The 84081-nt window shown below is 59.2% G+C and carries 71 protein-coding genes and 4 pseudogenes; 38 read left to right on the top strand and 37 right to left on the bottom strand.

Going from position 1 to position 84081, the window contains the following annotated elements; translation table 11 throughout:
• Positions 1-420, top strand: a 420-nt coding sequence (locus AC0L4F_RS22195; protein WP_244691528.1) for a type II secretion system F family protein, incomplete at its 5' end; no start/stop codon positions are given.
• A 41-nt stretch (positions 421-461) separates the two neighbouring features.
• Here the strand turns inward: AC0L4F_RS22195 and AC0L4F_RS22190 are convergent.
• Genes AC0L4F_RS22190 through AC0L4F_RS22180 form a run of 3 tightly spaced genes read right to left on the bottom strand, consistent with a single transcriptional unit; the run spans position 462 to position 2921 of the window.
• Positions 462-794, bottom strand: a complete 333-nt coding sequence (locus AC0L4F_RS22190; RefSeq protein ID WP_244691527.1) for a hypothetical protein — start codon at positions 792-794, stop codon at positions 462-464.
• Positions 781-2637, bottom strand: a complete 1857-nt coding sequence (locus AC0L4F_RS22185) for a carbamoyltransferase family protein (RefSeq protein ID WP_244691526.1) — start codon at positions 2635-2637, stop codon at positions 781-783. The genes AC0L4F_RS22190 and AC0L4F_RS22185 overlap by 14 nt, the downstream gene beginning before the upstream one ends.
• Positions 2634-2921, bottom strand: coding sequence for a hypothetical protein (locus AC0L4F_RS22180; protein WP_244691525.1), 288 nt, complete (start codon positions 2919-2921; stop codon positions 2634-2636). Before AC0L4F_RS22180 ends, AC0L4F_RS22185 begins: the two co-directional genes overlap by 4 nt.
• Positions 2922-3032: 111 nt before the next feature.
• On the opposite strand from AC0L4F_RS22180, the gene AC0L4F_RS22175 reads away from it, so the two are divergent.
• The 4 genes from AC0L4F_RS22175 (at position 3033) to AC0L4F_RS22160 (ending at position 8267) form a co-directional block, all read left to right on the top strand.
• Entirely contained in the window at positions 3033-3302 is a 270-nt protein-coding gene (locus AC0L4F_RS22175) for a hypothetical protein (protein WP_244691524.1), read from the top strand.
• Positions 3303-4183: 881 nt separating this feature from the next.
• Positions 4184-5926, top strand: coding sequence for a glycosyltransferase (locus tag AC0L4F_RS22170; RefSeq protein WP_244691523.1), 1743 nt, complete (start codon positions 4184-4186; stop codon positions 5924-5926).
• A complete protein-coding gene (locus AC0L4F_RS22165) occupies positions 5914-7380 on the top strand; it encodes a glycosyltransferase family protein (RefSeq protein WP_244691522.1) in 1467 nt (488 codons plus the stop codon). The genes AC0L4F_RS22170 and AC0L4F_RS22165 overlap by 13 nt, the downstream gene beginning before the upstream one ends.
• A 5-nt stretch (positions 7381-7385) precedes the next feature.
• Complete coding sequence (locus AC0L4F_RS22160) at positions 7386-8267, top strand: hypothetical protein (RefSeq protein WP_244691521.1); 882 nt, start codon at positions 7386-7388, stop codon at positions 8265-8267.
• Positions 8268-8428: 161 nt separating this feature from the next.
• On the opposite strand, the gene AC0L4F_RS22155 is transcribed toward AC0L4F_RS22160, so the two are convergent.
• Complete coding sequence (locus tag AC0L4F_RS22155; protein ID WP_244691520.1) at positions 8429-12988, bottom strand: DUF4214 domain-containing protein; 4560 nt, start codon at positions 12986-12988, stop codon at positions 8429-8431.
• A 406-nt stretch (positions 12989-13394) separates the two neighbouring features.
• On the opposite strand from AC0L4F_RS22155, the gene gmd reads away from it, so the two are divergent.
• From gmd to AC0L4F_RS22095, 12 genes are all read left to right on the top strand, one after another.
• A complete protein-coding gene (gmd, locus tag AC0L4F_RS22150) occupies positions 13395-14408 on the top strand; it encodes a GDP-mannose 4,6-dehydratase (RefSeq protein WP_244691519.1) in 1014 nt (337 codons plus the stop codon).
• Between the two features lie 181 nt (positions 14409-14589).
• On the top strand, positions 14590-15477 hold the full coding sequence (locus AC0L4F_RS22145) for a hypothetical protein (RefSeq protein WP_244691518.1): 888 nt from the start codon (positions 14590-14592) through the stop codon (positions 15475-15477).
• Positions 15402-17069 (top strand): glycosyltransferase, encoded by a 1668-nt coding sequence (locus AC0L4F_RS22140; protein ID WP_244691517.1) that lies wholly within the window; start codon positions 15402-15404, stop codon positions 17067-17069. Before AC0L4F_RS22145 ends, AC0L4F_RS22140 begins: the two co-directional genes overlap by 76 nt.
• A gap of 106 nt (positions 17070-17175) precedes the next feature.
• Positions 17176-18210, top strand: coding sequence for a sulfotransferase family 2 domain-containing protein (locus AC0L4F_RS22135; protein ID WP_244691516.1), 1035 nt, complete (start codon positions 17176-17178; stop codon positions 18208-18210).
• Between the two features lie 39 nt (positions 18211-18249).
• Positions 18250-19131 (top strand): hypothetical protein, encoded by an 882-nt coding sequence (locus tag AC0L4F_RS22130; RefSeq protein ID WP_244691515.1) that lies wholly within the window; start codon positions 18250-18252, stop codon positions 19129-19131.
• A gap of 14 nt (positions 19132-19145) precedes the next feature.
• On the top strand, positions 19146-20573 hold the full coding sequence (locus AC0L4F_RS22125) for a mannose-1-phosphate guanylyltransferase/mannose-6-phosphate isomerase (protein WP_244691514.1): 1428 nt from the start codon (positions 19146-19148) through the stop codon (positions 20571-20573).
• A 231-nt stretch (positions 20574-20804) separates the two neighbouring features.
• Entirely contained in the window at positions 20805-21692 is an 888-nt protein-coding gene (locus AC0L4F_RS22120) for a rhamnan synthesis F family protein (RefSeq protein WP_244691513.1), read from the top strand.
• A gap of 56 nt (positions 21693-21748) precedes the next feature.
• Positions 21749-23329 carry a glycosyltransferase family A protein gene (locus AC0L4F_RS22115; RefSeq protein ID WP_244691512.1) on the top strand — a complete coding sequence of 527 codons (1581 nt, stop codon included), beginning with the start codon at positions 21749-21751 and terminating at the stop codon, positions 23327-23329.
• A gap of 292 nt (positions 23330-23621) precedes the next feature.
• Positions 23622-26273: a hypothetical protein gene (locus AC0L4F_RS22110; RefSeq protein WP_244691511.1), complete on the top strand. Its 2652-nt coding sequence runs from the start codon at positions 23622-23624 to the stop codon at positions 26271-26273.
• A gap of 17 nt (positions 26274-26290) precedes the next feature.
• Positions 26291-27304 (top strand): SDR family NAD(P)-dependent oxidoreductase, encoded by a 1014-nt coding sequence (locus AC0L4F_RS22105; RefSeq protein ID WP_244691510.1) that lies wholly within the window; start codon positions 26291-26293, stop codon positions 27302-27304.
• Positions 27305-27555: 251 nt separating this feature from the next.
• Entirely contained in the window at positions 27556-30120 is a 2565-nt protein-coding gene (locus AC0L4F_RS22100) for a rhamnan synthesis F family protein (protein ID WP_280520728.1), read from the top strand.
• Entirely contained in the window at positions 30048-30800 is a 753-nt protein-coding gene (locus AC0L4F_RS22095) for a carboxymuconolactone decarboxylase family protein (protein ID WP_244691509.1), read from the top strand. The genes AC0L4F_RS22100 and AC0L4F_RS22095 overlap by 73 nt, the downstream gene beginning before the upstream one ends.
• Before the next feature lie 367 nt (positions 30801-31167).
• Here the strand turns inward: AC0L4F_RS22095 and AC0L4F_RS22090 are convergent, their stop codons facing one another.
• From AC0L4F_RS22090 to rfbC, 7 genes and pseudogenes are all read right to left on the bottom strand, one after another.
• Positions 31168-31398 (bottom strand): helix-turn-helix domain-containing protein, encoded by a 231-nt coding sequence (locus tag AC0L4F_RS22090; RefSeq protein ID WP_473447029.1) that lies wholly within the window; start codon positions 31396-31398, stop codon positions 31168-31170.
• Between the two features lie 56 nt (positions 31399-31454).
• Positions 31455-32849, bottom strand: a complete 1395-nt coding sequence (locus AC0L4F_RS22085) for a sulfotransferase (protein ID WP_244691508.1) — start codon at positions 32847-32849, stop codon at positions 31455-31457.
• A gap of 406 nt (positions 32850-33255) precedes the next feature.
• Positions 33256-34133 (bottom strand): annotated as a pseudogene (rfbA, locus tag AC0L4F_RS22080) (glucose-1-phosphate thymidylyltransferase RfbA).
• Between the two features lie 15 nt (positions 34134-34148).
• The gene (locus AC0L4F_RS22075) at positions 34149-34961 is read right to left on the bottom strand and encodes a sulfotransferase family 2 domain-containing protein (RefSeq protein ID WP_244691507.1); all 813 of its coding nucleotides are present in this window, start codon (positions 34959-34961) and stop codon (positions 34149-34151) included.
• On the bottom strand, positions 34958-35821 hold the full coding sequence (gene rfbD, locus AC0L4F_RS22070) for a dTDP-4-dehydrorhamnose reductase (RefSeq protein ID WP_244691506.1): 864 nt from the start codon (positions 35819-35821) through the stop codon (positions 34958-34960). The genes AC0L4F_RS22075 and rfbD overlap by 4 nt, the downstream gene beginning before the upstream one ends.
• A 129-nt stretch (positions 35822-35950) precedes the next feature.
• Positions 35951-37000 (bottom strand): dTDP-glucose 4,6-dehydratase, encoded by a 1050-nt coding sequence (gene rfbB / locus AC0L4F_RS22065; RefSeq protein ID WP_244691505.1) that lies wholly within the window; start codon positions 36998-37000, stop codon positions 35951-35953.
• A 4-nt stretch (positions 37001-37004) separates the two neighbouring features.
• The gene (gene rfbC, locus AC0L4F_RS22060) at positions 37005-37571 is read right to left on the bottom strand and encodes a dTDP-4-dehydrorhamnose 3,5-epimerase (protein ID WP_244691504.1); all 567 of its coding nucleotides are present in this window, start codon (positions 37569-37571) and stop codon (positions 37005-37007) included.
• 521 nt (positions 37572-38092) lie between these two features.
• On the opposite strand from rfbC, the gene AC0L4F_RS22055 reads away from it, so the two are divergent.
• Positions 38093-39259, top strand: a complete 1167-nt coding sequence (locus AC0L4F_RS22055) for a nucleotide sugar dehydrogenase (protein ID WP_244691503.1) — start codon at positions 38093-38095, stop codon at positions 39257-39259.
• Positions 39260-39420: 161 nt separating this feature from the next.
• Here the strand turns inward: AC0L4F_RS22055 and AC0L4F_RS22050 are convergent, their stop codons facing one another.
• A complete protein-coding gene (locus AC0L4F_RS22050) occupies positions 39421-40713 on the bottom strand; it encodes a KpsE/RkpR family capsule polysaccharide export protein (RefSeq protein WP_244691502.1) in 1293 nt (430 codons plus the stop codon).
• A 90-nt stretch (positions 40714-40803) separates the two neighbouring features.
• On the opposite strand from AC0L4F_RS22050, the gene AC0L4F_RS22045 reads away from it, so the two are divergent.
• Positions 40804-41616, top strand: a complete 813-nt coding sequence (locus AC0L4F_RS22045) for an ABC transporter permease (protein ID WP_244691501.1) — start codon at positions 40804-40806, stop codon at positions 41614-41616.
• Here AC0L4F_RS22045 and AC0L4F_RS22040 read toward each other — a convergent pair.
• The 5 genes from AC0L4F_RS22040 to AC0L4F_RS22020 all read right to left on the bottom strand — a co-directional run bounded on the left by AC0L4F_RS22040 (position 41592) and on the right by AC0L4F_RS22020 (position 49627).
• Positions 41592-42809: a hypothetical protein gene (locus AC0L4F_RS22040; RefSeq protein WP_244691500.1), complete on the bottom strand. Its 1218-nt coding sequence runs from the start codon at positions 42807-42809 to the stop codon at positions 41592-41594. The two genes, AC0L4F_RS22045 and AC0L4F_RS22040, sit on opposite strands and share 25 nt — an antisense overlap.
• Complete coding sequence (locus tag AC0L4F_RS22035) at positions 42806-45367, bottom strand: glycosyltransferase (RefSeq protein WP_244691499.1); 2562 nt, start codon at positions 45365-45367, stop codon at positions 42806-42808. The genes AC0L4F_RS22040 and AC0L4F_RS22035 overlap by 4 nt, the downstream gene beginning before the upstream one ends.
• Before the next feature lie 194 nt (positions 45368-45561).
• The gene (locus tag AC0L4F_RS22030; RefSeq protein ID WP_244691498.1) at positions 45562-46968 is read right to left on the bottom strand and encodes a phosphomannomutase; all 1407 of its coding nucleotides are present in this window, start codon (positions 46966-46968) and stop codon (positions 45562-45564) included.
• Positions 46969-47088: 120 nt separating this feature from the next.
• On the bottom strand, positions 47089-48132 hold the full coding sequence (locus AC0L4F_RS22025) for a ParB/RepB/Spo0J family partition protein (protein ID WP_244691497.1): 1044 nt from the start codon (positions 48130-48132) through the stop codon (positions 47089-47091).
• A gap of 76 nt (positions 48133-48208) precedes the next feature.
• On the bottom strand, positions 48209-49627 hold the full coding sequence (locus AC0L4F_RS22020) for an AAA family ATPase (protein WP_244691496.1): 1419 nt from the start codon (positions 49625-49627) through the stop codon (positions 48209-48211).
• Positions 49628-50079: 452 nt separating this feature from the next.
• On the opposite strand from AC0L4F_RS22020, the gene AC0L4F_RS22015 reads away from it, so the two are divergent.
• The 4 genes and pseudogenes from AC0L4F_RS22015 (at position 50080) to AC0L4F_RS22000 (ending at position 53145) form a co-directional block, all read left to right on the top strand.
• A complete protein-coding gene (locus AC0L4F_RS22015; protein ID WP_244691495.1) occupies positions 50080-51099 on the top strand; it encodes a replication initiator protein A in 1020 nt (339 codons plus the stop codon).
• Positions 51100-51454: 355 nt separating this feature from the next.
• A pseudogene (locus AC0L4F_RS22010) lies at positions 51455-51751 on the top strand (helix-turn-helix domain-containing protein); the annotation flags it as partial.
• Positions 51752-52075: pseudogene (locus tag AC0L4F_RS22005) on the top strand (IS30 family transposase); the annotation flags it as partial.
• A gap of 329 nt (positions 52076-52404) precedes the next feature.
• Positions 52405-53145 carry a sulfotransferase gene (locus AC0L4F_RS22000; protein WP_244691494.1) on the top strand — a complete coding sequence of 247 codons (741 nt, stop codon included), beginning with the start codon at positions 52405-52407 and terminating at the stop codon, positions 53143-53145.
• Positions 53146-53351: 206 nt separating this feature from the next.
• On the opposite strand, the gene AC0L4F_RS21995 is transcribed toward AC0L4F_RS22000, so the two are convergent.
• The 3 genes from AC0L4F_RS21995 to AC0L4F_RS21985 all read right to left on the bottom strand — a co-directional run bounded on the left by AC0L4F_RS21995 (position 53352) and on the right by AC0L4F_RS21985 (position 55200).
• Positions 53352-53720 carry a hypothetical protein gene (locus tag AC0L4F_RS21995; protein WP_244691493.1) on the bottom strand — a complete coding sequence of 123 codons (369 nt, stop codon included), beginning with the start codon at positions 53718-53720 and terminating at the stop codon, positions 53352-53354.
• Between the two features lie 87 nt (positions 53721-53807).
• The gene (locus AC0L4F_RS21990; protein ID WP_244691492.1) at positions 53808-54038 is read right to left on the bottom strand and encodes a hypothetical protein; all 231 of its coding nucleotides are present in this window, start codon (positions 54036-54038) and stop codon (positions 53808-53810) included.
• A 10-nt stretch (positions 54039-54048) separates the two neighbouring features.
• The gene (locus tag AC0L4F_RS21985) at positions 54049-55200 is read right to left on the bottom strand and encodes a DUF2793 domain-containing protein (RefSeq protein ID WP_244691491.1); all 1152 of its coding nucleotides are present in this window, start codon (positions 55198-55200) and stop codon (positions 54049-54051) included.
• 133 nt (positions 55201-55333) lie between these two features.
• Here AC0L4F_RS21985 and AC0L4F_RS21980 point away from each other — a divergent pair, with 133 nt between their 5' ends.
• Positions 55334-56017: a pentapeptide repeat-containing protein gene (locus tag AC0L4F_RS21980; RefSeq protein ID WP_348524148.1), complete on the top strand. Its 684-nt coding sequence runs from the start codon at positions 55334-55336 to the stop codon at positions 56015-56017.
• A 119-nt stretch (positions 56018-56136) separates the two neighbouring features.
• Here the strand turns inward: AC0L4F_RS21980 and AC0L4F_RS21975 are convergent, their stop codons facing one another.
• The 4 genes from AC0L4F_RS21975 to AC0L4F_RS21960 form a co-directional block, all read right to left on the bottom strand.
• On the bottom strand, positions 56137-56673 hold the full coding sequence (locus AC0L4F_RS21975; protein WP_473447039.1) for a DUF4214 domain-containing protein: 537 nt from the start codon (positions 56671-56673) through the stop codon (positions 56137-56139).
• A 13-nt stretch (positions 56674-56686) separates the two neighbouring features.
• A complete protein-coding gene (locus AC0L4F_RS21970; RefSeq protein ID WP_244691490.1) occupies positions 56687-57205 on the bottom strand; it encodes a DUF4214 domain-containing protein in 519 nt (172 codons plus the stop codon).
• Entirely contained in the window at positions 57202-58062 is an 861-nt protein-coding gene (locus AC0L4F_RS21965; protein WP_244691489.1) for a CAP domain-containing protein, read from the bottom strand. Before AC0L4F_RS21965 ends, AC0L4F_RS21970 begins: the two co-directional genes overlap by 4 nt.
• 211 nt (positions 58063-58273) lie before the next feature.
• Positions 58274-60613, bottom strand: coding sequence for a DUF4214 domain-containing protein (locus AC0L4F_RS21960; protein WP_244691488.1), 2340 nt, complete (start codon positions 60611-60613; stop codon positions 58274-58276).
• A gap of 482 nt (positions 60614-61095) precedes the next feature.
• Here AC0L4F_RS21960 and AC0L4F_RS21955 point away from each other — a divergent pair, with 482 nt between their 5' ends.
• Positions 61096-62076 carry a glycosyltransferase gene (locus AC0L4F_RS21955; RefSeq protein ID WP_244691487.1) on the top strand — a complete coding sequence of 327 codons (981 nt, stop codon included), beginning with the start codon at positions 61096-61098 and terminating at the stop codon, positions 62074-62076.
• A gap of 4 nt (positions 62077-62080) precedes the next feature.
• On the opposite strand, the pseudogene AC0L4F_RS21950 reads toward AC0L4F_RS21955, so the two are convergent.
• The 4 genes and pseudogenes from AC0L4F_RS21950 to AC0L4F_RS21935 form a co-directional block, all read right to left on the bottom strand.
• Positions 62081-62745, bottom strand: a pseudogene (locus AC0L4F_RS21950) (ABC transporter ATP-binding protein).
• Between the two features lie 185 nt (positions 62746-62930).
• The gene (locus tag AC0L4F_RS21945; protein ID WP_244691486.1) at positions 62931-63548 is read right to left on the bottom strand and encodes a phage tail protein; all 618 of its coding nucleotides are present in this window, start codon (positions 63546-63548) and stop codon (positions 62931-62933) included.
• A 50-nt stretch (positions 63549-63598) separates the two neighbouring features.
• A complete protein-coding gene (locus tag AC0L4F_RS21940; protein ID WP_244691485.1) occupies positions 63599-64219 on the bottom strand; it encodes a phage tail protein in 621 nt (206 codons plus the stop codon).
• A 361-nt stretch (positions 64220-64580) separates the two neighbouring features.
• A complete protein-coding gene (locus AC0L4F_RS21935; RefSeq protein WP_244691530.1) occupies positions 64581-64847 on the bottom strand; it encodes a tail fiber protein in 267 nt (88 codons plus the stop codon).
• A gap of 115 nt (positions 64848-64962) precedes the next feature.
• Between AC0L4F_RS21935 and AC0L4F_RS21930 the strand changes: the two genes are divergently transcribed.
• Positions 64963-65136 (top strand): hypothetical protein, encoded by a 174-nt coding sequence (locus tag AC0L4F_RS21930; RefSeq protein WP_244691484.1) that lies wholly within the window; start codon positions 64963-64965, stop codon positions 65134-65136.
• A gap of 113 nt (positions 65137-65249) precedes the next feature.
• On the opposite strand, the gene AC0L4F_RS21925 is transcribed toward AC0L4F_RS21930, so the two are convergent.
• The 8 genes from AC0L4F_RS21925 to AC0L4F_RS21890 all read right to left on the bottom strand — a co-directional run bounded on the left by AC0L4F_RS21925 (position 65250) and on the right by AC0L4F_RS21890 (position 73857).
• Positions 65250-68294 carry an FG-GAP-like repeat-containing protein gene (locus AC0L4F_RS21925; protein ID WP_244691483.1) on the bottom strand — a complete coding sequence of 1015 codons (3045 nt, stop codon included), beginning with the start codon at positions 68292-68294 and terminating at the stop codon, positions 65250-65252.
• 175 nt (positions 68295-68469) lie between these two features.
• On the bottom strand, positions 68470-68865 hold the full coding sequence (locus tag AC0L4F_RS21920) for a tail fiber domain-containing protein (protein ID WP_244691482.1): 396 nt from the start codon (positions 68863-68865) through the stop codon (positions 68470-68472).
• Positions 68822-69685, bottom strand: a complete 864-nt coding sequence (locus tag AC0L4F_RS21915) for a hypothetical protein (RefSeq protein ID WP_244691481.1) — start codon at positions 69683-69685, stop codon at positions 68822-68824. The genes AC0L4F_RS21920 and AC0L4F_RS21915 overlap by 44 nt, the downstream gene beginning before the upstream one ends.
• A gap of 52 nt (positions 69686-69737) precedes the next feature.
• Positions 69738-70154 carry a hypothetical protein gene (locus tag AC0L4F_RS21910; RefSeq protein WP_244691480.1) on the bottom strand — a complete coding sequence of 139 codons (417 nt, stop codon included), beginning with the start codon at positions 70152-70154 and terminating at the stop codon, positions 69738-69740.
• Positions 70155-70251: 97 nt separating this feature from the next.
• Positions 70252-70473: a hypothetical protein gene (locus AC0L4F_RS21905; protein WP_244691479.1), complete on the bottom strand. Its 222-nt coding sequence runs from the start codon at positions 70471-70473 to the stop codon at positions 70252-70254.
• Positions 70455-71465 carry a tetratricopeptide repeat protein gene (locus AC0L4F_RS21900; RefSeq protein WP_244691478.1) on the bottom strand — a complete coding sequence of 337 codons (1011 nt, stop codon included), beginning with the start codon at positions 71463-71465 and terminating at the stop codon, positions 70455-70457. Before AC0L4F_RS21900 ends, AC0L4F_RS21905 begins: the two co-directional genes overlap by 19 nt.
• Positions 71462-72946, bottom strand: a complete 1485-nt coding sequence (locus AC0L4F_RS21895; protein ID WP_244691477.1) for an SEL1-like repeat protein — start codon at positions 72944-72946, stop codon at positions 71462-71464. Before AC0L4F_RS21895 ends, AC0L4F_RS21900 begins: the two co-directional genes overlap by 4 nt.
• Before the next feature lie 143 nt (positions 72947-73089).
• A complete protein-coding gene (locus AC0L4F_RS21890) occupies positions 73090-73857 on the bottom strand; it encodes a prepilin peptidase (protein ID WP_244691476.1) in 768 nt (255 codons plus the stop codon).
• Between the two features lie 87 nt (positions 73858-73944).
• Between AC0L4F_RS21890 and gspG the strand changes: the two genes are divergently transcribed.
• Genes gspG through gspM form a run of 7 tightly spaced genes read left to right on the top strand, consistent with a single transcriptional unit; the run spans position 73945 to position 78654 of the window.
• On the top strand, positions 73945-74424 hold the full coding sequence (gene gspG, locus AC0L4F_RS21885) for a type II secretion system major pseudopilin GspG (RefSeq protein WP_280520724.1): 480 nt from the start codon (positions 73945-73947) through the stop codon (positions 74422-74424).
• Complete coding sequence (locus tag AC0L4F_RS21880) at positions 74409-74909, top strand: prepilin-type N-terminal cleavage/methylation domain-containing protein (RefSeq protein ID WP_244691475.1); 501 nt, start codon at positions 74409-74411, stop codon at positions 74907-74909. Before gspG ends, AC0L4F_RS21880 begins: the two co-directional genes overlap by 16 nt.
• Positions 74910-74914: 5 nt before the next feature.
• Positions 74915-75334: a type II secretion system protein GspI gene (locus tag AC0L4F_RS21875; RefSeq protein ID WP_244691474.1), complete on the top strand. Its 420-nt coding sequence runs from the start codon at positions 74915-74917 to the stop codon at positions 75332-75334.
• Entirely contained in the window at positions 75285-75905 is a 621-nt protein-coding gene (locus tag AC0L4F_RS21870) for a prepilin-type N-terminal cleavage/methylation domain-containing protein (protein WP_244691473.1), read from the top strand. Before AC0L4F_RS21875 ends, AC0L4F_RS21870 begins: the two co-directional genes overlap by 50 nt.
• Positions 75906-75954: 49 nt before the next feature.
• Positions 75955-76899, top strand: a complete 945-nt coding sequence (gene gspK, locus AC0L4F_RS21865; RefSeq protein ID WP_244691472.1) for a type II secretion system minor pseudopilin GspK — start codon at positions 75955-75957, stop codon at positions 76897-76899.
• 58 nt (positions 76900-76957) lie between these two features.
• Positions 76958-78163, top strand: coding sequence for a type II secretion system protein GspL (gene gspL, locus AC0L4F_RS21860; protein WP_244691471.1), 1206 nt, complete (start codon positions 76958-76960; stop codon positions 78161-78163).
• Positions 78163-78654 carry a type II secretion system protein GspM gene (gspM, locus tag AC0L4F_RS21855; protein WP_244691470.1) on the top strand — a complete coding sequence of 164 codons (492 nt, stop codon included), beginning with the start codon at positions 78163-78165 and terminating at the stop codon, positions 78652-78654. The genes gspL and gspM overlap by 1 nt, the downstream gene beginning before the upstream one ends.
• Positions 78655-78669: 15 nt before the next feature.
• Here gspM and AC0L4F_RS21850 read toward each other — a convergent pair whose 3' ends face one another.
• Positions 78670-79188, bottom strand: coding sequence for an outer membrane protein assembly factor BamD (locus tag AC0L4F_RS21850; RefSeq protein WP_244691469.1), 519 nt, complete (start codon positions 79186-79188; stop codon positions 78670-78672).
• Between the two features lie 393 nt (positions 79189-79581).
• Between AC0L4F_RS21850 and AC0L4F_RS21845 the strand changes: the two genes are divergently transcribed.
• The 5 genes from AC0L4F_RS21845 to AC0L4F_RS21825 all read left to right on the top strand — a co-directional run.
• Positions 79582-79764, top strand: a complete 183-nt coding sequence (locus AC0L4F_RS21845) for a hypothetical protein (RefSeq protein ID WP_244691468.1) — start codon at positions 79582-79584, stop codon at positions 79762-79764.
• 121 nt (positions 79765-79885) lie between these two features.
• Positions 79886-80584, top strand: coding sequence for a secretin N-terminal domain-containing protein (locus AC0L4F_RS21840; RefSeq protein WP_244691467.1), 699 nt, complete (start codon positions 79886-79888; stop codon positions 80582-80584).
• Entirely contained in the window at positions 80554-81852 is a 1299-nt protein-coding gene (locus tag AC0L4F_RS21835) for a secretin N-terminal domain-containing protein (protein ID WP_244691466.1), read from the top strand. Before AC0L4F_RS21840 ends, AC0L4F_RS21835 begins: the two co-directional genes overlap by 31 nt.
• The gene (locus AC0L4F_RS21830) at positions 81788-83287 is read left to right on the top strand and encodes a GspE/PulE family protein (RefSeq protein ID WP_244691465.1); all 1500 of its coding nucleotides are present in this window, start codon (positions 81788-81790) and stop codon (positions 83285-83287) included. The genes AC0L4F_RS21835 and AC0L4F_RS21830 overlap by 65 nt, the downstream gene beginning before the upstream one ends.
• A partial coding sequence (locus AC0L4F_RS21825) for a type II secretion system F family protein (protein WP_244691464.1) occupies positions 83284-84081 on the top strand: 798 nt, incomplete at its 3' end. The genes AC0L4F_RS21830 and AC0L4F_RS21825, both read left to right, overlap by 4 nt.

The following is an 84081-nucleotide window of genomic DNA, read 5'->3' as shown; positions in this document are numbered from 1 at the left end:
CTTTCCAGCGCGGTGCAATATCTGCGCACACTTGCCCTTGTGCTCAACAGCCGCCACTCTGTCCTGTCCGCGGTTGAAAACGCCGCCGAGGTTCTGACCGTGGCGCAGTTCAAGACCGAGGCCCAGGCTGTCTCAACCGCCATTCGCCAAGGCGAAACCTTGTCCAAAGCCCTCGAAAAACTCTCTGTCATACCACCCATCGCACGACAATTGATCAGCGCGGGCGAGGTCTCGGTCAGACTGGCCCGGATGACAGAGCGCAGTGCGGTTCTGCTGGAAAACGGACTTAGTACCGAACGCAAACGCATCGCCGCCCTGCTGGAGCCGATGCTGATGATGCTGGTGGGGGCGTTTGTGCTGGTGATCGTACTGGCGGTGCTGCTGCCAATCTTTGATTTGCAGGCGGTCGTGACCAGCTGATCACCGGCACTTCATGGCATGTGGACAGATCGGCCCGGTTCTCAGACCACCGGATAGACAAATTCCTGCAATCGCCCCGCCGGCTTGCCCCCAAGAAAGTAATTCGGTTTGTTTTCCCGAACCAGCAATGACACCTCGGCAAATTCCTTTGCCAAAGCCGGTGCATTCTGGTCGGCATATACATCCAGAAATCTGGCCAGTATCGTGTTGTCTTCGCCCAGAAGCGCGCTCAGCGGCACCGGAGGCGCGGCCAGTTCTGCCATCGGGGGAACCAACGTGCTGTCACCGTTGGCCTGGTCCGACCCGGCATGATGCGGGGTGTCGAACAGCCGGGCAAACAGATCCATGAGATCGGGGGCGTTAGTCTGCAGCATATTTTTTCTTTCCAATGAATGAGTTCACCCATTCGGGCTGGGCCGACCGGCGCACCAGAAACGGGCCGATTGCCAGACAATCCATGTTGGTGTTCATGAAACAATCGATCGCATCGCGGGGCGAACAGATGATCGGCTCACCACGGACATTGAACGAGGTATTCAACAGCATGGGACAGCCTGTCAGCTCATAGAACTTCTGCAGGATATCGCCAGACCGTGACAACCGCGCCGCGGGATCAACAGTCTGCAACCGGGCACTGAAATCCACATGGGTCACGGCGGAAAAATCCGTGCTGACGGCACGCATCAGATCAAGAGGCTCATAAAGCCCCTGACCAAGCGCCGTTGCCAAAGTCGCCTTGTGACGGTACGCGTGCTTCAGCGTGGATATGAGCAGCATGTAGGGACTGTCAGTCGGGCCTTCAAACAGGGTCGCGGCGTGTTCTTTCAGAACCATCGGCGCAAAAGGCCGCCAGCCCTCACGGAACTTGATCTTCAGATTGACACGATCAAGCATGTCGTCAGGGCGCGGATCAGCCAGGATCGAACGGTTGCCAAGAGACCGGGGACCGAATTCCATCCGACCGTCAAAATGCCCGATAATCAACCCCTCCGCCAATGCAGAGGCGACCTGCCCCGGCATGTCATCCGGTTGTTCCCAAATGAGTTTCGATTTCTGCAACTCCGCCAAAATGCTTTCATCGTCGAAGTCCGGCCCCAGAAAACTTCCGGCCATTGGATCCGCCGGAGCCCTGGCCCTGACCGACCCGTCCGGAGACGCCGATTTCGTCTTCAGATGTGCCGCAACATCCAGCGCCGCCCCAAGCGCGCCCCCGGCATCGCCTGACGCAGGCTGGATCCACAGGTTCTCCAGCCCCGGCACGGTTTTGATCAAATGGCTGTTGGCGACACAATTCAGCGCAACACCACCGGACAGGCACAGGTTTTTCTGCCCGCTGATACGCAGCGTTGTGCTGGCCAACCGGGCAAGCGCATCCTGCAACACGGCCTGCGCCGAGGCCGCAACATCCATGTAATGTCGGTCCATGGGTGAATCCGGTTGCCGAACCGGGCGGTCGAACAGCATTTCGAACAATGGGCTGATTGTCGTGACATCCGTGTCAAAGCGGAAATACGACATGTCGAGCTCGAAAGACCCATCGTCTTTCAGATCAATCAGGTTGTCCATGATCCGCTTGGCAAATCTTGGTTTGCCAAAGGGCGCCAATCCCATCAGCTTGTATTCGCCGGAATTCACCCGAAACCCGCAGTATTGCGTGAATGCGCTGTAAAACAGCCCCAGCGAATGCGGAAACCGGATTTCGGACAAAGGCATCAGCCGGTCGTCTGCGCCGTTCCAAAGGCTGGTCGTGGACCATTCACCAACCCCATCAACAACCAATACGGCGGCCGTATCGAATGGCGAAGGGTAAAAGGCCGATGCAGCATGTGATCTGTGATGCGGGACAAAGAATATACGATCCGGGTCGTCGCAGACGGTCAGCAACCGGGCAGACAGATCCTGGCCATAATCACACATCATCCGCAATGTCTGGGGCCAGAGGGCCGCCCCCCGCGGGGCGGTGCTGCGCGCGTTCCGGAACACCCGTTCCAGTTTTAGTTGCGGATTTTCATAGAACGCAACGCTCACACGCTGATCGGGATCGGGTAACTGCGAAAGACAATAGCGTATCGCGTGATCGGGAAAGCCCCAATCCGCCTTTTTCCGGGTGAACCGCTCTTCCTGCGCCGCGGCCACAATACGCTGCCCCTGAACCAGCGTGGCGGCTGAATCATGGAAATGCGACGAAATCCCCAGAACGTATTCGTCATCCTTCATCGGGTGCCGCCCCCAGCCTGTTCAATAAGATGTTGCGCCGGTTCCAGAAGACGGTCTGCAAAAAGCGCGTTTGCAGTTTGGTTGGGATGCGCATCAACCGGGAGAAACGTATGCGCCGCGTTCAACGGCACCGAGATATCAATTGCGCAGTCGAAACGACGTTTCACCATCGCGTTGAAGCTTGGTTGGTTCGCATCCAACAAGGCAAACCGCAATGGAATGGCATGGGTCGCCGCAAGGCTTTCGATCTCTTTGAGGATCGTCAATGTGGCAGTGTCGACCATATGCACATCCGGCAAAAAGACGTCAAAATCGCATTGCTGCAATACAGGTTGCCATATCGGAACATACACAATCGAATGGCGTCCATCCCGCCCCTGCCGCAAAACCGGCACATGCTCAACACCAAGCTCGTACCACTCCGGGCTCAGCAACTGCCGCATGCGGCCCGGGTGAGGAATATTGCGGGACCGATGGCCGCTGAAAACCGCAAAGATGGCGGCATCGACAAGCCCTTCCTTGATCTCGCGGCGGAACTGCAAAAAATTCTGCACCGTGCTGTGCCCACCAATCCCGCGATTATGCACCTGTCCAACCGGGAGGCTTTTCTGCAACCGGGCCAAATAGGTCTCGTCATCCTTCAGGCCGGTGCCATACGTGAATGAACAGCCATAGATTGCCAGGCGCGGACCTGTGGCGGCCGCGGCACCCGGGACATGGCGCCAACCATCGGCACCAATATTCTGAACGACATCAGGCCGGTAAGCGACCCTGACGCCATGGTTTGGTGTCAAAGACCATCCCAGAAGCGGATGTGGCCGGAACAGCAATCTGGGTTTTGCCACAATTTTCTGGGTCTGCTGGCTCACGGGGCCTCCGAAGGAGTATGGAAAGGGTGAAAATTAACAACAATCGCGGATCGCAGCAAGGCCCCCAGGGCGCTTTGTCATCCCGTCATGCCCGTATAGAGAGCAATAGTATCAATTCCTTACACCCCATCCAGGGTGCTGGAGCCGGGATTGTTGCATGATCGTTTTCAACAGGGTTGTTCCGATACTTTCTGCCAATGTCCGTCGTGTCGTTCAAATGCAGGTCGTCGTGGCAATGAATGTCTCGAATGACCTTCCCAGATCAGAGCTTTATCGGTGATGCATGGAGCAGGTCGATGTCGGCGCAAGCGCGCATTCGTCTTCTTTGCAAGGCTGTGACCGCCTTCGAACCGCAATGCCCATAAGCGTAAACGTGACGGATCTGCGATCAGACTGCCTGTCGTGACATGGGGCGATGCTCTGCTTGCCGGGTCACCCCATATCTGTCAGAACATCATACAACTTCGGAAGCATCCCAGCTCAAGGCGCGTATGACCAATTCTTCCTCAAGCCCCTCTCTCCCGGGGCCAGTTCTTCCGGCAGCAACATCCCCCAAGGACGGCACCGCGCGCCATACGCCCGCTGTTCGCCTGCTGTTACACGGATCGGAGGATCGCACACGCGGCGGGCCCAGCCTGCGGGTGCCGCGCTGTGCTCAAGCTCTTCGTGAAATAGGCGTGTCGGCCAGTGCCACGCAATTTCACCGCGTGTCGGATATCGACGAGGACACGGTCCATCTGTTCAATGTCTGGCCCCCCAGCAGCGCACTCCAGGCCCTGCGCCAGCTAAAGGCGGCGGGAAAGCGGGTGGTCTTCTCGCCGATCTATCTTGATTTCTCGGAACGGCCCGTCTGGGGCACAGGTGGTTTTCAGATTTCAGGTTCACAAGAAGACGCCACAATACAGCGCTATCTGCAAGGCCGTGGACGATTGCACGAAATCGTACCCGGCTATCATGCGATGGTGCGGGAAATGCTGTCCCTAGCAGATCACGTGGTGTTTCTGAGCGATGCGGAACGCAAGGCGTTGACGGCCATCGGCGCGCATGTGCCCGAGGATCGCGCCAGCCTGATCCGCAATCCGGTGGACGCGGTCGCCTGGCAAGACGGCGATCCGGCGCCTTTTCGCGAAACCCATGCGGGCGGACGCGACTATGTGCTGTGTGTCGGCCGGATCGAACCACGCAAGAACCAGCTTACGCTGACGCGGGCGATGCGCGGGTTGCCCTTGCGGCTGGCGCTGGCTGGCCACGTGGGCGACCAGGGCTACGCCACGCAGATCCGTCAGGCAGGAGGAGGACAATTGATCCTGCCCGGCAGGCTTGGCACCGCTGATGGCATGTTGACTTCGGCGCTTGCAGGAGCGCGCGTTTTCGCCTTGCCGAGCTGGTCCGAGGGCGCGTCGCTTGCAGCGCTTGAGGCGGCGGCGGCAGGCGTGCCGATGGTATTGTCGGACCGTTCTTCGGAGCGGGAATATTTCGGCAATCTCGCGCGTTATTGCACGCCCGGCGACCCCGACGCGCTGCGTGCGGCCCTGCGCGAAACGCTTGAGGATTCCGAGGCTCCTGCCCGCGCGCAGGAATTGCAGCGTCATGTGATTGAAAATCTCGACTGGTCGAGCCATGCCCGGGCCACCGCAGAGGCCTATCGGCACACCGCCCAAAACACTTCGCGCCCTGTTGAAAGCTCCGTCAAAATCACCACCCGGCAGCCACGGCAGCCACAGGCGCTGATGCTCGACCTGACCGCGCTCAGCCGCCCTGACGTGATGCCGCGCCATGTGTTGCGCTATACCGAAGCACTGGGCCGCGCGCTGTTGTCCAGACCTGACGCCCCGCGTCCAGTGGTCTGGTCGTCGGCGCGTCAGGGGTTTCTGGACCTTCCGCCCTCTTTCCTCGCGCCGCGCGATGCACAGCGCTTCGTTCAGCGCGCCGCCGAGGACGAAAACCTCGTGCCTGTTGTGGCCGATCCTGACATCGCGCTGCTGCTGGTCGGGGGGCTGCACGGCAGCGACATTGCCCACCTGCGCGGCCTTGAAGATTTCAAGGCACAAAGCGGCGGGCCACTGATCGCTCTGGTCGAGGATGCCGGTCCCTGCCTGCGCCCGGATCTCTTTTTGGCCGAGGCGACAGCGGGCTATACCGCGCGACTGCACCGGATGGCGGAACTGGCGGATCATCTGATCGCGCCCTCGTCGGCAACCGCCAGCGCGCTGGCGCGGGCGCTCGAAACCGGCCCTGTACCAATATCCCGTAACGACATTTCTGTGCAGGCCTTTCCTGCCCTTCTTCCCCTCTCCGCCGACACGATATCCGACCAGGGTCTGCAACCGGAGAAGACGGCCCTGCAAAACAGCCTTGGCACTGCGCCCTTTGCATTGCTGCCCGGCCCTGTTGCGGCGCGTGGGAATTGCGGCTTCTGACCCGGATCTGGGCCCGCCTTGCCGCCCGGAACGCAGCCCCGGACCTGCATCTGGTGATTGCCGGTGGCATTGCCCCGGGTGCCGAAGCTCTGGCCGACAGCATCAACCGCGATCCGCGTATAGCCGGACATGTGCACATTGTTGCGGCCGAGGGGGCCGAGCTCGAATGGCTCTGGGCGAGGGCCTGCATGATCCTTTGCCCCTCTGAGAGCGCAGACTGGAACTGGCCGGTGACCGAGAGCCGGGCCCGGGGGCTGCCCTGTCTGGTGGCCGATATCCCCGAACTGGCCGACTCTGATGCAGAGGCAACCGTTGAAGCCCTCGATCCCGATGACCTGCCCCTCTGGGAGAGGCGTATTCTGGCCCATGCTCAGACACAGCAAGAGGCCCGGTCGCCCGTGGTGAACGACAGCCCCCAGACCAGTTGGGCCGACATGGCAGCGGCGCTCGGGACGCTGTCCACCACGCCGCGCCATGTGACCACGCTGCGGGCTCTGCGCGCTGGTGAAATTGCCCTGGTCGGCATTGACGCTCCGCCTTGGGCGATCGGCTTCATCACGGGCTGGCATCCGGCCGAAGCGGGGCTGCGCCATACCGCTTCAGACCGCGCCGTATTTCGACTGCGCGCGGACAGGGTGCTCTCTGACGATGGGGGGCCTTCAAAGGAAGATCCGGCAACGCCCGGTCGGCTGCTGTTGCACTTGCGACTGCAACTGGCCACGGACCGGCCCCGCGCGCGCCTGCGTATTACCTGTGGCGATACCTGCCTCTTCGAGGCCCCCGTCAGCGGCACAAGCCTGCCCAGGGATCTCGTCCTTGCGGTGCCTGCAAATGCGCTCGACCCCGAGGGTTGCCTGACACTCGCCCTGCATTTTCCAACCCGGACAGGCCCTGCCGCACCACCCTCTGAGGATGGCACGGCGCCCGCGCCGCAAGGCATCGGGTTGGTCTCGGCTCAACTGCTGGATGCCCGACGCAACAACCCCCTCGTCACGGTTCGGAACGCTGACTGCTGGAGCGAAGGCCTGCACGCACAGGAGGTGGATTTCGCTCTGGAAAGCCATCGCGCGGTGGTGGCGCCGGATCTGCATGTCGCCCCCGGATGGGGGGTGGGCAGCCTGCTGGCGAGCTTTGTTCTTTTCGTGCCGATCCTCCCCGGGGCAGGGCCTCGGATCCTTGGATTGACACTGCGCCCGGTGGCCCGGCCCGACGCACCTTCCGGCGCATCGTTCTATTGGAACGGCCGACTGCTGCACGAAGCGCAGTGGCACGACAACCAACCCGTCGCACTGAACCTGCCGCTGACCGAGGCCGACCTGCAAACCGGCCCTGCCGTGCTTGAAATTCGCCCCACTGCGCTGGCGACGCCCGCCGACCTCGGGCTTGGCCACGAACAGGGCCTGTCCGGGCTTGGCCTGTTCGACCTCACCTTGACCCCCGACGTGACCGAGTGAGCCCCATGCAGATCGCACAGAAAAGCATTTTCGAAGCCCCGCTTGAGCGGCCAGAACTGAGCCCCGGCATCCGGATCGGGCACGGCTGGCATGCCGCTGGCACAAACGCCAGCTGGTCGCGCAGCAGCAAGGCTCAGCTGATGATCTCGGCAGAAGAGTTCCCGACCCCTATAGCGCTCCGGATCCGGCTGTGCCTGTTCAATGCCGGACCTGACCGGCCCCGGACCCTGCGCACGCTGAGCCCCGGCCACGAACCCACCGTCGTGACCGTTTCCACACCCGAACCGGTGGCTGTGCGGGTTCGCACACCGCAACACGCGCCGGGGGCTGTCGCCACTCCGATCAGTTTCATGCTCGACACGCTCGACAGCCCTTTCCTCGCCGGGTATTCCGCCGACGAACGTCTGCTTGGCCTGTCCATCACCGAGATCAAGACCGGCGTGCCTGAAATGACCTTCCCGCTTGACGTGACAGCTTCGGGCAATGGCGCACCGGTGCTGACCCGTGGCTGGAGCAGCCCCGAAGAGAGCGGCAGCTGGACCGTCGGTCCCACCGCGATACTGCATCTCCCCGGCGAACTTTCGCCGGGATGCGCGACCGAACTGATCGCAGAGGCAGATGCCCTGCCCCGCCCCGAGGGCGAACCGCCGCTTGAGGTCGACATCTGTGATGAAGACAAGGTTCTGGCAACTTGGCGCTTCACCTCCGGTGCGGAGGGCGCGGGCCCGACTGGACAATGGCGTTGCGCGCTGCCCGATTGGTGCGACAACACCGACCGCCGTTTCACACTGGAGATCCGCAATCCCCGCTCCCCGGCCGAGCTGGGGATCAACACCGACAACAGACCACTGGGGTTGCGGCTGAAGCGGCTGTCGCTGTCTGACTGATGGCTGGCTGACCGGATCGGTCCGCCCCTGTGTGAAACACGCTTTTTCAGATCACCCCTGCGCGGGGGCTATCGGGTGTCGGGACCTCTACCTTTGGCCCGGACCCCGATGGCGGATGAAACCGCCATCGGAAAACTCAGCGAACCGGGGAAGGTTCAACGTTACGAAACGTTGAATCCCACCCGCTGCATGTCAGCCATTGAGGTGTTGCGGAAGGTGATGACCTGACCGGCGTGGTCAAACACAACCGCCCCGCCAACCTGGGTCATATGGGCCATTGCATCCGCGGCAGTGTTGAAACCAAAGCCCGACAATTGCACCCGATCCCAAGGTTCGAACCCGTGGATCACATCAGACCCGCCCTGCCCATTACGGAACACGAACGTATCACTGCCCACACGACCGTTCATCTGGTCGTCACCTGCCCCGCCTTCAAGCACATCATTCCATTCAGGGCGTACATCGTACATCCACTGGTCCAGCAACGGATTGGTTGCGGTGCGGAATTCGCCCGCTTGGGCAAAGCCCAGCACAACCTGGGCACGGGTCATCTCTTGGCTCTCCAGCCGCCCGGTCCAATTGGCCAGACCTGTTGCATCCGGTTCACGGCCCAACACGTTGCGATAGAGCTGTGTCACAAACGCAGCATTGTCCAGCGTGCCATATTTCAGCTGGAACTCTGCTGAATTCACAAAGGCATTGGCAGCTTGCAGCAAAGTCACCCCGCCAGTGCCGTTCTGACCACGGACCAGCCCGTCATACCAGTTGGTGAAGCCTGTCGCATCCGGCTCACGGCCCAGCGTGCCGCCGTAGAGACGATAGACCTGCCCCGTCAGTTCCTTGCCATTGGACACCAATGCATCAACGGCAGCGGTGCCTTCTTTCAGGATCTGATTGCTGTCACCCCCGCGCAGAACCGAGCTGTCAGTCAGATCCCCGATCAACACATCGGAATCGTCAGCAGCGCCGGATTTGCTTTCTGCCCGGATCCCGTAGGAGCTGGACAGATTTGCAAACTGCGGAGAGCCGGTGAAGCCCTGCAGAACCTGATCACGGCTCAGGCCATTGTCCAGATCTCCAGTCCAGCGGGCAAAGCCCTGCGCATCCGGTTTACGACCGAAGAAGGCCTCATACAGCACCTCGACATATTCTTCGTTCGTCAACCCCCGCGCCAGGAATTCAGGGCTGAAGATAAAGCCACGGGCCACATCCGCGCCGCTGCGCACCCCTGTATAAAGCCGGTCGGTCCAGTTGTTCAGCCCGTTCGCATCAGGGTCGCGGCCGAGAATGGTGTCATACATCTGTTCCACGAAGGCCTGGATTTCATGCAGGGACTGGCTGTTCTGGTATTCGGCAATCCGGGTTTCGCCCACCTGGGTGTCGACGATATTTTCCCAGCGATAGACAACCGCGTGATCCTGATCGGCATTGGTGCCGCCGGTGATCAGATCCAGATAACCGTCATTATCAATGTCATGGGCCACCGGCGATCCGGCATAATTGTTAAAGGCCCGCTCGACCAGTTCGGTATTGGTGATCTGGTTGCCCTTCTGGTCCAGCACAATCATCTGCGAGCCGATGCTGACCATGATTTCAAGATTGCCGTCACCGGTCAGATCCACAGCAATGGGCTGACGGGCGATCGGCACATCTGGCAGACCGGTCATTGTGTCGTTGTCGAAGGGCATGACCTGGGTCGAGAACAATGTGCCGCCTCCGGCGGACCATGCATGGACATACCCCTCAAGCGTGGCGGCAATGATTTCCGGGCTGCCATTGCCATCCAGATCCGCAATCAGCGGGCTGGCCAGCACCCGGCCCCGGGTATCCAGCTGGAACCTCAGGCTGCCATCGGTGTTCCACACCTTGACGTATTCGCCGCGCTCATCCTGAAAGAAGTTGCCGGTGCCCTGTACAATCTCGAGCGTGCCGTTGTTGTCCAGATCCACAACCTTGGGGCTGGACCAGAGAGATTGTTCCTCGAGCTTGCCGCGGAAATCCGCATTGGTCGACGTGCCGACCTGTGTATCCCAGCCCGCGACCGTCTGGTGGCCGTAGTTGTTCAGCACGTGCAGGATGCCGCCCTGGATCGGAATGCCGGCGCGGGCGTTTTCGGTGATGTCGGCAGGTGCGATTATTTCGAACAGCCCGTCACCGTCCAGATCGGCCAGCGCGGGTGTGGCGCCAGCTGTGTCGTGCAGGTCAACGGTGAATTCCAATTCACCGGTCGCCCCGTCCAGCACATAGAGATAGTGGTCCCAGGAAGAGAAGATCACCTCGCGCTGGCCATCGGCATCAATGTCGAAAACCCGCGGTGTGCCATAAACCCCGTCGGGGCGGCCATCGGGGCCGCTGGGGGATTCGGGATCATCCGGATCGGACTGGCGACCGAAGGAATCCTTGGTGATGTAGCTCCACATGATGTTGCCATCGGAATCCAGCGCATAGATGCCGCCCTTGTCACCGGGCTGGCCTGCGGGGGCAAATTCATTGCGGTTGTCGGCGCCGACACCCACGACGATGTCGATCGAACCGTCATTGTCGAGATCCGAGAACACCGGCGCGGTGCTGACCGAGGTCGTGTTGTAGATCTTGCCGGTGACCGGATCCGGTGTGGACATCGCTTCGAAGGTCTGGCTCCACTTGACGCCGCCGGTATCCTCAAGAACCACCAGACCGGCCGGCAGAACCTCGTTGGCTTCGCCATCCAGCCCCTTGACCGTACCGACAAAGATTTCGTCCTTGCCGTCGCCGTCAATGTCATAAACCGCAACCGAAGCATTGCGGATCGGGCCGAAGTCCAGCTCGTTCGACCATGTCTTGCGTGGCAGGGCGACGTTGAGCTCGTAATTCAGGGACACTCCGTTGGGCAGTTCCTGCCCGTCATAAGGCGCCCAGAAAACATTCAGATAATAGGTCGATGTGCGGGAGGCATAAAATTCAAAAGCCTCGTTGGTAAACTCCTGATAATCGCTGCGCACCGGATTGCCGTCGGCATCATAGAGACGCATGTTCAGGTTCATTTCCATGCCATCCGGCGTGGTGGCGCCGGTATGGGTCATCTCGAAATCCATCCGGCCTGGGCCGGTCTGAATTTCGTACCAATCGGTGCCAATGCCTTCGGTCACGATGTGTTCGCCCACGCGCAGCCGCTCGGCGGTGGCACGGGTATCATTGCCGTCGCTGCGATTATCCGGCCCGGGCAAATCGTAATTGATCGTATAGCTCAGCAGCACATTTTCCGGCGTGTCATCGCGGAACTGGGCTGTGTAGACCTTGAAATAATATTCCCCGGCCACCGGCGCCAGATATTGCACCGTCTCGGTCATGTCGTCCGAGAAGTTCGAGCGGACAAGTTCGCCCGCGCTGTTGTAGATCTCGATATTCAGGTTGCGCAGGTCATCGCGCAGGTCATTGGGATCATCCAGATGCTCGGCGGCTGTCAGCGACACTTCGATCAGGCCGGAATGGGCGCTGTTGACCTTCCACCAGTCCACCCCGGTGCCGACCACGTCGCGCGCCACGCCTTCGGGCAGATCCATCGCGGTGGCAAAGGTGTCATTGCCATCGCTGGCAACAGCATCCGGCAAATCGATATTCAGCTCGTAATTCAAACGGGTGCCGTTCGGGGCACCATCGGGATATGGTGCCCAATAGACGTTGAGATAATAGGTCGCGGCGGTCGGAAACTGGTATTCAAAGCTTTCATCGGCAAATTCGGCAAAACCGTTGCGCACCGGATTCCCGTCGGCATCATAAAGCCGCATGTTCAGGTTCATCTCGGTCCCGTCGGGGGCCAGACCGCCGGTGTGGGCCATGTGGAAATTCATGATCCCCGCCGGGCTGTCGATCCGATACCAATCGGTGCCGATCCCGTCTGTCACCACATGGTGCCCCTCGCCCAGGGGTGTTGCCGTGGTGATCGTGTCATTGTTGTCGGTGACGGTATCAACCTCGGGCAAATCCACGTTCAGCGAATAGCTCAGAACCACATTGTCGGGTGCCGGATCGCCCCCGAACTGGGCGGCGTAAATCTTGACGTAATAATCACCGTCGGAAGGGGCCAAGTAAGTGACATCCTCCGTCACGCCCGTCGAGAAATTCGACTTCACCACCTGGCCGGCGCTGTTGTAGATTTCCATGTTGAGGTTGCGGATATCATCGCGCGGATCGGTCGGATCATCCAGGTTTTCCGAGGTCGTCATCGTGATGTTGAGCATGCCCGAGGGGCTTGTCACCCGCCACCAATCAACACCGGTGCCGACAATGTCACCCGACCCGCCCGCGCCCAGATCCGTGGCCGTGGCCATGCTGTCATTGGCATCAACCACCACTTGGGGCAGATCGATATCCAACCTGTAATCAAGCTCTGTATCCGAAGGCGGGTTGTCGCCCAAAGGGGCGGCAAAGACACGCAGATAATAGGTACCGTTTTCCGAAATGCGGCGGTCGAAATCTTCCATTCCGCTGGCAGCAACATCGCGCTGAATGCGGTTTCCGTTGCTGTCATACAGCTCCATGTCCAAATTCAGCGGCTCGGCGCCCGGCGTCATGGCAAAGCGCATGAACCCCGCCTGACTTTCGATACGGTACCAATCCTGGCCCAGCCCATCGATGTCAAAACTGCCTTCACCCAAAAGCTGCGCGGTTTCCAAAGTATCGTTGCGAACAGCTTCAAGCGCATCGGGCGCATAGACTTCGGGAAAAAGGAAATCATCCATGCGTTATTCTACCTATTTTGGATTAATCTAACTGTTTTCTGCAAGCCTACGGTCCCAAATTTTACAAATGCAAGGACCACAGCCCGGAAAGAGGTGCCACACCTTGAAACGTAATTTCGTCTCTAAAGTGATAACAGGAAACTCCTTTTCATATTCCTAAAAAAATCCACCTCGAGACGTTCCATCAATGCAACAGTCGCGAATCCAATCACCAAAATCCTGATGATTTCGCTCTCTCGCACCTGAATGCAAGCCTGTTAATTGGGCAGACCCGAACCCATCTCGACCGCGTTTGCGGGCGCTGTGACACACCTCCGCCACACCCCGTCCGCCGCCGGGGCAAAGTCATTGCCTTTCGGCAAGCCCCATACTAGGTACTCCAAAAAATCAATTGTTCGAGGATTTGATGAAAAAAGCTTTCGTCACCGGAATCACTGGCCAGGACGGCGCCTATTTGGCTCAGCTCCTTGTTGAAAAAGGCTATGAAGTGCACGGCGGGGTTCGGCGCATTTCGCAGCCTGAAACCACCCGACTGGACATCCTGGGCATCGCGGACAAGGTGCATCTGCACGAGTTCGACCTGACCGAACAGAACAACGTCTTCCGCGTCATTCGCGACATCGAGATGGACGAATTCTATAACCTCGCGGCGCAAAGCTTTGTTGGCGCGTCCTGGGAATTGCCGGTTTATACGGCGGATGTCGACGGGATGGCCGTGGTCAAGATCCTCGACACCCTGCGCACCCTGCGCCCCGAAACACGCTTCTATCAGGCCTCGACCTCGGAGATGTTCGGATTGGTGCAGGAAGTGCCGCAATCCGAAACCACCCGGCTTTATCCGCGCTCGCCCTACGGTGTGGCCAAGGTTTATGGCCATTACATCACCATGAACTACCGCGAAAGCTTTGGCATGCATGCCTCCAGCGGCATTCTGTTCAACCACGAAAGCCCGCTGCGCGGCAAGGAATTCGTGACCCGCAAGATCACCCTTGGTCTGGCCGCGCTGGCGCGTGGTGGCGACAAGCCGGTTGAACTTGGCAATATGGACGCCAAACGCGACTGGGGCTTTGCCGGCGATTACGTCGAAGGCATGTGGCGCATGTTGCAACAGGATGTGGCCGACGATTACGTGCTGGCCACCGGCGAAACCACCACCATCCGCGACTTCTTTACTGCGGCGGGCGCGGCGCTGGGGATGGACATCCAGTGGAGCGGCGAAGGTGAGGCCGAAACCGCAACAGATGCCAAAACCGGCAAGCTGGTGATGAAGGTGAACCCGAAATTCTATCGCCCGGCCGAGGTTGAGCTGCTGATCGGTGATCCCTCCAAGGCCCGCGAAAAGCTGGGCTGGGTGCCACAGGTCAACGTTCATCAACTCGCTGAGATGATGGCCAAATCTGATTACGACGCGCTCGGCTGAACCGCGCGTTCTAAGCCGCGTTCAAAAAAGGATTCCTGACTGTGAGCAATGCAGAAAAAACGCCTTTTGGCGCAGTTCTGGACCGTGTCTTGGTGCCTGCCAAAAAGCATCACGTGCGCTGCAACGCCGACAGAAACAGGGGCCCTTTCGCGGGTATCTGGATGAGCTGACCTCCGAAGGGTTGCTGCGGGGTTGGGTTGTCGACCGGCGCACCGGCAAAGGCCGGGTGCAGGTCGCGCTTTATGCCGGCAATGACATTGTCGAAATCGGCTATGCAAATGCTGTGCGCGAAGACGTGCGCAGCGCCACCGGCGGCGAAGTCGAATGCGGGTTCAACTTCAACCTGTCCGAAACCGCCTTCGAACGGATCAAGGCGGCCGAGGGCAAGATCTCGGTGCGGACCCACGGCAGCGAGATCCATGAGATCGGCACAATGGTGCTGAACATTGATCACAACGAGCCCAAGATCGTCCAGAACGACATGGCCGCGACCCGCGTGGCCATGAAAGACGAATTCGAGTTGCTCCAGGAGATGCTCGAAGACACCCCCGTCCCCGACGGGCCGCTGCCAATGATCGAAAAACCGGCCTTTGAACGTCACCCGATGATGTTCTCGACCGATAAAATCATTCCCGACATCCCGAAAAGCGGCCATCCCGCCTATCTCGACTATGTCCGCTACCGCTACCGGATGGACGAAAGCTATGAGGTGGAGCCCGAGCTCGAGAGCAAGGACCGCTATCTCTATTGGTATCTGACGGCCTATCGCGCCCAGGAAAAGCGCCGCGTGCCGCTGAGCGCCGAAATCCTCGACTATCTGAACGAACCTGTGGTGATGGCGGGTCAGACCTTTACCATGAGCCGGATCATGTGGTGGCGCATTACCGGGCGGCCCGACATGATGGGTCATCTCAATCTCAATGACCGCGACAGCTATTTGCAGGTATTGTTCTGGTGGGCCCACCAAGACAGCCCGCATATGTATTTCGAAGATTGCCTGGTGCCCAACCGCTTTGCCGATCTGCTGCGCGGCGTGCATCCCTCGCGCCGCTTGATGCCTATCCGCTGAGCTATTTCACCGAGCGCTATTTCAACGACAGCCCGCGGCTCCATTTTCTGCGTCCCGGCACCGCCGAAGGCCGCAAAATGCTGGTGCTGGCAATGCTGTTGGCGGCGATCAAACGCCCGGATCTGCTGCGCTATATCCCGCATGCGTCGATCAACAAACTGCTGGATGCCGATGACACCGGCGTATCCGAATTTGAACGGTTCCTGAACGACCTTCAGGATTTAGATCCGCTGATCGCCAAAGATGCAAGCGATGCGGAGGATGGCACCGAAACCGAGGCCGAGCCTGCCCGGTCCCCGATCCGCATGAGCCGCACACGCTATAGCGCGCTGCTGCGCAAGCGTGATTTCGATCTCGACAGCTACAGCTTCATGACCCGCGATCCTGACGGCAACCGGTTCGAAGCCGCCGCCATGCCGATCCCCGACCCCAGCCGCCCCAAGGTGGACGTGCAATTAATCGGCCCGCTGGCCAAGGCCTCGGGCCTGGGTCAGGCGACCCGGCTTTCTGCCGCCATCCTGCGCGAAACCGGCCTGTCGATCCGCGGTGTCGATTTCGACCTCGACAACCCGGCCCCCGAAGGCTTCAGCTCTGACACGATGATCGAGGATTACGGCCCCGCCAAGGTCAACATCATCCACCTGAACGCCGAAAGCACCCCGCTGGCCTATGCCTATCAGCCGGATGTCTTCTCGGGCGCCTACAACATCGGCTATTTCTACTGGGAACTCGATCAGCCCGCCTATTGCCATTACCTCGGCATGGAACTGCTGGACGAGATCTGGGTCTCGACCGAATACGGCGTCGATATCTACAAACCGGATGCGAAACACCCCGATGGCAGCCCCAAGCCGGTGGTCAATGTCGGCATGTGCTACGAGGCCAACGACGACATCAACCGCGCAGACAGCCGCGCCTTCGTCAACCGCCGCTTCCAGTTCGACGACAGCCATTATGTCTGTCTGGTGGCCTTTGACAGCTTCTCCTTCGTGCAGCGCAAGAACCCGGTTTCGGTGCTCAAGGCGTTCCAGAAGGCCTTTGAGGGCGTGCCCGAGGCGCGTCTGGTGGTCAAAACCCAGAACCGCGACAGCGTTTTCGACCCGGTTCAGGTGCAACTCTGGGACCGCGTCGATGCCATGATGTCGGCCGATCCGCGCATCGTGGTGATGAACGAAACGCTCAGCTATCATAACCTGTTGCAGCTGAAATGCGGCTCGGATTGCTACATCTCGCTGCACAAGTCCGAAGGCTGGGGCTTTGGTATGATCGAGGCGATGAACCTGGGCGTTCCGGTGATCTGCACCGCCTATTCGGGCAATATGGATTTCTGCTCTGAAGAAACCTCCTGGTTGGTGGATTACGAAGAAAGCCAGCTGCGCCACGGCGAATACATCTTTGTGCGCAAGGGCGCGAAATGGGCCGAGCCGAGTGTTGAGCATGCCGCACAACAATTGCGTGCGGCCTATGACGACCCTCAGGCCCGCATCGCCAAGGCCGAAGCCGCCCGAAACTTCATTCATGAAAACTTTTCGGCGAAAGCAATTGCACAACGCTACGGCAGCCGCTTGCGCGAGATCCTTTCCGGGTTGTAAGACTGAGCACTCCGCGCGGCACCAACCCGCCCAACAGAACCAAAAGGCCAGATGGCATAACTGACCGCCCCCTTGCGCCCAGAGCCATCGATTGAAGGAAACGCCGATGACCACCCCGGAAACACCTCAGGAAACGCCTGCCGCCGAAAACCTGACGAAACATGATATCCGGCTCTGCTATAAAATGTTCCTTGATCGCATCCCTTCGGACAGTGAGGTGGAACGCATGCAGGCCGCGCATAACTCGCTCGACAGCGTGCGCAGGGTGTTTCTGAAATCCTCGGAATTTGCACAGCGCTATGCGCCGTTCTCGGGCAAAAACCGCGCGCAACAGATATCCGCATCCGCCCAACCCTCGTTGCAAAAGCTTGCGCAGAACCTGCAACCCTGCAATGCGGATCGGGTGGTATTCCTGCATATTCCGAAATGTGGTGGCACCACGCTGCACCACATGCTGGGCCAATGGTTCGGACCGGACAACATGCATGCCGAACGCCACAATGGTCTTTACAGCTATACGGCGGGCAATCTGGCCTCGAGCCTGGTGTTTTCGGGGCATTACGACTTCTACGCCACCACGCTGATACCGGGCCCGAAACGCATGATCTCGTTCCTGCGCGATCCCGCCGATCGCCTGGTTTCCCTGTATCATTTCCACCGCGCCCATGCCCCCGATATCATCGAGCGTCATAATTTGACGCTGCCGCGCTGGGCCAATGAATATGACATCGATGCCTATTTTGCGCACCCCAACATCCGCAAACACCCCGGCGTCAACAATGCGATTGTGCGCTACTTCTCGGACATGCCCCAGATTGCACCCTCGATGAAGGGCAACAGATTGCCCGACGCCTCGATGGATGAAATGATGGAACAGGCCTTGCGCAACCTGGAGAAATTCACTTTTGTGGGCTTCATGGATCGTTATAATGCGGATGTGGACCGCCTGGCCGATACGCTTGGATGTAAGCGCCCGGTGGAATTGCGCAAGCATCAGGTGCTGGACGATCTCATGAAATCCGACCCGAACATGCGCAAGATCGACAAGCAGAAACCCAGCCAAGAAACCCGTGACAGCATGGAAGAGCTGATCCAGTATGATCGCAAGTTCTACGACCGTGCCCGCGAGCTTTTTGCATGATCCGTCATATGTCGCTCTGGACGAAGGTGTGAGTGCAAAATGGCTCTGACCCCGGCCGAAGTTGAAAGCGCCTACCGGGTAATTCTGGAACGGATCCCGTCCCCGGATGAAATCACCAATGCAAGCAACCGGCATGACAAGCTGGCAACGCTGCGGCAGACCTTGCTGAACTCCGAAGAATTCTATCGCAAGTTCGACAAGATCCGCTCGGATTTCAATGCGCGACTGAAGCCCGTCCTGGTGCATATCTGCATCCCGGAAGCCGTCGATCCGGGTCTGTTCGAGGTGCTGGCCACCGCCACCGATCTGCAACCCGCCACCGTCGTCGATGATGAAAGCTTTGCCGCGCTATGTGCCAAACCCCGCCCCGAGCGGCTGAAGCTGCGCTATGTCTATGGCGATCTGGCGGGGGATGTCGGGCCTTCCTTGGGGGTGCCCTATCTGCGACTCTGTACGATCCGCCGCCCCGGCGACCGGCTCTATCGGCTCTATCAACAGGCATGCAGATCAGAGAATGACAACAAGACCAGCTTTGGCACCTATCTGAAGTACAGCCTTGAATCCGAAGCGCACCGACTGGAACTGGACAATGGCCAGATCCGTCGCCTGGCCGGACAACGGACCCTTGACAGCCTCGGTCAGGAACAAGAGGTGCTGACATGCGCGCTGCACACGGCACTGGCCCCCGACATGATCTTCGGCTTTGCCGAAAATTCTGCTGCACTGTTGGACCGGCTGGCCAAAAAAGACCTGGACCTCGCGCCAGGCTCGATGAGCCAAGCACCGGATGTTTCCAAGGATTACAAAGCTGCTGTGGCCAAACTCGACAAGAATGAGCGCGCCATCTTCGACACATATACCGCGTGGGACAATTACCTCTACGATGTATGCGAAGCGCTTCTCTCTCCTGTGATTGCATGAAAGGCAGTACCGATATGATCACCCCTATTCTTCTTTGTGGCGGATCGGGAACTCGGCTTTGGCCCCTGTCGCGCAAAAGCTTCCCGAAACAATTCGCGGATCTGGTGGGGGAACAAAGCCTGTTTCAGGCATCGGCGCAGCGCTTTACCGGGACCGGTTTTGCCGATCCGGTTCTGGTGACGGGCAATGATTTCCGCTTTATCGTGACCGAACAACTTGATGAGGTCGCAATGAAGGCGACCGACATCATGATCGAACCCGAAGGGCGCAATACCGCCCCCGCCGCCGTGGCCGCCGCGCTTTTGATCGCACGACGCGACCCAGAGGCGATGCTGTTGCTGGTGCCTTCCGATCACGCCGTGGCAGATCCACAAGCGTTCCGCGATGCGGTCAACAGCGCCCGCGTCGCCGCAGAAGAAGGCCAGATCATCACCTTTGGCATCGCCCCGAGCCGCGCCGAAACCGGCTATGGCTGGCTCGAAGCCGGGGAGGAAACCCATCCCGGCGTGCACCACCTGACCCGGTTTATCGAAAAACCGGACGAAACCCGCGCCGAAGCGTTGTTTGCTGATGCCAAGAACCTGTGGAATGCCGGTGTGTTTCTGGCCCGTGCCGACACATTGATTGCCGCCTTCCGCACCCATGCCCCGGCCATTCTGGACGCGGTTCAGCTCGCGTTGGACGCGGGCACCAAAGATCTTGGATTTACCCGCATTGACGCCGATCTTTGGGCCAAGGTCCCCGAGGATTCCATCGACTACGCGGTGATGGAAAAGGCCGATAACGTCAGCGTCGTGCGCTTTGACGGGCAATGGTCCGATCTGGGCAGCTGGGAATCTGTCTGGCAGGAATCCGAACAGGACGAAAACGGCAACGCCTTCTCTGAGCACACCACCGGGTTTGACTGCGAAAACACCCTGCTGCGGTCGGAAACCGACGAGATCGAACTGGTCGCCATCGGATTGAAAGACACGGTCGCCGTCGCCATGCGCGACGCGGTCATGATCGCCAATATGTCCGACAGCCAGCATGTCAAGAAAGCGGTCAACGTGCTCAAGGCGCGCGGCGCAAAACAGGCCCAGCATTTCCCGGTCGATCACCGCCCCTGGGGCTGGTTTGAAACCCTGGTTCTGGCCGATCGTTTTCAGGTGAAGCGCATCCATGTGCATCCCGGCGCCTCGCTCAGCCTGCAAAGCCATCACCACCGGTCCGAACACTGGATTGTGGTGGCCGGCACCGCCAAAGTCACGGTCGACGACGAGGTCAAACTGCTCAGCGAAAACCAATCCGTCTATATCCCGCTGGGTGCCGTGCACCGCATGGAAAACCCCGGCAAGGTGCCGATGGTGCTGATCGAAGTGCAAACCGGCAGTTATCTCGAAGAAGACGATATCATCCGCTACGAAGATATCTATTCACGCGGTCAGGGTGCCAAAGGTTAGAGATCACCCGCCGCCGCTGTCGGTGCCATGTCACAAATGGGCCCGCGATCAGGTGAACCAAGGCGCGTATCCGCGAGTGATCTGGTTTGCGAATTTGCCACAGACCGGGCGGAAATCGCCGCGGTCCCCGGCACGGGGTTTCGCGAACGGTGAAAGTGCGGCACTTAACACCGCAATCGCCTTTCCGGCCCAACTGCGGGTCCAATAAGGGCAAGACCAACGGGGAAGACATTGCACGCCAGTGACGACGCCAGACGGATCGCCGAGAGCAAACTGTTCAATCGGGACTGGTATCTCGAGCGTTTCCCCGACGTTGCGATTTGCGGACTGGACCCGGCCGAACATTTCCTGCGCATCGGTGCCCGGCTTGGCCGTGATCCGGGGCCGGACTTCTCGACCCGTGCCTATCTTGAGGCGCATCCGGAAATCGCATCCCAAACCCTCAACCCGCTGCTGCATCACCTGGATGCAGAAGCAAAGACCGAACCTGAGACAGGATCAGGCACGGGGACCGATTACGCGGTGATCGCCCATGCCTATCACCGCGACAGTTTTGCGGATCTGCGCCGCGCGCTGGCGTGTTTTCCCGACGGTGTCGATCAATATGTGAGCTATCCGCGGAACTCCCAGCACCACTCCGAGGCCCTGATCCGTGACAGTTTTCCCGGTGCGATCCCGATGGCGGTCGACAATGTCGGGCAGGACGTGGGTGCCTTTCTACAGGTGCTCGAGCAGATTGACCCGTCACAATACCGCTTTTTCTGCAAACTCCACTCGAAGGGCGGAAACAAGCTTCCGATGCTGTGGCGGGATGCGCTTTTGATGGGGACTGTCGGCGATGCCGACCGGGTGACGGATTTCGTGCGGCTGTTCAGGGAAGATCCCGAGATTCTTCTCGGGGGCGCACGAGAGCTTTTTCTGCACGGACCGTCGCATCTCATGGACAATCGTGCAGCGCTCAAAGAGTTGACCGGAAACAATCTTCCGGGTGAGACCACAGGCGCAACATCCCGCGAAAGCTCGGGCGGGGCAGCTGACGAGGCCGCTCCGATCGGGCAGGATTGGGGATTTTCGCCGGCACCTGTTTCTGGCTGCGCAGCAATCTCGCCGAGCGGGTGATGTCCTGTGTCGGGCCTGCAGATTTCCGACGTGAGCCTGAAACCGCGGAGGGGCCTGTGGCGCGGGACGGCCGTCTTGCCCATGCGGTAGAGCGGTTGTTCGGCCTTTTGGCACATCAGATGGGGGGCAGGATCGCGCTTGCCTCAGCGGCCGAGACGCAGAGCGAGATCCTGACCGAACATGGCTTTCCCGCCGCCGCGCCGCGCACTGCGCGACCAATCATGGAGGTGCTCGAGGCGCTGCACCACCGCCGGATTTCGGCCCGGCTGGATGCCATGCTTGCAAAAGAGGGGCCAAAGAGCGCTGCGAAGACGCACCATCGTTCGAACCACGGATTGGGCTATGGGCGGTTGGCCGCCAAACCAATGACCAGATCAGCCGATTACGCCATCCTCACCCCGACCGGGGATCGGGCGGCGGCCTTTGCCCGCTGCGCCCAAATGGTTGCAGACCAGAGCCTGCAACCACGGCAATGGGTTATTGTCGATGATGGCCGGGTGCCCCTGACGGATCAGATGCCCCTGCCAGAGCAGGCAACCTATGTGCGCCGCGCGCCGCACCCCGAAGATCCCCCCCATACCCTGTCGAGCAACCTGCTTGCCGGATTGCCGCATATCGAGGCGGACAAGGTGCTTATCTTCGAGGATGACGATTGGTATGCGCCACTTTACAGCGAATATCTGCTGCCGTTTCTCGACAATTACCAACTCGTCGGTCTGCAGGACATCCGCTATTATCACCTGCGCGGCAGCGCCTGGAAACACGGGCACCAGCCAAAGCATACCGCCTTTGCCCAGTCGGCCTTTCGGCGCGGCCATGCCTGGGCCCATCTCGAGGCGGTCTGCCGGTCAGGATTTCCCCATATCCGCGAACGCGGGCTGGTTGATCGCCACTGGTGGCAAAGCTTTGAGGGCAGCAAGCGGTTGATTGATGGCCATCCGGGGCTCAGCCTGGGGATCAAAGGCGGTTTCGGGCGCCCGGGGCTGGCCTCGGGGCATGATCGGGGCGAGATCGACTACCTTCCCGACCCGGATGGCAGCTATCTGAAAAATGCGCTTGGCCCCGATTGCGCCTACTATGCCCGCTGGCAGCGAAACTACCGCAAACCCTACGTACTTTATACAACCTGTCCCGACGGTCAGACCCGATTGGCACAGCCGCAGGGCGCACTCGAAAATTTCGACCTTTTTGCCTTTTGCACGACCCCCCTGTCTGCGGAATGCGCCTGGGAGGGCATTCCCTTTGACCAACCGGGTGATGCGGGCGCGCTGCGGGCACAGGTGCTGCCACATCTTTATTTCCCGGATTATGAATGGAGCGTCTGGGTCGATCCTGCGCTTGCGATCCTTGGGGATCTCGACCGTTTTGTCACGGCCGCCATCGCGGCACAAACGCCGCTTGCCTTTTGCCCTGCCCCGGACGGCGGACCCGATTGCCGGGTCATGGTGCGGCGCCACACCACACCAGAGGTCACACGGGCAATGGTGCGGTGGTGGCAGGCATTGCAAGATCAGCCACCCGGCCAAACCGCCCCCGGCACCGCAGCGCAATTCCCGCCGCCCCCTCAGAATTCAGCTGTCAGGGGCCCTGCGGCCTGTGCTGCAGCAGATCAATTGTGCAGTCGAATGCCCATTTGACAGGCCGATCCAAACCATGCCGGAAATATTCGGGGTGGCGAAGGTGTTGCAGGGTTCCCCCGATCCCCAGGATGTGCCAAATCGGGCGCAGCCTGAAAACGAGTTACGCCCGGAAGGCTGAGCAGACCGATTTTCGTTGAGAGATTTTATCATGAATAAGAAAAAATCAGACAAGGCAATAACGGCCCGCCCGACCCGATACATGGTCCTTGTTTTAGGCATGCATCGGTCGGGGACCTCTGCGCTTGGGGGGGTGCTGCACCATTTGGGATGCAACCTGCCGAAGCAGGTGATGACACCGCATAAAGACAATCCCGGCGGCTATTTCGAGAGCCAGGCCGTGCGCCGCTTCAATGATCGCCTTCTGGCAGCGTCACAATCAAACTGGCGCGATTGGCGTCCGATGAATGCCAATTGGTTTGCTTCGCCGGAAAGCCAGGCTTTTGCTCACGAGGCAAAAACGCTGCTTGAGACAGAATTCGGCAATGCCGCGCTGGTGATGCTGAAAGAGCCGCGGATGTGCCGATTGATGCCGTTCTGGCAAGACGTAATAGAACAATCCGGCTTCGAGATCCGGCCAATCCTGACGCATCGCAACCCGCTGGAAGTCGCCAAATCCCTTGAGGCGCGCGATGGCATCCCACCGGCCGAGGCCATGTTGTTGTGGCTGCGCCATGTGCTTGATGCCGAACGGGCCAGCCGGGGCATGACGCGCCATGTGACCAGTTATGGCGCGCTGCTGGAGAACTGGGTGGGCGTGGCAAATGGTGCCGGGGATACGCTGGGGCTTGTCTGGCCACGGTTTGATGACCGGGCGGCACAAGAGATCGAAAACTTCCTGTCGGGCACACTTCGCCACCACAAGGAACTGCCGGAAAAGATCACGGAAAACCCGACACTTTCCACCTGGATTCGCGAAAGCTATGAGATCTTCGAACGGTGGACGCGGACGAAAGAAACCCGTGCGGATCATAAAGTACTGGATCGCATCCGGAACGAGTTTGACGCTGCCACTCCGGTTTTTGGCCCCTTGATGCAGGCCATCTCGGCCCAATTGCCCAAGTTGGAGACCGATCTGAATACCGCCCGTCTGCGGATGTCACAGCTAGAGGCGCAGGCCAAGGAACATGCCAATCTGAGCAAGGCCCGCCAGGAGGTGCAGGCGGCGCTGGACGCTGAACGCCACCGGGTCGCCGTGCTGAGAGATCGGATCAAGGAACGCGACACCCGCCTTGCAGAAATGGAGGCGCGTGGGGCCGAGGCGAACTGGACCCAGGAAACACTGACGGCAGAGTTGGACACGACGCGTCAGCTGTTGCAAAAACTGGAAACAGAGACCGCAGAAAAGGCCAAGGCACACGCCGCAGAACAGGCCACGGAAAAGGCGGCGCTGGACGCTGAACGCCGCCGGGCCGCCGTGCTGAGCGATCGGATCAAGGAACGCGACACCCGCCTTGCAGAAATGGAGGCGCATGGGGCCGAGGCGAACTGGGCCCAGGAAACACTGACGGCAGAGTTGGACACGACGCGTCAGCTGTTGCAGGAACTGGAAGCAGAGACCGAAAAAAAGGCCATGGCGCGCGCCGCAGAACTGGCCACAGAAAAGGCGGCGCTGGACGCTGAACGCCGCCGGGCCGCCGTGCTGGAAGACCGGATCAAAGAGCGCGATAATACCATCTCGGAACAAAGCGCGCAAAAGGCCGAGGCGGAAAAGATCCGCGAAACACTGGTGGCGGAACTGGACGCAGCACGTCAACGGGAACAGATTTTGGACAGCTCCATAGAAGACATCCGCTCAGAACTGAATGAGAAAGCTGCGCAAAATGCGCAACAAAAGGCCGCCCTGGAGGCCGCCCAGAACGAGGTCGCTCAGGGCCGCAGCGCCCTTGCACAGCGCCGCCTCGAGGCGGATCAGGCGCTGGAGCGGGCCGAAACCGCAGAAGCCGCGCGGAACGCCGCCGAAATCCGAGCCGCAGAATATGAGGCCGGAATGACCGAGGCAGAGCGCGCACGCAGCGCGCTTGCACAACGGCTTGCTGATTTGGAGGAATCCGAGCTGATCTCGCGCCAAGAGCTGGGAAATATGGCACGGATCATCTTTGAGCATAGCGAGGCCCGGGAACGTCTGGCAACCGAGGTCGAGGCAACACGCGCCCAGTTTGCCAACCAGAAGGCCGAAGTGTCGGAGTTGGAGCGCAAGCTGGAAGCGGCGACAACCGCGCGCGACACCTTGGAACGTGCACACGACACCCTGAAGCGTGAAACAGCCGCCCGGATCGAGACCCTGACCGCCGATCTTGCGGCCACCGCCACCCAGCGCGACCGGCTGGAACGGGAAGCCAAAGATCGCGAACGCGCGTTGGAGGCAGCGACAACCGCGCACGACACCCTGAAGCGTGAAACAACCGCCCGGATCGAGACCCTGACCGCCGATCTTGCGGCCACCGTCACCCAGCGCGACCGGCTGGAACGGGAAGCCGGGGATCGCGAACGCGCGTTGGAGGCGGCGACAACCGCGCGCGACACCCTGAAGCGTGAAACAACCGCCCGGATCGAGACCCTGACCGCCGATCTTGCGACCACTGTCACCCGGCGCGACCGGCTGGAACGGGAAGCCAAAGATCGCGAACGCGAGTTGGCGCAATTGGCCAAACTGGTGATCGAGGGCGAACAGGCGCAAGAGGCCGACGCGGCCAAGATTGCCCAGCTTACCAAGGACCGGGACGCGGCGCGCCATGCACAAGAGGCCGGCGTTGCGGCGCAGGCAAAACTCACCCAAGAGGCCACAGCCAACCGCGCCGCACAAGAGAAGCTGCGCAGCGAACAGGACCAGACGATCGCCTCTCTGGCCGCCGAAATCGAAGATCTGCGCAACAGCACCACCTGGCGCATGACGAAACCCGCCCGCGCCGTCGTTGACTGGCTGCGCGGGCACCGCTCATGACCATGAGGAGAGACACAATGCGAACCGCTCTTGTGACCGGGGCCGCCGGTTTTATTGGCGCCCAATGCTCACGCCGCCTTCTGGAACAAGGCTGGCGGGTGGTCGGGCTTGATGCGATGACCGACTATTACGACGTCACCCTCAAACAGGCCCGTCTGAGCGATCTGCTTGAGAACGACGCCTTTCGCTTTGTCGAAGACGCGGTCGAGACACCGGAACTGCTCATGGGGCTTTTTGCCGAAGAGGGCTTCGATCTGGTCATCCATCTCGCAGCTCAGGCCGGGGTGCGATATTCGATCGACAATCCCCGGGCCTATCTTGACAGCAATATCACCGGGACATTCGAATTGCTGGAGGCGGCGCGCGCGCACCCGCCGCGCCATATGCTACTGGCCTCGACCTCTTCGGCATATGGGGCCAATACCGAAATGCCCTATGTCGAAACGATGCGCGCCGACCATCAGATGTCGTTCTATGCGGCCACCAAGAAGGCCACCGAGGCGATGGCGCACAGCTATGCCCATCTCTATGATCTGCCTGTGACGATGTTCCGATTCTTCACGGTCTATGGTCCCTGGGGACGGCCCGACATGGCGCTGTTCAAATTCACCCGGGCCATCCTGCAGGGCGAAGCGATCGACGTCTACAATCATGGCGACATGCGGCGCGACTTTACCTATATTGACGACCTGGTCGCCGCGATCATGGCACTGGCCGAAACCGTACCGGTGCGCCCCAGCCCGGAAGATTCCGTAGCGATGGGGGACAACCTGTCGCCGGTGGCTCCATTCCGGGTGGTAAATATCGGCAATTCCAGCCCAGTGCAGCTCACCGATTTCATCACCGCGATCGAAACTGCCATCGGAAAACCAGCCAAGCGCAATCTGATGGCGATGCAGCCCGGTGACGTGCCCGCCACTTGGGCGGATACAACCCTTTTGAAACAATTGACCGGGCATGTGCCAACGACGCCGGTGACCGAAGGCGTCCGGCATTTCGTGGACTGGTACCGGAGTTATTACGCGGTATGATCCATGTGACTTGGCCTTCCGATTGGTTCGGGACCACGTTTGGCGTGTCCGAAATATTCAGGAATGCCAGGTTTTTGAGCATAATTTTGTGTCGCGGCACGATACATGGATTCCCCGTCGCGGCCCAGACAAGGGTAAGCGCGACGAATATTCCATCAAGCCGTCCTTGGCGGTGTCGCGCAATTGATTTGAATACCGGTCGAGGGCAATGTTGGCCTCGTTCCGGCCAGTAGAATGACAGGACTGAAAAAATGGCAAGGCGCAATAAAATCGCAGTCTGTATTCATGTCTATTACGAAGACATGTGGGACTATATTGCAGGGTATCTCGCGAATATCCCCGAGGGTGCAGATTATTTCATCACCTGCCGGGAAGAAATCCATGGGTTGATCTCGGAATGGGCGGCGCGGGATCTTGAGAATGCCGAAGTTGTTGTCACGCCCAATCTGGGGATGGACGTTCTGCCGTTTCTCCAGATCTGTCGCGAAAAGGAATTGTATCGCTACGACGCAGTTCTGAAACTGCATACCAAGAACCAGAAATCGAAACTGCGCGCAGATCAGGGCAAGATCATGCTGGACGGGCTGTGCGGCAGCACCGCCCTTGTCGAACAGATCACCGAAGTCTTTCGCGACGACCCGGATGCCGGCATGGTGGGAACGGCGTTCCAACTGCGCTCGGCCAATGCGCTGATGTATGGCAACCGGGATCGGATGGCTTCACTGCTGGAGACTCTGGAAATCAAGTTGACTGACTGGCCCTTCTTTACCGGGACGATGTTCTGGATTGCCGGGCGCATGCTGAAGGACATTGCCGAGCTGTCACCGCAATTCCTCGAAGAAACACGCGGCGAAGAAATGAGCACCGGCGGCGATGGCGCGCTGGCACATACGCTGGAACGGGTCTTCGGCGCCTTGAGCAAATCTATGGCGGCCAATACCTATCTGACCGAAAGACAGGGATACAAGTCCGACGATTTCCTGGTGCTTCCCCTGCGCGAACATGGCCCCGCCAACCACTGGCGTATTCTGGAACTCGGCAGTGCGGATTTGATACGCCGTCATGTGGAGGCAGAGCACTGGTGCCGTTCGATTGTCAATTCGGACTTCTTCGACCGCGAGTATTACCGCAAATCGGCCGGCCGCTATATGGTGCCGGGAATGGACGATGTCTATCATTTCGTGCTTTACGGTGATCTCTTCGAACTCGACCCCAGCCCAAAGTTCAGCACAACCTATTACCAGTTGCGCCGCCGCGACGTGGTCCGCGAAACCATTTGTTCTTTGGCCCACTATCTTCATGCCGGCCACCGCGAGGATTCCTCGGCTCAGCCAACCGAAGAAGAATGGCAGGCCCTTTCAAATCGGCATTTTCTGTTCGATGCAGAATGGTATCAGACCACATATCCCGATGTCGTCTGTTCCGGGATGGAGGCCGAGCAGCACTATCGGATGATCGGCAGTCGCCTGGGACGCACGCCAAGCGCAAAGTTCCGGCCCGACGAAATCCCGGTTATTGCTGGGAACCCGGACGCAGACCGGGGCAGCATAGAGTGTTTCTTCAAGAACCACTACATTGAGGAAAGCCTTCTTTACGCGGTGCTGAAGCGCGCGGCGCAGAACGGCGATTACGCGATCATGCCGTCCTTTGCCAAACGAATTCTGAGCAAATTCGGCACAAGCCGGGCGCTGAATGAAGCGCTGGCCACGAGTTATACCTTGAGCGGCAAATGGGACCGCGCCGAGGAACTGTGGACCAAGTTTTGGGAAGAAGCGAAGCGCGGTGACGATTCCTGTCGGCACGGAACCTCCTTTCTGGACCTGGATCGTGAATCAAAGACCCTGGACGGTTTCAAGACCATCGAGGCGGATGATCTTGAAGGACAATCAGGGTCCAAGCGGTCGGAAGTGCGCGGCAAGATCTGTATCTATACAACCTTGTTCGGCGATATCGACAAACTGAACCCGGTTACCAATCCGGTCGAAGGCATCGACTATATCTGTTTCACCGACCGCCAGCGTCAGGCCAAGGGCTGGCGCCAAGTCATTGTCGACCCCGGTCAGCCGACCGACAATCTGAACGCCAAGATATTCAAGGTTCTGCCGCACAAGTACCTGCAGGATTACGAATATTCGATGTTTGTCGATGCCAACACGGTATTTTTGGGCCGTACCGGCGAGTTGATCGATTTCTGCCTTGCCGGTGGGGATTTCGTGATGTGGCAGCATCCTCTACGTGACGACACCTTTACCGAGGTTTGCGCAATCATTGCCCACCGTCGACACGGCCCTGAAAAGATCCTCGCCCAGATTCAGCATTATGGCGAACAGGGTTTACCGCGCAATGCCGGAATGTTCGAGGCCTCGTTCATCTGGCGCCGCCATATGGAGCCCGGTTTAAGTGACTTCATGGAAAAATGGTGGGATCATATTTGCGAATTTTCCAGCCGCGACCAGATTTCTCTGTCCTATCTCGTTTGGAAAACAGGGGTGCGTCCTGGCCTTCTTTCCAGAGATTTCGGAACCTCGCGCGAAAACATCTTCTTTTTCAAGGCTCCGCACAGCGATGGCCGGGTGCGGCCAGAGGATGAGGTCAACCCGCTTCTGAATACGCCAGCGGTGCAAAACCGGGCGCGTGACATCACTTTCCTCTATCACGAAAATTTCGCCGCGCCGGGTCGACCATCCTGCGTGGTCAGCAGCTTTCGGGAATTGTTGCAGACCATTACGAAGGCACGCGTGAAGTGCGTTATGTCAGCGATCCGGCAGAGATCCACAACAATGTGGTGGTTCTGGCCAAGGGCTTCCTCAAGATGACCACACCGGATGAGTTGCGCGCTCTGCGCCGCGACAACATCCTGATCGCGGATTTCGTTGACGAGCCGCCGAGGAAGGAACTGATCGGTGAAATCGACATGCTGATGGCCTCGTCGCTTTGTGGTTACCGGGATTATCTGTCGTATTTCCCGAACGTTCCGGCCAGCCATGTCACCCACCATGTCGACACCCGGATTGCCCGCTGCGAAGAGGCTTCGACGGAGGATTTCCGCGCCGGATATTTCGGCGAGTTGGTGAACACGATCCAGCATGAAGACATCGAGGAACTGGTCGATTTCAACCTGGTAGACACCAGCAAACCGAGCAACGACTGGATCAATGCGCTTGAGAATTACAATTTTCACTATGCGTTTCGCCAGAGCAGGGGCATCGACGGTGCCAAACCGTTCCTGAAAGGTTTTGTCGCCGCCCATCGCGGTGCCAACATGATGATCCAGAAATCGGCAGGCGATGCGTCCTTCTATCTCGGCGCAGATTATCCTTACCTGATGGACAACGACGCCAGCCCGGAGGAGATCGCCGAGGCACTGCGGCACGCCCGCGACAGCATGGGCGGACCCGAATGGCATTACGCCCGCGAAATCATGCGCGAGGTTCAGGCGCGCTCGTCCTTGCAGCATGTATTGGGCGAATTCGACGATATGCTGAAAGCGCTGTGATTCGATCCTGAAACTGGAGGCAGCCCTGCGCCAAACACGGGGCTGCCTGTGACCTTGAAACTGCCGGTGGGCAATCCTCCCACCCTGGACGAAACCAGACAGCGCGCAACGCTTTCCCGGCTTGCGTCAGGCGCTTGGCCTGTGAAACGGGTCAGGACGCTAGTCACCCAGAATCGAAGTTCGGTTCATTGTCTTCAGGCAGAAGCGAGGATTTCGTCGGCTGATTTGACCCATTTGTAGGGTTTCGGATCCTGCGAATGGTCGTGTGTGAATACCCCGTTTCGGCCGTCATCGACCAATGGACGCATCCTTCAGTGTGGTCTCCAGCGTCTGCTTGATGATCCCGGCAACCTGCGCGTCGGAAATGCTACGTGGGCGGCCTGCGCGGTAACTCGTCCGACAGACCTTCAATCCGATGTTCGGCAAACCGCCTGCGCCACTTGCCAACGGTATGCTCGGCACGACCAAGTTCCTTGGCAACCTCTTTGCTGATCAAACCATCCGCGCAGCGCAGCACAATCCGGCACTTGTCCGAAAGCGACCGCTCTTCATCGCTAAGCTCAATTGCAACCGAAGCCCACCTCCTGATTTGCCCCACATCAATGGTGGCAAATTCTGTTTCGGGTGACTAGGCGCTCCTGACCTTGAAGCTCATCAAGTGCGCGGATCATACCACGTGTCCGGCACCGACGTTGGAAACGCCTTGCGCACGACCGAGTATTCCGGTTCGAGCAACGCGTAATAGCCGGCACGGATATCTTCCGGCATATCCGCCGGGCGACCGGCGTTGACCCTCTTGGTGTCAGATCCGGTGTGATGTGGGACGCCAAGGAAATCGCAGATCTGGTTGCGCACATCCTGGGTGAACATGGTCTCGTAAAACAGGAACAAAAGATCTTCTTCCGGGGCGACCCTGCGAAGCTTTTCGATTGTATCCTTATAGCCGGACCGGGTCAGCATCGGATGTGTCTTGTTCTGGATGACCTCATTGGCCAAGGCCCGACAGGTGGCTTCGAAATCACCGTCGAGTTCGTGGGCACGCATGCGCACCGCCGACCAGAGCCGGTCAATCGGATCGCGCATCACAAAGACGAACTTCACCGAAGGTGCAAGCGCATACATCTCGGCCAGCCGCTCTTCGGGCAGGGCACAGTAGGATGGTGTAATGTCGCCAATGATCTTCTGCGAAACGTGCCCCTTGGTCAGGTATTTGCGGTATTCTTCATGGGTACCAGACTCATTCTTGTAGATCTGAATGGCTTCGAGCGCAGCCTCCACCTTTCTGATCCCGGCAGATATATCCTGGGCAGGTGTGTTCTGAATCTCGGCCACGCGTTCTGACAGCATGTTGATCTTCGAGTTCAAGTGATGGCGTTCGGATCCGGATGCCATCACGTCGAAGTAATGCACCTCTTTCTGGCGACTGAAGTGCATTGATGGATGCGTGCTCAGATAATCATAAAGCCAGGATGTACCAGCCTTCATTGCGCCGATCCCGAGCAGCAGTGTCGTCTTTTCGGGCCATCTCTCCGACCAGGTCGATCCATCAGTCGCGATTTCTGGTATTTCGGGAATGACGGGCGTTTTTCCGGATTGGCGATCCTCGACGCCGACATCATAAGCATCGATTGCCGTTGCGTAGCTGCTGGGTCTCGTCATGCTGGTCCGGTTGCGGAACCACTGGACGCCTTTTTTGACCACACGGGCAGGGTTTCCGCCGATCACGCAGTTGGGGTCGGGGAATCGTCGTGTCACAACGCTACGTGCCGCCACGATGCTTTCGTCGGCGATAGTCGCGCGCTTAGACAGGTAACTCCCCTCACCAACCCAAACCTTGCGGCCAATGCTGACCCCACCGGACCCGTCGATATAGGCCCCGGACTCCTGGTCGAAGATCAGATGCGGATTGTCGCCGAAGTGCAGGGTGATGTTTCTGGAGAACATGCATTGCTCTCCAATATTGACCTTGGCAAAGTTGGTGTAGATTTCGAAATGCCCGCCCGGTTCAATCGAGAAGTTGTTGCCGATCCTGAGTTCAACACCGTGCACCGGCTGATAGAGCCGATGGACAGGTTAAAATCCTTCAGGATACATTTCCCGATGTCGACAATGTTGCCATCGCCCCGGATGTGGATGTTGACCCGGGCTGTGGCATTCGTATTTGCAATGCGAATGGTATTGTTGCGCCCACTGATGCTGACGCGGAAGTGGCTTGAATTCTCAATGCTTACGGTGTTGCCATTTTTGTCGGTCGTTTCGGAGGGCGTGGGGGTCGCACACATGGTATCTGTAATCCAGTCTCACCAAGCCTGGGCTGGCTTGCGTTAGGCGAATATTATAAGTCTCATTGTCTTGCCATGCAAACAATCGGGAAAAGGCTGGACCAGAGTCGGGACTTGATGACCCGATATCCTGCCCCCGGATATGTCTTGCATCTTTTTCGCGTTGGCTGGTCCTAGCCTTTCAACAGCCCCATCAGGTAGCGGCCATAGTCGTTCTTGCGGAATTTTTCGGCGCGAACGGCGAGTTGGTCGCGGTCGATCCATCCCTGGTCAAAGGCGATCTCCTCGGGGCAGCCAGCGCCTGTTGGCCCTGGCGTTTCTCCAGCGTGCGCACGAAATTGCCCGCGTCCAGCAGCGAGCCATGGGTGCCGGTGTCGAGCCAAGCATAACCGCGGCCCATACGTTTCACGTCAAGCTGGCCCTCACCCAGATACATTTCCAGCAGCGAGGTAATCTCAAGCTCTCCGCGCGGCGAGGGTTCGACCGCACGCGCCCGCTCGGGGGCGCTTGCATCGAGGAAATACAGCCCGGTCACCGCATAGTTCGACGGCGGCACCTCAGGCTTTTCGATGATCGTAGTGGCGCGGCCATCCGTGTCGAAAGCCACCACACCGTAGCGTTCTGGATCGGCGACCCGGTAACCAAAGACCGTGCCGCCGGTGGTGCGTGCATCGGCCTCGGCCATCATGTCGGGAAGCCCGTGACCGTAGAAAATGTTGTCGCCCAGCACCAGCGCCGAAGGCCCCCCATCAAGGAAGTCTTCAGCCAGAATGAACGCCTGAGCCAGCCCGTCCGGGCTGGGTTGGACCACATAGGTCAGGGAAATACCCCATTGGCTGCCATCGCCCAGGGTGCGTTTGAACTGATCTTGATCCTGTGGTGTGGTGATCAGACAGATCTCGCGGATCCCGGCCAACATCAGCACCGACAGCGGATAGTAGATCATCGGCTTGTCATAGACCGGCAGCAGCTGTTTCGAGACCCCCATGGTGATCGGGTAGAGCCGTGTGCCGGAGCCGCCTGCGAGAATAATGCCCTTGCGTTTCGTCATCGGAAAATACCTGCCTTATGTCTCAATGAATTCCGGGAATGTCAGCATCTGCGCATCGAGATGCGCAGCGTAGAATGCCATATCCGCCTGATAAAGCCCGGCCACCCGGGCGCTCAGCGCGTCGTCAAACAGTTGCGCATGCGCCTGCAATTTCCCCGCACGTTTCTGTGCCGCCAGTTCGGCCAGCGGCATGTCCGAGAAATTACCCGTGCGCAGCAGCGCAACCCGATCAGTGCCATGTCCGGTCAGGGCCCGGGCATCATGCACCTCAAATCCGATGTCTTCACGCAGCGTCGGGATCGCATCCCGAAAGTTTTCGAGTGCGAAGACGCGGGAATAGGTTTCAAAAACCAGAAAGTCAACCTGGGGGCGCCAGTGGATATTGGCCAACAGCAAATTGTCCTCATCCAGCAGCGTGACAAAGTCGCGGAAGGTCAGCTCATCTGGGTCAAAACCGTCGCGGGTCAGCCGGTAGAGCTGCCAGAGCTCGGGGGTCTTGTCGACGATCTTGTCGAGGAAAACGCTGGCCAGTCGCGCATGCGGGCAGCGCAGGACCACGAAGCTGAAAGGCGCGCGCACCAGATCCGGCAGTGTCGCCGAAAAGGTACCGTTGTTGAGGTGAATCCATGTCCAGTCTTCGGGCCCCGCCAGGCAATTGTTGGCCCGCGCCATGGAATAGCGCAGGGTCGAACAGGCGTTCTTGGGAATGAAGCTGTAGATGGCCCCTGATTTATAGTGAACCTGCGCGTAATGCGCGGCATGGGTATGGGCCTTGTTCGTCGACAGGGTCACGTCTTCCTGTCGGGCGTATCGCAGTAATCCGGTCACTGTGCTGCCACCTTCAGGTCCGCCAGAATGTCCTGCAAGCCTGTGCGCCAATCCGAGCGTGCAATGCCGAAAACCTTTTCGGTTGTCGTGTTGTCCATGCGCGAGTTCAACGGTCGTGCCGCCGGAGTGGGGTAGTCGGTGGACGGGATATCGGCCACCTCGCAGGTAAGCCCGCCTTGGGCAAAGATCTCGCGGGCGAAATCGGCCCAACTGACATCGGGACCACCAGAGAAATGATAGGTGCCCGACTTGCCTGGGTCGGTACAGAGTTGTGCGGCAATATTCAGACAGGCATCGGCAATTGCCGCCGCACAGGTCGGTCCGCCAATCTGGTCGGCGACAATGGTCAACCGGTCACGTTCCGCACCAAGCCGCAGCATGGTCTTGACGAAATTGTTGCCATGGGCCGACACCACCCAGGAGGTGCGCAGGATGGCGTGGGGGCCGCCAGCGGCACGCACCGCGTCTTCGCCCACCAGTTTCGTGCGCCCATAAGCGCCCAAAGGCCCTGTCGGGTGATCGACGGCAAAGGCTGTCTCCCCTGCCCCATCGAACACGTAATCGGTCGAAATTTGCACGAAGGGCAGCCCCCGGGCCGCTGCTGCGCGCGCAATGGCCCCCGGGGTGGTGCCGTTGATCTGCAACGCCAGATCTTCTTGTTCTTCGGCCTTGTCCACGGCGGTATAAGCCACGGCATTGATCACCGCATCGGCGTCGGTTGCTTCGACAAAGGCAACACAGGAATCAGGATTGGTAAAATCTGCCTCTTCCAGCCCACGCACCTCCAGTTCGACATCGCCCGCACGGCGCTGCAGTTCCTGACCAACTTGGCCGATCTCACCGAAAACGAGTACCTTCATGGGGTGTTCCTCTATATTTCTGTGTCAATGATTGGGTCAAAATTTCAGACATGTTTTTTGGACCAAAGAGAATTCGTCCGAATTACAAACCGGTAATTTGGTTGGCGGGGTCTGGCCCCGCCGCCGTCTTCACGCTTTCACGCCCAGCCTTTGGCCGACACCTGCACGCGCCTGCAGCGGGCGCCACCAGGCCTCATTGTCCAGATACCATTGCACGGTTTTTTCCAGACCTTCCTCGACCGTCACCGAGGGCCGCCAGCCCAGCTCGTCGCGGATGCGGGATGGGTCGATGGCATAGCGCGCATCATGGCCGGGGCGATCCGTGACAAAGGTGATCTGATCACTGTAGGACCCGCTGTCCTTGGGGCGCTTCTGGTCCAGAATGGCGCAGAGCGTCTTGACCAGTTCCAGATTGGTGCGCTCGTTTTCGCCGCCGATGTTGTAGGAGCGGTTCAATTCGCCTTTTTGCACCACCAGCAACAGCGCATCGGCGTGATCTTCGACATAAAGCCAGTCGCGGATATTGTCGCCTTTGCCGTAAATCGGCAGATCCTTGCCCGCCAGCGCATTCAGGATCACCACCGGGATCAGCTTTTCGGGGAAATGATAGGGACCGTAATTGTTTGAACAATTGGTCAGCACCACCGGCAGCCCATAGGTTTCGGCCCAGGCGCGCACCAGATGGTCGGAACTGGCCTTGGACGCGGAATAGGGCGAGCGCGGATCATAGGCCGTGTCTTCGGTGAACATCACCGACGGATCATTGGGCAGGGATCCGAACACCTCATCGGTGGAAATATGGTGAAAACGGAAGTTTGCCGGTTTGCCCTGGGCCACCCAGTAACTGCGCGCGGCCTCCAGCATGTTGTAGGTGCCGGTGATATTGGTCTCGATGAAATCGCCCGGCCCGTCGATCGACCGGTCCACATGGCTTTCGGCTGCCAGATGCATCACCACATCAGGTTTATGGGCGGCAAACACCCGGTCAAGCGCGGCGCGATCGCGGATATCGGCCTGTTCGAACGCATACAGCGGGCTGTCGGCCACGGTGGCGACATTTTCAAGACAGGCAGCATAGGTCAGCGCATCAACATTGACGACCTCGTGGCCGCGGCTGACGGCCAGCCGGACAACGGCCGACCCGATGAAACCGGCGCCGCCGGTGATCAGAAGCTTCATATTCTCAACCCTCCCAGGTGAACGGGCTGTCAAAATCCTTGAGAAGCGGCGCCGCGGCGTCCTTCTCGGAGAGCACGGCCGCGCTGGTGTCGACGCGCCAGTCGATCCCGATATCGGGATCGTCAAAACGCACCGCCCCGTCACATTCGGGCGCGTAATAATCGGTGCATTTGTAGTTGATCTCGGTGTCTGGTTCGAGCGTGGCGAACCCATGCAGGAAACCTGCGGGAATCAACAGTTGCTTGCCATTCTCGAAGCTCAGCTCCTCGGCCACCCACTTACCATAGGTCGGGCTGCCGCGGCGGATATCGACCGCCACATCCAGCAGCGCGCCGCGTCCGCAACGCACCAGCTTGGTCTGGGCATGGGGGGGCGACTGGAAATGCAGGCCACGCACGGTACCAACGGTACGGCTGAGCGAATGATTGTCCTGCAGGAAATCGTAATCCAGCCCGTTCTGAGCCATCCGCTCCTTGTTCCAGCTTTCCGAAAAGAAGCCGCGATTGTCGCCGAAGCGTCGGGGGGTAAGGATCACAACACCGGGCAGGCCAGTCTCTTCAATGGTCAGCATAATATAAACTTTTGTCGTTTGGATGGTTTGTTCGCTGACTGTCTATACAGAATGCCGGCACAAAAAAAGGAAGAACTTCGCAAACTGTATACCCCCCGCAGAGATTGCCCGAAAAGGTGGCGAAAACCCGCGCCACAGCCGCGCAAAGGCCCGCAGTCACAGGTCGAAACAGGCTGAAACAGGACCTCGCCCCCCCGATCTCACCTGATAGAAGGTCACGCAACCTTGCCCCCCCGAACGGAAGCCAGCCGCGACACCGCATTCAAATATGCTGAAATCCATGCTCAGGTGATCGCCGCCAAGGTCCCGTGATATCACCTGTTGCGACACCACAGAGGTCCGACCAGATGTCCGGCCATCTGGTCCTCGGGATCTTGCGCATATCCGTCGGTCGACCCAGAGATTGCAGCCCGCAGCATCTGCGGATAAACAAGACCCGTCACCTCCTCGACTTCCGTGGTGCGTCATAACGAAATCTGCCTTGAAAACCAACAACACTCTATTTCTAAAAGGGATTTGACATGAAGATCGCAATCGCGGGCCTGGGCTATGTAGGTCTCTCCAACGCCGTTCTGTTAGCGCAAAACCATTTGGTCACAGCGCTGGACGTCTCCGAGGAGCGGGTCGCGCTGGTCAATGCCCGCAAGAGCCCGATCGTTGATGCCGAGATCGAGGACTTCCTGGCCAACAAAACGCTTAACCTGAATGCGACCATGAGCCCCGAACAGGCCTATGTTGACGCCGATTACGTCATTGTTGCGACCCCGACGAATTACGACCCAAAGTCGAACTACTTCGACACCTCCAGCGTCGAGGCGGTGATCGCTCAGGTCATCGCGCTCAATCCCCGCGCCACCATCGTCATCAAGTCGACGATCCCCGTCGGCTATGTCCGCAGCATTCGTCGACAGTTCGAAACCGATCAGGTGATCTTTTCCCCGGAATTCCTGCGCGAGGGCCGCGCACTTCATGACAACCTGCACCCCAGCCGCATTATCGTCGGCGAACAATCCGAGCGGGCGCAGATCTTTGCCGACCTGCTGCTGGAAGGCGCGATCGACAAGGATGTCGAAGTGCTGTTCACCGACCCCAATGAAGCCGAAGCGATCAAACTGTTTGCCAATACCTATCTTGCCATGCGGGTCGCTTTTTTCAACGAGCTGGACAGCTATTCGCTGGCGGGCGGCATGGACAGCCGCCAGATCATCGAAGGCATCAGCCTCGATCCGCGCATCGGCGGGCATTACAACAACCCCTCTTTTGGCTACGGCGGATATTGCCTGCCCAAGGACACCAAACAACTTCTGGCCAACTATAACCACGTGCCCCAGAACCTGATCCGCGCGATTGTCGACGCCAACCGCACCCGCAAGGATTTCCTCAGTGATCAGATCCTGATGAAGGGCCCCAAGGTGGTGGGCATCTATCGGCTGGTGATGAAGGCGGGCAGCGACAATTTTCGCCAGAGTTCGATCCAGGGGATCATGAAGCGGCTCAAGGCCAAAGGCGTCGAAGTCATCGTTTACGAACCGGTGCTGCAAGAGCCCGACTTCTTCCATTCACGCGTGGTGAACGATCTCGACGCCTTTAAGGCGCAATCCGATCTCATCGTTTCCAACCGTTTGGTGGACGAGATCAAGGATGTCGCCGATAAAGTGTTTACCCGCGACCTCTTTGGCATCGACTAATCGAGCTGAGACTGCTCGTGGTATAGTGAGCCATGTGTCCAGCCCGGTTTCCGCCCCGCTTTTCACCCCGTGCGCATGCCGCGCGGGGTGATTTCAGATCAAGACAGCCCTCACGACAGGACCGATTGGAAGGAACATGGGGTCACAACCAATCTTTCTCCTCAACGTCTATCTTTGACCGAGTAATAGACCAACACTGCAATCCCCCAGAGCAGGAACAGAAAGAGCGAGATCACCACCTGTAGCGTGTAGCGTTCGGGATAGGCGGCGCTCTGGGCCCTTGTCGGCTCCAGATAAGCGGCCAGATACCGGCTCTTGCGGCGCGCCTCGGCCAGAGCGCTGTCATGTGACGCCCGCGCCGAGATATAGGCCTCTTGCGCGAATTCGCGATCCACCACCAGACGTTCGTAGTCCCCGATCAATTCGGCAAACCCTTGATCGCCGTCCTGATCACCACTGGACCGTCCCCCACTGGATCCCCCCAAGGCACGGCGTTCCTGAGCAATGCGTTCATCAATAACTTCCAGGCGGCGCTGAGCCTGTTCGATCCGCGGATCGCCCTCGCGTACAGTCTTGCGCAGCAGATCCAGCTCGATCAAGGCTTCGGCCTTTTGCGCCTGCAGATTGGCCAGCAATCCGGCCTGGCTGCGCAGGTCCAGTTCCGGGTCGATAATCTGATTGAGATTGCGGAATTTGGTCAGGGTTTCGCGCGCCGATTTAAGCCGCTCTTCGGCCTCGGCCAATTCACTTTCGGTATAGCGAATGCCATCCTCACGGGCGACGGCACTCAGCTCGTTGATCATATCCGAACTTTTTTCAAAAAGCGTCTCGGCAATCAGGGTCGCATCTTCGGCAGCAAAAGCACGCACTTCGACTTCGATCAACCCCGACCCCGTACCATAAGACACCCGCACCATCTGATCCCAATACTCCATCAACGCCTCGATCGAGGCGTCTTTTTCCAGAGCAAAGATCGGATCATCGACAGGCCGCGACCAGCGCTCGCGCAGCCCGATTTCTTCATCCATCTCGCTGACAAGCTTCTGACTTTGCAAGTATTCATACAGGATATCGGTATCGGTCGAACTGGAGCCCGAAAAATCGGTCAACCCGCGCAGCACATCGGTGGGCGATCCCGCGTCTTCACGCCGGACCGAAAACCCGACGCTTGACGCATATTGATCCACTGCAACCGTCCACAGATAAACGCCGCTGACAACGCTTGGGGCAACGATACACAACAGAAAGCTGAACATGATCACGAAATGCCGCAACCGAAGGTAGCTGCCACGCACCGGCGGGCGCTGTGCCGAATTGCTCCTGGTGCCACCCGGCCGGGGCAAGGACTGCACGGAAACCGGGGTTGGCGGTTTTGGTGCGCCGTGACCTACCACGCGCAACCCGGCGGCCTTGTCTGTAGCCTTGTCGGCATCATTCGAAGCAGAAGAGGACATCGCTGCGGCCTTTCGCAAAACCGTTCACATTCAGCACATGATGATATACGCACAAGCCTCAGGACACCATAGACATCGGCCCGCTCCCTCATGGCTTCAGACAATTTTAATCCACCCGCCCAGCCGCGCCAACACCGCAGCCGTTTTGGCAGTGGCCGCGCGGTCCTTGCTCTGATCCTGCGGGAAATGACCGCGACCTATGGCAGCTCTCCTGCCGGGTATCTGTGGGCGATCGTCGAACCCGCGGCCAGTATCGCGGTGATGTCGATGGTGTTTTCGGCAGTCATGCGATCGCCCGCAATCGGGGTGAACTTCCCGATGTTCTATGCCACAGGTATTTTGCCGTTCATGCTCTATGCTGCGGTGCAAAACAAAGTGGCAGGCGGGCTCACCTATTCACGCCCGTTGCTGGCCTACCCTACTGTCACCTATCTCAACTCGCTATTGGCGCGCTTCATCCTTGAGCTCATGACCAAATTGCTGGTGGGATATATCGTGCTCACCGCGATCATGCTCTTGTACGAAACAAGAACCAGCCTGGACTTCCTGATCATCATCAAGGCCTATGCCCTCGCCGCACTTATCGGTCTAAGTATCGGAACACTAAACTGTTTCCTGTTTACGCGCCTGCCCATATATCAGCGGGCATGGTCCATTGTGACCACACCGCTATTCATTCTGTCGGGCATCTTCTTTACCTATGAAAACATACCCTCAAGATTTCAGGACTACCTCTGGTACAATCCCCTGATCCACATCACCGGGCTGATGCGGTCGGGATTTTATCCGACATATCGGCCAACCTATATCAGCGAAACCTACGTGGTTGGCGTGGCCCTTGTCTGCCTCTGCCTCGGATTGCTGTTGTTGCGCAGATATCACCGGGATTTGCTGAACCAGTGATCCTGCGCCCGCAACAGCCGATCCCCCAACCGTAACCAAAGCCCCCCGATCCCGCTCCGGGCGGCCTCGCGGTATGTGCGATCTGCCTTCAGCAACGCCTCCAGCATCGCAAGAAGAACCGCATCCCATTCGTCCAGATCCGCCGCCTCCGAGGGACAGATCGGCACATCAGGCGGCTTCGTCCCCGCCACCTCGGCAAGGCGCTGCAATCCGACGGCCAGAGAGCCATGCAACGCCGCCAGTTGACCGCGATCATTCAGCGGCGAAACCCCGGCATTGATCTCCGCATGATAGCGTTGCTCGTCAAACCACCGCGGGTCTTCGCAGACCGCCCGCATTGCATCATCAGAAGCGATGCGGCGCAGCGCGCTCAGGTTTTCCTGCACCACGGGGCGCAGTTGATGCACATGGCGCGCCATCACCGCCCAGAGCCTGCGGCCCGCCACCGGCGGACACCAGCGCTGGACCACGAATTCCGTCGCCGCATCATGCCCGCTGGGGCGTAGCCGCCGGCGCCGCATCAGCAGCCCGATCAAAGGCGGCGAAGATGACACATTGCTTGTCAGCGCAGGTGGCAAATCCGCGCCCTGCCAGCTTGAGAATTGTGCAACCGTATCGGGCTTTGCCCAAGCAAATCGCACCCGCACATTGGGAATATGCGCCCAGGCCTCCAGATCCATCCCAAACCGATAAGACATATTGCTGCGCCTGATCCAGGCATCAAGGCTGGGCACCTGCCAGATCCCCCATTGCCAGAACGCCGAATTATACCAATCCACCACCGGACGCAGAAAGGCCACCACCTCGACCGGCGGATGTCCCCAACGTTCCAGATGCGGCGCAAAAAGTGCGGCCCGGTTGATCCAGCCCTCGCTCGACACAATCGGCACATGGCCCTTGCGCAGGCCCGTGCGCCGCACCCGGTTCAATGCGGGAAACACTGGTGACCCGGTATCATCCGGGTGCACATTGGGCCAACTCACGTACCCATAGGCCGAAGATTGCGCCATCATCGTCAGATCACGCCCATAAACCGCCAACCCGGATGCAGCCAACTGCCGCCAGCTGGTATAGCGCAGCTTGCGGCCGGTTTCATCCACCAGATCCGGGGTCATGCTCAGCGCGGTCTGCAGGGCAGAACTGCCACATTTCGGGGCCCCGACATGCAAAATCAACTGTGGTGCGTCGCTCATACCGTCTCCTTTGACAGCGCAGGATGGCCAAGGATCAATGCCGAATTCAGTCCCCCTGTGTCCCCCCCCTGCCCTTCTGACAGCGGCAGTACCGCCCCAATCCTCTCTTCCGGCGTGTTGGCCGCCGCCGCCCGGGCCCTCTCCTGTGCGACCGCCCCGCCCTGCGCGCCCAGATCGAACGCGAACACCGGCAGACCGGTGGCCAGTGCCTCGTGGGTGGTGAAGGAAAACGTTTCGGGCCAGATCGACGGGATCAGCCAACAGGAAATACCATACCGCGCCACCAGCCCCGGCAAATCGCGCAGCTCATAGGCGCCATGTACCTGCGATGGCGCCGTCAAGCGATAGTCGGGGTCCATATAGCCGATCACGACCACCCGCCCGGTTTCGCTGCGCGACAGTTCCCGGCTAAGCGCCTGAACCACCGCTGCGCCCTTTTGCACCCCGATATTCCCCAAGACGCCAATCACCGGCCCCTCGGGCCCGATCGGAGCCGGGTCAATCCGTTCCGGCACCTGCAACAGCGCATGCGGCACCACCAAAAGCGCCTTTTCCGCCTGCGGATAGGCCGCGATGACAATATCGCGGCTGGCCTCGGAAAACACCGTGACCTGCGCGGCCGCCGTCATCAAACGCCCCCAGGCGTCCTGCCATTCGGCCAGCGTCACGGGAGGCCGACCTTTCGAACGCCGTACCTGATGGGCCGGATCATCCGCCAACGCCCAGCCCGCACGATCAGACGCCCGGGGCACCCCGTGATAGACCCCATCCGACCCCAAAAGCGTATAAGACGGGCTGATCGGAAAATAGTCATGCATCAGGATCTCGACTGGATGCGCACCATGATCGGCCAGCCGTAACAGAATGTCAGGCAGGCCCACCGCATCGCGGTCCCCGACCCCGCAGGAATAGACGATCCGCCGCCGGGGCAGATGGGCAATCATGGCCACCAGAAAATCGGTGTCGTCGCTCAAACCGCGCGTCACACCATGCTCTGTGTGCAACTCGATCTGCCAGCGAATGCGCAATCCAACCCGGATCACCACCGCCGCGCGTCCCGCAGCGATATCCTGCGCAATATGGCGGTTCAGATCGTTGTCGGCCCCGCCGCCCATCGCATGTGCCAGATAGACCGGCACGGGGTCCGTCTGATGCGCCCCGGCCCAGACCATCCCCAACGCCAGCCGCGCGGTCGCCAAAGGATCGTGCAACACGAAATCCTGCACCTGCTGGTCATAGGTCGGATAACGCCGCGCGATCTCAGCCAGGTTCTTTTCCAGCAACCGCTGCTTGGCCACATTACCAAACGACTCCCCGCCGCGGTGTTCAACAAAGATATTGCCCACCCCAAGATGCCGCCCGCCTAGCGCCTGCGTCTTCTGGCACCAATCATTTTCCTCGCCGTACCCGCGTCCGAACACCGTATCCAGCAACGGCACCTGCGCCAGAAACCGCGGAGCCAACGCCATACAGAACCCCACGCCCGTCGGCACCTCGACCGCCGAGGCAACCGGATCGAACCGGGCCGCCGCCGCATCCAGCAGGTCCACCGCCCCCGGCGCCAGATCGCTGCGCTGGCAAATGGCGGGCACGGAAAAGATTTCGGCATCGTTTGACATCGGCGTGACCGAAGCCACGCCGGGGCCGGTCAAATGCGCCAACATCCGGGGCAACCACCCCGCCGACACAAGCGCGTCGGAATTGAGCAGCACCACCGGATCATCCGGCCAATGCTGTGCCTCGGTCAGACCGCGATTGATCGCGCCCACAAAGCCGAGATTTTCCGTCAGACAAATCAGCGTGACGCGGTCCGCGCGCACCGGATCGGTGCTCCAGTCCTGCAAAAAGGGCCGCACGCGGGCGTCGGTCGACACATCTTCGATCAGGATCAGCCGCCAGCCCTTGCCGGAATGACGTTCGACCCTCTCCAATGCCTCGCACATCACCTCGAACGCATTGAACACCGGCATCACCAATGTCGCGACAGAGGGCAAGGGGGGCGTTGCGGGGTCCGCCTTCGGCAGCAACAGCGCCGATGACAATGGCCCGGACTCGGGACGCGGCACCAGCCCCAGACGTTCCTTGACCACTTCGCGCGCGCCCAGATCCCCCCGCCATTTCCAGCGATAGATCTCTGGGATCAGACAGACCAGCAGCCAGAGAAACCGCAGCGCCTGAGCCCGCCGCGCCTGTTTCAGGCGCTGCGGGCTGACGCCCTCCAATCGCTGGGCCACCACACCGTCTTGGGTGATCAGCCGCAGGTCGATCGGACCGGTTTCCAGCGGAATATCGAACGAGAAGGTTTCAGCAGCGCCCTCGGACGCCCCATCCAGCGTGATCTGCTGGCGGGTGCGATTGACCTGGATTTCGACCGATTGCGCCTGTGGTTGGCCCAACACCTGTCCCGACACCCAAAGCCGATTGCGCCGCACGGCGACCTTGTCAATCCGCCCGACATCCGCGCCCGCCGGATCACGCAGGATTGCATGAGGCATTTCAAACGCCACATGGATATCCGCATAGCGCTGGAAGATGCGATAAACCCTGCCTGCCAGCATCTATATCCCCTGCCTTCCAATCCTTGCTGTCACCGTCCCTGGCGTCACAGCTTTACCGGCTTATTTCCCATCTTCCTCGGACGCAAGGCACAGCTGGGCGATAGTGAAAACCGGGCAATCTCAGGACACTGTCCCGATGGTAAATGTTTCGCGCGCGAAACATTTACCATGCAAGACCCGGCGCCGGATCCGGCCTAAACCAACCGCCCCAATACCGCCGGCAGTTTTGCCAGATAGCCCCGCACCAACTCTTGGGCGCGCGCCGCGCTGGCGGCTTCGGCGTAGCAGCGGAATTCCGGCGCATTGCCGGAGGGGCGCAGATGCACCACATCGCCGCCCGCCAGCGTCACCCGCAGCCCGTCGGTCTGATCCAGCGCGATTTCCGAACCGCTGTCAGCAAAGAAGGCGGCGCGCGCATCTGCATCGCCAGAGAGCCTGGCCAGCAACGCCTGCGACGCCTCGGTCGGCGTGTTCACAATGCGATCAGCGGCGGTAAAGCGTTGGGGCAGGGCGGCGACCAGATCGGCCAGCGGTTTGCCCGCACTGCGCGCCGCAACCAGCGGTGCCAGGATCGGCAACAGACAATCACGGGTCATCAAAGGCGCGAGCGCCCCGGTTGGCCCCTGTGCGGTAAAGCCCAGCAGAAAGCCGCCATTGGCCTCGTATCCCACCACTTTTGCCGCCGGATCCGCCGCCAGAGCAGCCTCCATCGCGGCAATCACATAAGGCGAGCCGATCTTGGTCAAATGTATCGCCGCGAAATCCGCCATGCCGGAAATCATGCTGTTGGACGACACCGGCGTGCACAGCACCTTTGCGCCAAGGCTTTGCGCGCTGAGCACCCCCAGCACATCGCCGGGCACGATACGGCCCGTGGCATCCGCCACCATCGGCCGGTCCGCATCGCCATCGGTCGAGACCACCGCATCGAGGTTATGCTCAGAGCACCAGCCCGCAAGCATGGCTTGGGTGTCGGGGTCCAGCGCCTCGGTATCGACGGGAATGAAGATGTCCGAATGCCCCAGTGCAACCGGCGTCGCGCCAAGCGCGGCGATCACTTCGACCATGATGTCGCGCGCGGCGGAACTGTGCTGATAGACCCCGATGCGCAGCCCCGCGAGCGCCGCAGGCCCATAGGCCGAGACATAGCGCGCCACATAAGCCGGGCTGGCAGCGGTGCCGTCCTTTGGGGTGGGGCAGGGGGCGTCAGAGACCCCGTCAGAGCCCAGATGCGCGTTGATCGCGGTCTCATCACCTTTGGAGATCTCGCCCGACGGCGTGTAGAATTTCAGCCCGTTGCGATCCGCCGGAATATGGCTGCCCGTCACCATGACCGCGGCAGCGCCTGCGTTATACGCCGCCAGCGCCAGCGCCGGCGTGGGCAGCGCCCCGCAATCGACAACCGGCAGGCCGGTCTGCGCCGCCGTGCGCGCCACAGCGGCGGTGATGTCGGGGGATGAAGGGCGCAGATCCTGCCCCAGATAAAGCGCGCCGCCGGTGGGACAGGCCGCAAGAAAGGCCCGCGTGTAATTGGCAACAAGGTCGTCTGTCAGTTCCACGACCAACCCGCGCAGCCCGCTTGTTCCGAATTTTGGTGCCATCTGTTGTCGTCCTTTGCATCGCCGGTACGCCCGTCGGGGCTGTTGCGAATGCTTTAGAACATCAATCGTATCGATGCCACCGAAGCTGCAAAATGTTTCGCGCGCGAAACATTTGCCACCTCAGGCCGTGCCGGTCTCTTGCTCTGCCAGCCAGTCGATCAGCGCGCTGCGCAACTCCGGTGTCAGCCCCGCACCGCTTAATTCCAGCCGGTTGTCACCGGGATGATAGCATGCGCGCAGGGCAGGGCGCGGAAAGCTTTCGTCCGGGGCAGGCTGCGGTGATTTCACCTGTGGTTTCCGCGGCTCGCTTGCGCGTTTTTCATCGCGTTCAACCCCCGCCACCCAGCGGGTCAGACAGGCCAGCTCGTCCTCGGATGTGGCAAAATCATGCGCGTCCAGCTCTTTGATCAACGTCCCCTCGTGCCCTTGCTCCAGGGGACGGCTCAGGCGCAGACCCAGCCGTTCGCCAATCGCCTGGGGGAATTGCAGATATGTGCCCAGATGCTGCACCACCGGGATAAAGCTGCCGATCTTGGACCGTTTCGACCGTGATGCGGCCGCGAACAGCGTTTGCAGGGCTTTCTTGTGGGTATCAAACACCCGCTGTTCGACCGAAACCACCACAATGCGGGCGCGCTCAAAATAGCTCAGATCGGCGCGGATCTCGTTTTCCTCGACCATCGCGCGATAGGCATCGGGCGCTTTTTCGGGCGGGCGTTGCAGGGTCAGAACCGTGCCGTCGCCTTCACCCGCCTCGCGCAGCCGTGCGATCGCCTGACAACGCCGCCAGCCCGAGATCAGCCCGTAACGCCCCGCGCCGATCACCACCACTTCGATCGGGGTTTGCTGGCCACGATCCCGGATCGAGGCAACAAGCGCATTCATGTCCTCATCGTTCACCGCAACCCGGTCACGCACCAGATAATTGAGGTCGATCTGTTCCAGCGCGACACGGCTGATCAAACGTCCGCTTTCACGGGCGCGGTTCATTTCGCCGGCAATCTCTTCGAGTGCCGCACTGGCCGAACTGTCGGCGGCGACATCGGCAATGGGCGCGCGGGTGCGCGGTGCGGATATCGCCGATGTGCTTTCCGGCGCGGCCCCCGATCCGTCAGGCCGCAAGAAATCCGGGTTGGCGGGGGTCAGCCGTTTGCGCTTGGCCATGGGGCTCTCCTTTGGCTGGGGGCAGGGGGGCTGCTGGGTCCGGGATGACCAGACAGGGGGAAACGGCGCACGGTCCTCATGACACGGCCGTTTGTGGCGCGGTGTCCCCCGCTTCTGCGGCGGCGGCCAGTTCATCGCGCCGCCAGGCCCCGACCAGAAGCTGTTTGAACGCCGCATAGGTGGCATCGAATGTTTCGCGCCCCCGCACATAGGTCTCGCGGTTGAAATCGCGGTAATCAGCTTCGTAGATGCCCTGCACCTGTTCGCCGACCTGACCGATCAATGCGGTGAAATCCTGACGGTGCGGCGACAGGGTCTGCCCGAGGTAGCTTTGCATCAGGGCTGCCAGCTCGCCCTGTTGCGCGCCATCATACCGCGTCACCACCGCCCGCACCGCATCCCATTCAAACGCCAGCTCATCACGCCCCAGGGCGCGGGCGGCCATGTTCTCGGCGTCTTCGATCGAGCCAAAGGTGGAATGCAACATGTCAAAGAACCGGCCCGTGGAATCGAATTCCAGAAACGACGCCCCAAGCGGCACCAAAAGGATATCCGCCGCCGCCAGACCGTTGATGGTCAGATAGCCAAGCGCGGGGGGCGTATCGAGGAAGATCACGTCATATTGGTCAAGCACGCCATCCGCCTCAAAGCTGTCGGTCAGCGCATCCCAAAGCTTCCAGCCACGTGCCGCCATCCGCCAGACCGGGATCTGGAACTCGGCCCAATAGAGGTTCAGCTGCGCGCCGATCAGATCAATGTTCGGCCAATGGGTGGATTGGATCAGATCCGCCGCCTTGAGGTCGAGTGCATTGCTCAGCGTGTCATCCAGCGGCGTCGGGGCCTCACCCCGGTCAAGACGGCGCTGGTTGTCGCTGCGCAGCTGCGTGGCGTAATGGCGCGCCATCAGCGGAAAGACGGTCTGCCATTCGTCTTCGACCTTGCCACCAAAGATCGAGGTCATCGAGCCTTGGGAATCCAGATCGACCACCAGCACCTTGTAGCCATCAAGCGCGGCGGACATTGCCAGATGCGCGGCGGTGCTGGTCTTGCCTACCCCGCCTTTGAAATTGGCAACCGCCACCATTTTGGCCGGTTGGCCCTTGGGGCGATAGGGCAGATAATTTTTGGCCTTCGACCCTTCGCGGCCAAAGAAGGCGCGCAGGCGCAGCACCTCGTCCAGGCTGAACCATTTTGCGCCGCCTGCCGTTTCACTGCGCCCCTGTGGCAGATCGGGGTTTTGCTTCAGCACCCGGCGAAAATGGCCCTGAGCGACCGGGATCAAATAGCGGGTGATTTCCCAGGTCGAAAACAGACGCAAGGAGCGCGCGCCGTTTTCCTCGAGCCCCCGACTGGCCAGATCAGACCGGCCTGCATCACAGGCCCGGGCCAATGCGCCAAAGCCCGCAGTGGTGGCAGGATCGCCCAGGGAATGCTGCGCCTGATCGGGATCTATGTTGAAATAGGGCGGGAGCCCCTCGGGTTTATCTGCACGCATCTTGGCCCCATGTTCGCTTTTTTCAGCATAATATCACAAAACGGCGCACATGGAAGCAAATGCGCCACATGGGCTGTTTTTTCTATGCAATCAAGGGGGTTGGACGGGGTCAAAATGCTTGGTTTTGTGCGGTTTGGCAAAATTTATTTGTTAAATCTATGTTAGTTTTATTGTTACGGCGGGATTTCGTTTTTTTAATCCGCTGATCTTGTTTGGTTTTTTGCGCTTTCTGGCGGGCAGGGTGACTCTGAAACACCGCAAAGGCGACTCTGATCCCACGACAGGGTGACTCTGATCCGCCGTTGAATGGCCGGGTTTCGAAAGGAGGGTGCTGGACGGGGGCTGTGGATAACTTTAGGCTGGGTGTCACTGAAACCCCGAAGAATCGGATCCACCAAGTGGGCCATAAAATATCGGGGACAGGGCAGGCAGTATCGACGGGCAGTATCGACATGGCAGTGACAGCTGAGGCAGGGGGGCTGGTTCCCGATCGCCATCCAACCGCGGACTTCTTTGTCTGCGATATTTTTGCGGCCTCGCCCAAGGATGATCTGGGGTCGATGGAGCATCCGATCTTTTCGCTGTCGACCCGGCCGGACCGGCGCATTTTGCAATATGATCACAACGGCACCTCGGTTGAGGTGACCCCCAGCGTGCGGGGGCGGGCGACAATCCACGACAAGGATATTCTGATCTATTGCATCAGCCAGCTGGTGGCGGCGCTGAATGCAGGACGCGAGATTTCGCGGCGTCTGACGCTGAAGGCGCATGATCTTCTGGTGGCGACAAATCGCGACACATCCGGCGATGCCTATGCCCGTTTGCGTGAGGCGTTTGAGCGGCTGGCCGGCACGCGCATCACCACCAATATGACCACCGGCGGTGAAGAGACCACCACCGGTTTCGGGTTGATCGAATCCTGGGAAATCAAACGCCGAAGCCGGGGCGGGCGGATGATGTCGGTGTCGGTGGTGCTGTCGGATTGGCTTTATCGCGCGGTGCTGGCGAAATCGGTGCTGACGCTCAGCCGGGATTATTTCCGTCTGCGCAAACCGCTGGAACGGCGGATCTATGAATTGGCGCGCAAACATTGTGGCCGCCAGCCGGAATGGCGGGTCAGCGTGAAAGTGCTGCACAAGAAATCCGGATCGGCCGCGCCGGTGCGGGTGTTTCGGGCCGCTCTGCGCAAGATGATACAAGCGGGACATCTGCCGGATTATGACATCGGCGAAGAGAGCGGCGATCTGATCCTGTTCACCCGTCGCGGCCAGGTGGTGGATCGCGACGCGCCCGGTGCGCCGGTGCTGAGCCCCGAGGCGCTGGAGGCGGCGCGCGATCTGATGCCGGGGGCGGATGTCTATGCGCTCGAGGCTGAATGGCGCGGTTTCTGGGCCGACAGCGGCCGCAAACGGCTGAGCGCGCCGGACAAGGCATTTCTGGGATGGGTGCGCAGGCAGGGGGCGGCAGGATAATCCCTTTGATCTGCGGTCAGTGGCCCAGGTCCATATTCGCCATGCTCAAGGTCAAGCGATGGCACGCCCGGACCGCGCGGCGATAATCTTACGCGGGTAGCAAAAGCCTTTCAGGCGCGGCCTCATCAACACTCGCGGCTGGGCAAGACCGAGCAAGCATTCGAAACCTGTTTTGCGGAGGCAGCAATTGGGGATCTGTGCAAATAGAACATCAATTTATTACATAAGACTGATTATGAGCGCCACGGTTGTACCCGCAAAGTTAAAGTGTCCCACATCTGCAAAGCTAGAATGTCACCCGTGAGCAATTCAGCAATGTCACTCTGGCCTCAAAAATCATTGAGGATGAGCGGACATGGGATGGGTGGTTATGAGCGAGCGCGAGTTGAACCGTGTGGAAATACTGGCGCAGGTCGATGACGGACGACTGACAGTCGATAATGCGGCGCATATGTTGGCTCTGACGCGTCGACAGGTTTTCCGGCTTTTGAAGCGCTATCGCCAGGACGGTGCATCAGCGATCCGGCACAAGGCGCGCGGCAAACCTCCGAACAACCGCATCCATCATGCCAAGCGCGACTACGCGTTGTCTGTGATCAAAGAAAGCTACCCGGACTTCGGGCCGACCTTGGCCGCAGAGATGCTGGCCGAGCACCATCGCACCCATATCTTCGACAATCAGAGCCTGTCGCACAGGCCCGAGGCGGTCTCCGAGTTTGGCCATTGGGAATGTGACCTGATGATGTTCCGCAAGGAAAACGGCAAGATCAACGTCACCTCCCTGGTCGAGCGCGTCAGCCGCTACACGGTGGTGATGCGAAACGAGGACCGCCAATCGAAACCGATCATGGAATCCCTGATTGAGGGCCTCGCGCCGCTGCCCGCCGACGTCCGCCGCTCGATCACCTTTGACTGCGGCTTTGAATTTGGCGAGTGGCGCAAGCTGAAGCCCGGAATTGGCACTGTGGCCTGCTTCGGCAGTATCCGTCTATTTGAGAAAGATGACGTGACTGGGATCGACCGGTGACCGAAGTCTTGAAACCAGGGGCCAGTTCCACGACAAGCGTTTGAACTATGGTGTAACCGATATTCATCGAGATACCCCATGGAACGATCTTATGAGGCCCAAATGAAACAATACGCATCCCCGAACCAACTATGAGCGACCCCTCTTTGATCATCCCTCCCGTTGCCATTGGTGGCCTGGGCGGCAGTGGAACGCGGGTGTTTGCCGCCAGTTTGCGGCACGCGGGCCTGAGCATTGGCCCAGATGTGAACCGCGCTTTGGACAATCTGTGGTTTACCGTGCTGTTCAAACGCGCAATCTGGGCGCAGAGCGTACCGGATCCGACCGATATCGCGATATCGGTCGATTTGTTCCAGCGGGCGATGACCAGGGGACTGGCAGGAAATCTGAGCGGTCAGGAATTGGCGTTGCTGGATCAATTGGCTGCCGATCTCCCTCCCGGTGGACCATGGAATTGCGGTGCGCGGTCGCCGGATGTCACCCGCCTGATGGCCGCTGGCGAGCAGCCCGGTGGGCAAGGCCAACCCTGGGGATGGAAAGAACCGAACACCCATTTGTTCCTGCCCCAACTGAACCAGAATATTGATGGGTTGCGCTATATTCATGTGATGCGCAACGGGTTCGACATGGCGTTTAGCGGGAACACTTGGCAGGCTGACCATTGGGCACATCACTACGGTTTGAGCCCGACATCTGGCGATTCCGTCCCGCTTCATCAATTGCGCTATTGGGTCGCTGCGAACCGACGCGCGCTTGAGTATGGCCGCAGTCACATGCATGGTCGTTTCATCGTCGTCGATTACGATGATTTTTGTGCGCACCCAGATGTGCACTGGCCCCGCTTGCAACGGTTTTTGGGCCGACCTGCTGACACCGCTATTCCAGATGGACTGATTGCCCCATCCAGCATCGGACGCAGCAAGCCACAGGATTTGTCGATTTTCCCGTCAGATTTGCGTGATGCAGTACGTGCCTTGCAAACTGAAGCCAGACACTATCCGGCGAACTCAGGTGTGTGATCCCATGGTTTAATGCTGCCCCCCATGCAGAGGGGGGCGTGGATGCCCCCCTGGTGAGCTGCAAGAGGCCGCGCCAAGCCTGTGCCTTCGATTTCATTCAGGTCAGCCACTAAACATCAGCTCCCCCCGGAGAAACAAAGGCCGGGGGGAGCTGATGTTTTCCAGCGCCCGGATAGACACGGTGCGATCTCGCTTCTGGTGCTGTTTTACGACCTCGAAACCAGCTCTGCCAAACCCTCGGGAAAGGTCGGCCATGCGGCGCTGTCCTGCATCTCCGCGATCCGCGCACGGCACGTGGCTTGCATTGCAGCAATCCATCGCCGCCCGGCGGCAAAAAGCGCCATGTCCTCTTGGCACAGACCCGAAAGCGCCTCGGCCTCAACCTGTGTGCCTCCCTGCACCAGTGCGGCGGTATAGATGTTTACCGCTTGGGCAATGTTGTGCTGCGCCTCAAAGGGAAACTGCGCCAGAATGCGCCGTTTGCACTCGGCCTTGACAGACGTGGCATGTGCTGCGGCAATCTGTGCTGCGGTGTCCTGTGCTGTCACAAGACGAGAGAAATCAATGTTGCTCATTGTGCATCCTTCACAAGCTTGTCAGGCGCTTCAGGCAAATCCACCGGCCCATCGCTCTGCAGTTCGATCGGATCGGGGAAAAGCACATCAGGCGGGGCATCCGGCCCATGGGGCAAAATCAGAAGTCAGACACAGCTTGCCCGCCCGTCGTGTCACATCCGACCCCAGCCAATCACTGGCCACAGCCGCGCGGGGCAGGGTCGCACCCTCGGGGAGCTGCGAGAAATCAAACGCCTCGCCATTGAGAGTCAACACATCGCCGACCCGGCTGAGAACAAGCCGCGCGTCGCTGCGCATCGGGGAAAACGTAATCTGCATGTTTGTCTCCTTAGAACCAGCGCCCGATCCACAGCTTGTCGCCGTCGATCTTTGTAATCGTGCCCGCAAATGCGGCCGGGGCCGTGGTGATTGCTGCGTTTGCGTTGGTGCAGATTTGGGTGCCATCGGCATAACGCACATAACTGCCATTGGCATTGGAGCCACGTTCGATGAGCGAACCGGTGGGAACACCGCCGCTTTGCGACGTAACGCCCAGAATACGGCTCTGATTGTAGATCTCGGTCCAGGGTTGCCACACGCCGCCGGATTTGCGGCGCCATTTGAGGATGTTGGACGCTGACCGGAATCCGATCTGGCTTGCGTTGTTGGGCGAGTTGTTCAGATGTAACACAAGCGAGCCTGAATCCAGCACACCCGCCACTGCAAAACCCAGCGCATAGACCCCGCCCGCAACCAGATTATCAAGGGCGGCCTGATCCGGCAGGCCAATGGCGTTCTCGCCCAGTCCAAATGCGCCCACACCCATCAGCCGCCCGGGCGTGGCGTCGCTCACGTCGGATTGCACCGCCGCGCCGCTTGCCAGCCCGGTCGCCGGGTCCAGCGCCAGAGCATCGATCCAGCTGGATCCATCCGCACTGACCTTGATCGACCAGGCATCATTGCCCGCCAATCCCATTTCGGCCCGCCCGGAATATCCGGTCTGGAACAACAGGCTGGCGGTGTCACCGGTCGCCGCCTTGTTGACCTTCACCTGATGGTCGGCGCCTGCATGGGTCAGCAACGTGGCATCCGCCGCCACCGCCAGCCGGTTCACCGGGTCAGCCGAGGTATTCACCCCCAGCTCGGTCACGTTGTGGACCCCCGGTGTCAACTCCCATGCCACACCCTGCCAATAGACTTCGGCGCTTTCGGCCTCGACCCAGGCGCGCCAGCCGGTTTTCGGCACCAGAAATATCCACGCCACCCCATTCCACACCGCCACGCGATTGTCTTGACCGCTCCAGGCGGCGGTGGCAGCGGCCGGCACGATATAACGCACCCCCGTATCGGGGCTTTCCGGCGGCGCGGCCTCGGTGCGGCTGACCACGCTGAGTTGCACCATCGCATCCAGAATTTGTAGTGCTTCGTTATGGGTGACGTGTTTCTGGGCCTGGGACGATGCCAGATAGGGCAAGGCCAGGTTCGTTGAAAAATCGGGCATGTGCGGGGGCTCCGGATAGGGAAATTCCCCGGCACCTTAGGGGATGACATGTTAATGCGACCGGAGCAGAGCGTACGGTGCCCCCACCTACACAAATCTTGTCAATGCGGCCCTCTTTTGCGAAGGAGCGGGGATGAATACAACACATACACTGACGGCCCAGACCCCCTGCCGTGCCGACCTCGAAGAGATCGGCAACTCAGGGGACATCGCCATGCTTGAGGATTGCGACCTAAGCGGGCTGGATCTGTCAGGGCTGGACCTGTCAGGGTGGCATTTCATGCGTTGCAGGCTGGCGCGCACCTCTTTTAACGGGGCAAGTCTTGACGAAACGGGGTTCACCAGCTGTCGCGCCGCAGGAGGCCGCTTTATTGGCTCCAGCTTGCAAGAGGCAACAATAGAAGGCGGGGACTTCAGCAACACGAACTTCACAGGTGCGACACTCACCGATACCAAAATTGCGAACTGTAAGATGACAGGTTCCGATTTTACCGACGCGCAGACGTTGGGGCTTTCCATGGAAAGTGTGTTGTTGGTCCTTGCTGTTCTGCCAAGATTGTCTTTTCGCAAAATGACGCTGAAGGGCGTGGACTTCAGCGAGGCTGATCTGAGATCCTGCGATTTTCGGGACACTGTTTTCGAGGAGTGCTCGTTGCGGGATGCGCATCTTCCGGAATGCCGGTTCGAGGGTGCGGATCTGCGCAGCGCGGATTTGGGCGGCATCGAGCTTACCAATGCCCGGCTTTTCAAGGGCGCGTTGATTTCAAAGCGCCAAGCGGCGGACCTTCTGGGCCAATTCGGCCTGAGAGTTCTTTAGAACAGCCAGGACATCAGAACCCGACCTTGCCGCACCTTTGAAGCAACCGTGTGCGCCACAACAGCGTCAGACCAGGATCATCTCGTCGCTGATATCGCCCAGATCGACCCGCAGGAAAGTCACAACCGTGCCCATCGTGTCATCAAACACCACATTCCCCCCTGCTGGCTGAAATAGGACCGCGCCTCGGCATCCGTGTCATAGTCAAAGGCGCGCAAATCCACGCTGTCCCAGGCTTCGAGGTCCAGCACCGTACTGTCGCTCGTGTTGGGGACAAAGGCGAATGTATCCGACAACATCCCCCCCGCCAGCAGATTTTCCGCCGCACCAGCGGTCAACAGATCATCCTGCCCCTGTGCCCGGATCCAATTCGCCACATCCGCTGCTGTCTCGGCCACGAACTCGGCGCTTTGGGCAAAGCCCTGCACCACTTCGGCGCGGGTCATGCCACCGTCCAGCCGACCGGTCCAATTCGCCAAGCCCATGGCGTCCGCGGCCCGGTCCAGCACGTTGTTGTACAGAAGGTTCACGAATTCGGCGTTGCTGAGGTTTTGATAGGTGGCCATGAATTGCGGCGACTGCACAAAGCCGTCCGCCACCTCCAGATACGACATGCCATCGGCCAACCGCCCGGTCCAGTTGCTGAACCCCGCCAGATCCGGTTCCCGGTCAAGCGTCGCCTGATAGAGCCGATAGACATCGTCGCTCCAGCTTTGCTGGGCATTGTCCTGGGCAAAGCGATAGGCCGCCGAACTCGGTATCCGCGCGAAATTCAGGACTGTCAGAGAAGCCCCGCACCACCTCGGCACGGGTCATGCCATCCTCCAGCCGCCCGGTCCAATTGGCCAACCCGGTGGCATCCGGATCACGGCCCAGCACGTTGTTATAAAGCAGCGTCACGAACTCGGCGTTGTCCAGCCCGCCGAACTGGGCCTGAAACTCGGGCGAGCCGACAAATCCCTGAACCACGTCAAGAACCGCCTGCCCCTCGACTGCGATCCGCCCGGTCCATGCCGAATGTCCCGCCGCATCCGGCACCCGGCCCAATGTCGTCTGATAAAGCCGGTAAACCTGGGCGGCGACATCCGGGAAATAAAGCGCCGCCAGACCATCACCAAAAACCGTCCCGCCACTGGGGACCACATCGGCCACAAAACCGTCCACCTTGATGTTCTCATCGCCAATCATGGCGCTGTATTCCGCCACCCCGTCCAGCCCCGGACCCGAAAACTGTATCGTGTAGCTGCCGGCGGCAGTTCCATCTGATACCCGCCCGATCCCCATGTGGTGGTGACGAACGCCCCTGCACTGCCGGTCGCGGTAACGGTGATCCCGCCCTGTCCCTCGCCGATGTCATAGAAACGGTCACCATCAGCATCGTCCAGAAACACCCCCACCAGCTGTGGCGGGTTGCTGCCATGGGTCGCACCGAAGTTATGGGTCACCACCCAGGGGCCCACGCGGGTGTCTGCATCGGTTTCGGACAGGGCGCTGATACCGATATCGACATAATTGGCCGACATGATCGTATTGCGGTGGCCTGCCGGATCCTGAATGCCGTCACCACGGCTGTTCCAGTCATCATACCGGGTATCGCCGTTGTAATCCTCGTCATCATATCCCCAGTCGATCATGAAGCCGGCATGGCCGTGCAGGGGATCACTGGTATAGGCATAGACGTTCTCGCCCACCCGGCTGAGATTTTCGTATCCCGCATCCTCGACCCGATCCAGCAACCGCGCCTCGCCGGGCAGGCGGTGCGATTGGGTGTCGGTGTCGATCACCAGCTGGCCATGGGTGTCGGCCGATGTGGCCAGGGCCGTGTTCCAGGCCAGCGGTGCCACGGGGTCCAGATCCGCCAGCTGGCTGCGCAATGCCTCCAGGTCCACACCGAAAAACCGAATGGCATTGGTGATATTGGATTGCACACCCGTGCCGGCCTGCGCATCGGCAATCAGCCGGTCGAATTCCCCCTCCGGGGATATCCGCGCCCGATTGATTGTCTCCAGCATGGCCTGTTCGAAATTGGTTGGTGTGTGTTGCATCGTCTTTGCCCTGCCCTGCTTTTGCCCATTCTGGCCTGTTCCGGCCGTTGTGTTCAGCCCCGAGTATCGTCCCGGCTATTGCCCCAGCCAGCCTATTCTGTACATCATCGCGCAGGAATATCGCCAAACATAGGCCTCCGTTGGGCGGTTATTGGCCCGCAATGGCCGGAGACACACACAAAAAACCGATCAGGCCAAATTCGGACACCCCCTAGAACTCGAATTCAAGCTCTCGCACCTCGTGGATCGTGACATCCAGAAACCGGATTTCCACCCCGGAATCCGTGAAAACAACATCGCCGCCGTCAGTCCGCAGATGCTCCGCCATATCCGCGGCATCATCATAGCCGAACCCCTCCATCCGCAAAATATCCCAGGGCTCAAGATCGACGACCACATGCTGCCCGTTCTCAGAGGCGCGGAACACAAAGGTGTCGGACAACACCCCCCCCACCAGGATATTTTCCCCACCCTCGCCATCCAGAATGTCATCATTGCCCTGTCTCGCGACCCAACGCGCCATATCCGCCGCAGATGCGTTGCGAAACTCGGCGCTCTCGGAAAAGCCAGTCACAACCTCGGATCGGGTCATCTCGCCCCGCGCCAATCGCCCGGCCCAGTTGTTCAATCCCGTCGCATCCGGCGCACGATCCAGAACGTTGTTGTAAAGCAAGGTCACAAAAGCCCGGTTGTCGGTCGCCCCATAGGTCTGCGTGAATTCGGCCGAATTTGTGAACCCTTCGACCACCGCGCTGAATTGCATGCCGTCGGCCAACCGCCCGGCCCAGTTCAAAAACCCGCCCAGATCCGGTTCCCGACCCAGCGTCGCCTGATACAACCGATATACCTCATCGCCAAACCCCGCCTGCAACGTGGCATGACTAAACCCAAAGGCCTCGGCCTTGGTGGAGTTCTGAAACTCCGCGCTTTCGGAAAAGCCTACCAAAACCTCGGGCCGGGTCATTTCGCCCCGCGCCAATCGTCCGCTCCAGTTGTCCAATCCCGTCGCATCCGGCGCACGATCCAGAACGTTGTTGTAAAGCAAGGTCACAAAAGCCCGGTTGTCGGTCGCCCCATAGGTCTGCGTGAATTCGGCCGAATTGGTAAACCCCGCCGCCGCCTGTTCCAGGGTGTTTTCCCCGCTCTCCAACCGGTTGGACCAGTTGATCAATCCCCGTACATCGGGTTCGCGGTCCAGCGCGGCGCGATAAAGCCGATAGACTTGGGCGGCACAGGGGTCAAAGTCTGGATCATAGGGCTGGCCCAGCAATGTATCCGCCCCATCCCGCCCCCCTACAAGGTCCGGGCCCATGGTGCCTTGGGAAAACAACGCCGCCTGCGGCAGGGGATTGACCTCGATCTGCCACAGGTCCTGCACATCGGCATTTTCAAAATCCGCGACCTGCAACCGCGATCCATCGGCGGTAAAAACCGTGACCTGCGCCCCGTCCAACCGGATCACCGCGCCGTTTGAAATCGAGCTGATGTTCAGTTCGCTGACATCATAGACCCGCCCGAATTGCGACATATCCAGACGGTCGACACCCGGCTCGAAATTATGCACGATCTGCGCGGCATCGGTGTCGGACAGCACAAAGACGTCTTCCTCGCCCGTGATACCGGTCTGGGTGTTTGACCCGGTATTGACCTGCACATTCGGCAGACCGTCCTGCAGATCATCCACCCGCAGATAACTGACGCCGCCGCCCGCGGCGCGATTGCTGGCCAGCACTTCGCCGGTGACAAAGATATCCAGCCCCCCATCGCGCCAGACCATGTCCAAACCGCCAATGTCATCCAGCGCCATTTCGCCCAATGCATCATGCAGGCTGGCCAGATGCACCAGACGCCCGCTGGGCTGCAACATCATCAGGCTCACGCCATTGTCGCTGCCCGCCGCCAGAACAAACACCGTTCCTGCCGCCTCCAGCGCGTCCAGCGCCACCAGGTTGTCGAACCCGGTTTCCATCGTGTCATTGACCTGGCTGACCACCGCCATGTCACCATCGGCATAGATCCGCACCACCGAGATCGAACTGCTGCCCGCCGATCCCACAATCGCAAAATCGCGCCCCGCCAGTTCGACGGTCTGCAATTGGGTCGGGGTATCGACAAACAACCCGTCATACATGCTCACCCGCTGCGGCCCGCCAAGTCCGCCCCCCGCCAGCACCGGAAAAGCCACAAGCCCGTCATCCGCCGCGCTCACCGCTAGCACATAGGGCACACCGCCCGGCGTGCTCAGCCCCAGCGCCTGGACCGATCCCGGCGTCAGGAAATCCGAGATATCCGCACGCCCGGTGGCAATCAGCGTATCCCCCTGTTGGCGCCAGACCTCGAGCCCGGCAGAGTGGCGACTGGCCGAGATGAAATAATGCTGGCCGCCAATCCAGGTATCCACCAGTGCCGTCATCGCCCCCGGCTCACCGCCGGTTAGTGTCAGGTCATGGCGCGCACCCAATGTGCCATCCGCCCGGATGTTCCAGCCATCAATCTGCGTGCCATATTGTCCTGCCGCCAACAGTATCGAGGTACCGTCAATCTCGGTCATCAACAGATCCCGTGGCGCTGCAAGACCCTGTTCGGGTCCATAATTTCGGAATCCCGCACCCCAGATTGCCCGTGCCCGACCGTACGAGAACCCCGCCACCCATGCCGCTTGCGGTATAAATCTGCAAATTTCCGTTGATCTCATGGGCGATCACATCCCCCAGGCCGATCATATGCGCCTTCGACCCGTTTTCACCGGTCGAGACATGTCTTATCTCTGCCACACCCTTTCTCCACCTACACCGTCTCACCGGGGTTGGGTGTGTCAGGGCGGCGGGGACGGGCTGCGGAGCAGCAAGGGCCAAACTGTGGCTCTCGTTGATAATACGATTCAAGATGTTGCGATTTGGACGTGCCCGACCGGGGCCAGACTGCACGACAGGTTGCGTCGGCGGCCTTTCTGATCCATCAAGTTGCTCCATCCATTCGGGCAGGATCGAAAGAGCCGTTTACGCCCTCTTCGCCCGCAGTAGAGATCGAAAAGTGCCCGAAACCAAAGCTGCCTTCTCGCCCGACGCCCCCGTGCAGCTTTCGATTCCGCCTGTGCGGCCGCGTATCACGATCCTTTTGGCGACCTATAATGGCGCGCAATATCTGCCGGATCAGCTTGCGTCTTATGTGGCACAGCGCGATGTGGCGTGGGATCTCTGGGTGTCCGATGACGGATCGACCGACAACACCCGCGCCATAATCGACGCCTTTCGCGTGCAACATGGCACTGGGCGCGACATTCGCCTGCTGGAGGGTCCGCGCGCTGGCGCTGCGGCCAATTTCATGTCCCTGCTCACCCATCCCGACCTGCCCCTCGACGGGCCTGTGGCCCTGTCAGATCAGGACGATGTCTGGCATCCCGACAAACTCTCGACTGCGCTGGCGGCCCTGCATGCCAGCGGGCCGATGACGCTTTACAGTGCGCAATGTTTCCATACCGATGCGGCGCTGAATGTGATTGGCCTGTCCCGGCCACCGCCCCGTGCCCCGTCGTTTCGCAACGCGCTGGTGCAGAACGTGGTCAGCGGCCACAGTCTTGTCATGGACGCACAGGCGCGGGCGCTGGTGCGGGCCGCAGGCCTGCCCCGGGGCGGCATCCCCTATCACGACTGGTGGCTGTATCAGCTGATAAGCGGTGCCGGCGGGCATATCCATGTCGATACCGCGCGTATGAACCACTATCGCCAGCACGACACCAATGTCATGGGGGCACATGAGGGATTGCGTGCCACTCTGCACCGATGCGCCCAGGTGCTGGGACGGACCTATGGCGGATGGATCGACGCCAATATCGCAGCGCTGAACACCATCACCCACTTGCTCACGCCGGAAAACCGTATCCTGTTGCGGATTTTCACCGACACCCGCCCCGGTCCGGCCCGATGTCTCGCATTCTGGCGGGGTGGGCTTTATCGCCAGACCCGCCTGGCCAGCGCAAGTTTCTATCTGGCAGCCATGTTAGGGCGCGTTTAAGCGCTTAGCGTGGTCCGCTTTGCATGTTCTTGTTGTGGTCTTCGATCCCCTGGTCAACGTCATCATAGAACCGCAACTGGCCGCCTTCGAGCACGACCACCGCGTCACACAGGTTGCGGATCTGCTGCATCGAATGGCTGACCACCACAGCCCCCGCGGTTTTCATCCGCTCCTTGAACAGCGCATCACTGCGCTGTTTGAAATTTGCATCCCCCACCGCCGTGACCTCGTCCACCAGATAGGTGTCAAAGGCCACCCCCATCGACACACCAAATGCCAGACGCGATTTCATCCCTGATGAATAGCTGCGGATAGGCAAATGAAAATGCACGCCAAGGCCGGCAAAATCCTCGACAAAATCCAGCAGATCGTCGGTGTCGACCCCATAGATCCGACCAATGAACCGGCAATTCTGTGCCCCGCTCAGTTCGCCGTGAAACGAACCGGCGAACCCCACCGGCCAGGATATCGCGCCGGTGGTAATGATTTCCCCGATGTCGGGGGAATCGTGCCGGCAATCATCTGCAATAGCGTGGATTTTCCCGCCCCGTTGCGCCCGAGAAGCCCGACTGAACGGCCATCCGGAAACGTCATGTTGACGTTCTCCATGATGACCTTGCGGCGTCCTTCCATGACAAAGGATTTTGAGACGTTCTCGAAAACGATCATCGAATGTAATCTCTCAGCGGCGGTTTCCCTCGGTCCTTCTTTCGGGGGAACCTTGGCAGGACGCAAGTGAAATGACACCGCGACTGCGGAGGCCATGCGTGTTCAGGCGCGCAATATCCATGAAACACACATGACAGAACCGGCTTCGCCTCTCGTGGGGCGCCCCACCAGCCCAGTTCAGCTGATCAGCTGCGGGACGGATAAGGGCCGTTCGCTATAATACAGAACCGCATACCCAAAGAGGGATCCCGGATCGGGAAGGATTGTTGCCCTCCAGTGGTCGAAAGCATCGTGTCGGACATCTGTCGGTTTGCGCCTGCAGTAGAATAGATCGTCTCTGATCCGACACCACCCGGTGGTGCCGCAGCCAGGAGTTTGCCGCCCGGTCCAGGTTTGTCGCCATCTCTGTTGGTGGCTCTTACTTCATGAGAGTGTTGTGGCAATGTCAAAACACTCATTGTTTGGATTGTTTGACCACCGAAGCTCCCCATTTGGAACGTTCCGAGGCCGGGACCGGAACCTTGACCAAGAAGGCTTCGGCCACGGGTGTGCGGCAGCCCAAAGGTTGTGCGCCCGTCACCGCCATAAATCGTGCCCAGGAGCGAAAACAGCGCATCATTCTGGCTGACGGCAAGAAGCTGACCCTCAAGGTCAAATGTTCCACGAGGGCAGAAATTATATCCAACCGTGATGATTTCACCGATCACATATGATTGCGCAGCCGCTTTTTGCGGGCTTGTGAGAGTGGCTGCGCCCAATACCAGTGCACCAAGAAGTGTTTTTACAAGCTTGATATTTCGCATTTCGAAATTTCCAATCTTTCTGAATTCGTGCAATTTCCTAAGCGTCAAACCTAAGGCCGGGAGGGATAGATCCCGGTCAAAACCACACAATAATTGATCACGAGGTATGGATCCATGACCTGAACGGGAAGGTTCCCGCCGGTCTCAGCGATCATCTCTGGATTCATCTGGGTCGTCGCCGCCCGATCCGAGTAAATGGTTTCGCTGCCTGTACCGTTCGGAGGGGCGGCTGCGAGGAGTTTGCCGCCCGGACCCGGCTTGTTGCCATCCGAATTAGTGGCATTCACGGCGTGTTTGTGGTTCGCAAGGTGCGTTTCATTCAGCGTTATGTCTTCAGTGCCGACTTTTTCCCCGAGCCTGATCGGTGAAAGCCCCGGCCCGGTCCCTTGTCCAATGGGGACACGCCCACTTAAATCGGGCAGACCGAAAGTGGACCGGCCATCCCCACCGTATGTGGTGCCGTAAAGCGAAAAAAGTGCCGTATGTTGACTGATCGGCAGAAGTTGCCCCTCTGCGCGGAGCGTGTTTCGGGGACAGAAAGTGTACCCGTTATACATGATCTCACCGATATAGCGGTCCTGTGCGGCGGCCTGATCCGGCATTCCGGCGAGGACAGCACCCAAGCCAAGAGCACTGGCTGCCATCACGAGATGTTTGCTGAATTTGGTCATTTTTGGTCCTCAAAATGTTTGAACGATCACCGCAGGAAGTCAGAAAAATCACTGGCAACTCGGCGCGTCTTGAAACAATGATCTGCCTGTTTTCAGTTTCTCGATGGAAAAATACCTTGTGTGACGACACAATACCGAATGGTAATATACGGGTCGACCGTGGGCATTGGCTGACTGCCGCCAGTGCGGGAAATCATTGCAGGGTTCATGGAAACGTTCGGATCTTGCGTCGAATAGATCGTCTCATTGCCTGTCGCACCTGTTGGCGCCGCCGCAAGCAGCTTGCCACCTGGTCCGGGCTTGTCACCATCATGATTGTTTGCATTGACGGCATGTCTGTGTGCGGGAAGGTTCTGAATGTTCAGAACGCGGGTTTCGGCCCCACCCTTGGTGCCAATCCGCCTGTCCGAAAGACCCGGACCTTGGCCATTCCCCATCGGAGAGCGCGCACGCAAGTCTGGCATGGCGAAGGTGGTACGACCATTCCCCCAAAGATTGTGCCATAGAGCGAAAACAGAGCTTGGTGCTGATTGGGCGAGAGAAGCTGTCCTTCGGCTGGAACTGTGGTCCTTGGACAAAATGTAAACGCGACTGGAATGATCTGTCCGACGTAATTTTCCTGCGCCATCACAGGTGCTGCCACTGAGGTTGCGATCGATATCGATACCGACAGAACAGCTGACCGGATCATGTTTCGGCGATCAAATAAATGTTTCATCTCAGGTCCCTGATCAAAAGTTGACATGTACTATGATGCAGCATTGTTTCTATTTTCATTGATATTGCAAAGAAATTCGGGAGAAGCTGGCATCCGTCGTGACGGCCTCACGGTACTTGGGGTGCCTTTCAGCGAGGGCTTTTCAATTATGGGTAATGTGCCTTGCCGGGTGATGCTTCTTGGGTTGCGCATGGTCTGAGTGCGCCTGCTGTTTCGCGGCGATGGCGGCGGGCTGCATGGCCCGTTTGCCGCCGACCATTCAGTGTCCAGAGATATTTGGTACCGCGTATCTCAAGTATTTCGCCAAGCGCTTTAGGGGCGACTTACGGTGTATAAATTTCCGCCTTCAAATGGGCCGGGAACATCACTCTCTGATCCATCCGCCCAACGGATATGCAGCGTTTGCGCGCTGTGATCGTCCTGCAGGCCGAAATGCACGCGGGGCGCATCGTAGGACATGAACCCGCCCCCGATCTGCACCTCGCGGCTTTGTGTGACGCCAGCATCATCCGTCAGGGTCAGGACCGCCCCGATACCATCGCGGTTTCCACGGTGGTCATTCAAGACAATCACAATCCCCCGCCGTTGCGACGTATTTGTAAACACCATAAGCGGGCCATTCACCGGATGGGTCACAAGATCAAGGTCGCCATCGTTGTCGATGTCAAACGCCGTGGCCGCGGCAGTCATCAGATAGTCTTCCAATCCGAACGGACCGGAGGCTTCGACAAAGTTCTGCTGACCGGTGTTGTGAAAAAACAGGTTGGATGGTGACACTTCATTCGGCACCCAAGTGCCGTTCACGATATAAACGTCTTGAAACCCATCAAGATCAAAGTCGGCAATCTTTGTGTCCCAACTCCATCCCCCAACATCAAGACCCTGTGCCTTTGCACGGTCCTGCCAATTGCGGCCTTCCCAGGACAACAACACATTGGAGCGCAGGATTTGTGGATGGGTGACAGCGATTTCAGCCTCGGTCGGCCTGTGTGGTGGTTTGAAATGTATGTCGCAATATGCCCGCGGGATCCGTGCGGTCGCCGGTATCAGCGCACAAAGTTCCGAGTCCCGTTTCTGAATGGCCAGATCTTTGATAAGCATCGCCTGGCATTCTCGCGCGTTGCGTGGACCAAGTGTCTGACAACGCGCGGCATAGGTCGGATCAAAATTGTTGCCGGATTTGTACCACGATTTGATCGCCATATTGGTTTCGCAAATGGTCTTTGCGTCGGTGTTTTCGATCTTGTTGCAATACTGTGAAAGCGGTTGCATCTTGAGCGTGTCGGACACACCGGACGAACGGCCCGCAATCTGGGCAAGATAGATGTCAGGTCGCCCCGTGTTATGCAGATCAGCGGTTTTGACGGCCATCGTCGTGGTGGTCGTATGCGGGATCAAACCACTGTCATGATCAATCATGTCAAAGCCGCCGTTCCCGTCACCGCGATAGAAGTAATCCGGGATATCAAAATCATTGCCGACAATCAGGTCGGTTGACCCGTCCCTGTCAACGTCGGAGAACAGGATCGACAATGTTTCACCGGGCATCCCCGGCAAGTCAGTGAACCTGTCACCTGTCAGTGTGCCCCCCTCGTTCCACAGAATCCGGTTGCGGGCTTCCTCACCGGGGATGCGGCGATACCATCCAGCGGACCAATTGCCCAATGCGACATCAAGATCACCATCACGATCTGCATCCGCGACGGATACCGCGAGGCTGAGCAGTGTCTCTTGTCCCATGGCGACGCGCTGTGGTGGTTCGGGACCGAACACCCCGTTCACATTGCGCCAGATGTAATTGCCGTCGAGGTATGTGGTGAAAAACAGGTCGGGCCAGCCATCATTGTCCAGATCGGCAATCACCGTATTGAAAACCAGAAGTTTTGCCAGCGCCCCAAGGGTGGTATCCATACGGGAAAACCCGCCAGCACCGTCATTGGCATAAAGATACAGCCCGGCTTCGGTTGAAGAGACAACCAGATCAAGATCGCCATCCCGGTCAATGTCCCCCGAGGCAAGGCTGCGTCCTTCCCAAAACGGCGGCCACATATCGCGGAACGAAAATTCCAGCGGTTTGTCGATTCCGATGGTGTCGGCCTCACGCCGGATAAACCCGGTTTCGGCAGCGGGCGAAGACGGGGAAAATGGTGTCGCGGTGACAGTCACCCCATCCATGGTTGCCGCCTGTGCCGCGCCCCACATATGCTTGGGTGTGGCATCGGCCCCGATCAGTATTTTCAGCGCCCGTTCCGTTTGCCATTGGTGATAGCTTTGCGCACCCAGCCCCGCGCCCACACCCAGAGCCACCACACAAGCCGACAACATCACTGCCGCGCGCAGCCCGACGGATTGTGCGACAATAAAGAATGAATAGATCGAGAATATCCCAAGCGTGAACAGCAAAGTCATGACATAGCCATGCATCAATCCGGCGCTCAGCAAGGCCCCCGTCACCACAACATCAAAGGCGATGGGCACAGGCAGAAATACCCCGAGCGCTGCAACAAGCACAACAAAGCCAAAGGCAAACGGTAGGTTCACAATCGAACCCTGAGGCACAAGTGTCGCAGCAACCGCCCCCAGAAGCCCGGCCAGCAGCATCAATGGAACCGTCATTTTCACGATGTACCAGAGATTTCCAGCATAGCTGCGCGCGACCCCGATCAGGGCCATGCCGATGTTTTCGCGTGATATTCGGCGGTTTTCTTCCATGTTCAACAACGGAAGGGCACAGGTCATTTCTTCTGGTGGCAGACTTTTCTGCGGCAGGAACCGACAGATCAACGGCACCGCAATCAAGATCATGAACAAACTCAGCAAGATCTTGGTGACCGCCATATAGAATGGCAGCAAACTGAACAGCATCGTCAGCACCACGATGTTCAGCGTCGGGGATGCGATCATGGCACTTAACGTCGTTTCCGCCCGCAGCCCGGATGAATACATGCCCCGCGCAATCGGCGCCGCACAATTCACGCAAACTCCCAGAGGCGTCCCGATCACCATTCCCAGAAAGGAATTCGAAAACCCGCCGCGAAAGCTCTTCTTCTTGAGAAGCGGGAGCATGGTGAGGAAAGCCGCGGCAAAGAGAACACCAAACGTCATGCCTTTTTTGTTGGTGTTGATCCAGTTCAGCGTCGTCCAGAAGATCCGCTCGAGCAGGGACATGCCTTCGGACAGGGCGAACTTTGCTTCGAAACTCAGCGGGTCCTCAAGCTGAATTGCCCCGGACATCATCGCTTTTTCATCAAGGGCCGGATAGCGCGATCCGGTCCAGAACAGATAGGCCAGAACCACGACGATCAGCGCGGCAATAAAAAACCTTTTTTCGTAAGGGCTATGGATGAAGCGATCCATGGACATGTCTCCGAAAGGGGAGCGCAGGCAACACTCCTGGGGTCACACGGCACGACCGAGTGTTGGCGAAATGTGCGGCATCTGCAATCAGAGTTGCAAGAAATTTTATTTTCAAATCAACAGCTACAAAAAACGAGTGCCCTTGGGCACCCGTTTTGGTCATAAGGGCAGGGTATCAATCAACCCGAACCTGTTGTGCCTCCAATGTGTCGAGACGCGCGCGCAATTCGATGTTTTCCGCGCTCAGCGCCTGAATGGCGGCCAATGCAACGCCGGTTCCGTCAAGCGACGAAATACCCTTTTCATCCGCACCCGTTCCGAATGCAGCATAGAAATCCTGCGCCATTGGTCCGATGTGGCGGATACCTGTTGCAGCATCATGCTTGTAGGTCCATTCGGCGACGGGCATTGACCGTACTTTCGCCAGAATTTCGGTGGGATCAACCGGTTCGATTGCCATCTTCCGGTTTTTGTCGGATGATTGCGTCAAGGCGCCATCAATTTGCAGATCTCCGGTATTGGAGAGATCAAACACCGCCAGTGACGTGTTTTCGCCTGGCACCAGCAGCATATTCTGCCCCGCACTGAACATCCACTGCGCGTTCGTATTTGACGTGTTGTCCATGTAGAGTTGAACCGCACCGTCGTTTTCCATACGGACCAACTGACGGGGGCCGGCACCGCCTGTATCGCGCACAAGGATCTGCGCCGTGCCATCGGTACGGTTCACGTGCAGCGATGCGTCTGGTGTTGTGCCCCCACCAATCCCAACGTTGTCGTTCGCGCCAATCACCAGTGATTTCTGAATCGGCACCGGGAATGATCCGGAACGGCAGTTGTGAACCATTTGTCACATCACGGATGAAAAAGCCGGCTTCATTGCCCGCCAAGTCCCAAGTCTGGGGTGTAAAGCCATTTGAACCGTTCTGCTCCAACCGCAGTGTCGGTGTATTGCCGTCCACGGCTTGCACTTCAACAATGGGGTTGGACGTCCCGATCCCAAGATCCCCGCTATTGGACATGAACATCGCATTGGCCGGGGCGCCCTGTTCAATAATGAATGTCTGACGTCCGGCATCGACGTCTTCAATAGCAAATTTGTTCGAGCCGCCATTTGATGAATCATTTGCAACAAGACGCCAGTCAGCACTGGGGAATGAGCCCGAATTAGAGGTATCCTGGAAGTGCAGGCGGGTGTTGTTTTCCTTCATCCGGATCGTGTCAAAACCGAAATTCTCGCCATTCACACAGTCATTGCCAACGCAGAGACTGAATTGAACGATCAGATCATCGACGATGACCTGATCGGCATAGGCAATGCCGCCAGCCAGATACAGCGCGGATGCGCCAAGCGCCGTACCGCGCAAAAATGTTTTCATGTTCTTTTTCATTTTTTAATCTTCCATTGGAACAGTCATTTCGCCCTCAAGGACGCAAAACAGGCTATTTTTCTTCTTCGGCCTCATTGAGTTCAACGATCACACCGCGCTGAACTATGAACGCCCCGGAATGGAAAAAGGGCTTTGCCGTTGTGTCTTTGGACACATCTCCGCGTCCGTCGTTGATTTTATTTACTATTTTGACTTCTTCTTCTGTCGCGGCGTTCAGCTCATAGCGATAGATACCATCCATGACCTCATTCCCGGTCAACTCGAATACCGGGGCTCCGGATGCCGCGAAAATTGACACCAATTGACCATCCGGTGCGGAAACGACCATTGTGGCGTTGCGCAATCCGATCCAGTTTTCGAACCAAACGGCGTTTGAATTGTTTTGCTGAACGGGCCGAGGGGTTTCTGCCTGTACGGGAAGAGCTAGGAAGGAAAGTGAAGAAATAACACTCACAATAATACGCGTCATGTTTTAGTCCCTTGTAATATATGTCACCGACAAGGTCGGCGCAGGCAACGAAAACCGATACTACTTTTTAGCAGATCTTTGCTTCGATTGCAAAAAATTAACCATCTTGGTCGGTCTGTAGCGCATATGACTTCAGAAGACCCATGGCACGTTCCTGTGCTGCATTCACCTGGTCGGTGGATGCCTTCGATCCGAATGCCGCATTGATCTGCTGAGTGTCCGCGCCAGCGGCTTTTGCCAGCATCAGCCACATATGTCCCAGCATGTAGTCCTGGGGCAATCCCTGTCCTTTGAAATACATCACGCTGAGATTGGCCATCGCGGGCCCAAGGCCTGCCTCTGCTGCTGCTTCAAACATTCTTGCGGCGGTGCGCATGTCTTGAAAGGTGCTTTCTGCGCGGATGACAAGCGCAAAGCCCAATTGAAACTGGGCCACGGGATCGCCGCGATTGCCGCCTTTTGCACCTGGGCCATGGTCTCGGCGTCCTGTCCCAAGGGGGCCAACCGCGCATCGTTGACAAAGTGCACGGCGCTTTCCGCGCCCGCACCGGTGCTGGCCATCCGGTACAATGTGGCCGCCTTGTTTTCATCCAAAGCCACGCCAAAGCCGTTTTCATACATCACACCAAGGTTGCGCAACGCCATTGGCAAACCCAGTTCCGCGGCACGTTCAAACAGCAACGCCGCCCGACCATAATCCTGTGCAACACCGTCACCGCGCACATAGAGCAACCCCAGATTATTCAATGCGCGCGGGTGATCCTGGACTGCTGCCGACTGATAAAGCCTGCGGGCCCGATCCATATCCTGCGGCACGCCGGTGCCATTTTGATACAGAACCGCAAGGCTTACCGCAGCATCGACATGCCCCGCCGCCGCGGCGCGTTGATAGAATTCCGCGGCGGCGGCAAAGTCCGCACCCCCCGCGGGCGTTTCCACGACGGATGCATAATCGTGCATGAATTGCGCATTGCCGGTCGTTGCCGCCTGCAACAAAAGCCGCAGCGCGACAGGCACGTCACGCGCGACGCCAAATCCTGCATGATACAACTTGCCCAGGCTGTTTTGCGCCGCCGCCTCGCCTTGCACGGCCGCTTTTTCAAACCACCGAGCTGCCAAAACAAAGTTCTGCAGAACCCCATCTCCGTCCAGATAGCGATTGGCAATCTCGATCTGGGCGATGGGTGATCCGATGTCAGCCTGTTGCTGAACCTTTTCAAACGGCACAGCTGACAAATCTTGCGCGATCCCTGTCTGGCAGGTGGCAATCACCATCATGACGGCGGCCATGTTTTGACGCAGAAATCTCATTGAGCGCGGCGGTTGCCTGCCACGCCTTCTGGCAGACGTTCCGATGCCGTTTCAAAAAACACACGCGCCGCCGTCTGTGCCGCAGCGATCTGTTCACCTGTCATCAGATCCCCCAAGACATCGCGTCTTTCGCGGGCTTTTTCATGGCCACTTGCTGCGGCAATATTAAGCCATTTATGCGCCTGAACGTAGTCCAGCGTCACGCCCAGACCGGTGGTGTAAAGCGTTCCAACCTCAAACTGTGCGGTCACATCACCGGCCATGGCGGCCTGTTCAAGATAGGGCGCCGCATCCGCGGCCTGCCCCGCATCATCAAGCAGCAACAACGCAAATGCAGTTTGGGCTGTACGCAGGCCATTATCCGCATGACGCTGCAGCCAGCTCCTGGCATCTGCGTCCCCCGTGCGCGCCGCCGCCAAAGCCCAATCCACCCCGAAATGTGGCGGCATATACGGATCAAGCAGCCCCTGCCCGGTCAAATATCCCAGCCGCAATCCCGCCCTGTCTTCTCCCTGCTCAAGCGCCTTGCGATAGGTCAAGGCCGCTTGCTCCATGTTTGCCGGCACACCGCGGCCCTGCTCGTAATAATGGGCCAGCGCATAAGTGGATCGTGCCAGTCCTGCCTCCGAAGCGCGCCCGTACCACAGCAGCGCTTTGGCGTCGTCGCGCGCAATGCCATATTCGCCACCATAGGCCATTGCGAGATTGTGCATGGCACCGGGATCGCCCGCCTCGGCAGCAAGACCCAGCCAGCGCAATGCTTCCTTTGGGTTGGCGGCTGTAATGTCATCCCCCGTCAGGTACTGACCGCCCAGAATACGCTGCGCCAAAGGAATGCCGTTTTCAGCCGCGCGGCGATACCATTTTTGTGCCTCGGCTTGATCGCGCGCAACACCCCGCCCGGTGTTCAACGCATTGGCCAGGAAAAACTGCGCCTCGGCCTGACCGCTGTCTGCCGCCACCCGCAGCCAACGCAGTGCTTCTGTCTTGTCGATGTCTGTGCCCTGCCCGTTTGCGTAGGCTTTGCTCAACTCGTATTGTGCTTCGCGATCACCGGTCTCTGCGGCCCTCTGAAACAAGCTGAACGCCCGCGCGGGATCCTTTGCGACGCCACTGCCGCTTTGATAGAGCAGCCCAAGATAGTATTGCGCCTCGCCGTTGTTCTGTGCCGCCGCGATTGCAAGAAACTCTGCCGCGCGTTCGGGATCGTGCGGAGCTCCCGCAGCCGACCCTGTCAGATAGAGACGCGCCAGCAACAGGGCTGCAAGGGTATGATCTTGTGCGGCCGCGGATTCCAACATCACAATGCCGTCCTCAAAGGCCAATGGCCCGCCCTGCCCCCGCAACAACAAGATACCGTATTGATACTGCGCCTGCGCGTTTTCGTTGGCCGCGAGCGGGGCCAATGCTGTGCGTGCTTCGAAATAATCGCCGCGCTCAAGTGCCTCCGTGACTTCGGACGGCAGCGACTGTGCGGACAATGGGCCGCAAGGCTCATGCACAGCGCGACGGGTGTCAAATATCTGGCAAGCAACATAATATCTCTTTCTTTCCAGCCCGGTTCCTTGGCCTGAGAATCGCTAAAATAATGCGCATCAACTCAAAAACCTTTGTGATCTGCAAGTTATAACTGGTTTTGCAACGCCCCGCGCCAGAGCCAGATCAATGCCGCAGAAAGGCAAAGGGCGGTGCCAAAAGGCAAGGCCCGAATGCCGCTCAGGCCATCCTTTACATCATTTCGGGTTACGATTGCCCCCGCCAAAGCAGCAAGCGCGGCGATCAACACAAGCTGTGGCAAAGCAAAGCCGCCTGCAAAGGCCCCAAGCCCCGCCATGAGTTTGACATCTCCAAGCCCAAGCCCGACCTGGCCGCGTGTCTTTTCATATATCCAACGCACCAGGGCAAAGCTGCCCACACCAAGCCCCGCGCCCCAAAGCGCAGCCTCCAATCCCACGCCATACGGCAGAACCGCAAGGACCAGTGCCAAAACAAAGGCCGAAAAGGTCAGTATGTTCGGCAAGCGCATCCAGATGGCGTCGCTCATTGCCAGAGCTAGCAACAGCCATAGCCACACAGCCGACAATACCATGTCCACCGCCCCGCCTCCGGCAAGCACCGCTAGCCCCCCTGCCCCCAACGCGAGTATTTCGGCATAAAGCGTGAAACCGGGAATGGGCGCCGCGCAGTGACGGCAGCGCCCCCTCTGCACGGCAAAGGACACAATCGGGATCAGATCGAAGACCCCCAGCTGATTGCCACAGCTTCGGCATTGCGATGGCGACACAAGGACATCTTCACCACGCGGCAGACGGTCCACCAGCACAGCAATGAAAGACCCGATCGCCGGACCTGTCAGACATAGCAGAAACGCAGTGGTATCAATGGCAACCATGAACCCTTTTGCCCCGTCATCCCACAATGGACAAGCGCGACATACTGGCGTTATCATCCCGCGACCAACATGGAAGTTTCAATAATCATGCCCCCCAACCCCGCAGTCAAATTTGGCGCTGAAGCTGAACCGGATTACAAATCTTCACGCGACGCTGGGTTTTCGCTGCTGGAACTCATGGTTGTGGTCGTCATTCTGTCCATTCTGGCTCTGGTGGTCGTGCCGCGCGTGATTGACCGGCCCGATCAGGCCCGTGCCGCGCGGGCACAATCGGATATTGCGGCTGTCGGCAGCGCGCTGGAACTCTATCGGCTCGACAATCTGCGATATCCGACGACCGAGCAGGGTCTGGCCGCGCTGGTGAGCCGCCCGGCAACAGATCCAGCCCCGGCAAATTATGCCGCCAAAGGCTATATCGACCGTTTGCCCCGCGACCCTTGGGGACAGCCATATCAATATCTGTCGCCGGGTGTGTATGGGGAATATGATGTATTCACATATGGTGCAGATGGCGCAACAGGTGGCAGCGGTGCGGATGCCGACATCGGATCATGGGACCAGAATTAACCCGGCTTTGCCGCGATGACCCGGACCATGAATTGGCCGGGTCTGCCAGATCCGCCGGATTTACCTTGATCGAGCTTATGGTGGTGGTTGCGGTGTTGTCGGTGCTGGCGGTGGGTGTCGGCTTTTTCGTGTCCAGAAGCGATCGCACCGCGCAGGAAAGTGACGTGCTGCGGTTTCAAAGGCAGGTGGAAAGCGCCCGCGCCCGCGCCCTGCAAGGTCGGCAGAAACAGGGTTTGTTTGTGACGGCGCGCGGCTTTCGATCCACTGTTGAAACGGTGGATGGTTGGGCAAAGCCCCAGCATGAAATCCGATGGCGCGGTGTCGTGACACTCCGGCTTCAAACCCCACGCCAGGGGCCGAACAGTCCGCATATTGTCATGTTGCCGGATGGTCGGATAACCGCCTTTTCCCTATCGTTCGCGCCTGAAACCAACACCCGTGTGATCTGTCGCAGTGATGGGGTGGCGGGGATGTCATGCGGGTGAACAAGATGCGCCGCAGATTGGGGACAGATCAGGCTTCAGATGGGGGCCTCACCTTGCTGGAACTGGTGATTGCCGTTTTCGTGCTGGCCATGGGCAGTATCGCCGCAGTGCGCACGACCGATCAGGCGCGGGTCGCCATTGGCGGGGCCAAGGATCGGATGCTGGCACAGCTTGCGGTCCGCAACCGCGCCGAAGAGCTGCGATTGCCCCTCGGCACCCCAAGCCTGAGCGACGTTGTGCGGCTTGGCGGTCAGACCTTTACCATCACATCGGAAACCCTGCCCACCGTCAGTGGCGTGCGTCAGGTGTCCCTCTCGGCCCAATCGGAACGCGGGGTCGGGGCGCGGATCGTCGTTTATCTACCGGGGAGGGGGGATGACCCCCAGGCGCCCTGTCGCGGCGGATGCAGGTCTGTCGCTGATTGAACTTGTGGTTGCGATGGCGATGTTTGCCCTGGTGGCGGTCATGGGATTGCAAAGCCTGACCGGCACCATACGTGTGTCCGAGCGCCTGACCCAGATCGACACCGAAACGACAGAACTAGGCAATGCACTGGCGCTCCTGCGAAACGATCTGACATCCCTGGTGCCCATGCTGTTCTATCCACCACAGGGCGCGCCACGTGCCGCCATCGATCTGTCGCAGGACGGCACCCGGCTTGGGCTGTCAATCGCGGGCCAAGAGAGTTTCACCCCCAGCCACACGGACCGGCATCGTGCGGAATGGTCTTTTGACCCGGCAAAGGGAACACTGACCCGGCAGTTCTGGCCTGCGCTGGTGCCCGCCGAACAGGTCGGGATCAGCCCTGAAATGACGGTGTTGCGCGACGTGCAGGCGTTTGGCCTACGCACATATTGGCCGAATGTGGGATGGGTGGCAGGATCCACGCCCCCTATAAGCACCCAGGTTTCAGCGCGTCCCCTGCTCACGGATCAGGACGGCCCCGGCGCGCCCCCCCGGTCTATTTCAGCCCCATGCCCATTGCCGTCGAAGTGACATTGCAAACCGGGCGGCATGGCGATTTGAATCTTGTTCAGGCATTGCAATGAAACTTCTTTGGAAAATGTCTGAAACCGACAAGGGATCACGCGGTTTCGTGTTGGTGAATGCGCTGTTGCTTGTTGCGGCGATGGCCGCGGCGGCAACTTTGTTGTTGTCACGCGCCGAGGGCGGCCGTGTGCGGCTTGTCTCGATGCAAGAGGCCGACGCCCTGACCCATGCCATGAACGCATTCGAGGCTATGGCGCGCACCCTGCTGGATCGTGATCAAGGTGAAGGCCCGGTGGACAGCGCGCATGACATCTGGGCCGGAACCACCCTCGACGTGCCACTGGCACGGGGGCGCGTATCAGGCGTGATCACGGATCAACAGGCGCTGTTCAACATCAACTGGCTTTCTGATCCCGACGACACCCTTGCCCATGAAGGCTGGCCGGTATTGTTGCATCGGATCGGCATTGCGCCGCAAAAAGGCGATGCGATCAGACGCTTTGTGTCGCCTGGGGGGCCGGAAAACAGCACCGCATTTTCCAGATTGGACCCGCCTGTTGCCCCCTTGGGTGGCGGTGTTGTCTTGATGGATCAACTGGCCGCATTGGCTGAGCTCACGCCCGAGGACATGGGCGTTTTACGACAATACGCCAGCGCCTTGCCGGCGAACAGCAGGGTCAACGTCAATACGGCGGGTCTCGCGGTATTGACCGCCATGATCCCACAACTTTCCAAAGCGCAACTCAATACACTTGTGCAACGGCGCGACAAAGACCCCTTTGCCTCGATTGACGACGTCTTTGAGGAATTCGGGCTTTCGGTGGATCCCGCGACCCCTGATGCGATCAATCCCCAGCGATTTTCTGTGGGGTCAAACTGGTTTGGTGCCAATATCACCGTCACGCTCGATGCCCGGCAGGCCAATCGCCGCGTTCTGTTTCGCCGTGAAGGCGCCCCCATCGGCACGCAGGTTGAATGGCGCCTGTCACGCTTCAAGTGACTGCGCCCTTGATCAAAAGGGCACGGGGCGGCATGGTGAAAAGGATATTCATTCCCTTATGAAAAGCAGCACGCGCGTGGCGATACCCGACCCGTTCCAAGAAATCAGCGCGGATTTCGTGCATGCGGTCGCTGCCACGGATCGGGCGTTGGGCGCGGGCCAGATCATGCTTGTCCCGGGGGGGGATGTTGCTGCCGTGACGCTCGATCTGCCCAAGGGGCTGCGTGGCCAGAACCGCGAGCAGGTGGCCCGTCGGCAACTTCTGGATCAGGTTGGTCTGGATGCGGAAACTGCTGAAATGCGGCCATTTCAAACCCGCAACAGCGGTGAGGATTGGCGGCGCGTTCTGGTGGCGGAGCGGGCGCTGGTCAAGGCATGGCGCGAATGTGCCGGGATGTCACTTCGCGCGGTATTGCCTGATTATCTTGCCTTGCCGACCGGGCCTGATTTCTGGACCCTTGCCGCGACACGGAATGGTGTCGCCGCGCGCCTTGGGCCCGACGACGGTTTCGGCGCATCAAACGCCTCAGCGCTTGCAATGCTGGACCGTGCGCTACGCGATGCCGAGCCGACCCCCAAGGCGCTTTTGCGCCTCGGACCCGCCAAACCACAGCTCGAAGCCCTGTTCGAGGCGCGCGATATTCCGGTTGTGGCGGATGCCGCCGGGATCACAGCCCTGGGTCTGGGCGTGCCTCAGGTCCTGGGACATGGTGAACTTCGGATGGATTTGCGTCGCGATCCGCAAATCGCCCGGACCCAATTGGCAAAACGGGTGTTGCCATGGCGATGGCCGCTTCTTTTCGGTCTCATTGCGGCTGGTTTATGGTCGGTGTCCGGGATGATCATGATTGACCGGATCAATGCAGAAACAAGCGACATCACCGCCGCGACGACCGCCTTGGTGCGCGAACATTTTGTCAAAACCGGCCCGGTGCTGGATGCACGTATCCAGGTCAGCCAGGCGTTGAGCAAACTACAGGCCGACAGTGCAGCCCCTGCGATGAAATCGGACCCGATGGAGTTGTTCAACCGCGTTGCCGGGGTTGTTGCCGCACAAGGCGCCGAAACCCGGTCGGCAAGCTTTGCGGGAAATGAAACGCTTGATCTGTTCCTGCATGTTGCGGATTTCGCCGCTGCCGAGAGGCTGGTCGGTGCATTGTCCGAAACAGGTCTGACCGTGACCGTGCGTGATGCGCGTGTCCGTGAGGGGACCAATAGCGTGCGCACCGAACTGAGCATATCCCCCGGATTGGAGCGGAACTGATGAGCACGCGGCTGATTGATATGCTGTTACGGCTGGCACCGCGCGAAAGGGTGTTGTTGGGGCTGCTTGTGCTTGTCATCTTGCCAATGGGGCTTGTGATGGGGGTCATACTTCCGTTGCAGGGCGCGCAGGACACCGCATTGGCAAACCGGGCTCAGGCCTTGGCGCTTAATCTCTGGGTCCAGGATCGGGTGGAAGAGGCGCGCAGATTTGATCAATCGCCGCGTCCCGGCCCGCGCACCCCAGTCGGCACCAGTGAGATCGAACAGGATTTGATCGCAGTGGGCCTGCGCGACGCTGTGCGCGAACTGAGCAGTGACGGGGACGGTGTTGTCGCATTGCGGTTCGATAACGTCCGTTTTACCCGGCTTGCGAATTGGCTGTCGGGGCTGGATCCGGCATGGGCCTATGATATATCTGCGTTTCGCTTCGAGGCGACCGAGACCTCTGGCAATGTTGCGGCAACCCTGACGCTGGTGCCGGGGTCATAAGCCAGCGCCGATGGTCTAGCGCAGGGTCTTGAGCTGTACCGCGATGCTGGCCTGACGCCCTGCGAGCGCGCCCAGGGGGTCAAAATCAGGGTGCTTATTCAGCACCTCTTGCAGTGATTGCTGCGCCGCCTTCAGACGGGCCATGCTATTTATCTGATCACCTTCACGCAAGAGTATCAGCGCCATCTCGTGATCTGCCGTGCCCTTGACCGACAGGGCCGCCGCACGGTCACTGCCGTTGCTACGGTCCGCGATGACACCGGCCATCTGAGACGCTCTTTGGAACTCGCCGGACCGCAACATCGCATGCGCATATTCCAGCTGAATGCGGTCGCTTAACGGCCCCGCTTGTGGTAACATGCGTGCATAAACCCTGCCCGCTAAATCATAATTTCCTTTTTCAAGTGCGGTGCGCGCCGTGCTGTACTGTGCTGCGAAGCCCTTCTGCGAAACCTGCGCCGTATCGGTGCAACTCACCAGCAGAATAGTTGCTAAGCCGACACCTACGGCGCGTGCTCGAGTTACTGTCTTCATGTTCTGCTCTTTTTTGTATTTATTGTCTCACCAAATATCACAAGAAGGCTGATTGGTCTATGAAACAGGGCTCTCTTGATGTCAGAGTTGCAAAATGCGTTTGATTGCGGCCTTTTTCACACTGCTCATGATCGCGGCGACGGTGCTTGCCGGGGTTGAGCTTTCCACCCGCCTGACAGCCCCCGCGCCGCGCGCAATGCCCGCGTCTATTTCGCTTGCCGTGACACATATCGGCGCTGATAGCGCGGAAACCAAAACGGCCCTATCTGGCCTGCGTTGTTTGGAGCGCCCGAACCTCCGGCTCCGCCGCCCACACCCGTGGTTGTTGAACAGAAACAGCCTCCTGCGCCACCTGAACAGCCCAGACCACCCCTCACGTCACTTGGCTATGAGTTGAAGGGCGTGGTGCGCGCGGGTGATGCCGTCTGGGGGCTTGTTTCCCACCCCACCGGTGATCAGATCATGCGGGTCGGTGATGCCCTGACAGAAGGTCTGGTCATTGTCCGTATCGACGAGGTGGGGCTGTGGGTCGATACAGGCAACGATCGGCCGGAATTGCTCGGTTTCAGCGAGTAATTCCTCAGGATCACAGTTTTCGAAAATCCAATGCCAGGGATGTATTTACGGTTAAATTCGGCTATGCTTTGACCAAGAGCGAAGTAAAATTTGCGAAAAACAATAATTGGCAGAGCAAATTATGATCGTATTCACCCATGCCCGGGCAACACTTGTTGCCCTTGTGATATTGGGCGCACAGGCGCTTTCGTTCACTTCGCTCGCGACAACACCCCTTCACGCACAGGTTCAGCTTGATCTGCGGGATGCCGATTTGCGCGGATTTGTCGAGATCGTATCAGAGGCGACGGGGCGTAGTTTTGTCATTGATCCCGCCGTGCGCGGCACTGTCACCATTCTGGCCCCCAATCAACTCAGCCCTGCTGATCTGTATAGTGTTTTTCTCAGCGTGCTTGAACTGAACCGTTTGACCATCGTGTCCGGCACCGGGGCTGACCGGATTGTGCCGATGAACATCGCACGTGAATTGTCCTCGAACGCGGCACTTGGCGGCGCGGGGGATTTCCAGACCCGCGTGATCGAGGTCCGAAATGTCCCATTGAGCGAAATCGTCGAGGTGGTGCGCCCCCTGTTGCCTTCCGAGGCGGTGATCACGGCTGTGCCACGGTCCAACCTGCTCATCCTCTCGGATCGGGGCAAGAACCACGCACGTATCGTCGATTTGATTGCACGACTTGATGCCCCCAACGAACGCCCGATTGAAATGATCCGTCTGCGCAATGCCAATGCGTCGGATGTCCTCGACGTGATCCAGTCAATGGAAATCATCCCCCCGGTGCCGCCGTTTCCGTGGACCCGCGTTCAAACGCACTTGTGGTGACCGGCCCCGAGGACATGCGCCGCCAATTGCGCACCCTTGCCGCACGGTTGGACACCCAGCGTAACAATGTTTCTTCGCATGCGATTGAACTGAACTACGCTGATGCCACCACGCTTGCGGATGTGGTGCTACGCGCGATCACCAATCAGTCATCGGACGAAACGGGGCAACGCGGCAACATCCGTATCGTTCCCGAAACGCAAACCAACACATTGCTGATTACCGCCCCGCAAGATCGCTTGGGGGATATTGTCGAAATGGTGCAATTCCTTGACCGCCGCCCTTCGCAGGTTTTGGTTGAGGCGGTGATATTCGAAATGTCCGTCGATGGGTTTTCCGATCTTTCGGTCCAGTTTGGCGCGGTCCTGAACGATGCCATTGTCGGGGGTGTCGAATTTGCGCTCGGGGGGCGGCCCAGCCTGACCAATCTCGTTGCATCCGTCGTAAATGGCGACATCTCGTCCCCCGGTTCCGGCGGCTCGCTGGGGGTGAGTGCAGGATCAAGTGACAAGGGTATCGTGGGGCTGGTCAGTGCCATCGCCTCAAGCAATTCCACCCGGTTGCTCAGCACCCCGTCGATCATGACGCTGAACAACCAGGAGGCTGAAATCGTCGTGGCGCAGAACGTGCCTTTCGTGACCGGATCATTCACCTCGACGGGCGACAGCGCCCAACCCGACAATCCGTTTCAGACCATTGAACGCCAGGATGTCGGTCTGACCCTGAACGTCACGCCCCAGATCAACGCCGATCAGACCGTCAAACTTGCGATCAAACAGGAAGTGTCCAGCCTGACCAACCGGTCCTCCTCTGCCGGCGGTGAGATCACGGCGCGACGGGCCTTGTCCACCAATGTGCTGGTGCGTGACGGCAATGTCATCATGCTTGGCGGATTGCTCGAAAACGGGTCCGGGTCCGTGTCTCAGTCTGTACCGGGGCTCAGCAAGCTGCCGATGCTGGGTGCGCTGTTTCGCGGCAAAAACTCCAGCAAGAACCAACGTGTGTTGTTAATCATGCTCCGCCCGCGGGTGGTCAATTCAGAAAGCGAAGCACGCGATCTGACGCGACAGCATGCGCGCGAAGCCAAAGCCGCAAGCCTTGCCATTGCACCGACGAATGATCAAAATTTCCCGCGAACCAATCAGGTTGGTTTGCCCTTTGACGGTGCCGATCTCAATCAACCATTTGATGCCGGATTTGTCGATGAGTTCGCCCAACAACGAAACTACCCGCCGCTTCCCAGCAGGCTCCGTTTCAACAGTAAATAAGCTGCCGTTTGCCTTTGCGCGCGACCAGCAGGTTGTGCTGGATGCGGGGCATCTTGTCCTTGGGCCGGACTATACCGCGACGGGACTGCGCGAAGCGCAGCGGCGTTTGGGGGCGGATGCCTGCCCCACTGTCACGCTTGAAACCGCGGCGGAATTTGAACAGACGCTGGCGCGCGCCTATCAATCCAATGAAACCGAAGCTGACGGTGTTTTATTCGATCTCGAAGACACGAATATCAACGCCCGGCAACGTGACCTGCTTGAGGACGTGGTCGAGGCCCCCGTCATCCAGCTGGTCAACCAATTGTTGCGCCGCGCCATTCAGGCAGGTGCGTCGGATCTGCATATCGAACCCTTTGAAGGCGGATTGCGGGTGCGGCAGCGGGTCGATGGATTCCTGCAACCTGTTATGGTGCGTTCGGATGTGCCGGTCAGAAGGGTCGTGTCACGGCTCAAGGTGATGGCGGGTCTTGATATCGCGGAAACCCGATTGCCGCAGGATGGCCGCATCCCGTTGTCTATGGGGGGGCGCATGATTGACACGCGTGTCTCCTCTCTTCCGGGCAATTACGGTGAGCGCGTGGTGCTGCGTATTCTGGACCGGTCCGGGGGGTTGATGCCGCTTGATGCGCTGGGGTTGTCGGCCTCGCAGATTGTCCTGCTGGAACGTCTCTCGGCATTGCCCAACGGGATCATCCTTGCCACCGGCCCGACGGGCGCAGGCAAGACCACGACACTTTATTCTCTGCTGCAACTGGCGAACCGCGATGAACGCAACATCGTGACGGTCGAAGACCCCATCGAATACGACCTGCCCCGGATCAGCCAATCACAGATCAACGCCGAGATCGGGATGACCTTTGCCGCCGGGTTGCGCGCGACCCTGCGCCAGGACCCTGACGTCATTCTGGTCGGGGAAATCCGCGACGGCGAAACCGCAAGCGTGGCGGCACAAGCCGCGCTGACCGGGCATCTGGTGTTCTCGTCTCTGCATGCCAACGGGTCGGTGGGTGCGGTGGTGCGCCTGCGCGATCTGGGATTGGATGACTTTCTGATTGCCGCCACGCTGCGTGGTGTCATTGCCCAACGCCTGTTGCGTCGTCTCTGTGAAGATTGCCGCAGATCCCGTGCCCCCGATCCGACGGAACAATCCTATTTTCACCGTCACAATTTGGATCTGCCCGCACAGGTTTTTGATGCAATCGGCTGTGAAACATGTAATGGCTCCGGCTACGCCGGGCGCGTGGGTATCTTTGAAATGATCGAAATCGGTGCCGCATTGCGCGCCGCCATCGACAGAGGTGCCAATGAGGGCGAGCTGAGCGAAATCGCGCTGAATGCCGGTGAAACCCTGATCGGGCAAGGCTTGACCGAAGTGCAGGCAGGACGCACCACAATGGCCGAAACCCTACGTGTTGTCGGAGACGTGGCGTGAACGCATATGGATACACCGCCTTTACGGATACGGGCAAGAAACGCAGCGGCACGATCATTGCCGAAACCGAAAACCACGCATCCAGCCAATTGCAGCAAAAGGGTCTGTTTGTATCGGAACTGGTTCTGCGCAATCGCAGCACCAGTAGTCTCAGCAGGTGGGGCCGCCCCCGCAAGGCGCGATTGACCCCAGATCTACAAGCGGTTTTCACACGCCAGATGGCGGTGCTCCTGTCCGCCGAACTGCCCGCCGAAGCCGCGCTCGAGGCCGTTCGCCAGGATGGGCATACCGCAATCGACACGGTCGCAGCCACCGCGCGTGCCGCGCTGATGGACGGTGCGTCCCTGTCCGAGGCCTTGGCGCAGAGCAACAGCGGATTTCCGCCCTATTATCAGGCCTCGGTGCGCGCCGGTGAAACGGCGGGCGATCTGTCGGCGGTCTTTGAAGAGCTGGCGGAACATCTGGAAACCCGCGGCACCGATCGTGCACAAATTCTCAGCGCCTTGATCTACCCCGCCTTTGTCGCCGCCATTTCATTGCTGGTCTGCGCCATCCTGATGGTCAGCGTCGCACCCGAAATTGTGGCGATGTTTGAACTCTCTGGCCGACCGCTGCCCACGATCACCCAAAACGTGCTGGCAGTCAGCGATTGGATACAAGACAATTTGATCCTGCTGGCGGTCGTATTCGCAATTTTGGTGGTTTTGATCATCGCATCCAGCCTGGTGCCCAGGCTGCGCGTGCGTCGCGATACAGTCCTGCTGTATCTTCCCATGGTCAGCCGTTTCATGCGT

This window comes from Marinovum sp. J2-8 (genome assembly GCF_055808435.1).
The sequence above is the reverse complement of the archived record's forward strand: the minus strand, read 5'-3'. Positions and strand labels throughout refer to the sequence as shown.

Coding starts and splice junctions, on each gene's coding strand:
- AC0L4F_RS21890 (WP_244691476.1), bottom strand. CDS start 73,857: ATGGTTGCCATTGATACCACTGCGTTTCTGCTATGTCTGACAGGTCCG.
- gspL (WP_244691471.1), top strand. CDS start 76,958: ATGAAAAGCAGCACGCGCGTGGCGATACCCGACCCGTTCCAAGAAATC.
- AC0L4F_RS21970 (WP_244691490.1), bottom strand. CDS start 57,205: ATGATTGGCGATGAGAACATCAAGGTGGACGGTTTTGTGGCCGATGTG.
- AC0L4F_RS21830 (WP_244691465.1), top strand. CDS start 81,788: ATGAGTTCGCCCAACAACGAAACTACCCGCCGCTTCCCAGCAGGCTCC.
- AC0L4F_RS22050 (WP_244691502.1), bottom strand. CDS start 40,713: ATGTCCTCTTCTGCTTCGAATGATGCCGACAAGGCTACAGACAAGGCC.
- AC0L4F_RS21880 (WP_244691475.1), top strand. CDS start 74,409: ATGGGACCAGAATTAACCCGGCTTTGCCGCGATGACCCGGACCATGAA.
- AC0L4F_RS21960 (WP_244691488.1), bottom strand. CDS start 60,613: ATGACCGAGATTGACGGTACCTCGATACTGTTGGCGGCAGGACAATAT.
- AC0L4F_RS21875 (WP_244691474.1), top strand. CDS start 74,915: ATGCGCCGCAGATTGGGGACAGATCAGGCTTCAGATGGGGGCCTCACC.
- gspK (WP_244691472.1), top strand. CDS start 75,955: ATGAAACTTCTTTGGAAAATGTCTGAAACCGACAAGGGATCACGCGGT.
- gspG (WP_280520724.1), top strand. CDS start 73,945: ATGCCCCCCAACCCCGCAGTCAAATTTGGCGCTGAAGCTGAACCGGAT.
- rfbC (WP_244691504.1), bottom strand. CDS start 37,571: ATGCTGACCATTGAAGAGACTGGCCTGCCCGGTGTTGTGATCCTTACC.
- AC0L4F_RS22040 (WP_244691500.1), bottom strand. CDS start 42,809: ATGAGCGACGCACCACAGTTGATTTTGCATGTCGGGGCCCCGAAATGT.
- AC0L4F_RS21980 (WP_348524148.1), top strand. CDS start 55,334: ATGAATACAACACATACACTGACGGCCCAGACCCCCTGCCGTGCCGAC.
- AC0L4F_RS21985 (WP_244691491.1), bottom strand. CDS start 55,200: ATGCCCGATTTTTCAACGAACCTGGCCTTGCCCTATCTGGCATCGTCC.
- AC0L4F_RS21850 (WP_244691469.1), bottom strand. CDS start 79,188: ATGAAGACAGTAACTCGAGCACGCGCCGTAGGTGTCGGCTTAGCAACT.
- AC0L4F_RS21925 (WP_244691483.1), bottom strand. CDS start 68,294: ATGGATCGCTTCATCCATAGCCCTTACGAAAAAAGGTTTTTTATTGCC.
- AC0L4F_RS21995 (WP_244691493.1), bottom strand. CDS start 53,720: ATGAGCAACATTGATTTCTCTCGTCTTGTGACAGCACAGGACACCGCA.
- AC0L4F_RS21990 (WP_244691492.1), bottom strand. CDS start 54,038: ATGCAGATTACGTTTTCCCCGATGCGCAGCGACGCGCGGCTTGTTCTC.
- rfbD (WP_244691506.1), bottom strand. CDS start 35,821: ATGAAGGTACTCGTTTTCGGTGAGATCGGCCAAGTTGGTCAGGAACTG.
- AC0L4F_RS21940 (WP_244691485.1), bottom strand. CDS start 64,219: ATGACCAAATTCAGCAAACATCTCGTGATGGCAGCCAGTGCTCTTGGC.
- AC0L4F_RS22180 (WP_244691525.1), bottom strand. CDS start 2,921: ATGGTCGACACTGCCACATTGACGATCCTCAAAGAGATCGAAAGCCTT.
- AC0L4F_RS21840 (WP_244691467.1), top strand. CDS start 79,886: ATGATCGTATTCACCCATGCCCGGGCAACACTTGTTGCCCTTGTGATA.
- gmd (WP_244691519.1), top strand. CDS start 13,395: ATGAAAAAAGCTTTCGTCACCGGAATCACTGGCCAGGACGGCGCCTAT.
- AC0L4F_RS22175 (WP_244691524.1), top strand. CDS start 3,033: ATGCTCAACACCAAGCTCGTACCACTCCGGGCTCAGCAACTGCCGCAT.
- AC0L4F_RS22025 (WP_244691497.1), bottom strand. CDS start 48,132: ATGGCCAAGCGCAAACGGCTGACCCCCGCCAACCCGGATTTCTTGCGG.
- AC0L4F_RS22110 (WP_244691511.1), top strand. CDS start 23,622: ATGACACCGCATAAAGACAATCCCGGCGGCTATTTCGAGAGCCAGGCC.
- AC0L4F_RS22130 (WP_244691515.1), top strand. CDS start 18,250: ATGGCTCTGACCCCGGCCGAAGTTGAAAGCGCCTACCGGGTAATTCTG.
- AC0L4F_RS22030 (WP_244691498.1), bottom strand. CDS start 46,968: ATGGCACCAAAATTCGGAACAAGCGGGCTGCGCGGGTTGGTCGTGGAA.
- AC0L4F_RS22185 (WP_244691526.1), bottom strand. CDS start 2,637: ATGAAGGATGACGAATACGTTCTGGGGATTTCGTCGCATTTCCATGAT.
- rfbB (WP_244691505.1), bottom strand. CDS start 37,000: ATGAAGCTTCTGATCACCGGCGGCGCCGGTTTCATCGGGTCGGCCGTT.
- AC0L4F_RS21905 (WP_244691479.1), bottom strand. CDS start 70,473: ATGGCCAATCTCAGCGTGATGTATTTCAAAGGACAGGGATTGCCCCAG.
- AC0L4F_RS21935 (WP_244691530.1), bottom strand. CDS start 64,847: ATGGCGCAGGAAAATTACGTCGGACAGATCATTCCAGTCGCGTTTACA.
- gspM (WP_244691470.1), top strand. CDS start 78,163: ATGAGCACGCGGCTGATTGATATGCTGTTACGGCTGGCACCGCGCGAA.
- AC0L4F_RS22105 (WP_244691510.1), top strand. CDS start 26,291: ATGCGAACCGCTCTTGTGACCGGGGCCGCCGGTTTTATTGGCGCCCAA.
- AC0L4F_RS21920 (WP_244691482.1), bottom strand. CDS start 68,865: ATGCTGCTGGTGCCAGGCGAAAACACGTCACTGGCGGTGTTTGATCTC.
- AC0L4F_RS21915 (WP_244691481.1), bottom strand. CDS start 69,685: ATGAAAAAGAACATGAAAACATTTTTGCGCGGTACGGCGCTTGGCGCA.
- AC0L4F_RS22135 (WP_244691516.1), top strand. CDS start 17,176: ATGACCACCCCGGAAACACCTCAGGAAACGCCTGCCGCCGAAAACCTG.
- AC0L4F_RS21870 (WP_244691473.1), top strand. CDS start 75,285: ATGACCCCCAGGCGCCCTGTCGCGGCGGATGCAGGTCTGTCGCTGATT.
- AC0L4F_RS22045 (WP_244691501.1), top strand. CDS start 40,804: ATGGCTTCAGACAATTTTAATCCACCCGCCCAGCCGCGCCAACACCGC.
- AC0L4F_RS21930 (WP_244691484.1), top strand. CDS start 64,963: ATGTACTATGATGCAGCATTGTTTCTATTTTCATTGATATTGCAAAGA.
- AC0L4F_RS22190 (WP_244691527.1), bottom strand. CDS start 794: ATGCTGCAGACTAACGCCCCCGATCTCATGGATCTGTTTGCCCGGCTG.
- AC0L4F_RS21965 (WP_244691489.1), bottom strand. CDS start 58,062: ATGCAACACACACCAACCAATTTCGAACAGGCCATGCTGGAGACAATC.
- AC0L4F_RS22125 (WP_244691514.1), top strand. CDS start 19,146: ATGATCACCCCTATTCTTCTTTGTGGCGGATCGGGAACTCGGCTTTGG.
- AC0L4F_RS22100 (WP_280520728.1), top strand. CDS start 27,556: ATGGCAAGGCGCAATAAAATCGCAGTCTGTATTCATGTCTATTACGAA.
- AC0L4F_RS22055 (WP_244691503.1), top strand. CDS start 38,093: ATGAAGATCGCAATCGCGGGCCTGGGCTATGTAGGTCTCTCCAACGCC.
- AC0L4F_RS22015 (WP_244691495.1), top strand. CDS start 50,080: ATGGCAGTGACAGCTGAGGCAGGGGGGCTGGTTCCCGATCGCCATCCA.
- AC0L4F_RS21945 (WP_244691486.1), bottom strand. CDS start 63,548: ATGCGAAATATCAAGCTTGTAAAAACACTTCTTGGTGCACTGGTATTG.
- AC0L4F_RS22155 (WP_244691520.1), bottom strand. CDS start 12,988: ATGGATGATTTCCTTTTTCCCGAAGTCTATGCGCCCGATGCGCTTGAA.
- AC0L4F_RS21910 (WP_244691480.1), bottom strand. CDS start 70,154: ATGACGCGTATTATTGTGAGTGTTATTTCTTCACTTTCCTTCCTAGCT.
- AC0L4F_RS22020 (WP_244691496.1), bottom strand. CDS start 49,627: ATGCGTGCAGATAAACCCGAGGGGCTCCCGCCCTATTTCAACATAGAT.
- AC0L4F_RS21900 (WP_244691478.1), bottom strand. CDS start 71,465: ATGAGATTTCTGCGTCAAAACATGGCCGCCGTCATGATGGTGATTGCC.
- AC0L4F_RS22035 (WP_244691499.1), bottom strand. CDS start 45,367: ATGCTGGCAGGCAGGGTTTATCGCATCTTCCAGCGCTATGCGGATATC.
- AC0L4F_RS22160 (WP_244691521.1), top strand. CDS start 7,386: ATGCAGATCGCACAGAAAAGCATTTTCGAAGCCCCGCTTGAGCGGCCA.